Here is a 115,343-nt window from a genome sequence, read left to right on the forward strand (position 1 = left end):
GGAGAACGAGACCGTCCCGAGCGCCCAGGTCGCCATCGACACGGTCCAGCAGAACCAGAACACGGCGACCGGAGCGCGGCGGCGCAGCAGGAGGGGGCAGATCACCGCAATCGCCAGCACCCAGTCCAGCGCCCCGGACCGGTTGTAGAGCAGCTCGTGCGCCGCGGCGACGGCGCACAGGACCGGCGGCCCGAGGAGCAGGACGAGTGACAGCGACGGGCGGTCCCGCGGCAGTCGGCGCGTCGGCTGGAGGTGCTTCACCCTGCCGACATTACGGAAGGGCGGCCCCGGGGGCGTCAATCGAAGGTCTTACATCCGCCGGAAAGTGGCCACCATTGTCGGATGTGCCGGTGCCCGTGGCGCTTTTAGCCTCGCGAAATGAGAACACCAGCAGCCACCACAGCCATGAAGGTTCCGGAGATCACGCTCATCTTCTGGATAGCGAAACTGTGCACCACCGGTTTCGGTGAGTCCTTCTCGGACTACGTCTTCTTCAACGACTACATCGGACAGCATCTGGCCATGCTCATGGGCCTCGGTCTGCTCCTCGCGTGTCTTGCCGTGCAGATCACCACCACGAAATACATTCCGTGGGTCTACTGGCTCGCGGTGACGGCGGTGAGCATTTTCGGCACGATGTCGGCGGACTTCCTGAACAAGGACCTGGGGATGCCGCTCTACGCCTCCACGCTGATGCTGGTGGTGGTGCAGATCGCCGTCTTCGCCGCCTGGTACGCGACACAGCGAACCCTGGACGTGCACAGCATCGACAACCGTCTGCGGGAGCTCTTCTACTGGCTGACCGTCCTGTGCACCTTCGCCCTGGGAACGGCCGCGGGCGATTTCGCGGCCGTGACCCTGGGACTCGGCACCCTGGCCTCGTCCTTCGTCTTCCTGGGAATAATTCTGATTCCGGCGGCCGGATATCGCTGGTTCCGTCTCAACGAAGTCCTGGCTTTCTGGTTCGCCTACACCATCACCCGCCCCCTGGGAGCCTCCATAGCGGACTGGCTTTCCGTACCCGCTCCTTATGGGGACGGACTGCAATTGGGGACCGGTCCCATCAGCCTCGTCCTCGGAATTCTCCTCGCGGGAGTCGTCACGCTGATCGGGTCACGACACCGCCGAACCGCCTCGGAAGGCGAACCCGCGCGCTCCCACCCCGCCGGGACCCGTCAGAGCTCCAGGCGGTAGCCGTACCCCCGCAGGGTGGTGATGCGCGGCAGGGTGCAGGCGTGGGCCGAGGCGTCGGCGGCCTCGGTGAGGCGGCGGCGCAGGCCGGCCATGGTGACATCGAGGGTCTTGGTGGAGCCGAACCAGTTCTCGTCCCAGACCTCGGCCATCAGGGTCTCGCGGGAGACCGCCTCGCCCGGGTGCTGGGCGAGGACGGCGAGCAGGTCGAACTCCTTTGGGCGGAGCGGTACTTCCTCGTCGCGGAGGGTGCAGCGGCGGGCGGACATGTCGATGACGAGGTCGGCCAGGTGGACGGGTTCCGGCGGCGGTGCGGCGACGACGCGGCGGCGAAGGTGGGCGCGGAGCCGGGCGAGCAGCACGGAGAGGCTGAACGGTTTGACGAGGTAGTCGTCGGCTCCGGCGTCCAGCCCGGCGATCACGTCGATGTCGTCAGTGCGGGCGGTGAGGACGACGATCAGCAGGTCGGGGTGGCGGGCGCGCAGGGCGCGGGCGACGTCGAGGCCGTCCATGTCGGGCAGCCCCAGGTCGAGCAGCAGGACGTCGTACGGGGACCGCGCGGCCTCGGCCAGCGCGGTGGCGCCGGTGCGGCTCCAGGTGGGCGCGTAGTCGTTGCCGCGCAGGCCGTTGTGCAGGTGCCGGCCGATGGTGTCGTCGTCCTCGACGACCAGGACGCGCGGGCGGCTGCGGTAGGCGGCGGCGGGCGTGCGCATGGGCGACAGCCTAGATGATCTATTCCAAGGGGTTAGTGGTCGTAGGCTGTCAGTGAGCGTAGGGCGGGCTGTCCGGTGTGGTCGTTGTGCCCGATCGCGGCGGTGAGCGCGAGGATGCGCTGCATGACGCGGGCGATGACACTGCTGGGTGTGCGCCCTCGGTGCTGTTCGAGATCGAGTCGACCCTTGAAGGTCTCGTTGACCGACTCGATGACCTGCCGCAACGGCCTGAACAGGGGTGCTCCGGGCCGTTCCGGCTCGTCTTTGCGGGTCGGCCGCAGCAGCCGGATGTCCTGCTCGGCCAGTTCGTGTTCGAAGCCCCGGCCGAAGTAGTTCTTATCTCCGATCAGCGTCTGGCCGGGCCGGGCGGTGACAAGTTCCGGTTCGGCGGCGAGGAGGTTCAGCTGGGTCTCGCGCTCGTCGGCCTTGGCCCCGGTCAGGGAGAAGGCGACGGGCAGGCCCTGAAGGGTGCACATCAGGTGCAGTCGCAGGCCCCAGAAGAAGCGGCTGTGGCTGGCGCAGTAGCCGTACTCGGCCCATCCGGCCAGGTCGGAACGTTTGACGGTCTCGCGGGAGCGGCCGCGTTCCACCGGCGTGGAGTCCACGATCCACACGTCGTCGCTCCACACGGAGGTGTCGGCGGTCAGCAGTCGGGTGACGCGCCGCAGCAGACCGGCGGCCTTTCGCAGCCGCTTGTTGCAGCCGGGCTGCTTGGGCAGGTACGGGAACAGATGTCGCAGGTGGGAGCGGGCGTGCCGGAGCCACCTGGCCTCGGAGGTGAAGCCGAGCATGGCCTGCATCATCGCCAGGGTCACCAGCTCGGCGTCGCTGAGCTGCGGCGCAATGCCCACGGCCGGACGCCATGGCCCGAACTGCGGCGAACTACGGTGTCAGCACGATCCTGCCGAAGACCTCGCCCGCGTCCATTTTCTGGTGCGCCAGTACGGCTGCGTCCAGTGGCAGCACCTCGTGCACCACTGTTTCGATCTCGCCCCGGCTCGCTGCGGCGAACTGCTCGCTCCGCACGGCACGCCGTTCGGCTGTGGTGACGGTGGCTGCGCTGAAAGCGGCGAAGGACATCGACTTCTGGAACGCCGCAATGATCTTCGTGCCGAAGTCCGCCGGTGGCTGGCCTGCGACGGCGCCCACGGCCACCATGCGGCCGTTCGGGTTGAGCCGGTCGAAGAACGACGGCATGTCCTTGCCGGCCACCACGTCGATGATGACGTCATAGCCTGCGGGAGATGGTTCCCGTCCGTCGCCGGAGCGGTCCAGCACGTGGGTCGCGCCGAGGCGTCGCAGTTGCTCGCCGCGCTCGGCCGAGGAGGTGGTGACCGCCACTGCGGCGGCGCCGCCGCGCGCGGCGAGTTGCACTGTCATGATCCCGATGCTGCCGGCCGCGCCACGCACCAGGACCGTCTCCCCGGGAGCGAAGTGGGCGTGGCGGAGCCCGAAGTGGGCCACCACGCCGGAGCTGCCGAGTGTCACCGCATCGACTGCGGACAGTTTCACGGGCAGGGGAACGATCTCCTCGACCGGCGCGAGGGCCTGTTCGGTGTAGCCTCCGCCGGTGCCGGTGAAGGCCCACACCCGCCGGCCGATCCACGACGTGTCGACGCCGTCGCCGACCGCGGTCACGGTGCCCGCCACCTCGCCGCCCGGGATGTGGCCCTCCTTGAAGCCGTAGGCGGCCAGGGCCCCGCTTCTGATCACGGTGTCGACACCACCGACGCCCGCCGCCTCGATGGCTATCAGTACCTGCCCGGCAGCAGGTGCGGGTACCGGCAGGTCGACAACGGTCAGACCGTCAGGACTTCCGAATGTCTGGATCGAGATTGCCTTCAACGTGGTCTCCAGGTTCTCGGACCGCTCAAGCGCGAGAGCTTCTACGTCTCGGACGGTAACGGACGCCCCCGTCCGTTTAGGTAAAGTGAGAGTGGTGACCGACCGTTTGCCTCATACCCTGCGTTCCGACGCGATGGACAACCGCGAACGCATCCTCGGCGCGGCCCGAGCGCTGTTCTCCACCGATGGCCTGGACGTGCCGATGCGGGAGGTCGCGCGGCGTGCCGGGGTGGGACCTGCCACCTTGTACCGTCGCTTCCCGACCAAGCAGATGCTGGTCGCCGAGGCCTTCGCGGACCAGCTGAATGCATGTCGCGCCATTGTCGACGAGGGGTGCGCCGATCCTGATCCGTGGCGTGGCCTGTGCCTGGTGATCGAGAGGATCTGTGAGCTGCACGCACGCGATCGGGGCTTCACCGAAGCCTTCCTGTCGACCTACCCGGAGGTGAAGGATGTCGCCGCAGGCCGTGAGTACACGGTGAAAGCAGTCGCCGAACTGGCTCAGCGAGCCAAGGAGGCGGGGCACCTGCGGTCCGACTTCGTCCTGGACGACCTGATTCTCATACTCATGGCCAACAAGGGGATCCACGCCACATCGACCGCCAGCCAGGTCAAGGCTTCCCGACGCTTCGCAGGGTTGGCGATCCAGGCGTTCGAAGCCTGCCCTCAGCACGCACCACTACCACCAGCGGCACGGCTGGCATCCGCAGCACCGGACAGCACCTGACCGTGGGCGAGCGGTATTTACGCTCGACGCACGAACCACTGAACCCCTTGGAATAGTTCATCTAGGAGCGGGCGGTCCACTTGTGCGGGACGGCACGGTCACAGGTCGCGCAGTTCCTCGACGGCGGGGCGCCCGGCGCTGCGGATGCCGTTGAGGGCGGCGGCCAGTACGGCGGCCATCGCGGCGCCCGCGGTCAGGACCAGGTATCCGGACGGGACGGACAGGCTCGCGGGAGGTGGGTCGAAGACGCCCGTGAGGACCTTCACCAGCATCTCCGACAGCGCCCAGCCGATGACTGCGCCGCCCGCCAGGCCGCCGGCGGTCAGCAGCAGGGCCTCGGTGAGGACCATGCCGCGCAACTGGCTGGGTTTCGCGCCGAGCACGGTGGCGATGGCGAAGGTACGGCGGCGTTCGGCGAGGCCGAGGGCGAGGACCAGTCCGCCCGCTCCCGCCGACAGCAGGACGGCGAAGGCGAGTTCGATGCGGGTCAGGCCGGCCAGGTCGACGGAGGTGAGGCTGGTGCCCACGGTGCCGCGGGTCTGGGTGAGGTCGGTGACGGTGGCGCCGGTGCCGAGCCGCTTCCGCAGATGGTCGGCGACCTGCTGCTGGTGGCTGCTGCCGGTGTCGAGCAGGAAGGCCCCCACTGCGTCGCTGCCGGTCGCCTTGGCCACGTAGGCGGCGTTGGCGACGAAGAAGCTGTCCTTGGGGGCGGTGGGGAACTCCTTGACGATTCCGGCGTAGTGGAAGGGGACGGTGCGCAGCGTCTTGGTGCGGGCGTCCTGGACACGGAGGTTGAGCGTGTCGCCGGGGGAGAGCTGGAAGTCGTGCACGGTCTCGGCGCTGACCAGGAGGTTGTCCGGGCGCTGGGCCAGGCGTCGCATGAGCTGGTGGGCGGTGCCGCCGGCGAAGTAGGCGTCCTGGAGCGAGGTGGCGCGGGCCACGGTGTCGGGGCGGACACCGTAGAGGTCCTGGAGGTCGGAGCCGACGTAGGCGAAGCGGTGCTGGACGGGCTCGACGTGCCGTACGCCGGGGATCTTCAGCGTGCTCGCGGCGCCGGGCGGGACGCGGGCGCCGGGCGGTTCGGTGACGGTGACGTCGGCGCCGTTGGTCAACCGGGCGTCGGCCTCTGCCTGTTGACGGTAGGTGGAGTTGAAGACGGCGGTGGAGATGGCGAAGGACACCGCGAGCGCGAGCAGCACCACGGAGCGGGCCAGTGGGCGGCGGCGCCGGGACATTACGGCGGCCGTGGTGCCGGCGAGGGTGGCGGTCAGCGGGCGGGCGAGGCGGGCCAGGGCCGGGCGGCCGTGGGTGAGGGCGAGCAGGACCAGGCGCCACAGCAGCAGGGCGGCGCCGATCCACAGCAGGGCCGGGCCGAGGAAGGCCCAGTAGGAGACGGAGAGGGTGGGCACGCCCTCGGGCGCGAGGACGAGGGCGTACTGGTTGCCGGAGGAGGCGCGGAAGACCAGCCAGGAGCCGATGAGCAGCGCGAGGTCGAGGCCGTAGCGCATCCACCGGGGAGAACGGGTGGCGCTCTCCCTGCGGGTGTCGGCGACGGTCACCGAGCGCAGGTCGCGCAGGGCGGGGACGAGCACGGCGCAGGCGGCGACGGCGGCGCCGAGGACGAAGGCGATGCCGTACCAGATGGCCCAGGTGCCCGCGCTCGCGCCGAAGGAGGCGGCGCCGAAGGCGAGGCGCCCGGTCAGTGCGGCGATGCCCAGACCTGCGAGTCCGCCCGCGCCGCCCACCAGTGCGGCCTCCAGGCTCGCGAGCGCGGTGATCTGACGGGGTCGCAGTCCGCGCAGCCGCAGCAACCCCTGTTCCTGGCGCCGCCGTTGACCGCCCGCCGAAGCGACGGCGGCGGTCAGGGCGGCGGCCAGCACGGCGCCGGGGACGCCGAGGAAGAGGAAGAGGATCTGGGCGTAGAGGGCGTCCTGGCGGGCGGAGTCGAGGGCGGCGCCGAGGTTGTCGCCGACCAGGGCGCCGCCCGCGGTCCTGGCTTCGAGGTGGTGGGCGGCGCCGGTGACGGCGGAGAAGGCGGCGGCCGGGTCGGCGGGCAGCCCGGCGTCGCGGGCGACGTGTATCTGGGTGGTGGCGCCATGTGTGAGGGAGGCGAACTCGTCGGCGGGCAGGAGGACGACGTTGTCGGGGGGTGCGGCCGGCTGGGACTGGGCGGGGGCGCCGACCTTCTGGAACAGGGAGTCGGCCTGGGGCAGGTCGACGACGCCGTCCACGCGCACCTGCCGCGGTCCGGCGCCCGGCAGCTGGACCGTGACGGTGTCGCCGGGGGCGGCGTGCAGGTTGGACGCGGTCTGCTGGGCGAGGAGGACGCCGTCGGGCGATCCGGTGAGAGTGCGCATCGCTTCGGGGAACAGGTGGCGGTAGCCGGGTGGCAGCCCGAGGGCCATGCCGGGGCCCGTGGTCTGCGTGCTGCCCTGGACGCGGGCGGTGAATCCGGTGGTGCGGGCGTAGCCGACCGGGAGGGCGACCCGGGTACCGGGGTCCGTACGGACCTGCCGCAGCACGGAGTTGGCGTCCGCGCCCGGCTGCACCTCGACCTGCCAGTCCACGGCGACCGAACGGACGGCGCGCTGGGTCATGGTCGCCTTCGAGGCGGTGAGGAACGAACCGAGGGCGGCGACCAGGGCGACGGCGAGCGCGATGCCGGTCATGGCCGCCAGCAGCCGACCGGCCCGATGGCGGGCCAGACCCCTTGCCCACGAGGTGATCATGGTGTGTCCTCCGGTGCGAGCAGCCGTCCGTCGCGCATGGCCCGCCGGACGGTGAGCCGGGCGGCGACGGCTGGGTCGTGGGTGGTGACGACGAGCGCGGCGCCCGTGCGGTCCGCCGCCGTCAGCAGGGCGTCCAGGACGCGGGCGCCGGTGGCGTGGTCGAGGCGGCCGGTGGGCTCGTCGGCCAGGATCAGCCGTGGCTCCTGGGCGAGCACACGGGCCACGGCGACCCGCTGGGCCTGTCCGCCGGAGATCTCCTCGGGCAGCCGGCCGGCGAGGTCGGCCGCCCCCACCAGCGCGAGAGCCTCGCCGACCGGCCGGCGCGTCTGCGTCTGTGACCGGCCCGCGAGGATGAGCGGAAGCGCCGTGTTCTCGGCGACATCCAGGGCGGGTACGAGGCTGTCGGCCTGGAACACCAGCCCGATGTCGGCGCTCCCGCCGATCCCGGGCCAGGAGACGGCACCGCTGGTGGGCCGTTCGAGCCCGGCCAGCAGATGCAGCAGCGACGACTTCCCCGACCCGGACGGTCCTACGATCGCCAGCCGGTCGCCGGACCGGACGCTCAGGTCGGCCCCGTGCACGGCCACCACCGCCGTCGCACCCCGCCCGAAGGTCAGCGCCACGTCCACGCAGACGACGAGCACGTCAGTGCCGGACATCATCTGCCTCCCTTGTGTGCCGCGTTCGCTTGTCGGGCAGGGGTGATGGGTCGGTCGGTCCCGTGTGTGGCCACCGCGACTGGTGTCGTGCCTGGGCTGGAGGTCGGTGCCGTGTCCGCGCAGCGGAGGAGCGTGTCAGGGCTGGACATCGCTCGACTCCCGTGTCTCCCGGGACCGGCCATCGGTCAGGGTGATCACCCGGTCGGCGATCCGGACCGCCTCCGCGCTGTGCGTGACGATCAGCACCGCACAGCCGTCCGCGGCCCGCTCGCGCACCATCCGCAGCACCAACTGCTCAGTGCCGCCGTCGAGTTCACCGGTCGGCTCGTCGGCCAGCAGCACGGCCGGGGAATTGGCGAGGGCGACAGCCAGCCCGGCGCGCGCCAGTTCACCTCCGGACAGTTGCCGCGGCAGGGCACGGGCCCGCCGCCCGAGCCCTACCTGGTCCAGCAGCGCCTCGGCGGAGACGACTGGACGGCCACGTACGGCCCGCTGGGCGAGGCGGATGTTGTCGCGCACGGTCAGGTGCGGCAGCAGGTTGCGGCTCTGGAGCAGGACGCCGATGTGGCGGGCGCGCAGCCGGGATCGTTCGGTCTCCGGCCGGTGGCTGATACGGACTCCGTCCACGTGGACGTCGCCGCCCGACGGCTCGTCGAGTCCGGCCAGGCACGCCAGCAGGGTGGACTTGCCCGCTCCCGAGGGGCCGACGACGGCGATCGTCTCACCGCGCCGCACCGTCAGCGACACCCCGCGCAGGGCCAGGGTCTCCTCCTCGCCCGCACGGTAGAAGCGGTACAGCTCGCGGGCGACGAGCCCGTCGTCGTGGGACAGGGTGGGCACGTTCATCACCGCCACGCGAAGGAGTCGCTGACGATCCGCCAGGGGTCGACGTTGTCGGCGTTGACCGGCCCGGACAGCGTCAGGTCGACCTCGTGACCCTGCCGGTAGAAGGCGTACCTCTCGAACGCGTCCCGGACCACCTTGCCGGTGACCGGGTCCTTCGCGGAGTCGCCCTGGTAGGTCAGCCGGACGACGCGGCCTGCGTGCCGGGTCGCCTCGGTCACCTTCGGCGTCGCGAACTTCGGTACCTGTGACTTGAGTTGGGGTATGACGGTGTTGGTGACGGAGTCGACCGTGGGCGCGGCGGCGACGGTGGCCGTGCTGACGCGGACGGTGTTCAGCTTGTCCGTGAACACGGTCGCGGCGCCCTGCCCGGTACGGGCCCAGCCCTCGGGCACCTTCACCGTGAAGCCGGTGAAGCCGCCGGCGGGCCGGTAGGCCACGTACACCTGGTTGTCGGGGATGTCGCCGGGCGGATTCGACTCGGTGGGCGCGGGGGTCGGACCGGCGTTTCCCGCACCGGCCGGGGCGGCGGACGCAGCGGATCCCGAGTGCGAGCCGGAACTCGAACAGCCGGTGATCACCGCCGCGACCAGCGCCAGTCCTACGGCGGCGGATGCGTGTGCAGGTGTCATGGTCACTGCCCTCCCGGAAGCCTGAAACCGGAGATCGGTCATGGCACCGACGCTAGGAAGCAGGCGGTTAACGCCCGGCACGCCGAGGGTTAGACGACGGCAAAAGCGCGTGGCGCACCGCCTGCGGGCAGGCCGGCTGCCCGCAGGATGAGGGCATGAGACAGCGTGTGGTGCGTGTCGCCCTCACCGCCGCCCTGGTCGCCGTGGTCCTCCTCGCCGTCCCGCTGGCGCTGGTCATCAGGGCTTCCCTGTACGCCGACCAGCGCGACACCCTGGAGCGGGCGGCCCTGTCGGGTGCCGTGCGCGTCAGCCCGGACTACACGACCGGTGACCCGGTCGAACTGCCCGCACCGCCTGCCGGAGGACACCTCGGCCTGTACGACACCCGGCTGCGCCTGCGCGCGGGCAGCGGCCCCAGGACGGGTGACGCGGCGGTACGGCAGGCCTTCGGCGCGAGGGTGGCGCGCGGTCACTCGGGCGACGACCTCACGGTCACGGTGCCGGTCTCGCACGCGGAGCAGGTCATCGGCGTCGTACGCGCCTCCTCGCCCGCCCACGACGTACGCAACCGCGTCCTCACCGCGTGGGCCGTCCTGGCCGGAGCCTGCGCCCTCGCCCTGACCGCTGCCGTTCTGATCGCCCGCCGCCAGGCGCGGGTATTGGCCGCCCCGTTGGAGGACCTCTCCCGCCACAGCCGGGCCGTCACCGCCGGCGACCTGCACGCACGCGCCGCACCCAGCGGCATCGCCGAGATCGACCAAGTGGCCCGCACCCACAACGAGATGCTGCACAGCCTCACCGAACTCCTGCGCCACGAACGGGACTTCACGGCCAACGCCTCGCATCAGCTGCGCACCCCGCTGACCGGACTGCAACTCACCCTGGAGGCGGGTCTCTCCCAGGACGACGACGCCCGGCTGCGCCCTGCCCTGGAGGAGGCGCTGGCCACCACCCGCCGGCTCCACGGCACGGTGGAGGAGGTGCTACGGCTGTCCCGTTCACCTGGTCTGCCCGGCACCCCCGCCCCAGCCGTGCCGGTCGTAGCGCTGCTCGGGGAAGTCGAAAGCCACTGGCACGGACTGTTCGCGCACGACGGCAGGCGGCTGCTGTGCACGACGGCCGACGCGGTGGACAATGCACGTGTGCCCGGTGCGCCGGTCGCCGAGATCCTCGGCATCCTGCTGAACAACGCGCGCGTGCACGGCCGCGGCACCGTCCGCCTCACGGTCCGCGACCTCGGCGACGCCCTCGCCTTCGACGTCGCCGACGAGGGCGACATCGAGACGACCCGGCCCTTCGAGCGCGGCCACACCGGCGAGGGAGGGGGAGAGGGCATCGGCCTCGCGCTCGCGCGGGACCTGGCCGTCTCCCTCGGCGGCAGACTCTCCCTGACCAGCCGCCACCCCACCAGGTTCACCGTGCTGGTACCGGTGCGTCAGGACGGGACCGTGGACAGCGCAGGGAACGGCGACGGCTGAGGCAGCCGGGCCGTAGTTCCGCAGGGTTACCGGCTGCGGACCCGCGGACCCGACGCGCTAGGACACCGCGGAGGACGCGGGCCGCAGTCTGGCGACGACCCGGTTGGCGGCCGTCTTCTGCAGCAGGCCGTAGGCGAGCACCGGCAGCAGCAGGTGGGGCTTGTCGGGCAGCGAGGTCGTGATCAGTACCGCGCTCGCGCTGCTGTTGTTCATGCCGCAGGCGAGGGTCAGCGACGAGGCCACCGGGGCGTCCAGCCGCAGGACGCGGGAGGTCAGCCGGCCCAGCACGAAGGACAGGACGCACACCAGGGCGGCCACGGCGAGGGCCGCGGCGAACAGCAGCGGACGCGGTCGGGCCAGGAAGGAGCCGAGGGCGCCGCTCGCGTTGACGTAGGTCAGGACCAGCGAGCCGGCGAGGGCCGAGGGCACCACGGCCCGCAGGAGACGGCCGTGCCACGACGGTGGGAGCACGAGCGCGCACAGGAGACCCGCGGCGCAGGGCAGGACAACGGTGGTGAGGGTGAATCCGCTCTGGGCGGAGCCGCTCGTACTGGTGAGCGTCCGCGCGTAGCCGCCGCTGAGCAGCGGTGCCAGGGCCGCCAGCAGGAGTGGTGTGGTGAGGGGACTGAGCAGGGTGGAGGCGAGGACGAGCCCGACCATGGTCGGCTGGTCCCCCTCGCCCTTGGCGGTCCATACGGTGGCGCCGGCCGCCACGGGCATGGCCACGATCAGGATCATCGCGGTGAGCAGTCCACTACCGCCGTCGGAGTCGGGGGTGCGGCGCAGCAGGAAGGCGACGAACGGCATGACGAGCAGCGGAATCGCCAGGTGCAGCGCGATTCCGGCCAGCATGGCCTTGGGGCGCCGTAGCACGCGGCCGAGCGCGCGGACGGGCACCTGGAACCCGGCCGAGAGGAGCACCAGGGACAGCAGGAGCGAGGTGGTGCGCAGGGTCAGGTGGGCCGGTCCGCCCAGCGGCAGGGCGTGCGGGCGGCGCAGCCACAGGCCAGCCCCCGGCAGGAGCAGAGCGGCGGCATAGGAGACGAGGACGGCGCGGCCGAGCCGACGGCGCAGCCAGTTCGTGGCCCGGTCGACGGGTGGTTCGGAAAGGGGCGGAGCGTTCACGGCGGCCTACTTCTGTCACGAGGGCAGGGGCGGGAGTGGGCGCCGATATGTGCGGGTAGGACCGGTTGATGTGCATGAGCGCATCCTTCCCGGCCGGTACGTGTGGGGGAGGTGATCAGCACGCGCAGTCAGGATGCGTTCAGGTGACCGCTGGCAGGGTCACGCCCCATGACCTACGAACTGTCCGAAACACCGGAAGCCGCACGGGACGCCGACGGCCCCGGGCGGCACCCTCACCGTCTCCGCCTCAACAAGGTTCCCGAGATCACCCTGTACTTCTGGGTGATCAAGGTGCTGTGCACCACGGTCGGCGAGACCGCGGCCGACCTGCTCAACGAGAAGGCCGGGCTCGGCCTGACCGGCGTCTCGGTGCTGATGAGCGCGCTGCTCGCGGTCGTCCTGGTGGTCCAGTTCCGCACCACCGCCTATCGCGCGGGCGTGTACTGGCTCGCTGTCGCCCTGATCAGCGTGGTCGGCACCCTGATCAGCGACAACCTGACCGACAACATGGGTGTGCCGCTGGAGACGACCACCACGGTGTTCGGGATCGTCCTGGCCGTCGTGTTCGTCGTCTGGTACCGGCGGGAGCGGACCCTGTCCATCCACAGCATCGACACCACCAGCCGCGAGTCCTTCTACTGGCTGGCCGTGCTGTTCACCTTCGCCCTCGGCACGGCCGCCGGCGACCTGGTCTCCGAGCGCATGAACCTCGGCTACTGGCTCTCGGCCGTCCTGTTCGCCCTGGCCATCGCAGCGGTCGGCATCGCCCACTTCGCCCTCGGCCTGGACGCCGTGTGGAGCTTCTGGATCGCCTACATCCTCACCCGTCCGCTGGGCGCCTCGATCGGCGACTACCTCTCCCAGCCGACCGGCGACGGCGGCCTGGGCCTCGGCACCGTGGTCACGAGCGTCCTCTTCCTGGCGGTCATCCTCGGCCTGGTGGTGTTCCTGACAGTGACCCGCAAGGACGTCATCGACCGCGAGCCCGTCACCGGACAGGCGGCCTGAACAGCACGGGAGGCGTTCAGGAAGCGTTCAGGAATTGATCGACAGAGTCGGACCCGGCGGCCGTCCCCCACGGCCCGACCACGCATTACAGGGCGCCTGTTCCCCTCGCGGGAACGGGCGCCCTTCCACACCCCCCACGCACAGAAAAGGAGTGTCCGCCACCTTGGAGATTCCGGAGACCCTCACCGACACCGACGTCCCCCGTGCGCACCAACGGACCGTCGCCGTCGCCAGGTCGGTGACGAAGAAGCTGCCCGAGGTCACCCTCGCCTTCTGGATCATGAAGATCGCGGCGACGACCCTGGGCGAGACGGCAGGCGACCTCTTCGCCCAGACCCTGAAACTCGGCTACTTCCTCACCACGATCGCGCTGTTCGCGATCTTCGTGGTGACCCTCGTCGTGCAGCTTCGCTCAAGGCGCTACAACCCGTTCTTCTACTGGACGGTCATCCTGTCGACCAGCACGGCCGGCACCACGATGTCCGACTTCATGAACCGCGACGGCAGCGCCAAGTACCTTGCGAACGGCGCCACTTCACTGGGCTGGGGACCGCAGGGCCTCGGCCTCGGCTACCCGACCGGCGCGGCGATCCTGATCTCGATCCTGGTCGTCGTCTTCGCCGTGTGGAAGCTGACCGGGATGACGTTCGTCATCCGGGACATCGTCGGTTTCCGCGGAGAGGCGCTGTTCTGGGTGGCGATCCTCGTCTCCAACACCCTCGGCACCTCCATGGGCGACTTCCTGTCCGACAGCTCGGGCCTCGGCTACGCCGGCGGAGCGGCGCTCGTGACCGGCGTGCTCCTGGTACTCGTCGCCCTGATGAAGGTGCCCTCGGTGCCGAACGTCCTGCTGTTCTGGCTCGCCTTCGTCCTGACGCGCCCCCTCGGCGCCACCGCCGGCGACTTCCTCACCAAGCCGACCGCCAAGGGCGGCCTCGACCTCGGTACGGCGGGCTCGTCGGCCGTGCTGCTGACGGTCCTGATCGGACTGATGACGTACGCCCATGTCCAGGAGCGCCGACGCCCCGCCCCGCGACCTTCGTAGGACGTCGCCCGGCCGGAGGACGCCTTCGGCCGGGCACGCGAGCAGCGCGAAGGCGTTCTGCCCGGCGGGTTGATTCCGGCTCTCGCGCTCTCGCGCTCTCGTGTCCAGTGGCGGTGACCGTGCCCTCGGCCGTTTCCTCCGGGTCGGCCGTGCGCACGGGCGCCGCCCGCGGCAGCCGCACGGGGATCGCCGATCCCCGCGGCCCTCCGCGCTCCTGACTCGGCACCTCCGCCGATTCCCCTCCTTGGGGAAACCCATGCCTGCTTGGTGAAGACCCGACCGCTCATTCCGGGTGTGTTCACAGATGCGCCGGTTCCGGTACACAAGGCGCGACTCTGATGGGCCCGGCACCCGCAGTCCGCCCCGAACACCCGGGAGAAACCAGATGTCCAGACGCCACGTCAGGCCCGCAGCCCTCCTCGCCGCGACCGGAGTTCTCACCGGGGTGACCGCCGCCCAGCCCGCCGCGTTCGCCGCCTCCCACCACCCGGCCGCCACCCGGCACGTCCTGCTGGTCTCCGTCGACGGACTGCACCAGTCGGACCTGGCCTGGTACATCGCCAGGCACCCGAAGTCCGCGCTGGCCCAACTGGTCGGCGGCGGCGTGGAGTTCACCCACGCCAGCACGACCACGCCGTCCGACTCCTTCCCCGGCATGGTCGCCCAGGCCACCGGCGGCAGCCCCGGCACCACGGGCGTCTACTACGACGACACCTACAACGCCGCGCTCCTCCCGGCCGGCACCACCAGCTGCAAGGGCGTCAAGCCCGGGGTCGAGGTGGACCTCACCGAGGACCTGGACAAGAACCAGGCCTCCATCGACGCGGGCCAGGGCCTCGCGGGCCTGCCGGACAGCATCCTGTCGATGACCGGCCACCCGGAGAGCCTCATCAACGCGTCGAAGCTGCCCGTCGACCCGAAGACCTGCAAGCCCGTATACCCGCACTCCTACCTCAAGGTGAACACCATCTTCGAGGTGGCCCGCCAGGCCGGTCTGCGCACCGCCTGGTCGGACAAGCACGCGGCCTACGAGATCCTCGACGGCCCCTCGGGCACCGGCGTCCAGGACCTGTTCACCCCGGAGATCAACAGCGACGCCCTCGGCTACGCCGCCGGCAACGACTGGACCACCGACAACAAGGCCACCGAGCAGTACGACGGCTACAAGGTGAAGGCCGTCCTCAACGAGATCGACGGCTACGACCACAGCCGCACCCACAAGGTCGGCACCCCGGCGATCTTCGGCCTCAACTTCCAGTCGGTCTCCACCGCCCAGAAGCTGCCCGCCTCCGACGGCCTCACCGGCGGCTACACCGCTAAGAATGTCCCGGGCCCGCTGCTGGTGAAGAACCTCGACTTCGTCAACACGGAGATCGGCGCCCTGACCGCCGAGATCGCCAAGCGGCACCTCTCCGGCAGCACCACGGTCATCCTCTCCGCCAAGCACGGCCAGTCGCCCACCGACCCCGCCGCGCTCACCCGCGTCGCCGACGGCCCGCTGCTGGACGGCCTCAACGCCGCCTGGAAGAAGCTCCACCCCGGCGCCCCCGACCTCGTGACGCACGCGGTCGACGACGACGCCATGCTGCTCTGGCTCTCCGACCGCTCCCCGGCGGCCACCGCCTTCGCCAAGAAGTACCTGCTCGCACAGAACGGCACCGGCACCGACATCAACGCCAAGCCCAAGGCCTACACCGGCAGCGGGCTCAGCAAGGTCTACGCCGGCAAGGCCGCCGCCGACTACTTCCACGTCAAGGCCGGCGACGCCCGCGTCCCGGACCTCTTCGGAGTCGCGCAGTACGGCGTCGTCTACACCGGCGGCACCAAGAAGATCGCCGAGCACGGCGGCGGCCACTCCGACGACCTGGCCGTACCCCTCGTCGTCTCCGGCGCCTCCGTCCCGGCCGGCGTGCGGGACTCCGCGCACGTGGGGACCAAGCAGATCGCCCCGACGATCCTCAACCTCCTCGGCCTCGACCCCCGCTCCCTCCAGGCCGTACGCGAGGAGCACACCACCGTGCTGCCGGTCCGCTGAACCGGGCCTCCGCAGCGACGCAGGCTCTGCCGTCCGCTCCCCGGTCGAGGCCCGGGGAGCGGACGGCAGATCGGGCAAGGGCTCCGGCTGCATACTGGACCACATGGCACGCGAGCAGCGGAACGGCGACGGCAGCGGGCTGGGGATCTTCCTTCGCTCTCGCCGGAGTCGGGTGAGGCCCGAGGACGTCGGCCTGGCCACGGGCTCCGGCCTGCGGCGTACGCCGGGACTGCGGCGTGAGGAGCTGGCCACGCTGGCCGGGGTCAGCGTCGACTACTACGCGCGCCTGGAGCGGGGCCAGGAGACCAACCCCAGTCCGGCCGTGGTCGATGCCCTCGCCCGGGCGCTGCGGCTGGACGCGCACGAGCATCAGCATTTACGTGATCTCGCAGAGCACGTCGACCGGAGGTCGGCGCCGGAGTCTTCTGCCCCATCCGTACGGCCCGACATCAAGCTGATGCTGGAGAGCCTGCGCCCCAACCCGGCCTACGTGATCAGCCGCACGATGGACATCCTCGCCGGCAACCCCGGCTCGGTCCGCCTGTTCGCGGGGACGGAGGACTGGCCGGCCGAGCGGCGCAACGCGCTGCGCTACCTCTTCCTGGACCCGCACGCGCCGAAGCTGTTCGCGGACTGGGACGAGCAGGTCCGCACCTGCGTCGGCCGTATCCGCGCCCTGGCCGGCACCGAACCGGACACCCCCGGCCTGGCTCCGCTCATCGACGAACTCACCCGGGAGAGCCCGGAGTTCGTGCACCGCTGGACGGACTACGACGTGCAGCCGTACCCGCGCGGCGAGAAGACCTTCCACCACCCGGAGGTCGGCGACCTCACCCTCGGCTACCAGTCCATGCAGCTCGACGGCACCCCGGGCCACCGCCTCGTCGTGTTCTTCGCCGAACCCGGCACCCCCGACCACGGGAAACTGCTCCTCCTCGACGGCCTCGACAGCGCGGCCACCGAGCCCGCTGCGGAGCACGCCGAGGAGAAGCAGGGCTGACGCCGCCGGTGAGGGCATGGTCAGGGCTTGATCAGGACCTTCAGCGCCTCGCGGTCGGCCATCGCGCGGTAGGCGTCGGGTGTGTCGTCCAGTCCGACCGTACGGTCGAAGACCCGGCCCGGCTCGATCGTGCCCTCCAGGATGTCGGGCAGCAGCTCCTCCATGTAGGCGCGGGCCGGGGCGACACCGCCGGTGACGGTGACGTTCTTCGCGAAGTCGATGAAGCCGAAGGGGATCTCGGCGTACTGCGGCACACCGACCCGGCTGATCGCACCGCCGGGCCGGACCACGCCGAGGCCCGTCTCGAAGGCCGACAGCGCGCCGACGCACTCCAGTACGGCGTGGGTGCCCATGCCGCCGGTCAACTCCCGTACGCGGGCGATGCCTTCGTCGCCGCGCTCGGCGACGACCTCGGTGGCACCGAACTCGACGCCCAGGTCGGTGCGGTCCTTGTGCCGGCCCATCAGGATGATCCGCTCGGCACCGAGCCGCTTGGCGGCCAGTACGGCGGACAGGCCGACCGCGCCGTCGCCGATCACGGTGACGGCCGTACGGGGGCCGACGCCGGCCTTGACCGCGCTGTGGTGGCCGGTGCACAGCACGTCGGAGAGGGACAGCAGGGAGGGCAACAGGGCGGAGTCCTCGGCCACCGGGAGCTTCACCAGCGTGCCCTGGGCCTGCGGAACACGGACCACTTCGCCCTGGCCCCCGTCCACGCCGTTGGGACCCCACTGGCCGCCGTGCGGACAGACCGTGTGGAGGCCTTCCTGACAGAAGACGCAGGTGTTGTCCGCCCACAGGAAGGGCGCGACCACGAGGTCACCGGCCTTCACCCCGGACACCTCGGAGCCGGTCTCCTCGACGACGCCGAGGAACTCGTGCCCCATGCGCCGGCCCTGCTCGGTGACGGGCATGGAGGCGTACGGCCACAGGTCGCTGCCGCAGACACAGGCCAGGACCACGCGGACGATCGCGTCGGTGGGGTTCTGGATCTTCGGGTCCGGGACGTCCTCCACCCGGACGTCGCCGGCGCCGTACATCACTGTCGCTCGCATAGGAATCTTTCCGATCTTGCTTGAATTGCGGGGGAGTTGACGGAGTGGCGCCCGCGTTGTCGAGCGGGTACTCCGGGGTTCTGGTCCCGGGAACCGGGATGACGCGCCCGCCTCGGGTCAGCACCCGGGCGGCCTCCTGTCAGTTGTTGTCCCGGCTTTCGACGATGTCCTTGAGCTGGGTGATCGCGCTCATCGCGCTGGGCCATCCGGCGTAGAAGGCCAGGTGGGTGAGGGCCTCGACCAGTTCGTCCTTGGTGAGTCCGTTCTCCAGGGCGCGACGCAGGTGGTTGCCCAGCTGCTCGGGGCGGTACAGGGCCGCCAGGGTGGTGACGGTGATCAGGCTGCGGTCGCGGGGGGAGAGGCCCGGGCGCTCCCAGACGTCCCCGAACAGCACCTCGTCGGTCAGCTGGACCAGTTTCGGTGCGAAGGCTCCGAGCGCCTTCTGGGCGGGGGTCGGCTCGTCTGCCATGGGTGAGCTCCTTGGGATATGGGGGTCGCCCGAGTCCTTGACGGGCGGGGTCAGAGGTTGACCAGTCGGCTCATCTCCGCTTCGAGGCGGTCGCCCGCGGCCGGCGTGAGCCGGTTGAGCTTGTCGAGCTGGTCGGCGGTCAGCTCCACCCCGTCGGCGGCGGTGTTCTCCTCGACGCGGGAGACGCGCTTGGTGCCCGGTATGGGGGCGATGTCGTCGCCCTGCGCCAGCAGCCGGGCCAGGGCCACCTGCGCCGGGGTGGCACCCGCCTCGGCGGCCACCGTCTCGACCTCGTCGACGAGGGCCAGGTTGCGCCGGAGGTTCTCCTCGGTGAAGCGCGGGTTGGTCAGGCGCCGGTCGGTGGGGTCGAACTGGTCGGTGGAGCGGATCTTGCCCGTCAGGAAGCCGCGGCCGATCGGTGCCCACGGGACGAGGCCGATGCGGAGTTCCCGCAGCAGGGGCAGGATCTCCGCCTCGATGTCCCGCGTCCACAGGGAGTACTCCGTCTGCAGGGCGGCGACGGGGTGGACGGCGTGGGCGCGGCGGATCGTGCCGGGGCCGGCCTCGGACAGCCCGATGTGCCGGATCTTGCCCTGGGTGACCAGCTCGGCGAGGGCGCCCACCGTCTCCTCGATGGGTGTGTTCGGGTCGACCCGGTGCTGGTAGTACAGGTCGATGTGGTCGGTCCCGAGTCTGCGGAGGGAGCCCTCGACCGCGGCGCGCACGTTCGCCGGACTGCTGTCGGCCGTGCCGTGCACGCCGTCGCCGCCGGCGGTGTGCGAGACGAGGCCGAACTTCGTCGCCAGGACGACCTGGTCCCGGCGGCCCCGGACGGCCCGGCCGACGAGTTCCTCGTTGAGGAAGGGACCGTAGATCTCGGCCGTGTCGATGAGGGTGACACCGAGATCGAGGGCGCGGTGGACGGTGCGGAGGGACTCGGCGTCGTCCGTGCCATGGCCGGTGTAGACGCCGCTCATCCCCATCGCGCCCAGGCCGATGCGGGAAACGTCCAGAGTGCCCAGCCTGATGTGCTTCACGGTTACCGATTCCTTCGCAGACGGACGTAGACGGAACGCTCGCGGACGCTTTCGTGCTCCGCTCCGAAACGGAGATCCGCTGCGTGATTCAGCCTGCCCGCCCGCTGCTCCGGGTGGCAGGCCGCGTCGTGCCGGGTACTGGCGTTCCGTGCTGTGACAGGGCACCCCACGCGGCTGCCGCGCAGGTCACGGGCCCGGCAGACTGGACGGCATGACACGTGAGCAGCAGTCGCCTGCCGGCGGAGGCACCGAACTGGGGCGCTACCTGCGGGCCCGCCGGGCCCAGGTCACCCCCGCGGAGGCGGGGCTGGCCCCCGGCGCCGGACTGCGCCGCACACCCGGGCTGCGCCGCGAAGAGCTGGCCACCCTGGCCGGGGTCAGCATCGACTACTACGCCCGGCTGGAACGCGGAAAGGAGACCCGCCCCAGCCCGTCGGTCGTCGACGCCCTGGCCCGTGTCCTCCTGCTGACCGGCGACGAACACGAGCACCTGCGCAACCTCGTCGCCCGTGCCGCCCGGACCGCGCCCGAACCTCCCGCCGCACCCAGCAGGACCGTACGGCCCGCCGTCGCTCCGATGCTGGAGAGCCTCCGTCCCGGCCCCGCCTACGTCGCGAGCCGCACCAACGACCTGCTGGCCTGGAACCCCGGCGGACTGGCGTTGTTCGCGGGCATCGAGGACTGGCCGGCCAAACAGCGCAACCTCGCCCGCTACGCCTTCCTCCACCCCGCCGCGCGCGAACTCTTCGACGACTGGGAGCACACCCTGCGCGGCTGCGTCGCCCGGCTGCGCGCCCTGGCCGGCACCGACCCCGACGCACCCGACCTGGCCGCGCTCGTCGGTGAACTCCTGCTCAAGAGCGCGGAGTTCGCCCGCATGTGGGAGCGCTACGAGATCAAGGCGCACGCGTTCGGCCGCAAGACCTACCACCACCCCACCGTCGGAACCTTCACGCTCGGCTACCAGGCCATGCAGATGGAAGGCACCCCCGGCCATCGCCTGGTCACCTATCATGCGGCGCCCGGGACCCCCGCCCATGACGCGCTCGTCCTCCTGGACCTGACCGCGCCCAAGCCGGCCGTACACGACACCCGACCGCCCCAGGAGGCACGGCCGGCCACCGCACGGGACGCTCCACCCTCTCCACCGCGGCAGGACGGGTGAGGTTCCGGACCGCGTAACAGCGGCAACGCGGTACCGGCCTGAGCCCGCCGCACTCACACGGCCTGGTCCCAGTGGTGGCCCTCCCAGAGGATCAGCGCGAGCAGCACCAGGAGTGCGGACACGAGTGCGGCCGCTCCACTGAGGTGCAGCGCGGCGGGAGGTGCCAGGGCGGTGACGGCGAGTGCGGCCCACAGCCGGGCCTGCGGCCAGGCACCGGCGAGCGTGCGGTGGAGACAGGCAAGCCCGGCCGGATACAGGGAGATGCCGAGAGGCAGGAGCAGGGCCGGAGCACCGTGCGAGGCGTGGTGGAAGTTGTCGATGGCCTTCTCCATCCCGACCGACGCGACCGCGATGCCGAGGACGATCACGAAGTGCGAGTACCCGAAGGAGTAGACGGCGACCCGGGGCCGCCGGTCCGCCGGAAACCGTTCCAGCCGGCTTCGCTCTCTCGCTCCTCACGGCCGAAGAAGAGCCACCACATCGCTGCGCTCAGCGCCAGCACGACAGCGCCCTGCTCCGGCAGGCGTGCGTCGACCGGGCCGGGCGCTGCAACTTCACCCTCGCCGAGATCGTGGCAGGGGTCAACACGGTCAACAAGCGTGTGGCGACGGGCGGTTGGGTGCGACCGCGACCACCGACGCGCTCCAGGCCGGTGCCGAGGCCCTGCACCTCGACGGCGGGGCCGCTTTCGTCGACGCCAAGGCGGGCCGGATGGCCGGTGTATGCGAGGGGATCACCCACGGACGGCGGATCGCGACTTCCCGGTCGACGACTGAGAGGAGTTTGTGCGGACGGACGTACGGGATGCCGTCACTCGGGGGTGTGCACTGCGGCGAGCGCGTCGGCGTACAGGCCGCGGATGTCGGCGGCTCCGTCCGCCCGGACCCATTCGTGGATCGCGGCGTCGGCACAGCCGAAGGCGGCGGTGACGAGGGCGCGCGCCCGGGCGTCGGGGCCGTTGTCGTGGTCGTGGCCGAGGCGGGCGCGTACGTCGGGAATGAGCATGTCCTGCCACAGGAGCTGCTTCTCGATGTGGCGGGCGCGCAGTGACGGGGTGTCCGTGAGCATGGCCTGGGCGCGGAGCGTGCGCTCGGGGTCGTTGACGAAGCTGCTCAGCAGGAGCGCGACCGCATGGCTCAGGGCCTCCCAGGGCGACTCGTCCGCCGGACGGTCCCGGAGACCGTCGCGTACGCGCTCGCCGGCGCTGGTGAAGCTGGCGAGTACGACGTCCTCCTTGGTCGGGAAGTGCCGGAAGAAGCTGCTCCGCGAGACACCGGCGCGGGCGGCGATCTGGTCGGCGGTGGTCTCGTCGAAGCCGTTGGCCAGGAACAGCTCCATCGCGGCGGCGGTGATCTCGGCGCGGACGGCGGCGCGTTGCCGCTCGCGCAGTGTCGGTTTGATCATCGTCGCCCTGTGCTCGTGCATGAGGTCACTCTATCGGACCGCGATGCAATGTGGGACTGAGTGTCATGTAGGGTTTGAGTGTCGCATTCGTGATCGCCCATTCTCTTCGTGATCGCCCGTTCCAAGGGAGACCCCCCATGCAGTACAGGACCCTCGGCCGCACCGGCGTCCAGGTCAGCTCGCTCGCACTCGGGACGATGAACTTCAGCGCGTTCGGCAACATCTCCGAGGCCGAGACGACCCCGATGGTGCGGCGCGCCCTGGACGCCGGCGTCAACTTCATCGACACGGCCGACGCCTACTCCGGAGGCTTCTCGGAGGAACTCGTCGGCAAGGCGCTCAAGGACGTCGACCGCGCCTCCGTGGTGCTGGCCACGAAGTTCCGCCTGCCGGTGGGTGACATCAGCAGGCTGGACCAGGCGAAGGGGCTGGACGCCATGAACCGGCAGGGCGGCTCACGCCGTTGGATCGTCAAGGCGGTCGAGGACAGTCTGCGCCGCCTCGGAACCGACTACATCGACCTCTACCAGATGCACCGTCCCGACCCGGCCACGGACATCGAGGAGTCCCTGTCGGCGCTCACCGACCTGCAACGCGCGGGCAAGATCCTCTACATCGGCTCGTCGACCTTCTCCGCCGCGGAGATGGTCGAGGCGCAGTGGGCGTCCGAACGGCGTTCCCTGGCACGCTTCGTCACCGAACAGCCCCCGTACTCGATCCTCGTCCGCGGCATCGAGGCAGACGTCCTGCCCACGGCACAGAAGTACGGCATGGGCGTGCTCACCTGGAGCCCCCTGGCGAGCGGATTCCTCTCGGGCAAGTACCGACCGGGGACCGAGGCGCAGCAGTCGCACCGGGACCGGCTGGCGGCCGGACGCCCGATGCCGCCCGCCAACGCCTACGACACCCTCAAGCGCGAGGCCGCCGAGAAGCTGTACACCCTGGCGCAGGAGTACGGCATGTCGCTGATCGAGATGTCCCTGGCGTTCGCGGCCGGTCATCCGGGTGTCACCAGCGTGATCATCGGCCCGCGGACCCTGGAGCACCTCGAAACGCAACTGCCCGTCGGTGACCGTACGCTGCCCGGCGAACTCCTCGACCGGATAGACGAGATCGTCGCCCCCGGCACCACCGTGAAGCCGGGGGACACCCACGCCGTCGTGCCCGCCCTGGAGAGGGTCAACCGCCGTCGCTGAGCGGGTGGCGGTGCCGAGGAGGACTCAGTTGCGCCGGCGACCGTTCACAGGTGCTTGCCGAAGAACTGGGTGAGTTTCTCGGCGACCTGGGGGACGTACTTGGGGTTCCAGTACAGGTCGATGTGGCTGGCGTCGTCGAGGACGAAGAGTTCCTTGGGCTCCTTCGCCCGCTCGATCGCGTCCTGGCTCATGTAGAGCGTGTCGGCCTCGGAGCCGGCGATCAGCAGCAGCGGGCGGGGGGAGATCAGCTCGATCCCCTCGAACGGGAAGAACGCCATCTGCTGGCTGAGGCTGGAGAGGGCGAACGTGCCCATGAACCGGGGGTTGGGGTCGATCTCGGAGTAGTACTTGTAGCCCTCCAGGTACATCGCGGGGATGGTGGAGAGGTCGTTCATGTCGAACTTGGGGTTGTCCGCGATCAGGGAGAACAGCTCGACCTCCCCGCCGGCCGCCTCGCGCGTACGGGCCTGTGCCGAGCGCTTGAGCAGGTCGGTGCGGTACTCCGCGGACTGCGCGCCGAGGGGGCCGACGCCGTCGCGGCGCGCGGAGCCGATGTTGAAGGTGCTCACGCCGGCGACGGCCTTGATCCGCAGCTCGGTCTGGGACACGTTGACCGTGTAGCCGCCGCCCGCGCAGACGCCGAGGGCGCCGATGCGCTCGGGGTCCACGTCCGCGTGGTTGCTCAGGAAGTCCACCGCGCAGCGGATGTCCTCGACCCGCACGGCCGGGAACTCCGAGAAGTGCGGCTCGCCGCCGCTCTCGCCCTGGTAGGAGGCGTCGAAGACCAGCGTGACGAAGCCCTGTTCGGCCAGGAGCTTCGCGTAGGTGGTGGGGACCTGTTCCTTGACGGCGCCGAAGGGGTGGGTCACGACGATCGCGGGATACTTGGTTCCCTGCTCGAAGCCGTCCGGCCTGAACAAGTTGCCGACCACGGTGTTGCCCTTGTTCTGAAAAGTCACTCGGTCCATGTTCAGGTCCTCTGCGTTCCAGGTCTCTGTCCTGCGTGGTGGGGCCGACGGAGCGAGCGGTTCCCGGGTACGTGAGCGTCCACGCCCTGGGCCGATCCCCGTCACCCGTTCGTCCGCACGGCCTCGTGGGGGAGGGGCGGACAGGCGGGCGTGGCCGGTACGGAACAGCCTCGCCGCCGCGGCCTCGGAGTGGCAGGCCCTACGGTGGCGTGGAGTGCCGATCCGTGGAGTGACAGGGCACCCCAGGTGCCTGCGGCGCAGGTCAGGTGGGTGACGCGGCAAGGAAGTACTCGGCCTGTGCACCGGCGCGGTTTCGCGCGCGCTGACGGATCTCGCGATGTGACGGAGGGATCTGCCTGATTCTTGAGCCGTTCCGAGGAAGCGCCCTGCGGTACCCCCGGAGGCCGCCGCCGGATCACCTTCGTCCCCGACCACCACACCTGTGTCCCCTACGGACGCTCCGCGCGCCGTGAGCAACTCGGCTATCACTGCGGGCCGTTCGGTCTCCGCGCACGAGGGCGACGGGGTCGGGCGGGTGGAGCGCTCTCGCGGTCGTGTTCCACCGTGTCCCGGAGTCGTGTTGTTCCGTCCTCGGCTTGTAGTCCTTCTATGAATCAGGGTCGTAGATCACTCAACAACCTCACATTGAGAGCCGAAAGGAGGACCGCCGCTTGTGGTGGTGCCATGCTCGCAGGCACCGAAGGAGGTGGCTGTGACCTCGATGGCGGAAACCAGGGGAGTAGCCGCGCCGGCTCCGCGTACGACGGCCGAACGACTCGTGGATCTTGCCGCCCGTCAGCGGTCGGCCCTGGTCGGCGGTTCTGTCGAGGCCGTCGCCCGGCAGGCGGCCCGTGGTCGGCTCACGGCACGTGAGCGCGTCGCCCGGTTGCTGGACGAGGGGTCCTTCGTCGAGACCGGTGCGCTGGTGCGCGCTCGTGGTGACGTCGACGACGCGGCGTACGGCGACGGCGTGGTCACCGGCACCGGCACCGTCGGCGGCCGTCAGGTGTGTGTCTTCGCGCAGGACGCCACGGTCCACGGCGGCAGCATGGGCGAGGCATTCGGGGAGAAGGTCGTCAGGACGATGGACCTGGCGCTGAAGACCGGTTGCCCGATCATCGGCCTCAACGACTCGGGCGGTGCCCGCATCCAGGAGGGCGTGGCCTCGCTCGCCCTCTATGCCGAACTGGCCCGCCGCAACGTCGAGGCCTCGGGCGTCATTCCGCAGATCTCCGTGATCATGGGCCCCTGCGCGGGCGGTGCCGCCTACTCGCCGGCCATCACCGACTTCACCGTCATGGTCGACGGCACCTCGCACATGTTCGTCACCGGTCCGGACGTCATAGAGTCCGTGACCGGGGAACGTACGACCGCCGAAGAGTTGGGCGGCGCCCGCGCGAACAACTCCGGCAACGGCAACGCCCACTTCCTCGCCGAGGACGAGGACGATGCCCTGGACATCGTCCGGGTCCTGCTCGCCTACCTCCCGGCGAACAACCGCGACAGCCCACCCGAGTACCCCTTCAGGCGTCGCGCGGGCGCCGCCGACGCTCTGCGGCTCGACGGCCTCGTCCCCGACCGGCCCGAGACCGCGTACGACATGCGTGAGATCCTGCGCGCCGTCGTCGACGACGGCGAACTGCTCCAGGTGCACGAGTTGTTCGCGCCCAACATCCTCTGTGCCCTGGCCCGGGTCGAGGGCCGTTCCGTCGGAGTCGTCGCCAACCAGCCGCTGCACAGCGCCGGCGCGCTCGACATCGACGCCTCCGAGAAGGCCGCTCGCTTCGTCCGCTTCTGCGACGCGTTCGGCATCCCGCTGCTGACCTTCGCCGACGTGCCCGGCTACCTCTCGGGCACGCACCAGGAACAGAACGGGATCATCCGCCGCGGCGCCAAGCTGCTCTACGCCTACGCCGAGGCCACCGTTCCCAAGGTCACCGTCGTGGTGCGCAAGGCCTACGGCGGCGGATACGCCGTCATGGGCTCCAAGCACCTCGGTGCCGACGTCAACCTCGCCTGGCCCACCGCCAGGATCGCCGTGATGGGCGCGGAGGGAGCCGTCACCGTCCTGCACCGCCGTGAACTCGCCGCGGCGGCAGCGGCCGGTGAGCAGAGTGCGGCAGACCTGAGGGCGAAGCTCGTGGAGGAGTACGAGACGGCCTGGGCCACCCCCTACGCGGCCGCGGCGCGCGGCTACGTCGATGCGGTCATCGCGCCGAGCGACACCAGGGAGCACATCGCCCGGGCTCTGCGCACGCTGCGTACCAAACGCGCCGGTGTCCCCGACCGGCGACACGGCAACATCCCGCTGTGAGCGAAGCGAAGCCCTGACCGCATCACCTCGGACGGCGACACCACCTGTGACGTGAGGAGTTCCCCATGCCCGCGCACGCCCCCGGCACGTCCTCAGCAGCACCGGGACACCTGGCCACGCTCCCCGCCCACCTCGCGCACTGGGCCCAACTCGCCCCGGACCGCCCGGCGTTCACCTTCGTCGACCACTCCGCGTCCGGCCTGCGCGCCTCCCACCGCACGCTCACCTGGCGGCGTGTGGAAATACGCACCCGCGCGGTCGCCGCCCGGCTCGCGGACACCGTGGCTCCCGGCGAACGCGTCGCCGTCCTCAGCCCCCAAGGCATCGATTACGCCATCGGTTTTCTCGCCGCGCTGACCGCCGGCACCGTCGCCGTCCCCATGTTCACCCCCGATCTGCCCGGACACGGCGACCGCTTGGCCGGAGTCCTGGACGATGCGCAGCCCTCGGCCGTACTCACCACCAGCGCCGCGGCAGAGACCGTGGGCGCTTTCCTGGACGCGCACGGCCTGCGTCACCGGCTGATCGTCAGCGACTTCGTCCCCGACAACCAGGCCGACGCATGGCAGCCGCCCACTCCGGACGAACGGTCGACCGCCTACCTCCAGTACAGTTCCGGATCCACCCGGTTTCCCACCGGGGTCGAGATCTCCCACGCGAACGTCGTCACCAACGCCCGCCAGGCGCTCACCGCGTACGGCGCCGACGACCTCCGCGTCACCATGGTCGGGTGGCTGCCGCTCTACCACGACATGGGGCTGGTGCTCAGCGTCGCCGCACCTGTCGTGGGCGGACTGCTGTCGGTCCTGATGGACCCGCTGGCCTTCCTCCGACGGCCCGCCCGCTGGCTGCACCTGCTGTCCCAGAACCCGGGCGCCCTCAGCGCCGCGCCGAACTTCGCGTACGACTACTGCGCGGCCGTCGTCACCGACGAGGACAAGGCCGGACTGCGGCTGGACCGGGTCGCCGGACTCATCAACGGCAGCGAACCCGTACGCCCCGAGACCGCCGATCGCTTCGGCGCGGCCTTCGCCGGACAGGGGCTGCCGGCCGACATCCACTGCCCGTCCTACGGTCTCGCCGAAGCCACCGTATTCGTCAGCGCCCACCGGCCCGGACAGCCGCTGCGCCGGTACGCCCTGGACCGGGAGGCCCTGGCGGCCGGCAAGGCCCTGCGCCTCCCGCCCGGTGACCCCGCCGCGGTGCTGCTCGCCGGCTGCGGCGAACCGGTCGGTCAGGCGGTGCGCATCGTCGACCCCGCCACCGCGACCGTTCTGCCCGCGGGAGAGGTGGGCGAGATCTGGGTGCAGGGACCCAACGTCGGGCGCGGCTACCTGGAGCGCGGCCCGCAGACCCGCAAGACCTTCCACGCCCGGCTGGCGCACACTCCCGGCCACTGGCTGCGCACCGGCGACCTCGGCACCGTGCTCGACGGGCAACTCCTGGTCACCGGACGCCTGAAGGACCTGATCATCGTGGACGGACGCAACCACTACCCGCAGGACGTCGAAGGCACCGCACAGGCCGCCCACCCGGCCATACGCCCCGACCGCCTGGCGGCCTTCGCCGTGCCCGCGGGCCACGCACCCGGCGGTACGACGGCCGGGGCCACCATCGCCGCCGAGGGCGCGGTGATCGTCGCGGAGCAGGCCCGTGGGCTGGACGTGTCGGCCCGTGACCTCAAGAAGGTCGCCGCCGCCGTCCGTGCCGCCGTCTCGGCCCGGCACGGCCTGCGCCTGGCCGACCTGGTGCTCGTCCCGCCCGGCACCGTGCCCCGCACCTCCAGCGGCAAGGTCTCCCGCACACTGACCCGCGCCCGCTACCTCGACGGTTCCTACGAGCGCCCCGAGGGGGGCACGGCATGAGCGCCGTCCCGACCGACCTCTCCGACCTGCGGCGTCTGGTCGTCGAACGGATCGCCCACTGGTCCGGGGTGCCCGACGCGGACATCGCCGTGGACCGCCCGCTGGCGGAACTCGGGATGTCCTCCCGCGAGGCGGTCGCGATCGCGGCGGAACTCTCGCACACCCTCGGCCGAGAACTGCCCGCGACCCTGCTGTGGGAGACGACCACCGTCGACCGTCTGGTCACCCTGCTGAGCGAAAGCCCGGAGCCCGGCCCGCAGACCGCGGGCGTCCTCCGGCAGATCGCCGTGGACGACGACGAACCGGTCGCGGTGATCGGCGTCGGCTGCCGCCTCCCCGGCGGGGTGCGCGGCCCCGGCGACTACTGGCGGCTGCTCGTCGAGGGCGCCGACGCGATCGGCCGGGTACCCGAGGGACGCTGGCCGGACTTCACCAGCAGTGTCCCGCCGGACGCCAACCCCTGGGGCGGATACCTCGACGAGGCCACCCTCACCGGGTTCGACTCCGCCTTCTTCCGCATCGCCCCGCGCGAGGCCGACCTGATGGACCCGCAGCAGCGCATGCTGCTGGAGGTCACCCAGGAGGCCCTGGACCACGCGGCAGTCCCCGCCGCCTCGCTTGCGGGAACCGCCACCGGCGTCTTCGTCGGCGTCTCGGCCCACGACTACGGGCACCTCACCGCCGCCGACCCGGCCACCGTCGACCCCTGGGCGACCACCGGAGCCGCCGGTTCGGTCGCGGCGGGCAGGATCAGTTATGTGTACGACCTGCGCGGCCCGAGCATCGCCGTCGACACCGCCTGCTCCTCCTCCCTGGTCGCCGTCCACCAGGCCTGCGCCGCGCTGCGCGGCGGCGAGTGCGACACGGCGCTCGCCGCCGGCGCCAATGTGCTCCTGTCGCCCGCCGTCACCGTCGCGTTCGGCCGCGCCGGTGCCCTCGCGCCCGACGGCCGCTGCAAGCCGTTCTCCCGGTCCGCCGACGGCATCGGTCGCGCCGAGGGCTGCGCCGTCGTGGTCCTCAAGCGGTTCGGCGACGCGCTGCGCGACGGCGACCGGGTCCTCGCCGTCATCACGGCCACCGCCGTCAACTCCGACGGCCGCTCCAACGGCCTGATGGCACCCAGCCCGGCCGCCCAACGCGCCCTCCTGGAAACGGCCTACGCGCGAGCGGGCCTCGATCCGGCGACGGTCGACCACGTCGAGGCGCACGGCACCGGCACGCCACTCGGAGACCCCATCGAGGCGGGCGCCCTGGCCGACGTCCTGGGCCGCGGACGCCACCCTGACCAGCCGTTGCTGCTCGGTTCGGCCAAGAGCAACCTCGGTCACCTGGAAGCCGCCGCCGGCATGGCGGGTCTGGTCAAGACGGTGCTCGCCCTGCACCACGGGATCATCCCCGGCTCGCTGCACTGCGACCGGCCGGCCCTGGACGACGAACGGCTGCGGGTGGTCACCGAACCCGAACCCTGGCCCCGCTACGGCCGCACCGCGACCGCCGGAGTCTCAGCCTTCGGTTTCGGCGGCACCAACGCACACGCCGTACTGGAGGAGTGGCAGCCCGGCCGGCTCGCCGAACGCGCCCTGGTCGCCCACCGGTCCGCCGCGCTGCTCCAGCTCAGCGACGCCGACCCGGCCCGGGTCCGGGACACCGCCGCCGGACTCGCCGACTGGCTCGACACACCCGCAGGGAGCGCCGCCCGGCTCCAGGACATCGGGCGCACCCTCGCCGGCCGCACCGGCCGCGGTCCCGCCCGCGCGGCCGTCGTCGCCCACGACCGCGACGGCCTGACCACCGCACTGCGCACGCTGGCGACCGACCGCCCGCACCCACGCGTCAGCACCGGTCACCGGGACCGACTGGGCCCCGGCCCGGTCTGGGTCTTCTCCGGCTACGGCACCCAGTGGGCCGCCATGGGCCGTCAACTCCTCGGCACCGAGCCCGCGTTCGCCGCCGCCGTGGAGAAGCTGGAGCCCGTGCTCGCGGCCGGCTGCGGAATCTCCCTGTACGAACTCCTCGACGCCTGCCCGGAGGAGGCCCTGCGCCGGGTAGAGACCGCCCAACCCCTCCTCTACGGCACCCAGTTGGCGCTCGCCGAGCTCTGGCGCTCCTACGGCGTCGAACCCGCCGCCGTCATCGGGCACTCGATGGGTGAGGTCGCGGCGGCCGTCGTGGCCGGGGCACTCGATCCCGCCGACGGCGCCCGCGTCATCGCCCTGCGGTCCCGGCTGCTCGCCACACTGCGCGGCGGGTCGATGGCCGTCGTGGACCTGACCGACGACGAACTCGGCGCCCTGGAGCGGGAGTTCCCCGGCGTGCACCTGGCCGTGGACACCTCGCCCACGCAGAAGACCGTCACCGGTGAGGCCGCCGCCGTCGCGCGCCTCGTCGACCATCTCACCGGACAGGGCCGCACGGTCCGCACCATGCCCGTCCGCGGTGCCGGGCACTCGCCCCAGGTCGACCCGCTGCTGCCCGAACTGACCGCCGGTCTCGGCGGGATCGGAGGAGGTACCGGCGCCACCGTCCGTGTCTACTCTACCGTTCACGACGACCCCACCCGACCCTGCGTCTTCGACGCCGGGCACTGGGCGGAGAACCTGCGCCGCCCCGTCCGCCTCGCCGGTGCGCTGGCCGCCGCCGCGGCCGACGGGCACACCGCCTTCATCGAGATCTCCCCGCACCCCGTGCTCCTGCACGCCCTCACCGAGACCCTGCCCGACGCCCTCCACCTGCCCACCCTCCGCAGAGGCAACGACCCCGCCCTCACCTTCCGCCTCCAACTCGCCGCCCTGCACACCGCAGGCCACCCCCTCCCGGCCCGACTCCTCCATCCGCACGGCGAGGTCATCGACGTCCCCCTGCCGGCCTGGCGCCACACCCGCCACTGGTGGACGGGCGAGCAGCCCCCGTCGGACGGCGGGCGCGGACTCCCCGAACTGCCCGCCGCACCAGCCCCGTTGGCCGTCGAAGGCACCGTCACCGAGCGGCTCGTCCGCCATATCGCCGCCGTCGCAGGCCACCTGCCGGAGCGGATCACCCCCGACACCCCGCTCACCGACCTGGGCCTCGACTCGCTCATGGCCGTCCGCCTGCGGGCGGCCGTGGAGCGGGAGTTCGGCGCCGCGCCGTCGACACACGACCTGATGCGGGCCGACACCGTCCGGGCCGCCGCCGACGCGATCACCCGCGCCGCGCTCGACGATCCGCCGGCACACCGGCCCCCGCCCGCCGCGATCGTCTCCGTCCGGGCCGGCCGACGCGTGCCGTACCCCCTGCGCGCGCTATGGCCCGCCGGGGACCGACCGCCGTTGATACTGGCCCACGCGGCCGGCGGCACCCCGGACGTCTACCGGCCGCTCGCCGCGCTGCTGGCCCCGCAGGTACCGGTGTACGGGCTCGACCGCGCCGAGGAGGCGGACAGCGTCACCGCGAAGGCGAGACTGTGCGCCGAGGCGATCCGCAAGGCGTGGCCCGAGGGCCGCTATGTCGTCGGCGGATGGTCGTTCGGCGGGTTCGTGGCCCAGGAGACCGCCCGGCTGCTGGCCGCCGAGTACGCGCCACCCGCCGCGGTGGTGCTCATCGACGCCGTACGTCCGCTGCCCCGACCGCCCGGACGGACTGCATGGGACGTGGCGCGGGAGCACTTCGAAGGATTCGCCGCGTACGTGTCCCGCACCTACGACGTACAACTGGACCTGCCCTACACGGAGTTGGCCGGTCTCGACGACCGGGGGCGGATCGACCTGGTACTGGAGACGCTGAGTTCCGTCGCCGACGTCCCGCCCGCCGCGCTCCGTCACCAGCGCGCCTCCTACCTGGACCTGCGGACCGGTGAGGCCCACACCCCGCGTCCCTACGACGGCAGGGTGATCCTCTACCGCGCCACCGAGCCCGCGCCGCACACTGTGCGGGACCGGGCATATGAGCGTACGGACGACGCCCTCGGCTGGGACGAACTCTGCCCGGACCTGGAGGTCGTACGCATCCCGGGACACCATCTGTCGCTGCTCGACCCGCCGCACGCGCAGGCCATCGCCGACCACCTGAACCGGGTGCTCGGCTGAACACCCCGCTCCCCGACATCGCCTCACAAGGAGCCGCCCGCCATGTCCGACCGTCCGTCCGTTCCCCGCCCAGGCCTGTCCCGTCGCACCCTCACCAAGGCAGCGGCACTCGGTCTCGCGGGTGTGCTCACCGGCGCCGGGAGAGCCTCGGCCGCCGACGTCACCGTCACCCAACTGGGGTCCCGCACCTACGACTTGAGCGTCCCCTCCGCCGCGCTGGGCCGCACCGCGCCGGTACGGATCATCCTGCCCAGCTCGTACGCCGCCCGGCCCGACCGCACCTGGCCGGTGCTGTATCTCCTGCACGGTGCGCACGACGACTACACCTCGTGGACCCGCGAGACCGACATCGAGACGTTCACCGCGAACCGGGACCTGATCGTCGCCATGCCGGACGGCGGACCCACCGGCATCCCCACCCGCTGGAAGACCGGCGCCGACTACGAGACCTTCCAGCTCCAGGAGGTCCCGGCGGTCCTGCGCTCCGGCTATCGGGCCTCCACCGTGCAGGCGGTCGCGGGCGTCTCGACCGGCGGATACGGGGCGATGGCACACGCCGCCCGGCACCCGGGCACCTTCGTCGCCGCGGCGTCGTACAGCGGAATCCCCGACACCACCGAGACGACGATGCCCACGATCATCGAGGCGATCGTCGGACGGGAGAGCCTCAACCCCCTGTCGCTGTGGGGCGAACCGACACTCGACGCCGCCACCTGGCAGGACTTCAACCCGCTCACCCACGCGAGCGCCCTGCGCGGCACCGCGCTCTACATCTCCGTCGGCAGCGGCAGCCTCAACGGCGGCCTCGCCGCCCTCATCGCGCTCGCGCAGGTCATCGGCGGCGGCATCGGCGCTCTGCTGCCCGGAGTCCTGGAGAGTCTGGTGGCACCCTCCACACAGACCTTCGTCACCGCGCTCGGGCAACTGGGCATACCGGCCACCCAGCACCTCTATCAGGGTGGTGGGCACCAATGGAGCGACTGGAAAAGGGAGTTCACCACCTCGTGGCCGGTTGTCGCCGAAGCTCTCGGCCTGCCGGTCTGACCGGCGGGGGTTTGTCGCGCGCGAACAACATCCAAGCTGCGCCTTGTAACCCGAGGACAGGCCGGGATCGGCCGAAGGGGGATATCGTCGTCGGCTGAACCGCCTTGACCGAGCGGTAGGAGCAGACCACATGGATCCATTAGCCGTCGTCCCCCAGCGACTGGCGGACTTTCTGCGCCCCCATCTCGACGACATCGCCGCGGAGGTGGCACGCGAGGTACAGCTGGAGGTACCCGAATACGCACGGCCCGCCGACGACGCCTACGTGCGGACCGTCAGGGCAGGCGTCACCCAGGCACTGACCCTCTTCGTGGACCGCATCGCCGACAGCGGCCGCAGCGGTGAGCACGTCGTGCGCACCTATCAGGAGATCGGACGCGGCGAAGCCGGTGAAGGCCGCGGCCTCGAAGTGCTCCAGGCCGCGCTCCGGCTCGGCGGGCGGGCCGCCTGGCGGCGCATGATGAAAGCCGCCGACGAACTCGGCCTGGACCCGGGCGAGGTGGCCGCTCTGGCGGACGCGGGCTTCACCCACATGCACGAGATCATGCAGGCGGCGACCGAAGGCCACACCGAGGTCCGGCTGCGCAGTGCGGGCGAGCTGCAACGGCACCGCAAGCGCCTGCTGGACGCCCTGTTCGCCGACCCGCCGACCTCTGCCGAGAGTGTGCGGGAACTCGCCCGCGCGGCGCGCTGGACCGTGCCGTCGCGGGTCGCCGTCATCGCGGTGGACGGGAGCGAGCAGGAGGGCGAGGAGCCTCTGCTGCCCGCCGGAGTGCTGGCCGACATGACCGCCCGCCCGGCCCGCCTGGTCATCCCCGATCCGGACGCGCCCGGCGCCCCACGCGGACGCGCCCTCGCCCCCGCGCTCCGGGGGCGGCCGGCCGCCGTGGGACTCACCGTCCCCCTCGCACAGATCGCGGACTCGCTGCGCTGGGCGGCCAGAGCCCTGTCGCTCGTGCGGCGCGGTGTGCTGCCGGCGGAGGGCGTGACCCGGTGCGCGGATCACCTCTCGACCCTGATGCTCTACGCGGACGAGCCGCTGGTCCGGGCGTTGTCGCACCGGGCCCTCGCGCCGCTGGAAGGAATTCCGGCGCCACAGCGCGACCGGCTGGCGGAGACGCTGCTGGCATGGCTCCAGAGCGAGAGCAGCGTCAACAGCACCGCCCTGCGCCTGCACATCCATCCGCAGACCGTGCGGTACCGGATGCGTCAGCTGGAGAAACTGTTCGGCGAGAGCCTCCAGGACTCGCAGACCCGCTTCGAACTCGAAGCCGCGCTACGGGCCAACGCGGTCCCGGGCCCGGCCCACGAACCGTCCCGGCCGGTGCCGGAGTCGGTGCGCCCTTCGGTCTTCCCCCTGCGGTCGACGGGCGGCTGAACCCACGACACGGCCCCGACCGGGGCCGGTGCACGGGACTTCCCGCCGCCCTCGGATCAGGCCTCCGGGGGCAGGCAGGCGGTGAGGAGAGGATCCGCGGCGGGCGCCGGGTCGGCGAGGCAGGCGGTGGCGCCTTCCGGCCCGAGGAAGGGGGCCAGAACGGAGAAGGTCAGGCCGGACAGCAGGCCGGGCAGCTCGGCGGTCCGGCCGGCGGCGATCCGCCGGTAGATCGCGGAATACACTCCACCGACCACGGTGTCGACCAACTCGTCGGCGGGGACGGGCAGTTCCCTCGCGGGCAGGTCGGTGAAGAAGTCCCGGAAGCGGGCCAGCAGTGCCTCGCGCGCCTCCCGGCCGGCGGGCCCCACCGCGTCGATCTCCACGATGGCCATGACCGCGAACGCGGGCGCCTCGGCGAGTATGCCGAGCAGCGCGCCGAGCCCGGCACGGACGGCGCGCGGCCAGTCCGGGGCCTTGGCATGGGCTTCCTCCATGGCGTCGACGACCATGGTCGTGCCGTACCGGTGGGCGGCGAGGAAGGCATCCTCCTTGCCCTTGAAGAGCTCGTAGAACACCGGCCTGGTCACCCCCGCCGCCTGGCAGATGTCGCTGACCCGGGTGTGGGCGTAGCCCACCTGCGCGACCGTGCGGACGAAGCCGTCGAGCAGCCGGTCGCGCTGGTTGGCGGCGACCGCCTCGGGCGAGTCGCGGCGTGGTCCTCGTCGCAGCGAACGGTCCGGGTCGCGTCCCGTGCGTGTACCGGGCAGCACCAGTGCAGGTGTCGCCGAGGGGCCTGTTGCCATTCCGCGTCCCTCCTGAGGAACGTGCGCGCACTGCCTTGACTTGAATACCCGTCAGGTTTACAACTCTCACAGGTTTTCATTTGTGCGGGCTCCGGCCGGAGCCCGCAGAAGCCGACAGTGTCACGCACCCGCAAGGCCTCCAACAAGTGTGCTCGCGCCCCCGACGTCAGGTCAGGGACGCGCACCGGTCCGGTCGTTCCCGCGCAGGGAACCACCCCGCGCGGATCGCCCCCTCACCCCGAGCCGGGGTCCGGCGACCCGCCCCCGCCACCCGCACCCGTACCAGAGGACCCAGCATGCGTAGAAGTTTCGTCTCCGCCCTGGCCGCCACCGCCGCCGCGGCGGCCGTGGCCTTCCTCCCCGCCACCGTCGCCTCGGCGGACGACGCCGTGCTCACCTACGGCAGCGCCGGCGGCAACGCCGTGTCCGTCGGGGACGTGCTCACCTCCTCGCTGGCGAGCGGCACCAAGGCCACCCTCGCCACCAGCAGCAACGGCACCTCCGGGATCACCTGCACCGGCTCGACGCTCTCCGCCACGGTGACGGACAACCCCGCCGCCCCGGGCACCGCCACCGAGTCCGCGACCGCCCAGACCTTCAGCGGCTGCACCAGCAACGTCTTCGGCGTCACCGGGGTACGGAGCATCACCGTCAACGCCCTGCCCTACACCACCTCCGCCGCCTCCGACGGCACCGTCACGGTGACCCCGCCTTCGGGGGGCGCGATCCAGACCACGGTCGTCCTCTCCACCCTGCTGGGCTCCGTCACCTGCGTCTACCAGGCGCCGAGTCTCTCCGCGGTGAGCTCCAACGGCGACACCAGCCTGACCTTCACCAACCAGCAGTTCACCAAGGTCTCCGGCTCCCTGCTGTGCACCAACAACGGCTACTTCTCGGCGAGTTACGCCCCCGTGGTCGACAGCAGCGTCAGCGGCACCCCCGCCGTCTATACCAACTGACCGTCCGTCCGAGGGGACTCCACATGAAACCGTTCCCGCCCCGGGCGCTCATGGCGATCTTCGCCGTCCTCGCCTCGATGGCCCTCGCCTTCGCCGCCCCCGCCCAGGCCGCCCCCGGCAACCCCTACCAGCGGGGCCCGGCCCCGACATGGGCGAGCATCGCCGCTGAGACGGGCCCGTTCACCGTCGCCCAGGTCACCGTGCCGTCCGGCAGCGGCGCGGGGTTCAACGACGGCACCATCTACTTCCCCGTCGACACCAGCCAGGGCACCTTCGGCTCCGTCGTCATCATGCCGGGCTTCGTCGCCCCGCAGGCGGAGATCGCCTGGTACGGGCCCCGGCTGGCCTCCCAGGGCTTCGTCGTGATGACCCTGGACAGCAACGCGCTGTGGGACTTCCCGACCGACCGCAGCAATCAACAACTCGCCGCGCTCAACTATCTGACGACCCAGAGTGTGGTGAAGAACGAGATCGATCCCAGGCGGTCGGCCGTGATGGGCTGGTCGATGGGCGGCGGCGGCACGCTGGAGAGCGCCGCGAACACGCCCTCGCTCAAGGCAGCCATCGCCCTGGCGCCCTGGGACGTCACCAACCCCGCCGGCCAGATCACGGTACCCACCATGATCTTCGGCGCCGACAATGACAACGTCGCCCCCGTCTCGACCTTCGCCCTGCCCGCCTACAACGCGCTGACGAATGCTCACGACAAGGCGTTCGTCGAGCTCAAGAACGCCGACCACTTCACCTTCGCCAGTCCCAACACGACCGTGGCCGAGTACAGCATCGCCTGGCTCAAACGCTTCGTCGACAACGACACCCGCTACGACCAGTTCCTCTGCCCGACCCCGAACGATCCCAACACCGTCGCCTTCCTGAACACCTGCCCGCTGTAACCCCGCAACGAGAACGCGCCAGGCACGGGCCCTCACCGGCCCGTGCCTGCCGCGATGCCGCACCGGCTCAGCCCTTCCAAGAAGGCCGCCCAAGACCACCCGTGTCCGACCTCCGTCACGCGACGTGATCGTCCGCGGCCTCCGGAAGGGCCGCACGGCGCCACGTACCCTCAGGTGAGGAGGTCTTCCGTGATCGACGAGCTGGACCAGAAGATCATGCAGACGCTGACCCGGGACGGCCGGACGCCGTACACGGCGCTCGCCAGGGATCTGGGGGTGTCGGAGGCCACCGTGCGTCAGCGGGTGTCGCGGCTCCAGGAGAGCGGAGCGCTGCGCATCGTGGCGCTGTGCAATCCGCTCACACTGGGCCATCAGTCCGTACGGCTGATGATCCGGGTGCGCGATCTCACGCCCCGCGCTGTCGCCAAGAGTCTCGCGGACATGGCGATGATCAACCATGTGGCGCTGTGCGCCGGTAGCCAGGACATCTTCCTGGAGGCGACGTGCCGGGACCAGGCGCAGCTGGTGCAGTTGCTGGACAACATCCGGATGCTGCCCGGGGTGTCCAAGGTGCAGGTCCTGCTGTTGCTGGAGCTGTTCAAGGACTACTCGTGGAACGGCCTCACCAGCGCCGTGGGACAGAGCGAGACCGGCGAGTGATCACGGCGGGAGGATCCGCTCGCCCGGCGCCGCGGGCAGTTCCCGGAAGCCGGCCCACAGGTACGTGTCCTTGACGACGTCCAGGACGGTCAGCGCCTCAGCGTGCGCGACCCCGTTCACCCGGCGGACCCGTTCGGTGAGCAGCTCGGACAGATGCGCGAGGTCCCGGCAGCGCACATCGGTGATCAGGTCGTAGGGCCCGACGCAGGAGGCGACATAGCGCACCTCCGGCATCCGGGACAACTCGCGCGCGACCAGTGACACCGGGATGTGGTGGACGCGAACGGCCAGGTGGATCTCCATCTCGCCCAGCTTCACCGCGTCGGTCATGCCCACGACCTGGATGATTCCCCGGCGCTGCAACCGCTGGAAGCGGGAGCGCACGGAGGCCTCCGACAGCCCCACGGAGCGGCCGATCTCGCCGAAGGAGCGCCGGCCGTCGACCCGTAGCTGATCGATGATCTGCCGGTCGAGGTCGTCGATCATGTGCACACCTCCCCGTTCCACGCTCTGTCTCGCTCCATCATCACCCGGCCCCGGCAGCGCATGACATCCGGCCCGTTGCGAGATGAGTGGAACCAGGCACGCAATTCCACTCGATTCGATGCCGTGGCGCCTGTTCACCTCCCGTACTCCTGGCAGAAGCTGTTGCGCAAACAGGACGACCGGGGCACCGCGCCGGCCGTCCGACCGGATCCCAAGGAGGCAGAGCACATGCACGCACCCCCTCCCACGCCGTCGCGGAGGCCGCGGTGACGGACACCGTGACCGCGCCGCCTCCCACCGTGCCCGGGCCCGCGGCCCCCGCGCGGCGGGCCGGCCTGCGGCACAAGGCGGTGACGGCGGCTCTCCTCGCACCGGCCGGCCTCACCGTCTGCGCGCTGGTGCTGGTGCCGCTGGCCCTGGTCGTGCGGAACAGCTTCGCGACCTCCGACCCGTACGGCGGCATCCAGGGGGGCTTCACCCTGGCGAACTACCACGAGCTGCTCGACCCGGTCTATCTGAAGGTGTTCGGCTACAGCCTGGGTATGGCGGCCCTGAACACCGTCGTGTGCCTGGTGCTCGGCTACGTGGTCGCGTACTACCTGGCCGGACGGCCACCGCAGCGGCAAGGGCTGCTGCTCCTGCTGATCATCGTGCCGTTCTGGACCGACTTCCTGGTGCGCACCTTCGCCTGGATCAACCTGCTCAGCCCCGGCGGCCCGGTGAACGCCCTCACCGACGCCCTCGGGCTGACCGACGGGCCGACCCAGTGGATCCCCAGCCAGGGAGCCTCCTTCGTCGGTCTCGTCTACGCCTTCCTGCCGACCGCGATCTTCCCGGTGTACGCCTCCCTGCGCGGCGTCGACCCGGCGCTCGGCGAGGCGGCGCGCGACCTGGGCTGCGGCTGGTGGCGGGTGCACACCAAGGTGCTGCTGCCGCTCGCCCGTCCCGGACTGCTGGCGGCGGCGCTGCTCACCTTCGTACCGACGCTCGGTGTCTTCGTGATCCCGGTGCTGCTCGGCGGCGGCAAGCACCAGCTCGTCGGCAACCTCATCGTCACGCTCTACACCGAGTTCCGTAACCAGCCCATGGGCGCGGCGGCCTCCGTCGTCCTGCTGGCGCTGATGATCGCCTCGCTCGCGGTGTTCGGCACCGCGGCCGGGCGGCTGAGGAGGAAGGCGTCGTGACGTCCCTGCCCGACCGCGCCACCAACTGGCTGGCCCGCGGTGTCATCGTCTTCCTGTATGTGCCGATCGTGGTCGTCGTCGTCCTGTCCTTCAACGACTCCGACGTCACCTACAAATGGGCCGGATTCAGCACCCGCTGGTACGGCGTCCTCGCCAACGACACCGACCTGCTCTCCTCCCTGCGGGTCAGCGCCGAGGTCGGGATGGCCTCCGCGACCCTGGCCACCGCCGGCGGACTGCTCGCCGCCATGGGCATGGCCCGGCTCGGCCGACGGTTCCGGGTGGTGTTCTCCGGCGGTCTGTTCCTGCCGCTGATCATCCCCGAGATCGTCCTCGGCGTGGCCCTCCTGTCCGTCTTCGGCAAGCTGCACGCAGACCTGGGCCTGACCACACTCGTCCTCGGGCATCTCGTGGTGACCCTGCCGTACGCGGCCCTCATCGTCCTCGGTGCGCACGGCGCCCTCGATCCCGCGCTCGACGAGGCCGCCGCCGACCTGGGCTGCAACGCCTGGCAGCGGTTCCGCAGGGTGACCCTGCCCCTGCTCCGGCAGGCGATGGTGGCGGCCTGGCTGCTCTGCTTCACCATCTCCTTCGGCAACATCGTGATGTCGACCTTCACCAGCGGCGTCGGCACCACCACCCTCCCGCTGCGCGTCTACTCCCTGCTCAAGGGCGGGCTCACCCCCGAGATCAACGCACTCGGCACGCTCCTCGTCCTGTTCACGTTCCTGATCATCCTCGGCGCCGGTCTGCGCCAGATGCGCCGCGTCCTCGTCGGCGGCGACCGCACACCCGGCTGACCCCGCACCCCACCCGCTTCCGCACGGCCGTACGCCCACTCTCAGGCACGTCCTCGAAAGGCCCCGTCATGCCTCGTCGTACCCTCTCCAGAACCCTCCTCGCCACCTCCGTCGTCACCAGCACCGCCCTGCTCGCCGCCGCCTGCGGCGGCTCCGGCTCCGACGCCGTCTCCTCCTCCGGCGGCGGCAAGAACCTGAACATCTACGCCTGGGCCGGGGAGATCCCCGACAGCGTGGTGAAGGGCTTCGAGAAGGAGACCGGCATCAAGGTCACCGTCGACACCTTCGACAGCAACGAGACGATGACCGCCAAGCTCAGCACGGGATCCTCCGGCTACGACCTGGTCGAGCCCAGCCAGTACACGGTGCAGCAGCTGATCGGTCAGAAGCTCATCCAGCCCCTGGACCACGCGCAGCTCAAGGGCCTGAGCAACCTCGCCGCGAAGTTCCGCGACCCGTCGTACGACAAGGGCAACAAGTACAGCGTCCCGTGGATCTGGGGGACGACGGGCTTCGCCTACAACGACAAGTGCGTGAAGTCGGCGACCAGTTGGAAGACGCTCTTCGACGCGAAGTACAAGGGCAAGCTGTACATGCTCGACAACATGCTGGCCGCCTACATCGCCGGCCTCCAGGTGACCGGTCACCGCGCCACCAGCACCGACAAGGACCAGATCGCCGAGGCGACGTCGGCCCTGGAGAAGCAGAAGAAGATCCTCGCCGGCTACAACTCGACCAACTACGCGCAACTGCTCGCCAGCGGCCAGGCGTGCGCGGCCGAGGCCTGGAGCGGTACCGCGATGGCCAAGGTCGTGCAGTCCGACTCCCACGTCCACTACGTGATCCCGTCGGAGGGCGGCTCCGTGTGGACCGACGGCCTCGCGATTCCCAAGGGTGCCAAGAACACCACCTCCGCCTACAAGTTCATCAACTACCTGCTGCGTCCCGAGGTCGCCGCGAAGGCCACCGACGACGGCTCCTCGGCCAGCGTCAACCAGGCGGCCCGCGCCTACATCAAGGACAAGGCGGCCCTGAACAACCCCGCGATCTACGCGCCCGACTCGGCCATCTCGAAGGCGGACTTCCTCCTCGACCCGGGCACCGCGATGCAGTACTTCCAGCAGGGCTGGACCAAGGTGAAGGCGTCCTGACCATGACCGTCGTCTCCCCACCCCAGACCGACGTACCGGCCGTGAGACTGACCGGGATCGGCAAGTCGTTCGGCGCCACGCACGCCGTCCGGGACGTCACCCTCGACATCCGGGACAACGAGTTCTTCTCCATCCTGGGCCCGTCCGGCTGCGGCAAGACCACCCTGATGCGCATGATCACCGGCTTCGAGGAGCCCACCGAGGGCGCCATCGAACTCGGCGGTATCCCGGCAGGCGGCGTCCCGCCGCACAAGCGGGACCTCAACATGCTCTTCCAGAGCTACGCCCTCTTCCCGCACCTCAACGTCCACGACAACGTCGCCTTCGAACTGAAGGTGCGCAAGACCCACTCCAAGCAGGCGAGGGCCGAAGCGGTCCGTGATGCTCTCGCCCTGGTCCGCCTGGAGGGCTACGGCGACCGGGCCGTCTCCCAGCTCTCCGGCGGCCAGCGTCAGCGCGTCGCCATCGCCCGCGCGCTGATCGGCCGGCCCTCCCTGCTCCTGCTCGACGAACCGCTCGGCGCGCTCGACAAGAAGCTGCGGGCCGAGATGCAGCTGGAGCTGAAGAAGATCCAGCGCGAGGTCGGGGTCACCTTCGTCACGGTCACCCACGACCAGGAGGAGGCCCTGACGATGTCCGACCGCATCGCGGTCATGCACAACGGACGGGTCGTCCAGGTCGGCACCCCGGAGGACATCTACGAGCGGCCGGCCACGCGCTTCGTCGCCGAGTTCATCGGCACCTCCAACTTCCTGACCGGAAAGGCGGACGGCACCGTCCTGACGGTGGACGGCCTGGGCACCGTGCCGCTCCCGGCCGGGGCCTTCACCGGCGAGGCCCATCTCGCGGTACGCCCCGAACACGTCCACATCAGCGCCGGGGACTCCACGCCCCCGGCCGGACGGGCGGTCCTGCCCGCCACCCTCCAGCAGGTCGTCTACCTCGGCAGCGCCACCCGCTACCACCTCGCCCTCGCCGACGGCGGCACCTTCGTCGCGGAGAGCCACGGCGCCGCCCCCGCCGGACTCACCGCCGGCGGACCGGTGCTGGCCCACTGGGACCCGCAGGCGTCCCGGCTCCTGGCCGATTGACCACAACGCGCCTCACCGGAGGCCCACTTCGCACCCGGACGCCCGCAACCCACCCCCACAGCAAGGAGATACGGCCTTGAAGGTCGCCGTAGCCCAGTTCGCCCCGACCGCCGACCCAGGCGGCAACCTCGCCACCATCGAGGAGATGGTCGGCGAGGCCGTGACGGCGGGCGCCGAACTCGTCGTCTTTCCGGAGGAGTCGATGATCCCGGCCGAGGCCGCCGCGCAGCCCCTGCGGGAGGTCGCGGAGAAGCACTGGCCCGTCTTCGTCGAAGGACTGTCCCGCATCGCGACCGCGCACGGCACCGCGGTGATCGCCGGCGGCTACGAGGGCAGCGGCGCCGCCCTCCCGTACAACACCATCGCGGCCGTCTCCGCCGACGGTGAACTCCTCGGCCGCTACCGCAAGATGCATCTCTACGACGCCTTCGACTACCGCGAGTCCCGCGAGGTCCAGCGTGGTGACGACGGCCCCTGCGTCGTACGCATCGGCGAGTTCAACGTCGGGCTCGTCAACTGCTACGACATCCGCTTCCCCGAGTTCACCCGCTCCCTGGTGGAGATGGGCGCCGACCTCCTGTCGGTGTCGGCGGCCTGGGTGCGCGGCCCGCTGAAGGAGGACCACTGGACGACGCTGCTGCGCAGCAGGGCGATCGAGAACACCTGCTGGGTGGTGGCCGCCTCGCTCACCACGCCCGACTGCATCGGGATGAGCATGGCCGTCGACCCGCTGGGTATCGTCCGCGGCGCGCTCGGCGAGGAGGAACGCGCCCTGTTCGTGATCGACGCCGACAAGCACCGCATCGACCGCGCCCGCACCGTCCTGCCGGTACTCCGCAACCGCCGCATCATCATCGGACCGAGGTGACCACCAGCATGCCGATCGACCTTCGCCCCCTGAGCGAACTCCCGCTGCTCGACACCCAGTTGGCGGCCCGCCTCGCCCAGGTCGACTTCCCCACGCTCGGCCACTACCTGGAGGAGGGCTTCTGCGACACGGGGCTGCGACGGGTGGCCGGTGCGGGCAGGCTCATCGGCCGGGCGGTGACCGTACGCATCACCCCCACTGACTCCACCCTGCTGCACCACACCGCGGGCCTGGTCGGCCCCGGCGACGTCGTGGTCGTCGACTGCGGCGGGGACCGCCGCCACGCCCCCCTCGGCGAGGTCGTCGTCAACGCCCTCGCCGCACGCGGGGCGGCCGGCGCCGTCGTGGACGGCGTCTGCACGGACATCGACGCACTGCGCGAACTCGGGCTGCCCATCTACGCGTACGGCACCTCGCTGCTGACCACCAAACTGCACGGCATCCCCGACGGCAGCCTGAACGCGCCCATCAGTTGTGGTGGCGTCCCCGTCGGACCGGGCGACCTCGTCCTGGGCGACGCCAACGGGCTCCTGATCGCCCCCGCCGCACGCATCGCCGCCGTACTCGACGAGGCGCTCCTCGACGACGAGGAGGAACCCGCGCTCGTGGCCGATCTCTACACCGGACAGCCGCTCGGCGAACTCACCGGGGCCTCGGCGACGGTGGCGAAGCTGCTCGCCGCGTCCGCGACGTCGTAGCCGACGGCCACTCGACTTCAACTCCCGTACTCGACAAGGAAGTTCCCGTGTTTCTCAAGGCAGCCGTCAACGGCGGACTCACCAAGACCGAACACCCCTCGGTCCCCGTCACCCCGCGGGAACTCGCCGCGGACACCGCCGCGGTGATCGCCGCCGGCGCGGACGTCGTCCACCTTCATGTCCGTACCCCGGACGGAGGGCAGACCATCGAGCCCGGTGCCCTGGCCGAGGTGTTGCGCGAGGTCCGTTCCACGGCGCCCGGCGCGATCGTCGGCACCACCACGGGACTGTGGACCTGCTCGGGCCCCGAGGAACGGTACGCACTGGTCAAGGCGTGGGAGGTACTGCCCGACTTCGCCTCCGTCGCTTTCAGCGAGGAGGGTGCCGCCGAGACGGCGTCCCTCGTCGTCGCCCGCGGCATGGACCTGGAGAGCGCGGTGTGGAGCCTCGACGACATCCCCGCGCTGCTCGCCTCTCCGACGCTCCACGACAACGTACGCATCCTCATCGAGCCCATGGACCCCAAACCGGCCGCGGCTGTGAACCACGCCCGGGCGATGGCCGTCCGTATTCGTCAGGCCGGGGTGACCTGCCCTCTCCTCTACCACGGCGAGGGAGCCACGACCTGGCCCGTGCTGCGCGCGGCCCTGGAGGACGGTCACCAGACACGCATCGGGTTCGAGGACGGCATGCATCTTCCCGACGGCGCCCTGGCGTCGGACAACAGCACCCTTGTCCGCGCCGCGCGCGCCATGGCGGGCTGACGACCGGCGGGCCGGACGCCAGTCGGCGTTGCCGGTTGGCGAGAAGACAGAGCTACGCTCTGGTCCGAATCCTTGGTGTGGCTACGCGAAGACGGACGGACGATGGCACCGCGCAGGAACGGGTGGGCAACTGGGCGTGTTCCGGGGGCGGATGCCGATGTGGTCCGTGCCTGGCGGGCCGCGCGGCCGCACGATCTCGGCTCTCTGCGGCGGCTCGCCGACACTCTGCGCCGGGCCGGGGAGATGGACTGCCGGTCGGTGCAGGGGTGGATCGACCGGATGGGCGGTGAGCCGTACCACGGGGTCTCGCACCGGACCGGCGAGCGCGCCTGGCCGGTGGAGCCCGAGCGGTTGCTCACGGACGACGTGTCCGAGCCGGTACGACGGCTCGCCGCTCTGGGACTGCCTGCCGTGCCCGCGCTCGTGGACGGTCTTCGGACAGCGGCCCGGGTGCGGAACGGGAAGTCGGCTCTTCGCACGATGGCCCACAGTGTCGATGCGCTGGCCCGGATCCGCCCGGTGCCGACCTGCGCGATCCCCGCCGTACTGGAGTCCTTGGCCGCGGCGAGTCCCAAGGTGAGGGCGCATGTCCTCTTCGAACTGGCGGGCCCCCTGCGGCCCCGCGCGACGCCGCTCGCGATCCGCGCACTGACCGACTGTCTGGACGTGGGCCAGGAGGACCGAGTCCGGATCACCGCTGCCCAGGCGCTGTCGCGGCTGGAGGGCGACCTGCCCGGGCAGGCCCGGGACGCGGCCCTCGCCGGGCTGACCGACCCGCAGCGATGGGTGCGACACTTCTGTCTGATGACGCTCGCCCGGTTGCGCGGGCCCGACGACGTCGTGCGGGCGGCACTGTGCGCGCTCTTCCGCCGCGACGAGGCGCACCGGCCGGAGGTTGTGCGGGCACTGCTGGGCTTCGACGAGGGCAAGGCGCTGGACCTCCTGGCGGACGAGTTGCGGCGGCGGGCACCGGGCGAGGAGGGGCGGGAGCGGTACGGCCGTTGCCTGCGCCTGCTGGAGGAACTGGGAAGCCGGGCCCTGCCGATCGTGTCGGCCGTCCGGCACCGCGGACCGGTGGAGTCCGCGTGCGTCGGGGAGGTGTTCCGCGGCGAGTTGCGTGGCCACGCCCGGCCCCGCGAATCGCCCGTCACGGATCCGACGGCCGACCGTCTGTTGCTGCTGGCCGGTCCCTGGCCCGCCGTGGATTCCCGAACGGCACTCCTGGCCTGGGTGGACAGTATGAGCGGAGAAGGACACGAGGTGGCCGCGAGGGTGGCGCTCGCGGCCGTGCGCCGTGTGGCGTACCTGTACGACATGGCCGAGGACGTGCGGAACAGGGTCGAGGAGGTGGAACGGTGGGTTGTCGCGCGTGGCCGAAGTCGAGAAGACGTACCTGCCCAACTCGCCTCGTTCGGCGGTCCGTTGGTCGATGTCTCGGCGGTCTCTCCGGACTTTCCCGCCCGTCCGGGCATCGATCCGCATGGGACGGCTCAGCGGGAGCACACACTGTGGGCCGCAGAAGCCATGGTCCGTGCCGTCGAGTCGCCCGGCGGGTCCTTGAAGCATGTCGGCAGGGCGGTGGAGTACGCCTGTCTGGCCCTGGCCGAGAGTATGGGCCCCGTCTTCCGCCCGATCACCGGTGAAGCGCCGTGGTACGAGCCCGACGCGGTGGAACGGATTCGGCAGGCGATCGTCGGCGAGGTGCTGCCCTGGGCCGTGGAGAGTTGGGACCCCGTGGTCGATGTCCGTTCCCTCGGGCCGGGTTGACCAACAGGCAAGGCCGCAGGCGCCCGCGGTCAGGGCGCCGGAGTGAGTGTGCCGCCGCCCGCCAGTGCGTAGGTTCGGCCGGCGAGGTAGGCGTTGGGTGCGAGGGAGGCGTCGTAGGTGATGGCGTCCGCACTCGTGATGCCGTGCGCCTCGCTGCCTCTCACCCGCAATCCGGTGACAGAGGTCAGGGCGGAGTCGCCGGGGGAGGACCACGTGGCACCGTGGGACAGGGCGAGTGCGGCTCCGGTGATGGTGCCGTGCAGCCGTGTGCCGGAGGCGTTGAGGGTCACGGTCGCGCCGCCGGACACCGTTGCCAACTGGTTCGTGGCGGAGAGGAGCCCGGCGCCGTCGGACACGTCGATGACCGTGGTGCCGCCGGAGAAGTCGAATACCGGGCCGCCCTGTGCGGTGATCGAACCGCCCCGCACGGTCAGTGTGTTGTCGGCGGTGCCCATGGCGAAGCCCTGCACCCCGTCCAGGGCGCCGGTGAGATCGCTGTGGTCGGCCAGTACCGTCGTGGTCGTGCCTGCCATGACCACGGCGTTGTCCGCCCTCGCGACTCCACGGACTCGATAGGCCTTGATCGTCCCGGTTGCGTAGAGGACGGTCGAGTACTTGCCGCTGACCTCCAGCCGCCCGCCGTGCACCTCGATCGTGCCGTCACCCTGATCGGTCGCCACCGCCGAGCCGTGGCACGCGGTGGATACCATGTCGACGTCCCGCAGTACAGCGTTGCCGTCGTGGCTGACAAGGACGGGATGCGCGAACTGCCCGGACACGTCCAGCCTCCCGCCGGTCATGGTGATGGAGCCGTCGTAGTCGGCGTGCAGGGCGTTCGCGCCGGAGCCGGTGGTGGTGATGCCGCCGCCGCGGATGCCGATGCTGCTCCCGGTCCCGGTGGCGCGTACGGCGGCGTTCAGACCGTAGAAGCTGCTGTCGTCCGCCGACTCGGTGTTTCCGCCGGTGACCACCGTTGGGCGCAGCAGACGCAGCGCGCCGGCGTTCTTCACCAGGACGGCGGTCTCATTGGTGTCGTCGGCGGTGAAGAGCCGGTCGGAGAACGCCGCCCTGCCGCCGTCCAGGGTGAATGCGGAGGTACTGGTGATCGTGCCGGAGCCGCCGCCCGGTCCGGGTGTGCTGCACGCGGTGGGATCCACGATGTCGGCGAAGGCCGGCGGCGCTCCCCACAAGGCCCTGGAGGCGATCAGTCCGGTCAGCACCGGCAGTACGGCGAGCCGGTGCCTGCGGATCTTGTGGAAAGCGGTGGGACGCATGTCGTCTCCCGGTGAAGAGGCCCACGGAGCAAGGAAGTTGCCGTGGACACTAGAGCGCGCTCGACTCCGCTGCCCATCGCTGCGCCGATGGTGGTTAACCATGGAAGACATCGCCTCGGAGCATGCCTTCTGAACCGGGGGGACGGCTGTGGCGAGTTGCGGTGGCTCAATCGGCCTGGACCGGTCGGTGGACGGTCACCGGCTCCGAGGGTCGTCCGGCTCCGGGCTCATGGAGATCCTCGACCGGCGCGACCGTGTCGTCCCGGTCGGGCACGAAGGCGGACTCGCCGTTGAGTGCCTGTTCGGCCCGCGTGAGGTCCAGCGCGCCTTCCCAGCGGGAAACGGCGAAGGCGGCGACGCAGTTGCCGAGGAGGTTGGTGGCCACGCGCATCGAGTCCATGATGCGGTCCACGCCCAGGAGGAGGGCGACGGCGCCTGCCGGGATGACGCCGAGCGCGGAGGCGGTCGCCGACAGTGCGAGGAACGCCGAACCCGGCACGCCCGCCATGCCCTTGCTGGTGAGCATGAGCATCAGGACGACGGTCACCTGCTGGCCGAGGGTGAGGTCGACGCCGACCGCCTGGGCGATGAAGAGGGTCGCGACGGAGAGGTAGATGGAGGCGCCGTCGAGGTTGAAGGAGTAGCCGGTGGGCAGGACGAGGCCCACGGCGTCGTCGCGGCAGCCGGCGTGGCGCAGTTTCTGCATCATGCGGGGCATGACGGTCTCGCTGGAGGCGGTGCCGAGGGCGAGGAGCATCTCCTCGCGGGTGTAGCGGATGAACTTCCACAGGCTCAGGCCGGTGAACGCCTTCAGTGCGATGGCGAGCAGCAGGAGGAAGAGCGCGGCCACGCCGTAGCTGACGGCGATGAGCTTGCCGTAGGTCGACATGACGCCCAGGCCGTACTGGCCGACGAGGTGTGCGGTGGCGCCGAAGACCGCGAGGGGGGCGAGTTTCATGACGAAGCCGACGATGGCGAAGACGATCTCCTGGACCTGGTTGACGGCCGGCAGGATCGCGGGGACCTTCGTGTGTCCCAGGTGGAGCAGGGCCGCGCCCACCAGGCAGGCCAGGACCAGGACTTGGAGGAGCGAGTTCTCGGCGAAGGCACCGACCGCGCTGTCGGGCAGGGCGTGCAGCAGGAACTCGCTGGTCGACGGCAGCGCCGCGCCGCCGGTCTTCGCGTCGACCGCGCTGGTGTCGAGGGTGGCGGGGTCGATGTGCATGCCCGCGCCGGGCTGGACGAGGTTGCCGGCGAGGAGGCCGAGGAGCAGGGCGAACGTGGTGGCCACCTCGAACCAGATCAGCGCCTTGATGCCGATGCGGCCGAAGGCCCGTAGGTTCCCGGCCTTCGCTATGCCGGTGACCGCGACGCAGAACACCAGCGGCGCGATGACGGCCTTGATGAGCCGTATGAAGCCGTCGCCCAGCGGCTGGACGGCGGTCCCGAGGTGGGGCCAGAGCCGGCCCACGACGAGGCCGAGCAGCAGTGCGCAGGCGACCTGCGCGAACAGTGAGGTGCGCAGCAGACGCGCGGTGCGGCGTGGCAGGGACGGTGCGGACAACGGCACGAGCTACCTCCGATACTGGTTCCGCCATACGGAATTCATATTCCGCTGATCGGTGGCAACTATGGTTCAAGTGGCGTCCTCGCAGAAGGCCACGAACCGTCACCGCCGAAATATTGGACGTTCGTCCAATGGCCGGTGGCCGTGGCCGTCGGGGCGGTGAGCAGGTCGCAGTCGAACGACACCTTGGTGCCGGTGAGTCGACCGTCGCCGTCGATGCCCTGGACGGTGACGGCGGTGAGCAGGCCCTCGGCCGTGAATGCCAGCGAAGGTTGGGGGCGTTCATGGGTGCCGGTCGCGAGGATCGCCTTGCGGGCCCCTGTGCGCCACAGTCGTCGGCGTGAGATACCGGTGGCGGGCTCGGGCCCGCCGGGTCAGAGGTGGTCGGTGCGCCGCCGGAGGCTGGCACGTAGTTGTCCTACGAGCCGAAGGCCGTGGTGCGTTGGAGTACGACGACCTCGGAGGCGGCACCGAGGGCGGGCTCCGGAGCCGACGGCGGCGAGCCCGGACGGTCCGGCGCCGACGACCGGGATGTCGGTGTCGTGGCGGACATGCCTTCGTACAGTTCGACCGTCGGCGCCGGCAGCATGCCCTCCGAGTACGAACCGCCCTTCTGTAGAAGGGCGTTGGGCTCCTCGATGCCGGCGGAGGCGATGCCGCGCGGGTGGCCGCCGTAGATCGACGGGGCGACCTCGATGATGCTTCAGGCGCCCGACTCGGGCCTTCTCGGAGAGCCTGACGCCACAATCCCGGCTCGTCGCGTCGCGGGAACGGATCGCGGTCAGGCGTCACGTCGGGGGAGCGCGGTGACCGTCCGGGCGTCGGCCGGCAGCGGGCCCGTCAGGGAGGCGCCACCGGGAGACCCGATCACGGCGAAGACGATCGCGTTGGCTTCGGTGAAGTCGGCCCATTCCGCGGGGACGTCGGCCTCGTAGAAGATCGCCTCGACCGGGCAGACCGGTTCGCACGCACCGCAGTCGACGCATTCGTCCGGCTGTATGTAGAGCATCCGCTCGCCCTCGTAGATGCAGTCGGCGGGGCACTCCTCGACGCAGGCCTTGTCCTTCACATCGACGCACGGCTGGGCGATCACATAAGTCATGGTGGTTCCTCAGGTGGTGGTGCGGGCTTCCGGAGGTGACGGTCTCGGCACCGTGGAGCAGCACCTGGAGGTCGTCGTGGCAGGGCCGGTGGACCGCGCGGAAGATGCCGGTCGGTGCGTACCGGAGGTCCTGGCCGGGCGGCCGGGCGTTCGCTGCGCCCGGTCCTCCGCCCTGGAGCGGGCGGAGGACCGCGGCACATGGAGAAGGCGGATCAGTAGGCGTCCGTCACCTGGCTGAAGTCCGCGTAGGGCGCGGGCGCGGCGGGCTCGTTGAGGTAGACGCGGTCGGGGCGGTAGTTCCAGTGGGTGGTCGGCGGGCGGTCGGGCGCGTACTCCGCGGGCAGCGGCGGCATGTCGTCGGGGTTCATGTCGTCGGGTTCCTCGGCCCAGCTCTTCTCGAAGGAGGACATGAAGATCCCGTAGACGTGCAGGTGCCAGATCTTCCACTCGCCGTTCTCCAGGAGGAAGTCGCAGGCGTACTTGCACCAGGCCCAGTTGGCGACCGGCGTCGGGTCGTCCAGCTTGTGGAAGCTGGGGCCGGTCTCGTGCCCGGGGGAGACCCACACCGCGCGAGCGGTCTTCAGGTCGTCGGCGACCTCGACGACCGAGGTCGTCAGGGCGTGCATGTGCATCTTGCCGGTCGGGTCGCCGTCGGCCCAGACGTGGAAACCGGGGTAGCAGCGCTTGATGCCCTCCGGGCCCTCGTAGACACCCCACATCATCTCGGCGCGCACGTCCGGGGTGTCCATCGCGAACAGGTCGAGACACTCCTCGTGCATGTTCGCCGAGTGCAGGAAGGAGTAACGGCCCATCAGGTTCTGGATGTCGTGCACCGCCTCCATGCGGGCGAGCCGCTGCTCGGCCGTCATGGACTTGGTCCGGTTGGTGCTTATTTCGGTGGACATGAAAAGCCTTTCGGATCTTTGGGACGATGGCGTCAGCAGTGCTGCGCCCGGACGGCCAGCGCGGCACTGCGGCCGGCGATGCGCCCGGAGTTGTAGCTGAACGACGTGCTGTTGCCCGACATGACGAACGGATAGGTCCCGCCGTAGAGGTCGTTGACGTCGCGACCGGCCCCGAAGAGGCCGGAGATCGGGAGTCCCCGCGGGTCGACGGCGCGGCAGAGGTCGTCCACGGCGATACCGCCGAGGCTGCCGTAGCCGCCCACGGAGAAGCGGGCGGCGTAAAGCGTCCGGCCGTCCTCGACCGGTCGCAGGTAGCGGGCGGGCTTGTGCATCAGGGTGTCGCGCCCGGTGTGGCACGCCTGGTTGTACGCCTGCACGGTGGCGCGCAGGGCGTGCGGGTCGATGCCGGCGAGATCGGCGAGCTCCTCGACCGAGTCGGCCCGGAGGATGTGCGGGAAACCTTCGGCGATGGCCTTGGAGACTTCCGCGTCGAAGTCCTGCGGCCGCGTGATCGGGAGCTTGGACATCAGGAAGTCCCAGCGCTCCCGCTCGTAGTGGGCGTTGATGTCGGCGCTGAGGACCATCAGGCCGTGGCCGCCCGGCTGCCGGCGGACCGCGTTGGACGCGTACCCGGGATGGCGCATGACCGACTCGTCCATGAAGCGCTGCCCGAGCTGGTTGACCATGAGGTTGGGCTGACGGAACGAACCCAGCTCCGGCGGGGTACCGCCGGGGCCCCAGTACGGTGCCGGCAGGCAGACGTAGGTCTCCATCATGGTGGGGCTGGGCGCGGCCCCGGCCGCCCGGGCCAGCGCGATGCCGTCGCCGGTCAGCTCCGGGTGGGCGAAGGAGAACAGGTCGCTGCCGTGCCGGTAGCCGGTGTGCTTCTCGATCAGCTCGGGGGACCCGCCGAAGCCGCCGGTGGCCACGACCACCGAACGGGCGTCCACGCCGAAGGACTCACCATCCGCCGCCGTGCCGGTCACCCCGGTCACGGCGCCGGCGGTGTCGGTCGTCAGGGCGCGGGCGCGGCACCCGGTGCGGAACCGCACGCCGAGCGCGCGTGCCCGCTGCTCCAACACGGCGGTGATCTCCGGGCTGTCCGGCTCCCGGTAGTGCCAGGTCGGGTCGGCACCCAGGTAGTAGGCGACGACGTCGCTGAACTCCACGCCCATGGAGGTGAGCCACTCGACGGTGTCGGCGGACTGCTCGACGTAGGCGGAGACCAGCCGTGCGTCGCTGCGCCACTGGGTGTGTTCCATCAGGCGGTGGAACGTCTCGTCGCGGGTGAGCGGGATCTGCCGGTCGCGCTGCATCCGTGTCTCGACGGCGAAGAGCCCGGCACCGCCGTGGATCGCGCCGCCGATCCGCCCGGTCTTCTCCAGGACCAGGACCGAGGCGCCGGCCTCGGCGGCGGAGACCGTCGCGGCCAGCCCGGCGCAGCCGGACCCGAGGACGACCACATCGGCGGTGCTCTGGCCGTCGTCAGGCACGGGAGGCCTCCGCGACGTGCCGGCCGGCCTGTTCGCCGGCGATCCGGCCGGAGTTGACGGCGAAGCCGAGGGCCATGCCGAACAGGTGCTGTCCGCAGTAGTCGCTGCCCTGCCAGCCGGAGGCGAGCGAGCCGGCCGCGTACAGGCCGGGCACCGGGGTGTAGTCCTCGCCGATGGCGTGCATCCGTTCGTCCACCCGGACCGGGCCGACGGTGTCGATCATCATCGGGCCGAACCTGATGGCGTGGAAGGGGGGTTCGAGGAGCGGTCGCAGGTAGCGGCGGTCCTTGACGAACTCCGCGTCGTAGCCGCGGGCGCAGTGTTCGTTGTAGTCGGCGACGGTGCGCTCCAGTGCCTCGGTCGGGGTGCCGATCCAGGCGGCGACCTCGGCCCAGGTGTCGGCGGTGACGGCCCAGTCGCCGGTGGCGGTGGCGCTGTCCAGGTGCTTGCGCAGATGGGCCGGGCGCAGTGGGGCCCGGGGCAGCAGCCAGCCGTTGTCGTCCACGTCCTGGACCATGGCGTCGTCGTACAGGGCGAAGCCGGTCATGCCGGGCTGGCGCAGCAAGGGGTTGGCGCCGGTCTGGAGGTGGATCGCCACGCTCTCGTCGCTGAAGCGGCGGCCCAGCCGGTTGACCCAGACGGTATCGGGCTGACGGGTGGCGGGGCCGAGGCTGTACTCGTTGGGCTTGTCGCTGCTGGAACAGGTCTCCTTGATCAGGGTGGCGTGCGGCTCCAGGCGTACGCCCGCCTCGGCCGCCATCCGGATGCCGTCTCCGGCCATCGGGATCCGGAAGCCGCCGATCGTGTCGTCGTAGAAGTAGAAGTACTTCCTCATCAGTTCCGGGTCGCCGTGGAATCCGCCGGTGGCGAGCACCACCGCGCCGGCCTCCACGATCTCCTCGCGGCCTTCGCGCTCGACCACGACGCCGGTCACCGCGCCGTCCTCGCCGGTGCGCAGGGCGGTCGCCTTGGCACCGGTCCAGATCTCGCCGTCGGCGGCCTCGAAGGTGTCGGCGAGCGCGCGCACCACCTGGCTGAACTTCAGCAGGTCGTGGCCGTGGTGTTCCTTGATCCGGACCGGCACGTGCCAGGTCGGAAGGTGGTCGTAGGACATCTTGTACTCGACGCTGATGACGAAGTCGATGCCGGTCTTCTGCGTCAGCCAGTCGATGGTGTCCCCGGACCTGTTGATGACCGTGCGCAGGATCCGCGGGTCGACGCGCTCGTGGTGGTGCCACTCCATCGCGGTACGGAAAACCTCGTCCGCGGAGACGTCGACGATCGCCTCCCGCTGCTGGCGGGTCTCGCAGGCCCACAGGCCGGTGGCGAAGACGGCGTTGCCGCCGAGCTTGGCGCGCTCCTCGACGAGAAGCACACGGCGGGCGCCGTTGTCCTGGGCCGCGAGTGCGGCCGCCGGTCCGGCGCCGCCGCCGCCGATGACGACGACGTCTGCGGTGGTCCTGGGTTGCACGGGGGAGCCTCCCGATCGGCTTCGGTGGGAACGGTGCCTGGAGTTTGGCCAGGTCAACGCGGCCGGGCCAAGGGGTTGCGGCATTGCCGGTCGGGATCCGTGGGATCGGGAAAGCGGGTGGGGATACCCGACTTGACGGTCATGAGAGTTATATCTGTTTGGTTCTTTTCATGCTTTTGGGTGCCCTGACCTGTGACAGGAAGGCCCCGGCGCGGGCCGGGAGAGCAGGCATCCGAGCGACGGATGGTGGCCATCGGCGTACGCGATCACCGAGGGCTATTCCCCAAGCCGGTGCCGCCTGTTGCACTCCTGCACTACGGCGGACCCATCCCAGCGGGAGCGGTGGGTCCGCCCCGACCCGCAGCCCGGTTCGCCAAGGGAGCAGTGATGACCGCACGACTGAGGAACGTCGCCAGGGCCGCCGGTGCCACGGCGCTGCTGCTGGCGGTAGCGACCGCCTGCGGGGGAGGGGGCTCGACGGGCGACTCCGGCGCCGGTGCCGCGGACACCCTGGCCATCGGCCTGCAGATGTCCCTGCCGAGCATGAACCCGGTGCTCAGCCCGATCAGCCCGACCCTGGTCTACGCCTACGACCCACTCATCTACCGCACCAACAACGGGAAGTACGTCCCCGACCTGGCGACCTCCTGGGGCTATGCGGGCAAGGGCAACAAGACCTTCGAGCTCACCCTGCGCAAGGGCGTGAAGTTCGCCGACGGCACCGCGCTGACCGCCCAGGCGGTGAAGAACTCCGTCGACTACTTCCTCAAGACGCCCAACCCCAACCTGGCCGCGGCCGGCCCGATCTCCGCGGTACGGGCCGTGGACACCGACACGGTACGGATCACCTACAAGAGCGCGTTCCCGAACGCCGTCGAATCGCTGACCCAGTTCTGGGGCGTCGGCCTGATCATCGGCCCCCACGGACTCGCCGCACCGAAGAGCCTGGAAACCGCCTCGGACGGAGTGGGCCAGTACGCACTGGACTCCGCGAACACCCGGGTCAACTCGGTGTACACCTTCACCGCGGCCAAGAACTACTTCGACCCGTCCGCGATCCAGTACAAGAAGATCGAGATCCGCCCCTACGCCTCGGCCTCCGCCCGCCTGAACGCGCTGAAGTCGGGCCAGATCCAGGACGCCACCCAGATCCCGCTCGGCCAGCTCGGTTCGAGCGCCGCCGACGGCTACCAGCAGTTCACGGGCCAGGGCACCTGGGACATCCTGAGCTTCCTCGACACCAGCAGCGGACCGCTCGCCGACAAGGCTGTGCGGCAGGCCATCTCGTACGGCGTCGACCGCGCCGCCATCGCCAAGGACTTCTACGCCCAACTGGCCACCCCGCAGTACCAGTTCGCCCCGAAGAACACCGCCGACTACACAGCCTCCCTGGACAGCGCCTACCCGAACGACACGGGGAAGGCCAAGCAGCTGCTGAGCGAGGCCGGTTACAGCGGCGGCTTCACCCTCAAGCTGCTCACCGACGGAACCACCGACCCGGGCGGCTCGCTCGCCCAGGTGCTCAAGAGCCAGCTCGCCAAGATCGGCATTACGGTCCAACTCACCGTGAACTCCGGCACCTTCGCCCAGTTCCAGACCCGGCTCGGCTCCGGCGACTACGGAGCGGTGCTCTTCAACCTCGCCGCGGTGGACCTGTACTCGACCGCGACCCAGTCCATCGTCTCGCCCAAGACGCTGCTCAACCCCTCCACCAAGGCCGACGCCACCGCCGTGTCCCTTCTTGCCCAGGCGGCCGGCGCCGACGGCGCCTCCGCCGTCACGGCCAAGCTGCGACAGCTCAACACCTACCTGACGGAGCAGGCGTTGGGCGTCCCCCTGGTCACCCGTACCAACGTCGACCTGGTCGGTACGGGCGTGAAGCTGCCGAGCACCAGCTACGTCACACCGATGCCGAGCATGATCGGCCCGGACGCCTCCTACGCCTTCACGAGCAAGTGAGCGGGCTCCGATGACCGTCCGCCGTCTCATCGCGCGCCGCCTGCGGGTCGGCCTGGCACTGCTCGTCGTGGTCTCCGCGCTCACCTTCGTACTGGTCGGCCTCATCCCCGGCGATCCCGCCCACAGCATCCTCGGCAACACCGCCACCCCCGAGCAGTACGCCGCGCTGCGTGAGCAGCTGGGACTGGACCGGCCGCTGTGGGCGCAGTACGGGACCTGGCTGTGGGACGCCCTGCGCGGCGACCTCGGGGACTCGCTGATCGCCCCGCAGCCCGTGGTCTCGGTGCTCAACGCCGACCTCGCCGTCACCCTCCCGCTCGCCCTGGGCGCCGTACTGGTCAGCGTGACCGCCGGCGTCGCGGGCGGCACCCTCGCCGCCCTGCGCGGCGGTGCGGTGGCCCGGCTGATCGACCTCGGCGCCATGATCGGGCTCGCCCTGCCGTCCTTCTGGGTGGCGCTGATGCTCAGCCAGTACTTCGGTGTGCAACTGCGCTGGCTGCCCGCCACCGGGTTCACCGCGCTGTCCGTCTCCCCGGTCGACTGGCTGCGCAGCCTGCTGCTGCCGGTGATCGCCGTCGGGATCGGGGGAGTGGCGACCGTGGCCAAGCAGACCCGGGACAGTGTGGACGATGTCCTGCGCCAGCAGTACGTCCAGGCCCTCAGGATCGAGGGGATCCCGCTGCGCCGGGTGCTGCCCGGACATGTGCTGCGCAACGCCGCGATCCCGGTGCTCGCCACCGGCGGCACCCAGTTCGTCGCCGCGCTGGGCGGAACGGTCATCGTCGAGAACGTGTTCGCGCTGCCCGGACTCGGCAGCGCCGTCGTCCAGGCCGCCTTGGAGCACGACCTTCCCGTCATCGTGGGCGCCGCTGTCTACTTCTGCGTCATCGTCGTCCTCGCCAACCTGCTGGTGGACGTGTTGTTCGCCCTGGTCGACCCCAAAGTACGGATCGGCTCATGAGCACCCCGCAGCTGCCCGACTCCCTGCGCCGACTCGCCCGCAAACCCGCGGCCCTCGCCTCCCTGGTCTATCTCGTGCTGCTGGTCCTGGCCGCGCTGCTGGCCCCGTGGCTTCCCCTCCAGTCGCCCACCACCGGCGAGCTCACCGCGGCCCGCCAGGGTCCGAGCGCGGCGCACTGGCTCGGCACCGACCAGATCGGCCGGGACACCCTCAGCAGGCTGATCCACGGAGCCCGTCCCTCGCTGCTCTACGCCTCCGAGGCGGTCCTGGTCGCCCTCGTCCTCGGGGTGCTGCTCGGAGTCCTGGCCGGTTTCCTCGGCGGGCGCGTCGACCGCATGCTCGGGGCCGTCACCGACGTGGTCATGGCGATGCCCGGCATGGTGATCCTCCTCGTGGTCCTCGCCGTCTTCGGCAACCATGTCGACCTGGCCATGCTGACCATGGGCCTGATGCTGTGCGCACCCTTCACCCGTGTCGTACGCGCCGCCACCCTGTCCATACGCCAGGAGACGTTCATCGACGCCGCACGCGTGGCCGGCCTGTCCACCGGACAGATCATGCTGCGCCACATCCTGCCCCGTATCCGCGGTGTGGTCCTGGTCCAGGGCGCCCTCCTCAGCGGCATGGCGCTGCTCATGACCACCGGCGTGGCCTACCTCGGCTTCGGCACCCAACCACCCCACCCCTCCTGGGGGTTGATGATCGGCGACGGCGCGCAGATCATGGGCTCCGCCCCCGCCCTCATCACGGCCTCCGGCACTGCGATCGGACTCACCGTCATCGCCTGCGGTCTGCTCGGCGACGGCCTGCGGGACGTGTTCACCGAACAGTGGAGCGGCGTCCGGGTGCCGTACGGCCCACCACCGCGGAAACGCCCCGCGGCACCGGCCGGCCCCGCACCGCAACCCGCGACGGACACCCCGGTGCTGTCCGTCCAGGACCTCTCGGTCGCCTACGACACCCCCGGCGGCGAGCAGACCGTCGTCCACCAGGCCAACCTGCACGTCCGGGAAGGGGAGACCCTGGGCGTCGTCGGCGAGTCCGGCAGCGGCAAGACCGCCCTGGCCCGGGCCGTCCTCGGCATCCTCCAGGGCGGGCGGACCACCGGCGGACGGGTACTGCTCGACGGCGAGGACATCACGGGCATCGCGGGCTTCTCCCCGGCCCGGCGTCGTGCCCTGCGCATCGGCCACATCTTCCAGGAACCGCACGCCTCCCTCGACCCCGCCTGGCGGGTCGGCGACCTGATCGCCGAGGCGCTCCGCCACCACCACGGACACGACCGGGCCACCGCCCGGCGGGAAGCGGTCGACCTGCTCGCCCAGGTCCGCCTCCGGGACCCGGAGGCAGTCGCCCGCCGCTACCCGCACCAGCTCTCCGGCGGCATGGCTCAACGCGTCGCCATCGCCCGCGCCCTGGCCTGCCGTCCCCGCCTCCTCGTCGCGGACGAGCCCACCACCGCACTGGATGTCACGGTCCAGGCCGACATCCTCGACCTGCTGCGCGGCATCCAGGCCCGCACCGGGATGGCGATCCTGCTGATCACCCATGACTGGGGCGTCGTCGCCGACCTGTGCGACCGTGCCGCGGTCGTCCGCCACGGCGGGATCGTCGAACAGGGTCCGGTCACCCGGCTCTACGCCGACCCCCGGCACGAGTACACCCGCGCCCTGCTCGCCGCCAACCCGGCCCGTCTGCACGCGGAGCGCGGCACGCCGGAGCCGCACCACGAGGGAGTCCAGCCATGACCCACCCGGACCGCGTCAGCGGCAGCCCGGCCGCCATCGCCCTGCTCAGGGTCGAGGACCTCGTCGTCCGTTACCCCGCCGACCGCCATGACCAGGGAGCCGCCGCCGTCGAGGGAGTCTGCCTGCACCTGGGGCGAGGCGAGACCCTGGGCCTGGTGGGGGAGTCCGGCTCCGGCAAGTCCACCCTGGCCAGGGCGGTCGTCGGCCTGGTCGCCCCGACCGGCGGGCGGATCGTGTTCGACGGGCAGGACATCACCCACGCCGACCGGCGTACCCGCCGCGCGCTGGCCGCCCGGATCCAGTACGTCTTCCAGGACCCGTACAGCTCCCTCAACCCGACCTGCACGGTAGGCGACACGCTCGCCGAGCCCCTGTTCGCCGCGGGCCGTCGGGACCGGGCGAAGCAGAAGCGGAGGATCCGCGAGATCCTGGAGCTGGTGCAGCTGCCCGGCGACGCCGCCGAACGCTACCCGGGCGCCTTCTCCGGCGGCCAACGTCAGCGCATCGCGATCGCCCGCGCCCTGGTGGTCTCACCCGACCTCATCATCTGCGACGAGCCGACCAGCGCACTCGACGTCTCCATCCAGGCCAGGATCCTGGCGCTGCTGAAAGACCTCCAGGCCCGCTTCCGCATCAGCTACCTCTTCATCGCCCACGACCTGGACGTGGTCCGCTACATGGCCGACCGCACCGCGGTCATGCACCGCAGCAGGATCGTCGAGCACGGTACGGCCGAGCAGATCGCGACGGCTCCCCGACATCCGTACACCCGCGCCCTGGTCGACGCCGCCCCGCTGCCCGACCCGGTCGCCCAAGCGGCCCGCCGCGCGGCCCGCGAGGCGGCCGGAACCGAGGGGAGCTGACCGCCTGCCGGTGGGGCTTGCCGGGGCCAAGGCACCAGGCCCTGCCATGGAGGAGGCGGGGCGTCGCCGGGTCGTGCCCGCGGACGTTCGCCCACCGCGATCCGGCGACCGCGAAACATCCGCCGAGGCCGGCCCGGCGGTCAACGGGCTTGCCCCGGCGTGCATGTTCCTCGCCGTACGGTTCGCGGCCCGTCGGCGCCGGCGCACCAGGGACACACCGTGCGGCCCGTGAGCGGGATGCCGGGTCAGGACGACTGACGGATCACGCACTCGGCCGCAACGTCCCAGCCCAGCAGATCGTGATCGGTGGTGGGACCCTCTCCTGCGAGGATCTGGTTCAGCCAGTCCGCGGCGGCGCTCCGGAGGTCGGCCAGCGGAAGGTACACCGAGGTGAGCGCAGGGACGGTGAACCCGCCCTCGACGAAGTTGTCGGCGCCGACCACGGCCAGGTCGGCGGGGGCGGCCCAGCCCAGATCCGCCATGGCGCCCAGGACGGCCATGCCCATGGGGTCGTCCGCGGTCGCCACGCCCCCCGTGCCGCGCAGGGAATCGAGCGAGGACAACGCGTCGGCGACGGTGGCACGGTCCATCGGCAGCGACAACACCAGGGGCGCGCGAAGGCCTTGGAGCGCGCACTCCTCCTGGGCGCCGCGAAGACGTGCCCGTGCGATCGGCAGTCGCGGGGACTCGTCCGGGAGCACATAGACGAGCTTCGTCCGGCCGCGCTCGGCGAGGTGGCGGATCTGGGCCCTGCCGATCGCCGCCTCTCCGGGCCGCCTGGGTTCGAGGTTCTCGTCCTCCGCGGTGTTCAGCCCGATGACGTGCCGGGTGCCGGCATCCAGCAGACGCCGCCGCAGGGCGGCGGTGGTGAAGGGAACGGTCGCGACGGCGAACGGCTGCAACGTCTGTACGACGTCGACCAGTTCCAGATCGGAGGTGAGTGAATACGTCAGCGCGGTGAGGCCGCAGGAGGTCACGGCCTCGATGAGCGGCTCGACGCTGCGGGCGTTGGTCCGGCCGACGTTCAGTGTGTCGACCACGACCAGGACCACCCGCGAGTGGCCGCGACGCAGAGTGCGGGCGGCCGCGTTGGGGACATAGCCGAGCTGTTCCGCGGCCCGCAGCACCCGGTCGGTGGTGGCCTCGGAGATTTTCTGCCCAGGGCTCTTGTTGAGCACGTAGCTGACCGTCGCCGCGGAGACACCGCTGAGGCGGGCCACGTCACCTACGGTGGGGCGTCGGGATTGCCGGGGCATGAACCGTCCTTCGAGATCACGGGCTCGAAGCGCCGCCGCTCCAGCCTATCGGCCAGCACGTTACAGCGACCGGCCGTGACGACGATCAGTCAAGGACGACTCGGCCGGCCCGATGCGTCGTGGTGGTTCCGTCGGCCGCCCGGAAGGTGAACGGCACGGGGCTGTCGACGTCGCACGTGGTGCCGCTGACCCGTACGTGCAGCAGGCCGTAGGGGGTGGGAGCGGCGCCGCTCATCTCGCTGATCACTCCGAACGCGGGTCGGATCCGGGCGGAGAGGAACCCGGATTCATCGGGCTCGATGCCCAGCAGATGGCGCACGATGTCGCTGGTCGGGGTGGAGCTCCAGCCATGGGCGGGGGTGCCCCACCCCCAGCATTCGCCGAAGGTGTCGTAGCCGTCGGTGAGGAACTGGCTCCAGTCGCGCAGCGCATCGGCCAGCTCGCGCTTCCTGCCGCACAGCGCGAGGCTCTCGTGGACCAGGTGGCTGGCGAACGGCTCCGCTCGGACCACCTCGTCGCGGGCGTCCCAGGTCACGTTCCGCACGCCGCGCAACTGGTCGGCGATCTTGGTGTCGTCGTAGCCCCCGTCGTCGCCGCCGATCCAGGACCGCACCACCAGTCGCTTCGGATCCGAGATCCAGTCGGCCACCGCGTCCCAGCGGCCGGCAGGCGCGAGGCCGGACACGATCGCGGTCGCTCCGGCCAACTGGGATGCCGGCAACTGCCGTACACCGTCCACGAGATGGTCGACATATGTCTCCCGCCCGGGATCCCAGAACACCTCGAAGCCGGCTCGTGCCTGCTCCCACAGCGCCCGCGCCCAGGCGGCGTTTCCGGCATTGCCGCAGGCCGCGCTGATGTCGGCGAACTCACGCAGCGCCCTGGCCCACATGGCGGTCAGGATGGAACTCGTGCCGGTCAGGAAGACGGCGGACCAGTCGACCAGATTCCACTCCGGTACGTGTTCGAGGACGCCGTGCCCGTTTCGGTAGGGCAGGTACCAGCGCAGTACGCGCTCCACGGAGGGCAGCAGTTCGCGTACGGTCGCCGAAAGGCCTTCGTAGCGGTACAGGTTGTGGACGCCGTGCACCCAGCTCAGTGCCCAGTCGGGAATGGTGGTGCCGCCGAGGTACTCCATCTCACCCACGACACTCCGGGGCAACAGCCCGTCCTCGCGCGGCGAGTTGGCCAGCTCCAGGTACCACCGGGCCAGGGACCAGTCGGTGGACGTCGTCAGGTGGACGAGTTGATGCACCACCCCGTCCCCCACCCACGCCCGCTGCTCCCGGGTCGGGCAGTCGGTGAAGGCGTCCTGTGCGTTGAGGGTGACCGTGCGACGGCCCGCCGCGTAGAGCCGGTCCATCTCCCCGTCACTGGACCGGAAGTACGCCGCTCCTCGGATCGGGTACAGGCGCTCGCGCACGCCGACCTCACCGATGACGACGTCTCCGGACCGCTCGGAAGTGACCAGCAACCGCACCAGGCGCAGGCCGCTCACCTCCAGGGCCTCGAAGGCGTCGTCGTCGCCGCGGGCGATGTAGCGCGCGCCGGTGATGTTGGAGATCAGGCCCGCCTTGAAGGGATCGACGTCCTTCTCCTGATGGAGGATGTCGATCCGGGTGCCGCGCGGAGCGGTGACGGGGAATCCGACCAGGCCGCAGACCACTCGCCCGAAGTCGACGGTGACCAGGCGCGCCGTGCCCGGCTCGGCACGGAAGCGGACCGGGGCGGTGGCCGCCTCGCGCGGCACGTCCCCGCGCTGCCGAAAGAACTCGGTGACCCGGGAGACGGGATGGTCGAGGTCCGCGGCGAAGGCGATCTCCTCGCTGCACCAGTACGTCCGAGCCGTGAGCGCGGTCTCTTCCAGTGCCCCGATGGGGCGTGGGAGCAGTGCTCCGTACGGATCGGTCGGCGGCTGTGAACGGGCCAGGGCGCCCATGTGCCCGGCGCGCATCAGGCGGGTGGGCCGCCAGTCCGGTCCCTCGTGCCGGGTCAGCCAGTCCGCGGACAGTCGCCGTGCGTCGACGAGTTCGACGGGAATGCCGTGGAATCCGTGCGGGGGCGCCGCTTCCAGGCCGGCCACGCGCCGAACGGTCCAACTGCCGTCGCTGGTCAGCCAGATGTCGCCGAGGTCCGCCTCGAAGACGAGAGTGGCGTGACGGCCCAGCGTGGCGTTGGGCACGGCGGGCTGCCAGAAGGCGTTGGGGTCCCCGTAGTAGGTGACGAGGACAGTGACGGTGTTGCTGCCCGGACGCAGATGGGGGGAGAGGTCGTACTCGTCGTAGCGCATGCGGCGCGGCTGGGACCGGACCGGGCCCCGGCCGACGTGTTCGCCGTTGACGAAGAGGACGTAACGGGAGTCGGCGGTGAGCCGGGCGGGGACCCGGGCCGGCACCGACTCCAACTCGCAGGTGGTCCGGAATAGTTGGCGGACCAGCCCGCCGCTGCCGTCGGTTCGCGGAGGAAGGGCACGGCCCGGCTCCACCACGTCGTCGGGATGGCCGATCCAGTGACCGCGCCAACCGACGGCGCGCCATGGCACGGTGGGGCGAGGGGAGGCTGCGGCGGCGGACTGCGGTGCGCTGGGCATGGTGCCTTTCCTGTATACGTCCGGGGGGAGGTGATCAGCTGCCGTCGACCGGAGCCGCACCGACCTGTGCGGTCACGACGGTCACGGAGCCGCTCGGTACCTCCGGCCGGATCTTGGGCAGACGGTTGAGGAAGGCGCCGAGGCAGGTGGCGACGGCGACGACGACGGCCAGCGCGGCGAACATGACACGGGGGCCGGCGTCCAGCAGCATCGGCGTCCACAGGGCCACCGCGGCGGCCACCACCCGGGCGAAGGCGATGATCGAGCCCTGGGCCGTCGCCCGCAGCAGCGTCGGGAAGGCCTCCTGCGACCACACCTTGAAGATCCCTTCGAAGGCGAGGGCGGTGCCGAGGGCGCCGGTGATGTTCGCCGTCGCGAGCGTCCACACATGCACCCCGAACACGGCGGGGACGGCACAGGACAGGACGAAGGAGACCGCGCCGACCGTGTACCAGCGCATACGGTTCCGTCCGTCGACGATCTGCATGAAGAGCATGGCCAGCGGGATGCTGACGACCAGTGTCACCAGGCCGACCGCGGAGGCGACGCGCACGGTGCTGCCCGCGACCTCGACGTACAGGTAGGCGCCGAACTGACCCTTGGTGTTGGCCGCGAGATTGGTCAGCGAGTAGAACAGGGCCAACCCGGCCAGGGCTGTCAGACGGGGCTTCGTCAGCAACTGGCGCACCGAGGAGCGACCGGCCGCGCCTCCGGCTCCGGGGCCGGCCTTGCGCTGCTGGTCGAGCCACTGCCGGGACTCCGGCAGCCTGAAGCGGAACACCAGGACCAGGACCGCGACCACGGCCACATGCGCGTAGAGAACGCGTGCGCCGGTGGCACCCATGCCGCCGACCGCCAGGCCGATCAGCTGCGTCGCGAAGATGCCCACATACCACAGCACCTGGGACAGGGCCACGAGCTTGCCGCGGGCGCCCTCCGGTGCCTCCTCCCCGATCAGGGAGATCGACACCGGCAGGTCGGCGCCGGCCGCGAACCCGGCGAGTACGACACCCACGTAGAGGAACGCGCTGTCGGTGGCCAGGGCGAGCAGGACGGCGCCCAGCGCCAGCAGGGTCACGGTGGCCATGAACACCCGACGGCGGCCGTACCGGTCGCCGAGGCGACCGCCGAGGAGCGCACCGGCGGCGATCGACAGCGTGAGTGCGGAGGACAGCGAGCCGATCTCGCCACTGCCCAGGCCGAGTTGGTCCTTGTAGAGCACGAGCGCCGTTCCTGTGGACACGATCGCCGCCGCGTCCAGGTAGGAGGCCATCCCAGCCACACCGGATCGGAACCACAGGGCTCTGGGGATCTGAGGCTTGAGAGCGTTCATCTGTTCTCGTCTTCCTTGACGGGGATGCAGCGCTGAGGAATGTGTGTAGCGGCACAGAGACCACCGAGGCGGGGGAGTCCCGGTCGGCGCGTACTGAATGGTTTCAGTACCGTTCGGAAGATAGGCATGCTGTGGTGTCGGCGTCAATGAGCGGGACGCGATTACCGGTCGTGATCACTTGTCCAAGTGATGTCTGGACTGGTCTTCGACGGGAAGGGGTCGTCGCGGGGGCCGGTCGGCTCTCTTGTGGCGCGCGGCCGAGATCGATGTCCGGCGGACTTTAGCGATTAAGTATTGATTCGCGTGGAACTCGATGCCGAACCGGTCGTGTCCCACGTGATGGTTGTCGGACAGGGAACTCGGGCACCTGCCTCACCGGGGGCCTGGTGGGAGCTTCGAGCGTGTGCCGCCGCGAACGGCACGAACAATGATCGATTCGGCATGGTCCGCATCGGCGTAGCGCGAGGACGCCTTCCCGTACCGCTCGGAGTGGAAGCGGTGATGCATCTGCACCCGGTCGTCGGGAAATCGGAATACCTGGTCCCGCCGGATGGCGCGCGGTGATCGTCCGCACCCCACTTTCCGAACAGTTCTCGCGCACAAGCGCGACCTAGCGTGGGACACCCGCAGGCCCGCCGGCCCGCTGCCACGCGAAGGAGTTCCACCAGATGCGGATAGGTCTTGCCGTACCTCAGTACGGCGCGTTCGCCACACCGGAAGCGATCGACGAGGTGGCTCGCGCCGCGGAGAGCCTGGGCTTCGACAGCCTGTGGGCCGCGGACCGGATCCTCGCACCACTGGAACCGAGCGACCCGTATCCGGGCGGCGACGGCACGATGCCGGAGCAGTACCGCACCTTCCTGGATCCGCTCACCGTGCTGACCCTGGCCGCGGCCGTGACGACGCGCGTACGGCTCGGCACCAGCACGCTCAACGCCCTGTGGCACAGCCCGGTGTTGCTCACCCGGACTCTCACTTCCCTCGACGTCCTCAGTCACGGACGGCTGGACGTCGGCCTCGGCCTCGGCTGGCTGCGGGACGAGTACCGGGCGGCCGGTGTGCAGTGGGAGGGGCGCGGGGCCCGTCTGGAGGAGTGGCTGGACGTGGCCGAGACCATCTGGACCCGCGAAACCGTACGGCACGACGGCGAGCGGTGGACGATCCCGCCGTCGGTTGTCGAGCCCAAGCCGGTGCAGAGCCCCCGTCCGCCCATCCTGCTCGGCGGATTCTCGCACGCCACCCTTGAGCGGATCGGCCGGCGTGCCGACGGCTGGCTGGCCGTGGGACTGCCGCTGCCCGCGCTGACGGCGATGTGGAGCACGATCGGGCTGGCCGCGGACGCGGTCGGACGGGACGCGTCCGCGCTGCGCATGGTCGTCAGGGTCAACCCCCGATTGACCGAGGGCGAGGCTCCGGCGGAACTCGTGCCGAACGTGGGAACGTTGGCCCAGGTCGCCGACTACCTCCTCGGTACGGCCGGGGCGGGTGCCGACGAGGTGCTGATCGACCTCCAACAGACCACGAACACGACGGACGAACTCCTCACCACCGCCGAGGCGTTGATCAAGCGACTGCGTGCGTAGCGACTTCTCCCCCTCGGCCGGGCCTCCCGCAACGGAGGTCCGGCCCGGCGGCTTCCGGCAGGGACAGCCGCAGGGCTCACGACGGCATGGGTCCTAGTCCGGCGAGAAGTCGGGGACAACGGACTCTTCGTCCGGGGCGTACGCCGGGTCCGTGACGGGCACCGCGGCGATGCGCGGAGCAGGTCCGGTGTCGCCCAGTGCGCACAGCCGGGTACGGATCTCGGCTGCCGCCGTGGGATCGGTCCGGGCGAAGAGCTGCGCCGCGCGCTCCCAGACCGTGCGGGCCGCCCCGGTGTCGCCGGTCGCGAGATAGGTGTCGCCGAGGCGGCGCAGCGTCCCGGCCTCGTTGAAGGTGTCGCCGACCTCGCGGTAGAGGCGCAGCGCGCACTGGTAGCCGACCACGGCCTGCTCGTGTTCGCCCAGGTGGTGACGGGCCACGCCGAGACTGTCCCGGACGCCGGCCTCGGCGTAGCGGTGGTCGCCCTGCCCGGCGAGCCTGGCGAGGGCCTCCTCGAAGAGGTCTGCGGCCCGCCGGTGGTCACCGCGCAGGACATGCGTCCAGCCCAGGGCGTGCAGGGCGCTCGTCGCGGGGAGATGCTCACCGAGATCCTGGTAAAGGCGGAGTGCTCTCCCTGCCGAGTCGAGTGCCTCCTCGTGGCGGTCCAGCCGGTCGAGCAGCCAGCCGTGGCTGCGGAGCGCGTGCGCGAGGCCGAGCCGGTCGCCGAGTTCGGTGAACAGGTCGAGGGAGAGCCGGATGTGCGCCTGGGCGTCGTCGTACCGTTCCAGCCGAGCGCTGGCCCGGGCGAGCCCGCGGTGCAGGTGTGCCTGCGCGGCCCGGTGTCCCTCGCGGACGGCGGCGTCGAGACCCGCGCGCTGTACGGCGGCGGACTCGTGCCAGTGTCCCTGCCGGTCGAAGAAGCGCTCCAACGTCCAGGCGAACTGCCAGACATGGGAGTCGTATCCCAGTCGGCCGGCCAGCGCGACGGCCTCGCCCAGTACCCGCCGCTCGGCCGTGTACCAGCTCAGCGCCGCCCCGTCGTCCGCGAACTCCATGGCCCCCGCGCCGGGTTGGGCCTCGGTGAGGGGGCTCGTGGTCCACGCGGGGGAGAAGAGCCGGCCGGCGGTGTGCGCGGTGTGCAGGTAGTGGTCGAGGAGCCGGTGCACGGCCGCGTCCCGGTCGGCGGCGGCGTCCTCGGCCCCCGAGCGTTCCATGGCGTACGTACGCAGCAGGTCGTGGCAGGAGTAGCGGCCGGGCGCGTGCTCGCCGAGCAGGTGGGCGCGGGTGAGTTCGGCCAGCAGGGGGCGGATGTCCGCGGGAGCGATCCCGGCGCTCGCCGCGGCGCCCGGCAGAGCGACGTCCGGGCCCGGGTGCAGGGACAGCAGCCGCAGCAGCCGGGCCGCAGCGGGACTCAGGGCGTGGTACGACCATGAGAACACCGCCCGTACGTCGCCTGCCGGGTCGGGGTCCGTGAACGCGTCGAGGCTTCCGTGGGCCTCGCGCAGTTCCGCCGCGATCGCGGCGAGCGGGAATCCGGGGTGGACGGCGGCCCGGGTGGCCACCACGGCGAGAGCCAGCGGAAGTCCGGCACAGCGGGCGACGATCTCGTCGACGGCCCGCGGCTCTGCGGACACGCGGCCGGCACCGAGCCGGCGGGCGAGTGATTCCCGGGCCTCGGGCTCCTTGAGCTGGGCCAGGATCAGGGGCCGGGCGGCTTCGGCGGTGATCAGGCCGAAGAGACGGTTCCGGCTGGTGACGACGACCAGGCAACCGGCGCTGCCGGGGAGCAGTGGGCGGACCTGATCCGCGTCTCGCGCGTTGTCCAGCAGGATCAGCGTGCGTCGCCCCGCCAGCAGGCTCCGGTAGAGGCCCGCTTGGGCGGCCTCGTCGACCGGTATCCGCTGCGGCGGCACGCCGAGCGCCTCCAGAAAGCCGCGCAGGGCCTCGCCCGGGTCCTTGGTGGTTCCGTCCGGGTCGAAGCCGCGCAGGTTCACATACAACTGCCCGTCCGGGAAACGGTGGGCGATCCGGTGTGCCCAGTGCACGGCCAGCGTGGTCTTGCCGATACCGCCCATGCCGCTGATCACGGCGATCCGGGTGGTGGGAGCCGAGCCCGTCAACAGATCGGCGAACTGGGCGAGTTCGGTCCGGCGCCCGGCGAACATGCTGAGATCGGCGGGTAGTTGGGCCGGACGGGCGAAGGGGGTCGCGGACCCGGAGTGCTGCTCCTGGGACGCGCCGGACACGAGGAACAGGGGGCGATCCGGGGCTGCGGGGAGGTCCGTGGTCGCGGTCGGCATGCCTGGTGCGACGGGCACGCCGGTGGTCGCGACACGCATCGGTCGGACGTCCGCGTCGGCACGCCGGCTCTCGCGCTCCGCAGGCCCGCTGCCGCTCGTGGGACGGCCGCCGCCGACCGTGCCTTCGCCGCGTGCCGTGCGCGCACCGGCCCGGCGGCCGGGCACCGTCGGTCCCGACCTGCCCGACGGTCCGTCCGCCGCACTCCGTTGTCCGGGAATCCGGGCCGCCGTCCACCCGGGCAGGTCGCCGGAACGCTCCGGCCCGGCGGAGGGACGTCCCGGCACGGACCGCGAGGAAGCCCGTTCGATACGCGAGGGGGTCTGTGCGGTGCCCGACGGGGCAGCGGCACCACCGGGCGGGACGAGCGCGGAGGTGTCGCGCAGCACCTCCGTCTGCGCGGCCCGCAGTTCGGCGCCGGGCGCGATACCTAGCTCGGCGTCGAGCCGGACGCGTACCCGCTGCCAGACGTCGAGCGCCTCCGCCCGCTGGCCCGTCGCAGCCAGTACGCGCACGAGCCGGGCCTGGAGCTGCTCGTCGAGCGGATGCTCGCACGCCGTGCGGTGCAGCACCGTGAGCAGGTGGCCCGTGGCGCCGCCCGCCAGGGCCGCGTCGGCCGCGTCCTTGACGGCCAGCAGGTACTCGCGCTCCAACGCGGTGAAGACCGGGTGGGTCCGAGCCTCCAGCGGGATTCCCGTGGCCACCGGCCCCGTCCGCAACGCCAGTGCCTCCAGGAACAGGGGCAGAGCCGCCTCCGGGCCGGTCGTCCCCTGTCCGGCGCGCAGCGCCGAGCGTGCCTGCCGCAGCAGAGCGCGGAAGCGCAGCAGGTCGACGGTGTCCGCGTCCGCGTCGAGCCGGTAGCCTCCCGCGTCGCGGATCAGCAGAGTGCCCGGGGCCCGGACCGCCAGTCCGGGTTCCAGCAGCCGGCGCACCACTCCGACATGCCGGTACACCGCGTTGGCCGGTGCGACCGGCGGCGATTCGCCCCAGAGCGCGTCGACCAGCTCGTCCATCGAGACCGGGTGTCCGGCGTGGGCCACCAGCAGTGCCAGCAGCAGCCGCTGCTGGGCCAGCCCCAGCCCGACCTCCTCGCCGTCCCGCCAGACCCGTACCGGCCCCAGCACCGCGAACCGCACCATCGCTCCCGTCTCCCGACCCCGAGCCACAACGGCCCCTTCGTCCTTCGTCACCTGTGCGTCCCTGCCCCCGTGTCCTGCCGTGCGTCAGGCGGTGAGCCCGCCGATCCATCCGAGCACCAGCGCGTTGAACTCCTCCGGACGCTCCTGGAAGAGCCAGTGGCCGATGTCGTCGAGAACCACGGACGAGCTGTACGGGTGGGGGCTCACGGACGTGTCCCAGTACCCGTCGATGCCCTTGATCTTCAGGGAGTTCGCGGCCGAAACGGTCAGCACCGGGCAGGTGCGGCGCGCGAGGTACTTCTCGACACCCGGGCGTACGACGAGATCGGCGCCGTCCTCGTTCAGGCCGAGGAAGATCGCGCGTACGGTCTCCGGGTCCATGCCGAGTATCCGCCGTCGGTGCCAGACGGGCAGGGAAGCGGCCCAGGGCCTCGTGTCGGGTCCCTCGATCCCGCCGAGCAGCGTCGTGGCGACCCCGACGGGGTCGGCGCCGTGGAAGAGGGCGGCGGTCCGCGCGACGGGCTCCGCCTCGAAGCCGTACGGGGGGTCGACGGCGACCACGGCCCGTACCAGCGAGGGGAACTCGACCGCGAGGACCGAGGCGGCGACGGCGCCCAGGGAGTGGCCCACGACGACGACCGGTCCGCCGTCGACGGCGTCGATCAGTTCCGCGAGGTCGGACGCGAAGTCCCGCGGGTGATACCCGCCGGCCGACCCCGAACCCGACTCCGGTCCCGAGGAGCGTCCGTGGCCGCGCAGGTCCGGCGCGATCACCCGGTGGCGGGTGGCGAACGCGGCGATCTGCGCCGACCAGTCGTGCGCGTCGCAGGTGGCGCCGTGCAGGAACAGAACCGTCTCACCCGTTGTGTCTCCGACAGGGCCCTCGTCCGTGTGGAACAGCCGGTTGCCGTTGATCACCGTGTACGTCACTGTGCGTGCTCCTCGAAAGTAGGTGCGGGGAGCGTAGGCAGGAGGGAATGGACGAAGTGTGCCTCGGTTGTGACTGCGTGGCTCATGGGGCGGGACTCCCGATCTTGGCGCGGATCCCGGCCGCCCACACGGGATCGAACTCGGCGAGTCCGCGCAGGGCGGTCCGCCAGTCGCGAAGCGCGTTCTCGTGATCGCCGGCCGCGTGGTGGGCGTCGCCGAGCCGGTCCAGCGCGCACGCCTCGTGGTAGAGGTCGCCGGCCTCGGCGAACAGGGCGACGGCACGGACGAGGCAGACCACGGCCCGTCGGTGTTCGCCGAGTTGGCGGTGGACATGGCCGAGGGTGTCCCAGACATGGCCCTCGGCGATCCGGACACGGAGTTCCTGGAACAGGGCGAGCGCCTGGTGCGCGTGCGTGAGCGCGCTCCGGCAGTCGCCGAGGCTCGCCTCACCCCAGGCCAGCGAGACGAGCACGTAGGCCTGTCCCTTGCGGTGACCGGAGGCGCGGAACAGACCGAGCGCGGGAGCGACCTCGGCCAGGGCCTCCTCGAACCTGCCTTGGCGGGACAGCAGGTAACAGATGCTCAGACGGGCCTCTCCCTGGCCCATCCCGTCCCCGCACTCCTCGAACAGCCGCCACGACGCACGGAGGTGCTCGCCCGCTTCGCCGAAGCGGCCCAGCATGAGACTGGTCCGGCCGAGCCCGTGGCGGGCGTGCGCGAGCGCGCCGGTGTCCCCGAGCCGCTGGGCGGCCTCCAGCGCCGTACGTTGCAGAGCCAGGTTGTCGTGCAGGTGGCCGAACCGTTCGTTGAAGCGTTCCAGGGCCCGGACGAACTGCCAGACATGGGCGTCGAAACCGCCGTCGACGGCCAGCTGGATCACGCCGAGCAGCACCGCGCGCTCCGTGCGGAACCAGTCCAGGGCCGCCACGTCGCCGGCGAGCGGCCGTGGCAGGGCGGTCGGTTCGGCCGGCGCGACGGGGGTGACGAGGGCGGGCGGCGGGTCGAAGAGAAGCAGGGCCGCATGGGCGGTGTGCAGATAGTGGTCGAGCACCCGGCGGACGACCGCCGCGCGCTCGTCCTCGCTCTCGGTCGCGACGACGAGTTCGGCGGCATAGGCGCGCAGCAGGTCATGGCAGGCGTGACGGCCCGGGGCGTGCTCCGTGAGGAGGTGAGCGCCGGTGAGTTCGGCGAGCAGCGCCCGGGTGCGGGGGACGGGCAGGCCCGCGAGGGAGGCCGCGGCGTGGACGGTGACATCGGGCCCGGGGTGAAGGGCCAGCAGTCGGAACAGGCGTGCCGCGTCGGGGCCGAGCGTGTCGTACGACCACGAGAACACCGCCTGTACGTCCACCAAGGCCTCCGGCTCGCGGAACGCGCCGAGGCCACCGTGCGCCTCCCGCAGCTCGGCGGCCAGCGAGGTCAGGGGGAACTCCGGATGTGAGGCGGCGCGGGCGGCGACGACGGCCAGGGCCAGCGGGAGTCCTGCGGTCAGTTCCACGATCTCGTCCACCGCCCCGGGCTCGGCGGCCACCCGTTCGGTGCCGAGCCGTAGCGCCAGTGACGCGTGGGCCTCCGCCGGGGTCAGGACGTCGAGGGTGAGCGGACGGGCGCCGTCCGCGGTGGCCAGGGCCGTGAGCCGGTTGCGGCTGGTGACGATGACCAGGCAGCCGGGGGAGGCGGGCAACAGCGGCTGGACCTGGGCGGAGTCACGGGCGTTGTCGAGGAGCACCAGCATCCGGTGGCCCGCCAGCAGGCTGCGGTACAGGGCGGCCCGGGCGTCCGGATCGGCGGGGATCCGTTGCGGCGGCACGCCGAGAGCGTCGAGGAAGCCCCGAAGGGCCTTCTGCGGCGGGAGGGGTGGTGCGGCAGGGGCGAAGCCGCGCAGATTCACGTACAGCTGCCCGTCCGGGAACCGGTCGGCCACCTGATGAGCCAGGTGCACGGCCAGCGTGGTTTTGCCGACCCCGGCCGTTCCGCCGATGGAGCCGATCGCGACGGCGGTCGGCGCCCGGCCGCCCCTCCCGCCGTCGCCGCTGCCGTCGACCAGGGCGAGCAGCCGGTCCAGTTCGGCCTGTCGGCCCGTGAACACGGGCAGGTCGGCGGGGAGTTGGGCGGGCACGGGCACACCCGGTCCGGCAGGCTCCCCAGCACCCGTCTCACGCACCGGGTCGCCGACCGACTGCCGGTGGGCGGCCCTGAGTTCGGCTCCTGGTTCGACACCGAGGTCGTCGGCGAGCCGGGCTGCCGCGGAGCGGTACACCTCCTGGGCCTCGGCCCGGCGACCCGTAGCGGCGAGGGCGAGGACGAGGCGGCTCTGGAGTCCCTCGTCGAAGGGGTACCGGGCCGCGCTGTCGGACAGGGCCGACAGGACCCGGTCCGCCGTACCGCAGTCGAGTGCGGTGTCGGCGGCCTCCCGTACGGCTGCGGCGTACTCCAGGTCGAGCCCCGTGAACACAGGGTGCGTGGGGGCCTGCACCGGGCACCCGGCAGCCGGTCCGTGCCACAGCGCCAGCGCCTCGGTGAAGATCTCGACGGCCTGCTCCTGCTGACCGGAGCGCCGCAACGCCCTTGCTGCGGAGGCAAGTTCGCGAAACCGCAACAGGTCCACGGACCCACCGGGCACCGTGAGCCGATAGCCGTCGGCACCGCGTACCAGCCAGCTTCCCTCGGCACGACTCGGTAACTCGGGCTCCAACAGGCGGCGCAACTCGCCGACATGACGGTGCACCATGTTCACGGCGCGGGCGGGCGGGTCCTGCGCCCACAGCCCGTCGACGATCTCCGGCAACGGAACCGGGGATCCGGCCCGGGCCAGCAGCAGCGCGAGCAGGGTGCGGCGCAGCGGCGGCCCCGGATCCACCTCGGTGCCGTCCCGCCAGACCCGCACCGCTCCAAGTACCGCGAATCTCAACGCCGCTGACGCCATCGGATCCCGCCTCCACCACCGACCGGATTCCGATGCTAGGCATCGGCGGGACCCACCCGAACGGAGCAGGACAATTCAGGCGTGGCGGGGCCTGGCCGCGCTGTGTGTCGCGAAGAGCGGGGCTGTGCGCGGGTCTTGGCCCGCCCTACAGCCCGGCGACCAACTCGGCGACGACCTCCAGCGCGTCGTAACGGCCGAAATCGTCTCGCAGTTCGCCCGCGCGCCTGCGGTGTCCGGGTTCCGTCAGAACCGTGCGTACGGCGGCGAGGATCGCCTCCCGTGACGGTGTCCCGGTGCGCAGGTCGACACCGGCACCGCTCCACGCGACCCGGGCCGCGACCTCCGGCTTGTCCTCTCCCGCTCCGCCCACGACGAGCGGTACCCCGTGCCGCAGAGCCGTGTGCACACCCCCGTACCCGCCGTTGGTGACCAACACCGCGGCGTGGAGCAGGAGTTGATCGAGGGGCAGATATCCGCCGACGCGCGCGTTCGGCGGTACGGCACCGATTGCGGCCGGGCCCTCCGGGCGTCCCGTCGCCGCCACGACCAGGACGTCCTCACCAGCCAGCGCGTCGATCGCGGGACGGACGAGCTGGGTGAGATCGTCGTTGGCGAACGAGCCCTGGGTGACCACGACGACCGGCCGCGTCTCGTGCTCCAGTTCCGACCACCAGTCGGGGAGTTCCCGGGGCTGCTGGGGCGCGCCGGGCAGCGGTCCGGCGAAACGGAAGGTGGGCGGCGCGTCACCACGCGGGTACTCGAAACCGGGGACGGTGAGCTGGAGGTAGTGGTCCGGCACGGTCACCATGGAGTCGAGGATGAACCCGGGCAGTTCGGTGCCGCTCTCCCCGAAGTTCTCCTCCAAGTGCCGCTGGGTGTCGGCGAACAGCTCCCGGACCTGTGCGTTCATCGACCGGTGCTGGTTCTTGGCCTGGTTCCCGATCATGGGTGGCATCGCCAGGCCGAGGGGCGGCGCGTCGTCGCTGAGCAGGGTCGGCAGGGTGATCCCCACACCGACCACGGCCGGCCGGTGTCCGGGCGGGGCGGACAGCGCGAGGGCGGTCGCCCCGAAGAAGAGCGGTTCGCTGATGACCACGGACGCCGGGAATCGGGCCAGCAGAGCGCGCAGTGCGCGATATTGGGCTGCGGTCGGGTCGCCGAAGATGTACTTCAGGTCGTACTCCAGCTGCGCCGGACCCGCCGGTATCGCGGCGCGCTCGGGGAAGTAGACGTCCAGTTTCCGGTCGTCGAAGTCCGCGGCCGGGGGCAGCGACACATGGCGGGCGCCCGCGGCCCGTACGTCGTCGGCGAACCGTGCTCCGGTGAGCACATGGACCTCGTGCCCGCGGCGGACCAGATCGGCGGCGATGGTGAGGACGGGCTGGACATGGCCGTGGAACGGCGTTGCGGTGGCGATGACTTGGGCCACGGGGAACTCCCTGCGATCGAAACCAGTGGGCTGGGACGAGATCGTAGGAAAGCGGTGTGCGCAGAAAGTGGGGTGGAAAGTGCGGGTCTCACAGGTCGGTGGTGCGTGGTGGCCACACACACCCCACGGGTTGTCCGCCGCGTAGGCATCCGGCGTCGAGAGCGATGGCCCGGGCGTGGCCGTGGGTCGATTTCCCGGCCGTCGTCGAGTTCCACCTCGTCGGCCGCTTCATGCTCGATCAGCTCGTCGAGCACGGGCAACCGCTGGACCGGCCCCGGCGCGGACTTCGGCGGTGCCGTCATGGACGAACGTCCGCGGGTTACCGGGTCAGCCCCGAATCGCGGGCGAGACCGGCGAGTTCGGCGCGTGAGCGGAGTCCGACCTTCTTCTGGATCCGGGACCGGTAGGTCTCGATCGTGCGGACCGAGAGGTTCAGGTTCGCCGCCATCTCGGGATTGGTGTAGCCGAGCGCGAGCAGCCTCAGGATTTCCAGCTCGCGCTCGGACAGCGACAGGACGGCTCCGGCCGCGAGGCTCCGAGGCTGCGGCCTGCCGTCCACCAGTGCCGCTCCCATCGTGGGATCGACGTACCGCATGCCGCTCGCGACCTCGCGTACCGCGCGCAGCAGTTCGACGTCCGCCGCGGCCTTGAGGAGATAGCCGGCGGCGCCCGCCGCGAAGGCCTCCCGCACGTAGGCGATGTCGTCGTGCATCGTCAGCACCAGCGCACGACTCGCGCAGCCCGCCGCCCTGATCCGCTCGATGGCCGTGATTCCGCTCTCGTCGGGCAGGGTCAAGTCCATGACGATGACATCGGGACGCTCGGTGAGGGCGGCCTCGACAGCGGCGGCGGCCGTGCCGGCCTCGGCCACGACCACGATGTCGGGTGCTTCGTTGAGGATGCGCCGAAGCCCGCTGCGCATGATCGTGTGGTCGTCGCAGAGGAGTACACGGCACGGCTCAGACAAGGGGTACCTCCAAGACGATGGCAGTGCCCTCACCGGGGGTGGAGGTCACCCGCAGGACTCCGCCGACGAGTCCGGCGCGCTCGCTCATCCCGCGCAGCCCGAGCCCGCAGGGGTGCCCGCCGGTCGGATCGAAGCCGACGCCGTCGTCCTCGACGAGCAGTCGGAGGCGACCGTTCTGCCGGGCGATCACGACACTGCATTCAGCCGCGTTCGCATGACGCGCGACATTGGTCAGCCCCTCCTGCACGACGCGGTACGCGGTGGTCTCGATGTCCGTGGGCAGCCGGTCGCCGTCGTCCAGGTCGACCACCTCCAGCCTGGTGGTCACCGAGCCGCCGACCGCATTGACGACGAGCCGGCGCAGCGCTGCGACGAGCCCGAGGTCGTCCAGGACGGCGGGGCGAAGGTCGAAGGCCAGCCGTTGCGCGGTGCGCAGTCCGGCGGTGACGGCATCGCGCAGTTCCGAGGTGTTCGTGAGGACGACCGACCGAAGGTCGGCCGCGGGCCTGGCCACGCAGTCCTCGATCAGCCGGATCTGGAGCAGCACCGAGGTGAGCGCCTGGCCGATCTCGTCGTGCAGATCGCGCGCGATGCGCGCACGCTCCGCCTCCTGGGCACCGATGACCCGCGCGCGTGACTCCCGATGCAGCAACTGACGTTCCATGGCCGCACCGGCGAGCCTGGCGATGAACTCGGCGAGCCGTTCCTCCTCCTCCCCGAACAGTCGGCCGACCTGCGAGTGCGAAGCGAGGAACCAGCCCGTCACCTCGTTCCGTACGATCACCGGTGCGCAGAGCAGCGAACGCACACCGGCGAGAATGAGACTGTCGCCGATGTCGTGCTCGGCGTCGAACGGTTCACTGACCACGATCGGCTGCCCGCGCTCCGCGGCCCGCTGAGCGACCACACGTCCCGTGACCGGTCCGGTCGGCGCGTCGACCGGCCACATGCCGTCGTCGGGACCGAGGCCTACGACTATGCAGCGGTCGGCGCGGAGTATGGCGGTCGCCGTCTGCCTGACCGCGTCCGTGATCGCCTCGGGAGAGTCGGCGGAGGCGAGCAGGGCCCCGGCTTCCAGCAGGGACGCGAAGCGGTCGGCCAGTCCCAGCGTGGGTGGGTCGGCCGGGTCGGTGGGGGTGTTGAAGTCGGCGGTGCTGTCCTCCGGCACGGCCGAGCGCGGCATCGGCAGGCCGAGGCGCCCGCACTGCCGGCGTGTCTCGGCCAGTTCCGCCCAGGCTTCCTGCCGTACGGCCGCGGCGGCGCTGCCTTCGGCGAGGATGTGCGCGCGCCGCGGTCGGCCTCGCAACGCCGCGACGAGCGCGGCCTCGCGCAGCGCGTGCGGTCGCTCGCCCGGGTAGATCAGCGCGTGGTGTTTCGCCCGCCGTGCCGAGGTCTGCGCCCGGCGCAGCATGCGCCTGCGCGTAGCGGGCACGAGGGCGCGTTCGGCGAGTTCGCGGTGGAGCGTCGCGAGCCACGAGTACACCGGCACCAGGTAGGCGCTGGTCGGCCAGGACCGGTGCACCCGGCGTGCGGTCTCCTCCAGGCATGCGGCGGCCTCCTCCAGCCTGCCGGCGTGCCGGAGGCGGAGTGCCTCGGCCTGCGCGGCCCCGGCCGTCACCTCCAGGTCGAAACCGCGCAGCCCCAGCGCGCGCCGGGTCTGCGCGGCCGGCACCTGTCCACCCGTCGCCTTCGCGATCACCTCCAGAGCGGTCACCTCGGCGTTCACATCGCCGATCTCGACGCCCACCCGGTGGATACGGCGGGCCTCCTCGACGGCCTCGCCGAAGCGGCCCAGCCGGTAGAGGCACAGAGCGCGGTTGCGTGAGGCGTAGCTGACCTCCCAGCGGTCGCCGAACTGGCCGAGCAGCTCCGCCGCCCGCTGTGCGGACTCGGCTCCCTCCCGGTAGCGGGCGGCGGCGAGGAGGACGCAGGTCCGCATGCTCAGGGCGTGGCCCTCGCCGCGCAGGTCGTGCCGCGCCCTGCTGAGTTCGAGCGAGCGGTCGGCGTAGCGCAGTCCGCTGGGCGAGAGGGACGGGAAGGTGAGCGCCGTGGCACCGCCCCAGACACCGTAGGAGTGGGCCAGCTCCGGATTGTCCGGGCAGCGTTCCGCGACGTTGACCTGTCGCAGCATCAGCCACATCGCGTCTATCCGGCGGTCGTGGAACCAGCGCGGATACTGCAGCTGTGTGTAGAGGTGCGATCGCACCAGCTCGCGCTCCCGGGCCAGGGCCCTGCGGGGCGCGCGCCGCATGCGCAGACCGCCGGTGGCCATCCGGCGCAGGATCTCCCACAGCAGGGAGAGGACGACCATGACCGTCCCGGTGGGAATCCGTTCGCCGAGCACCCGCAGCCCGGCCTCACTGTGGCGTACGGAGGCATCCAGGTTGTCGGTCCGGAAGAGCAGCTCGCCGAGCTGGCCTTCGAGCCGCGCCACGCCGACGTCGTCCTCGGCCAGCGAGAGAGCGAGCTCGAATCGTTCGGCTGCCTCGTCGTAGTGCCCCCGGAGGGTGAGGATCTGCCCCAGGGCCTCGGCGACCCGGGACCGTACCGCGGGATCGGCCTCCTGGGCCCCCCGCTCGGCGATCCGGTACTGGCGCTCGGCCAGTTCGAAGTCGTGGCGGGCACGAGCGGCGGCGGCGGACTCCATCGTGTAGCCGAGCGCCTGTCGAGGCTCGCCGGCCGCGTCGAAGTGGTAGGCGAGCTCGAACGCCCGGGTGGGGTCGGAGGCCTCGATCTGCTCGGCAGCCCTGTGGTGCAGTGCGGCGAGCTCGGTGTCACCGAGGTCGGCGAGCAGGCTCTCCCTCAGCCGGTCGTGTACGAAGGTGCAGTTTCCCGCCGCGTCCAGCCAGATGAGGTGGCGTTCGACCGCCTGTCGGACAACGGCGTCCGCATCGGGGGACACGTCGGGTTCCGTCGCCCCGGCCAGCAGCGCGGCGAGCCGCAGGTCGAAGGTCCGGCCCAGAACCGCTCCGGCCGCGAGCAGCCGTCGTGTGCCGGGGGCGAGCAGCGCGAGTCGCTGGGCGAGAATCGCCGCCGCCTCCCGCGACGCCCGCCAGCCACCCGGTGTGGGACTGAACCGCCATCCGTCGCCGCTCGCGGACAGCGCACACGATTCGACCAGGCCGCGCAGCACCGCCGAGACCATGAAGGGGTTGCCCTGGGAGAGGTCGATGACGACGCGAACCGCTTCGTCGGGCACGACACCCGCCATCGACGTGACGATCTTCCTGATCTGATCGGCGTCCAGGCCGGGCAGGCGCACCCGCTCGGCGCCGGGAAGCCCGGCCATGAGCCGGGACACGGCTCCCTCGTCGGGCCGCACCGCCAGGACGACGAGTACGTGTCCGGGGTCGGCGGCCTCGTCGGACAGCCGCTCGAACCACTGGTGGAGGACCTGCAGGGTGAGCTCGTCCACCCACTGGCAGTCGTCGAGCGCCACCACGGCCGGTCGGTCGGCCGTGCCGAGTGCGCTGAGCAGGTCCACCAGCGCGGTGACTGTACGGGCCCGGGCCAGGGTCTCCGACACGACCGTGGTGCGCTCCGGGCCGGGCAGCACCGCGGCGAGTTCGGGCAGAGCCTGCCGGAGGGGTCCGACGGCGTCGCCCAGCCGTTCGACGAACGCCGACAGCTGACCAGGACGGGCGGTGATGTCGGTGACCACCCCGGCCAGCACCTGCAGCGGGTGCTGGGCCGCCAGCTCGATCCCCTGGCCGCGTAACACCCAGGCGCCCGCGCCCGCGGCCCGGCGGCAGAACTCGTCGAGCACCCGCGACTTGCCGCCGCCGGACTCCGCCTCCACGACCGCCAGTCGGCTCGTACCCGCTCCGGCATCGGTGAGGGCACGGTGCAGTGTCGCGAGTTCGCTCCCGCGCCCGGTGAGGGCAGGCTCGGTCAGGGACTGGCGCCAGTCGTGCGAGCCGACCGCGACGTCCGGCTCGGTCACCCCTCGGCACAGCGCCTCGTCCAGGTCGACGAGGTCGGCGAGCGCCGCCTCGGCCGAGCGATAGCGGTCCTGGGGATCCTTGTGCGTGAGCCTGCGCAGGACCTCCTCCAGCGCGTGGGGTGCCCGCACACCGAGTCCACCCAGCGGCGGCAGGGGAGTCGACAGGTGCTGGCGCAGGACGTCCCGGACCTTGGGCTCGTCGAAGGGCGGCCGCCCCGCGAGGCACTCGAACAGTACGATGCCGACCGAGTAGAGGTCGGCCCGGCCGTCGACGGGCCGGTCCAGCACCCCTGACTCCTCGGGCGCCATGTACCGCGGGGCGCCGGCCGCCCGGGCGCGGAGAATCCGGGTCAGCGCGGGGCTCAGGGCGAACCCGAAGTCGACGAGCGTGACAGTGCGCACCGGCCCGTCGCTGTCGACGATGATGTTCTCCGGCTTGACGTCCCGGTGCACGGCACCGTGGTTGTGGATGGCGGCGAGCCCGGTCAGCAGGGTGCGCCCCGCTCTGACTGTCTCGGCAAGAGTGAGGGGGCCGGAGGCCAGACGTTCGCGCAGGGTCACCCCTTCGGCATGGGGTACGACGACGCGCAGCCGGCCGTCGACATGGTCCACGTCGACCGCCGTGACCACTTCGGGGCAGTCCAGTCCCCGCAGCGCCCCGCGTTCCTGTGCGAGGTGGGCCCTCGTCCCGGCCGGGAGCGGGCTCGCGTCGACGCTGTGCACGAGCACCGTCGCGCCGGTGCCACGGTCCACGGCCAGCAACGTCTCGTCCGTCGGTGTCCGGTTGAGGACCCGAACCGTCGCGTAGTCGGACGAGCGGTGGGCCGGTATGGAGGGGTGATTCACGGCTTCCTCCCCCGCGCCGATCAACGTTGATCGACGTTGATCCGAAACGTGACTTTACATGTTGTACATCTTTTCGACCGTGGTGTTGTCCGTGTTTTCCCCGGACTTCCGTGCGGTGCAGAGGAGTAGTCACCCCGCTTGGCCGGTCCCGTGGCCGGGGTCACGATTGCTGCTGCTGGACGCGGTTGCCGGAAAGTGGCAGCCGGTACCGGCCTTCGCTCTCTCCAGAAGGGTGTGTTCGCATGCATTTCGGAGTTCTGCTGCTGTTCGCCAACGCCGCGTCTTCTTTGTCGGACGGGGAGTTGTGGAAGGCGGAGATGGATCTCGGCGAGTATGTGGAGGAGGTTGGCTACGACTCGGTCTGGGTGCCCGAGCATCATTTCGACCGGCCCTATTGTGTGTCGCCGGATCCGCTGCAGGCCCTGACATATCTGGCGGCCCGGACCAGCCGTATCCAGCTGGGGACGGGCGCGGTCATTCTGCCCTGGCACCGTGATCCGATCCGGCTGGCCGAGCGGATCAGCATGCTGGACGTGTTGTCGGACGGCCGGCTGCAGTTGGGGCTGGGCCGGGGGCTGGCCCGGGTCGAGTACGAGGGTTTCGGGATCGCGATGGACGAGTCGCGGGAGCGGTTCAACGAGTCGGCCCGGACGCTGCTGGCCGGTCTGGAGACCGGGGTGATCGAGCACGAGGGGAAGCACTTCTCCCAGTCCCGGCGCGAGATCTTCCCCAGGCCGGAACGGAGTTTCCAGGACCGGCTGTTCACCATCGCGATGTCGCCGGAGTCGACGGTGGCGATGGCGGAGATCGGCGGCGGCCTGATGTGTTTCAACTACCAGTACCCCATCGAGCAGCAGGCCGCCCAGTTCGACACCTGGCGGGCCCGCTACCGGGAGGTGCAAGGGGCCGAGCCGCCGCCGCCGACGCTGCTCGACTTCGCCTACTGCCATGCCGATGCGGAGGTGGCGGACAAGACGATGCGTCAGTATCTGTCGCGCTTCTACTCGGCGATGGTCGATCACTACGAGTTCGACGGGAAGCATTTCGGTGCGTCGACGGACTACTCGTCGTACCAGTCGGGGGCGGACATGCTCCGTGAGTACGGCCGTGAGGCCGGTTTCGAGGCGTTCTACGACCTGCAGTTGAAGGGGTCGCCGGAGCAGATGGTGGAGACGTTGCTGCGGCGCCGGGAGTTGTGCGGGGAGTACCGGCAGATGCTGCTGGTCTCCTACGGCGGGATGGATTACAAGGACGTCAAGGAGAGCCTGCGGCTCATCTCCGAGGAAGTCATTCCCGAGGTCAACCGGCGGGCGGCCGTGTCCTCGCCGGCGGGCGTCAACGGCTGATCCGGCGCGTGAAAGGACTTCTCCGATGCCCGACACCCCGGAGTACTGGAACCCACGACGCGAACTGCGCGACCCGGCCGAACGCGACGCGGCATCGCTGTCGCAACTGCGCAAGCAGCTGGAACGGGCCTACACGCTGCCGTTCTACCGCCGCCACTGGGACGCCGCCGGATTCCAGCCGGACCAGGTCCGCACCTTCGACGACTTCACGAAACGCTGTCCGATCATCACCAAGAAGATGCTGGTGGCCGACCAGGCGGAGCACCCACCCTTCGGTTCTTACCTGGGGATGAACCAGGAGGACATCTGGCGCATCCACGGTTCGAGCGGCACATCGGGCACACCGACGATGTACGGGGTCGCGAAGCAGGACTGGGACCACGCCCGGGAGATCTTCGCGATCACCCACTGGGCGTCGGGCGTGCGCCCGAGCGACATCGTGCACTTTGCGTTCCCGTTCGGCCTGTTCTTCGGCGGCTGGGCGATGCTCTACGCGGCCGAGTCCACGGGCGCCACGGTGTTGCCGATGGGCGCGGCGGACACCCGCCGCCACATCGAGATGATCTACAAGATGGGGTGCACCGTCATCGAAGGCACCCCTTCCTATCTGCTGCACATGGCCGAGGTCGCCCAGGAGCTCGGCTACGACACGAAGGCCTCGCCGCTGCGGGTGTTCCTCTCCGGCGGCGAGCCCGGCGGATCGATCCCCTCGACGCGGCGGCGGCTGCTGGAGACCTGGGGCCTGACGACGGTGTGCGACGCCGGCTCCACCTCGGAGATGTTCCCCTTCGTCACCAACGCCGAGTGCGACCGGATGAACGGCATGCACGTCTACAACGACGAGGTCTGGACCGAGATCGTGCACCCGGAGGATCCGGCGAGTCGGGTGCCCGAGGGGGAGACCGGCAACATCGTCTACACCCACCTCTGGCGGGTCTCCCAACCCATGATCCGGTTCGCGTCGAACGATCGCAGCTTCCTCACCTCCGAACCGTGCGCCTGCGGGCGCACCTACCCGCGGATGCCCCGCGGACTGCTCGGGCGGGCCGACGACATGCTCGTCATCCGCGGCGCGAACGTCTTCCCCTCGGCGATCGAGCACGCGCTGCGCGAGGTCGACGGGCTGGGCCTGGAGTTCCGCATCCGGGTGTTCCGCAAGGGCAGCCTGGACGAGATCGCGGTCGAGGCCGAGATCGCCCCCGACTTCCACGGCTCGGCCGAGGAACGGGAGCAACTGCGCCTACGGGTCGCCGACGAGCTCAAGCACCGCTGCCTCATCCGGATCCCGGTCACCCTCGTCGAGCCCGGGACCTTCGAGCGTGCCGTGCTCAAGGCCCGCCGGGTGATCGACGAGCGGCCTCAGGAGGACGCCGCATGACCACGGAGACACCCCGGATCGACATCCTGGGAGAGCGCGCCGTCCGGGACCCCTACGGAGCCTTCGCGCCGCTGCGCCGTGACAGCCCCGTCGTCTGGGACCCGCAGTACCGGTCGTGGTTGATCACCCGGCATCGGGACGTGTCCGCGGCGCTGCGTGACGACCGCTTCTCCTCCGACCGGATCGCCCCGTTCATCGAGCGCAAACTCTCCGAGCCCGGCACGGACCCGTTGGTACGCCAGGCCTTCGAGGTGCTGCGCAACTGGATGGTGTTCCAGGACAAGCCGAGCCATCTGCGGCTGCGCGGCCTGGTGAGCCGGGCCTTCACCCCGCGCGCGGTGTCCCGGATGCGGGACCGGGCGGCCGAACTGTGCACCGAACTGCTCGCGGGGATCGGGAATCGCGACGAGTTCGATCTCATCGCCGAGGTCGCCTACCCCCTGCCCGCCGTGGTGATCGCCGAGATGCTCGGCGTGCCGCCCGAGGACCGGGACACGTTCAAGCACTGGTCCGACGAGGTCGCGCCGCTGGTTTCGGCCGGGCTCGACGACCCGGACCGCTACGCCCGTGCGGCCGCGGCGATGGACGCGCTCGTCGCGTACTTCTCCGGGCTGCTGCGCCGCTATGAGGCCCAGCCGGCCGACAACCTCATCTCGGGGCTGATCGAGGCCCGGGACGCGGACGACACCCTGACCGAGGCCGAGGTCGTCGCCACCTGCACCCTGCTGCTGTTCGGCGGCCACGAGACCACGGCGAACCTCATCGCCAACTCCGTGCTCGCGCTGCTCCAGCACCCCGACCAGTTGGCCGCGCTGCGCGACGGAGAAGTCGATGTGCGCCGCGCCGTCGAGGAGTTCCTGCGCTTCGACGGGCCGGGAAAGGCCGTCGTACGCGTCATGAGCGAGGACGTCGAGTTCGGCGGCGAGCTGCTGCGCAAGGGACAGCGGGTGTTCCTCGTGCTGGCCGCGGCGAACCGCGACCCGGAGGTGTTCGACGACCCGGACGTGTTGCGGCTCGACCGGTCGCACAACCCGCATGTCGCCTTCGGGTTCGGTGCCCACCACTGCCTGGGGGCGGCACTCGCCCGGCTGGAGGCCGGCGTCGCGGTGCCGATCCTGGTGGCCGGACTGCCCGGAGTGCGGCTCGCCGAGCGGCCGTTGCGCTGGCAGCAGGTGTTCCTGACCCGCGGGCTGCGGGAGTTGTGGCTGAGCGCGGACGGAGCCACGCGATGACGACGGCACTGGCCGCGTCGACGCTCCCGCGCGTCGACGGGCCGAGCGGCTTCTTCTGGACCTCCGGCGCCGACGGGACGCTCCGCGTGCTGCGCTGCACCGGTTGCGCGCGGCTGCTGCATCCGGCGGTGGAGTTCTGCCCGGACTGCGGCGCGGGGGAGCCCGTCGTGGCATCCGTGTCCGGGCAGGGCACGGTCGTCGCCTGCACCCTCGACCGGCACCCGTTCTCGCCGGAGTTCCCGCCGCCCTACGTCGTCGCCGTCGTCGCTCTCGCCGAGGATCCGCGGATACGACTCACCACGAATGTCGTTGGCTGCGACCCGGAGGACGTCACGGTCGGTCTCGCGGTACGGGTGCGATTCGCGCGGGTCGACGACGTGTGGCTGCCGCTGTTCGAGCCGTCCACGGCGGTCGTGGCCCCGGTCGCGCTGCCGGAGCCGTCGGTCACGGTGCGTCGGCCCGCGACCCGCGAGCGGTTCGAGCGGCGGGTCGCGCTGACCGGCGTCGGACGATCGGTGTTCGGCCGGCGGCTCGGCCGTACGCCGTTGGCTCTCCAGGTCGAGGCGTGCCGGGCCGCGCTCGACGACTGCGGGCTCACCGCTTCCGATATCGACGGGGTGTGCGCCTACCCCGGCACCATAGGCCTGCCCGGTGTGTCCGAGGGTGGTGTGCGCGGGCTGGAACAGGCCCTGGAACTGCGCCCGAGCTGGCACTGCGGTGCGGCGGAGGTACCGGGACAGGCCGGTGCGGTGGTCTCGGCGATGCTCGCGGTGGCGGCCGGTCTGTGCCGAAACGTGCTCTGTTTCACCACGGTGAGTACGGCGGCGGTACCGCGGTTACGGTCCGGCGGCGGTCGGGTCGGCGGAGAAGGCCAGTGGCGGTTGCCGTTCGGCGCCGTCTCACCGGCGCACTGGGTCGCGCTGTACGCCTCCCAGTACCTGGCGCGCTACCGCGTCGGACGCGATGCGCTCGGCTGGGTCGCGATCTCCGCGCGCAGGCATGCCGCACGCAACGCCGATGCCCTGCACCGTGACCTCCTGGACATGGAGAGTTATGCCGCGGCGCGCACCATCACCACGCCGTTCGGGCTGTTCGACTGCGACGTGCCGTGCGACGGCGCGGTCGCAGTCGTCGTCTCCGCGCTCGACCAGGCCAGGGACCTGCGACGACCGCCGGTGCGGGTGGAAGCCGTCGGCACGCAGCTGACGGATCCGCAGTCCTGGGACCAGGGCACGCTCACCCACCAGCCGGGTCTCTTCGGTCCGGCGGCGCATCTGTGGAGCCGGACGGACCTGCGGCAGGGCGACGTCGATGTCGCGCTGCTCTACGACGGCTTCACCTTCAACGTCCTGTGCTGGCTGGAGGCGCTCGGGTTCTGCGGGATCGGTGAGGCCGGCGACTTCGTCGTCGGAGCCGAGCGCATCGGACCAGGGGGTTCGCTCCCGGTCAACCCGCACGGAGGACAACTCACCACGGGCCGCAGCAACGGCTTCGGCCAGCTCGCCGAGGCCGTGGCGCAACTGCGCGGACAGGCGGGCGCCCGTCAGGTGCCCGGTGCCGAGGTGGCCCTCGCCACCTCGGGCGGGGGCATCCCCGCAGGCTGCCTGCTACTGACCACCGACCGTTGAGGACTCCACCGGGAGTCCGCCAGGAGCGGGAGTGAAACGATGATCGGCCCCGCCGACGACTTCATGATCCACCAGACCCACGAGCCCGTGCGTTTCGCGGGCACCAGCGACCGGCGCTTCTACGACCGGCACTTCCTCACCGGCCATTCCTGTGACGGCGCGGTGTTCTTCCTGCTCGGCATGGGCGTCTACCCCAACCTCGGCGTGATCGACGCCTTCGCGTCGGTCGCGGTCGGCGACACCCAGTGGACCACCCGCGCGTCGCGCGAGCTGGGCGCCGACCGGTTCGACTCCAGCTCCGTCGGCCCGGTCGGCCTGGAGGTGGTCGAGGGACTGCGCCGCCTGCGGTTCCGGGTGGCCCCGGGAGAGCACGCCGTCTCGCTCGACCTGAGCTGGGAGGGGGCGGTGCCGGCGTTCGAGGAGCCGCCGCTGTTCTCCCGCGTCGCCGGCCGGGTGATCGAGCAGGGCACCCGACTGATCCAGACCGGGCGGTGGACGGGGCACCTCACCGTGGCCGGGCAACGGTTCGACGTCGCACCGGACACCTGGTGGGGTGCCCGTGACCGCTCATGGGGGGTGCGGTCCATGGGGCTGCAGCGTGAGCCCGCCGGCATCGCGCAGGCCCACGGCCTGGCCCGGCAGCGGCCACCGCTGTGGATCTGGTCGCCGATGCAGTTCGACTCACGGACCGTGCACTTCAGCATCTCCGAGCACGCCTCCGGCGAGCGCGAGGTCGAGACGGTCCGGCAGGTGCCCACGTTCACCGAGGGCGGCCCGGTGCTTGAGCTCTCCGCACCCGAGCACGAACTCAAGTTCAACTCCGCCCGGGAGCTGCTCGACGGCTCGTCGGTCTCCTTCCGCGACGTCGACGGCACCCGACGCACCGTCACACTGGAACCGCTGCGGCGGGCCTATCTGCGGGCCGGGACCGGATACGGCGGCCCCGACCCGTGGCGGCACGGCACCCACATGGGGCAGAACTGGGTCGACTCCGTCTCCTACGACCTCGCCGACGAGGCCGTGACCGCGCGGATCGGCCCTACCCATGTGCTGTGTCGTATGACGACCGACACCGGGGAGGTCGGCTACGGGACCTTCGAGACACAGGTGTTCGGCGCGTACCCGGCCTACGGCCTCACGACATGACGGCGCCGGTCGCCGTGCGGACGCCCACCGGCGCGGACCTGGGCGCCGCCCTCGGCACCTACATCGCCGGGCGGCGGGGGCGGCCGGTCGTGGTCGACGGTCTGCGCCGGCTGGCCGGCGGCACCTCGCACGAGACGTGGGCCTTCGACGCGCACGATCCCGCCGAGGGCCGTACCGAAGCCCTGGTTCTGCGCCGCGACTTCGACCACCGCCCGCTCGACAGCGACCTCGGCACGGAGTTCGACCTGCTGCGCGACCTGCGCGCGAGTGGACTGCCCGTCCCGCGCCCGTACTGGTGCGAAGTGGACGACTCGCCACTGGGCCTCTCGTTCATGGTCCTGGAGCGGGTGGCGGGAACCGACATCCGCAAGACGCTCGCCGGCCGTGGCCGCGCTCCCGAACGCGCGGTGCTGGGGGAGGAACTGGTCCGACTGCAGGCGGACGTGCACGCAGCCCCGCTGCCCGCGGCGCTGGGGGAGGGGGCACCGCCCGCGGCGGAGGTCGAGCACTGGGCCACCGCGATCGCCGCGGCCAGCTCCGATCCCGGTCCGCTGATCACCGCGGCGCTCGCACGGCTCCGTGGACACGCGCCCGCTCCGGGCCGACCCGGTCTGGTGCACGGCGACTTCAAGACCAACAACCTGCTGTTCGGGGCCGACGGCACCGTCACGGTCCTGGACTGGGAGCTCGCCCACATCGGCGATCCCGTCGAGGACCTGGCCTGGACCATGCTGTGGACCACCGGGTCCGACCTCGTCGGCGGGCTGCTCACGAGCTCCGAGTACGTCCTCGCCTACGAACAGGCGAGCGGGCACGCGGTCGACCCGGAACGGCTCGCGTTCTGGCGCCTGCTCGCGTTGGTCAAGCTCGCGGCGATCTTCCTCACCGGCGTGGCGACGCCCCGGGACGGACGACCGGTGCGGCCGACCCTGCTGCTGCTCGGCCGATCCCTGGCCCATCTCGAACACGACATCGCCGGATGCCTGCGGGCAGCCCTCGCCGGAGGTGCACGATGACCGGCGCGTCGCCGAACACGACATTCCCGACGGGCACGGTGCCCACCGCGGGACTGGACACGCTCGCCCAGATACGCGGCTTCCTCGCCGCCGAGGTCGTGCCCGCGGTGCCGGCGGAGCTGGCCGGCGAGGTGCGGGCGGTGGTGAAACTGCTGCGCACGGTGGAGACCGAGCTGGAGTGCCGGCACGTGCTGCTGCGTGCCGAGATCGACGAGCTGCTCGCGCTGTGCGCCACAGCCCTGGCCGACGTACCGGCCGCAGTACCCGACGGCGAGCTCGCCGTGCTGCGCCGCAGGGCCGACCTCGACGGCGCCCCCCTCTCCCAACTGGACCGCCTGCACCGCGATGTCGGCGCGCTGACCGGGCAGATCCTCACCGCGCTCCAGTCCGTGCCCGACCGGCCCGCGGCCCGCACCGCCCTCGACCGGCTCTGTGCCGCGCTGGGCAGACACGCCGAGGCGCGCCTGCGCTGGCAGGCGGTCTTCCCCGTGGCAGACCCGGCCGCCTCCACGGAAGGAACCACCGCATGACCACGCTGGCTGAGCCTCGACTTCTCGTGAACGGCCGACTCGTCTCGGCAGACTCCACCTTCACCGTGGAGAACCCGGCGACCGGGAAGCCCGCAGGCCATTGTCCCGTCGCCTCGTCCGTTCTGCTCGACGACGCCGTCGACGCGGCACAGCACGCGGGGCGGGCCTGGGCCGCCGACCCGGCGAGCCGGAGGCGCGCGCTGGAGGCGATCGCCCGCGTGCTCACCGACAACGCCGAGACGCTCGCCCGCACACTGGCACGGGAGATCGGGCTCCCGATCAAGGACGCGGGCTTCGAGGTCGCCGCCGCGGCCGGATTCGCCCGGCACCGTGCCGCGACCCCCCTTCCGGTCGACGTGATCCACGACGACGAACGTCAGTCGGTCCGCGTGCACCGCGCACCGATCGGCGTCGTCGCCGCGATCGTCCCCTGGAACGCGCCCGTGATGATCGCGGTGGAGAAGATCTCCTCCGCCCTGGCCGCGGGCGACACCGTCGTCCTCAAGCCCTCACCGCTCGCGCCGCTCACCCTCGTGCTGCTCGGCGGCCTGCTCGCCGACGTGCTGCCGCCGGGGGTGCTCAACATCGTCGTCGGAGACGACGAACTGGGCGCCGCCCTCGTCTCCCATCCCGGTGTGGGCATGGTGTCGTTCACCGGCAGCACCGCCACCGGCCGGGCGATCATGGCGGCGGCGGCACCGCGGCTGCGCCGGCTCTCGCTCGAACTCGGCGGCAACGACGCGGCGATCGTCCTGCCCGACGTCGCCGTCGAGAAGATCGCGCCGAAGATCTTCGCCGGCGCCTTCTACCGCGGCGGGCAGGTGTGCGCTGCGATCAAACGGCTCTACGTGCACACCGACGTCGTCGAACCACTGACCGCCGCGCTGGCCCGAGTCGCCGAAGCGACCGTGCTCGGCGACCCGTTCGACCCGGCCACCACGATGGGTCCGATATCGAACGCGGCCCAGTTCGAACGAGTGCGATCCCTGGTCGACGACGCGCTCACCGCAGGCGGCACCGCCGTCACGGGTGGTGAGCCCGGCCCCGGACCGGGACTCTTCTACCCGCCGACGCTGGTCACCGGCGTCGGCCCGGACACCGCGCTCGTGGCGCAGGAGCAGTTCGGGCCCGCCCTGCCGGTGATCCCGTTCGACGACATCGACCGGGCCGTAGAGGCCGCGAACGCGACGGACTTCGGGCTCGGGGCGTCGGTGTGGACTTCCGACGTGTCGGCCGGCGCCGAGATCGCCGCCCGGCTCGATGCCGGCTCGGCCTGGGTGAACCGGCACGCGCTGGTGTCGCCCGAGGTGCCGTTCGGCGGCACCAAACAGAGCGGGGTGGGCCGTGCCAACGGGTCCGTCGGACTCGACCAGTACTGCGAGCTGCACACGGTCAGTGTCGCCCGGCCCCGCACACGGTGAGACGAAGGGAAACGGACATGGAGAAACTGTTCGAGGGCGGCGCGTTCTTCGAGGGGCCGCGCTGGCACGACGGTGCCTGGTGGGTCTCGGACCTCTACACCCACCGTGTGCTGCGGGTGGAGACCGACGGCACGGCCGGCGAGGCCGCGTTCGTCCCGAACCAGCCGTCCGGTATCGGCTGGCTGCCCGACGGGACCTTGCTCGTCGTGTCGATGAAGGACTCCCGCGTGCTGCACTGCGGCGCCGACGGCACCCTCCAGGAGCACGGCGACCTCGCACCGTACACCGTCGGCTACGCCAACGACATGGTCGTCGACCAACGGGGACGGGCATTCGTCGGCACGTTCGGGTTCGACCTGTTCGGCGGCGGGAAGCCCGAGCCCGGCGCCGTCTCCCGGATCGATCCCGACGGCACGGTCACCGTGGTGGCCGAGGATCTGCGGTTCCCCAACGGCATGGTCGTCACCCCCGACGGCTCCACACTGATCGTTGCCGAGACCTTCGGTTCCCGGTTCACCGCGTTCGCCATCGGCGAGGACGGCTCGCTGCACGAGCGGCGTGTGTGGGGGCAGGTGGGCAACGAGCCGTCGTACGACTCGATCGAGACGATCGTGCGTACCGACTTCGCCCCCGACGGCTGTGTTCTCGACGCCGAGGGACACATCTGGGTGGCCGACGCGCTGAACGGCCGGGCGGTGCGCGTCGCGCCCGGCGGGACCATCGTCGACGAGGTCCGGGCGCCGGACGGACTGGGCCTCTACTCCTGCACGCTCGGCGGCCCGGACGGCCGCACCCTGCTGGTCTGCACCGCGCCCAGCTTCGCCGAGGAGGAGCGCAAGGCCGCCAAGGAGTCCGAGCTCCACACCCACACGGTCGAGGTGCCACGCGCCGACGGCCGGCCCTGACGACAACCTGAGACGGACTCCTCCATGCCCTATGTGATCACCCAGCCGTGCTGCAACGACGCGTCCTGCGTCCCGGTGTGCCCGGTGGACTGCATCCGCCCCACTCCGGGTGATCCGCTGTTCCTGAACGCGGAGATGCTGTACATCGACCCGGCGACATGCATCGACTGTGGCGCCTGCATGGAGGTATGTCCGGTGGAGGCCATCCTCCCGGACGACGAACTCGGCGAGTCCGACAAGATATACGCGGATATCAACGCGGACTATTTTGCGAGGCACCCGCTCGAAGCGGATGCCGGACCGTCCGTCTCGGCGCCGTCGGCCCGAGTTCCCGGGCAGGAGGAGCCGCTGCGGGTCGCGATCGTGGGGTCGGGGCCGGCCGGTTGTTACGTCGCGGACGAGCTGCTCACCAACGTTCAAGGCGCCGTCGAGGTCGACATGTTCGACCGGCTGCCGACACCGTGGGGGCTCGTCCGGTCGGGTGTCGCTCCCGATCACCCCGGCACGAAGGCGATCACCGACCTCTTTCAAACGGTCATGTCCAAGCCGTCCTTCGCCTTCCACCTGAACGTCGAAGTCGGAACACACATCAGCCATCGGGAATTGATGTCCCACTACCATGCGGTCGTCTACGCGGTCGGCGCGTCGCGTGACCGCCGCCTCGGCATTCCCGGCGAGGACCTGCCGGGCAGTCGCACCGCCACCGAATTCGTCGCCTGGTACAACGGACACCCCGACTACGCCGGTCTGCGGTTCGATCTGTCCGGCGAACGCGCCGTCGTTGTCGGCAACGGAAACGTCGCCCTGGACGTGGCGCGCATCCTGGTTTCCGATCCCGATGATCTCGCCGCAACCGACATCGCCGATCACGCCCTGGACGCCCTGCGTCTCAGCAATATCCGTGAGGTCATCGTGCTCGGGCGTCGCGGGCCGGCCCAGGCCGCGTACACCAGCCCCGAGCTGATCGCCCTCGGCCATATGAAGGGGGTCGACGTGGTCGTCGACCCCGGCGATCTGGTTCTCGACGAGCACAGCCGAACGGCCGTGGAAGGCGCCGGCGCGCAGCCGTCGACGGTGCTCAGGACCAGGGTTGTCCAGGAGTACTCGACGCGTGTCACGGACCCGGCCCACAAGCGGATCGTGCTGCGCTTCCTCGCCTCCCCGACCGCGGTTCTCGGTGCGGAACACGTCGAGGCCGTTCAGCTGGTGCGCAACGAGCTCCATCGGACCGAAGACGGTTCACTGACGGCTCGGCCCACCGAACGGACCGAGGAAATAGCGACGAACCTGATCCTGCGTTCCATCGGATACCGCGGCACCGAGGTCCCGGGCGTCCCCTTCGACGAAGCACGTGGGATCGTCCCGAACGAGGGCGGTCGCGTCATCGACCCGAGGACCGGCCAGGCGCTGAGCGGCGTGTACACCGTCGGCTGGATCAAGCGCGGGCCCGCCGGCGTCATCGGCACCAACAAGAAATGCGCCCAGGACACCGTCAAGCTGATGCTTGAGGACCTCGTCGGCGGCAAGCTCCGACGCCCCGATCCGAGCTGTGACCGCGAAGCGTTGAACAGCCTCGTCGAGCAACGGCAGCCGGGCGCCGTCGACTACAAGGGCTGGCAGGCCATCGACGCCGCCGAACGCGAACGCGGCAAGGAACGCGGCCGTCCGCGCAGCAAGCTCACGGATGTCGAGTCCATGGTGGAGATCGCGAAGACGGACGGTGCCTCGGATACCGCGCTCGCCGGCCCTGTGCGCACGGACCGGCGGGATACCCCGTAGCGCGGATACCTCACTCGACGGGGCGCACGCCCGCGAACAAGGCACTTTCCTGGTCGGGCCGCAGGACCAGGAAAGTGCCCTCCGCCTCCACCAGGGCGACGTCCGGCTCCGCCGAAGCGGCGATCGAGCCGTGCACGATCCTCTTGCGCCCCTCGACGCCGGTCACCACGGCGACCAGCCGCAGCGGCGTCTCCAGGGGCACGGGCCGGCGGTAGCGAAGCTCCAGCCCGACGGTCATCGCGGACGGCCCGACACTGGTGCAGGCCCGGCCCATCAACTCGTCCAGCAGCATGGCGCTGACGCCGCCGTGCACGTAACCGGGCGGCCCTTCGTGGGCGAGCCCGAGCGTGCAGGTGCCCACGAAGCCGTGGTCGACCGCCTCCATCCGGACCGGGGGCGCCACCGGACTGCCCGCGCCGCTGACCGGGCTGTACATGCGCGGCCCCGTCCACGGCCGGTCCACCGAGGGCAGTTCGGCCCGCGTACGACACCGCACGGATAGCCGTTCCGCGAGCAGGCGTGCCTCCTCCGCCGCCCGGCGCAGGGTTTCGTCCGGGGCGCCGGTGCGTACCGCGGCGTCCACCAGGACGCGCAGTTCATGGCCGAGCGCGGCCACCGCGGCCCGTCTGCCGTGCAGTTCGTCGACTCCCGTGTTCCCCTTCACCCCGGTCACCGGCCGGTGAAGCGCGGAGCGCGCCGCTCGCCGAAGGCACGGACGGCCTCGGCCAGGTCGTCGCTGGACAGGAACGCGGCGTTCCAGGTCGAGACATGGCGCAGCCCGGCCTCGACGCGCGGCCCGCGGTCGAGGTCCAGGACCTCCTTCACACCCCGCACCACGAGCGGCGGGTTGTCCGCGATCCGCCGGGCCAGCGCACGGGCGGCGTCCAGTGCGGCGGCGCCGTCCGGGTGGACGTCGTTGACCAGGCCGATCCGCTCCGCCCGCGCGGCGTCGATGTCCCCACCGGTCAGCGCCAGTTCGCGCAGATGCCCCTCGCCGACGATTCCGGCCAGCCGTTGCAGGCTGCCCAGGTCGGCCACGACGGCGACCCTGACCTCCCGGACGCTGAACCTGGCGTCGGTGGAGGCCACCCGGACATCCGCGGCGGCGATCAGATCCACCCCACCACCCACGCACCATCCGTGGACCGCCGCCACCACCGGCGTACGACAGTCGGCCACCGCGCTCACGGCCGCCTGGAGTTCGCGGATCACACGCAGGAGCCGGGTACGGGGCTCCGCGGTCGCGCCCGGCGCCAGCATCTCCTCCCAGGCACCCATCATCGCCGGCAGGTCGAGTCCGTACGAGAAGTTGTCGCCGCTTCCCGTGAGCACCACCGCCCGGACCTCGGGGTCGGAGTCCAACTCCCGGAAGACCAAAGGCAGTTCGCGCCAGAAGTCGGGGCCCATGGCATTTCCTCTGCCCGGCCCGAGCAGGGTCACCTCCGCGATGTGCTCCTGCCGGTCGACTCGCAGGGACAGCAACTGCTGCTCAAGCGCGGGATCCGCCCACGATGTCACGGCTGATGATCTCCTTCATGATTTCGGTGGTGCCGCCGTAGATCGTCTGGACACGGGCGTCCAGGAAGGCCCGGGCGATCGGGTACTCCAGCATGTAGCCGTAGCCGCCGTGCAGTTGGAGGCAGCGGGCGGCGATCCTGTTCTGCATCTCCGAGGTCCACCACTTGGCCTTGGCCGCGTCCACGGCGCTGAGCTGCCCGGCGTTGAGAGCTCGTACGGCCTTGTCGACGTAGGCGCGTCCGACCTCGGTCTCGGTGCGCAGCTCCGCCAGCGTGTGACCGACGGTCTGGAACTCGGCGATGCTGCGGCCGAACGCCTCCCTCTCCCGTACGAAGTCCGTCGTCCAGCGCAGCATCGCCTCGGCGGCGGCCTGGGCGGTGACCGCGATGGACAGCCGCTCCCTGGGCAGCCGCTCCATCAGGTGCGCGAAGGCCCGCCCCTCGGTGCCGAGCAGGTTCTCGGCCGGCACCCGCACGTCGTCGAAGAACAGCTCGGCGGTGTCCTGGGCGTGCAGGCCGACCTTCTCCAGCTTGCGTCCGCGTGTGAAGCCCGGGGTGTCGCGCTCCACCAGGAACAGGGTCAGGTCCCGCTCGTCGGTGCGTGCCACGACGATCACCAGGTCCGACTGGATGCCGTTGGTGATGAAGGTCTTGGCGCCGTTGACCACCCAGTCGTCGCCGTCACGGACGGCGCTCGTGCGGATGCCCCGCAGGTCGCTGCCCGCCCCGGGTTCGGTCATAGCGATGGCGGCGATGGTCCTCCCGGTGGTCAGACCCGGCAGCCAACGCTCCTTCTGCCCGGGCGTGGCGAGATCGAGCAGATAGGGCAGTACGACGTCCTCGTTGAGCGAGAAGCCGGAGTGCAGCGCGGCGGCGCCGACGGCGACGAACTCCTCGGCGAGCACCGCCCGGAAGCGGTAGTCCTGCTGTCCGGCACCGCCGTACGTCTCCGGTACGGCCAGGCCCAGCAGGCCCTGCTTGCCGGCGGCGAGCCAGGCCGAGCGGTCGATCAGGTGGTCCCGGTCCCAGCGTTCGAGGTGGGGCAAGACCTCGCGGACCACGTACTCGCGGACGGTCTCGCGAAAGAGCTCGTGGTCCTCTTCGTAAAGGTCCGTTTCCATCTGGTGATCACCTTCGGTCGTGCGGCGCCGCGCCGTGCGGCGGATCTGGGTCGGGGAGTGTGACATCGAGGACGGTGGAGCAGGCTCCGTGACGGCGGTCACCTGTGCGGCGGCCGAGATCTCCGGGCCGGCGAGATGACCCCGCTCCGCCTCGGTCGACGGGCGTTCTATGGCTTCGTCGAAGTCACCGACAAGGTGGAGCGGCACCAACAGGTCGGCACCGGCCGGGCCGTCGGTGTCCTCTCGCGTGAGCGAAGTCGAGCGTGGGGGAGCGTGCCGGGCGTCGCGGGGCAGGCGGGGCTTTCGCAACAGGCCCTAAAGCGCGTTGCAAAAGGCCGTGAGATTGCAGGTCAGGGCCCGCCTGCTGCTGTGTTGATCACGCGGTCAGGGCGAGGTTGTGCATGTGGGCGACGGCCTGGACTGCGTGGTGGAGGCCGTCGCCGTGCTGTCGGCAGTCACGAAGGATCTTGTACTGCTTCAGGCGGCCGATCGCGTGCTCGACCCGCGCGCGGACCCGGCGATGCTCCTTGTTGTCGGCTTCCTCGCCCGCGAGCAGGGGCCGTCCGGGGCGTTTGCGGTGCGGGACGACCAGGCCGGTGTTGATGTAGGCGCCGTCGCCGAGCACGGTGACACCCTGACACTGCTGTGGCAGGCCGGAGCCGCGCCAGACCTGGGCGTCGGCCTTGTTGCCCGGGGCGGGACGGGCGGTGGCCACGACCAGGCGGGTGTTGGCGTCGATGATGACCTGCACGTTCGCGGAGAACCGGTAGTTGCGGCTGGAGGCGCCGACCGTGCGGTCGCGGACCGGGACCAGCGTGCCATCGACGATCCACAACCGGTCCGTGGCATCGACGGGACGCGAGACCGGCGCGATCGCGAGGAGGGGGCCCAGCCGCTGGATGACCCTGCACACCGTCGCCGGAGAGACCCCGAACAGCGGCGCGAGCTGCCGCATGGTGAGGTTCGTGCGGTAGTAGACCGCTACTACCAGCACCCGGTCGGCAAGCGGCAGACACCACGGCCGTCCGATCCGCGGCCCATCGCCACCCCGCTCCCGCACCACCTTCAGCAACCGCTCGAACTGCGTCATCTGCAGCCCCGTGAACGTCTCCACCCACAGCGGCTCAGTCCTCAACACCCCACGCATACAAGGGAAATGCCCAGATCACGGCCTTCTGCAACGCGCTTTAGCGGCCCTTCCACCGCGGTGCACGCTTCTCCGTGAAGGCGCGGGCCCCCTCTCGGGCGTCCTCGGAGGCGAAGACCGGTGCCACCAGGCGCTCCTGGTGCTTCATCACCTCGTCGGCGGGCCATGCGCCGGAGCGGACGATGATCTCCTTGCTGGTACGCACCGCCAGCGGGCCGTTGGCCGCGATGCCGCGTGCCAGCTCCAGCGCACCGGCCAGCGCCCCGCCGGGCGCGGTGAGCCGGTTGACCAGCCCGTAGCCGTGGGCGCGCGTGGCGTCCAGGAACTCACCGGTGAGGGCCAGTTCCATGGCGATCTGGTACGGCAGCCGCTGTGGCAGCCGCAGCAGTCCACCGCCCGCCGCGACCAGGCCGCGTCTGACCTCGGGGAGGCCGAAGCGGGCGTCCTCGGAGGCCACCACCAGATCGCAGGCGAGCACCATTTCGAAGCCGCCGGCCAGAACGTGGCCCTCGACCGCCGCGATCAGTGGCTTGCGGGGCGGGGCATCGGTGAGTCCCGCGAAGCCACGACCCTCCACCATGGGCAACTCGCCGGCCAGGAAGGCCTTCAGATCCATGCCCGCGCTGAAGGTGCCGCCGGCACCGGTGATGACACCCACGACGAGGTCGTCGCGCGCGTCCAGCTCTTCCATCGCGGTCGCGATGCCCTCGGCCACGGCGCGGTCGACGGCGTTGCGGGCGGCGGGGCGGTTGACGGTGACTACGGTGACACCGTCGGCGGCCTCGGTCAGTACTGCGTCGGACATCGGTGCCTCCTGCGGCTCGGGGAAAGGAACGGCGGGGCCGGGCGGCGAAGTGTCCCGCCCTCGCCGGGCATCAGCGCGGTGCCATCCGGATGGCACCGTCGAGCCGGATCGTCTCGCCGTTGAGCATGGGGTTCGCCACGATGTGCGACACCAGATGGGCGTACTCCTCCGGGCTGCCGAGCCGGCTCGGATGCGGTACCTGCCTGCCCAGCGACAGTTGGGCGTCGACGGGCAGCCCCGCGAGCATCGGGGTCATGAACAGACCCGGGGCGACGGTGTTCACACGGATCAGGTGCTGGGCCAGATCGCGGGCGATGGGCAGGGTCATGCCGACCACACCGCTCTTGGACGCGGAGTACGCCGCCTGGCCGATCTGTCCGTCGAAGGCCGCCACGGAAGCGGTGTTGACGACCACCCCGCGCTCCTCGCCGACCGGCTCGGTGGTGACCATCCGATCGGCGGCGAGCCGGATGACGTTGAACGTGCCGATCAGATTGACCTCGACGGTCCGGCGGAATGCCTTGTACGGGAAGGGTCCCTGCCTGCCCACCACCCGGAACACATCGGTACCGATGCCGGCGCAGTTGACGACGATCCGCATGGTGCCCAGCTCCGCGGCGGCGTCGAGGGCAGCGGCGACCTGGGCCTCCTCGGTCACGTCGGTCGGGGCGAAGACGGCGTTGCCGCCGAGGTCGGCGGCGACCGCCTTGCCGTCGGAGGACGGCAGGTCGGCGATGACCGCCTTGGCGCCCTCGGCCACCAGCCGTCGTACGGTGGCCAGGCCGAGGCCGGAGGCGCCGCCGGTGACGAGCGCGACGACGTTGCCGGAGATGTCCATGCGAGGGTTCCCATTCGTGAGTAGGTGATGTCCGTCGGCGAGGCGGACCGGTGGTGTGGCTTGCCGAGGGAAACCGCGATCACTCCGTCTTCCAGGTGTCAAAGGCGCTCGACGACCGTGGCGTTGGCCATCCCGCCGCCCTCGCACATCGTCTGGAGGCCGTATCGGCCTCCGGTGGCCTCCAGGTGGTTGACCAAAGTGGCCAGCAGCCGGGTGCCGGAGGCGCCGAGCGGATGCCCGAGGGCGATGGCGCCGCCGCGCGGGTTGAGCCGGTCGGGGTCGGCGTCGAACTCCCGCTGCCAGATGAGCGGCACGGGCGAGAACGCCTCGTTGACCTCGTACGCGTCGATGTCCGCGAGCGTCAGGCCGGCGCGCGCGAGGACCTTCTCGGTGGCGGGGACGACGCCGGTGAGCATCAGCAGCGGATCGCTGCCGACGATGGCGAAGGAGCGGAACCGGGCCCGCGGACGCAGCCCCAGGGCGGCGGCCTTCTCCTCGCTCATGACGAGAGCGGCCGAGGCGCCGTCGGTGAGCGGGGAGGAATTGCCCGGGGTGACCGACCAGTCGATCTCCGGGAAGCGTTCGCGGACCGAGGGGTCGGCGAACGACGGCTTGAGCCCGGCGAGCGCCTCGGCCGTGGTCGACGCGCGGACCGTCTCGTCCACGCGGTGGCCGCCGACCGGGACGATCTCGCCGTCGAAGCCGCCGGCCGCCGCGGTGGTGGCGGCTCGCTGATGCGACCGGACGGAGTAGGCGTCCAGTTCCGTCCGCGTCAGCTTCCAGCGCGCCGCGATCAACTCGGCTCCGATGCCCTGGTTGACCAGGCCTTCCGGGTAGCGGGCGGCCAGCGGTGCGTAAGGGTCCGTGCCCTGGGCGTTGCTGAACATGGGCACCCGGCTCATGGACTCGACCCCGCAGGCTATGGCGATGTCGTACGCGCCCGCGATCACGCCCTGCGCGGCGAAGTGGGCGGCCTGCTGGCTGGAGCCGCACTGCCGGTCGACGGTGGTCGCCGGCACGGATTCGGGAATGCCTGCGGCCAGCAGCGCGGTGCGTCCGATGTTGAGCGCCTGCTCGCCGGACTGCGAGACACATCCGGTGATCACGTCGTCGATCGTGGCGGGATCGATGTCGTTGCGTTCCAACAGGGCACGCAACACGGTGGCCAGGAGTTCGGCCGGGTGTACGCCGGACAGCGCGCCGCCGGGCTTGCCCTTGCCGGAGGCGGTCCGTACGACATCGATGATTACGGCACTGCTCACGGTTCCGTCCTTGGGTGTCGATCGCTCGGCGCGAGCGCGAGCTGCGTTTCTGGCCCGGGATGAAGGGGATTGCCACGGCCAGGTGAAGAAGGGACCGGGCCCGGCGTGCGACGGCGGCGATGCGCGGAACAGGCCGAGGACCGTGCGTGCCGTTCGTGCGTCACGGCACTAGCGACCGGTGAACTTCGGCTGCCGGTGGTCACGGAACGCGGCGAGACCCTCGGAGAAGTCCTGGCTGCGCAGCAGTTCGCCCTGCCCGGTGCGTTCGGTCTCCAACGCCCGGGTCAGTCCGGGGAGGACGGCCGCGTTCAGGGCGTGCTTCGTTCTCTCGTGAGCGAGCGGCGGTCCGTCGGCAAGCTGGGCGGCCACGGATTCCACGGTCGCCTCGAAGGCGTCGTCGTCGACGACCATGCTGATCAGGCCCCATTCGAAGGCCGTCCCCGCCGGGATGCGCTCGCCCAGCATGGCCATGCGCATCGCCCGCGCCCGGCCCACGGCCGCCGGAACGAGCGCGGTCGCCCCGCCGTCGGGCATGAGGCCCAGGGCGGCGAAAGCCAGCAGGAAGTATGCGGAGCGCCTGGCGATCACCAGGTCACAGGCGAGCGCCAGCGAGCAGCCGACCCCCACTGCGGCGCCGTTGACGGCGGCCACCACCGGCTTGCCGGTCCGGCGCAGCGCGAGCACCGCGCGGTTGGCGGCCTCCACGGTGCCTGCGTCGACCACCGTGCCGAGGTCGGCGCCCGAGCAGAAGGCCCGGCCCTCGCCGGTCAGGGTCACCGCTCGTACCCGGTCGTCCGACGCCGCTCGGTCGATCTGGTGGGCCAGCTCGTCGAGTGCGGCCGTGCCGAGGGCGTTGAGACGGTCGGGGCGAGCCAGGGCGAGCCTCAGTACAGAGCCGCTCAGGCTGCCGCTGATCGCCCCTGATGCCGATGTCTCGCCGTCCATCGTTGCTTCCTTCTGTCGACCTGATGACCGATCGCCGGTGATCGAGGAGGTGACGCGACCGCTGCGGGGCTGCCGTTCTCGTCGTCGTGCCGACGGCGGTGATCCCGCGCTTTTCACTCCACGAGGCCGGAATGCCCGGTGCGGGCGGCCTCGACCATTGAGCGAGCGGTGCCGATATCTCCCGCACCGCGATGTGGGGTGCCTCGGAGCGGCCTTGACCTGCGGAAGGATGCTATCCGTTGTCGGCGGCGACGCTGTCCGTGTTTTCCCCTGACTTTTGTGCCGGTCAACAGCAGTAGTCACCCCCCTTGGCCACCCTCGTGGTCGGCGTCACGATTACCCCTGCCGGATACGGCCGACGTCCACCGGCCGAAAAGCGCCGGCCTTCGATTGCTTCCGCGGTCCGTGTGGCCGCTGTATCCTCGACGAATTTGTCGGCGCCGCTCCGAATGAGTCGTGCACATCCTCGGTCGATGGCAGGGGGAAGCGTTGGGACCCAACCGTCAATTCGCCTCCGAGCTGGGACCTGTACAGCCGGCCGCGCGTGAACTCGCGACCCGGATGGAGCTGGAGAAGAACGCCACCTTCGTCACCGAGCAGCTGATGGAGATCGTTTTCCCCGACCGATGCGGTGATCAGGCCTTTCGCGAGCTGCTGTCGCGCAACGCCTACGACAATCTCGACATCATCTGGCGGATCATCGCCGGCCGCGACGAACTGGACACGAACCCGCCGTTCGGCGCTATCGCCTTCAGTGACACCGCTGCCGCGATCGGCGTCCCGCTCAGCCAGTTCGAGCGGATCTACCGCGTCGGCGCCGGCCTGGTCTGGACCCTCTGGTACACGGCCGCCCGTGACTGTGCCGTCACCCGTGACGTCGGACTGGACGAGCTGATCGGAGGGCCGTCCATGATCATTCACGCCTACATCGACGGCCAGATGTCATCCATGCTGTCGCGCTACGAGACAACGCAGGCCGAACACCTGCGTACGCGTGAGCAACTCCAGTTGAGCATCCTCCGGCAGGTACTCGACGGACCGGCCGTCCTGGGCGAGCGCGAGATCGAGGAGGCGTTGCGGATCCGCCTGGACGGTGAGCACATCGCAGTGGCCGTCCGGTCCGACCGAAGCCCCGCCGAGACGGGCCTCGACAGCCACATCCGGCGCGTCGCGGAGCGCTGCGAGGTTCTGACCTACCGCCACAGCGTGCATGTATGGCTGGTCTGGGCCTCTCATGCCAATCGACTCGACGAACGGCAACTGCGCGATCTGCGGGACGTCTTGGAGCGCTCGGGACTTCGCTGCGCCCTCGGCGCGCCCGCGCGTGGCCTGTCCGGTCTGGGGATGACGGGCAGGGACGCCCTGGACGCGGCGCGCCTCCAGGACATGCTGGGTGAGGCGGCTCCCCAGGTCGTGTCGTACGACGAGCTGCGGTTGGAAGCGTTCTTCCTCGGCGAACCCGAGAAGGCGCGACGCTTCGTGCGCGACGAACTCCGTGAGCTCGACGCGGACGACTGCCGTACGGTTCTTCTGCGTGACACCGCCCGGGTCTGGCTCACCTCGGGTTCACATGTACGTACCGCGCACCGCCTGGGTGTACACGAACACACCGTGCGCAATCGGATCAGCCAGATCGAGGCGCTCGTCGGCGGCCCCATCACCCGTCGCAGGACCGAGCTGCTAGTCGCGCTGCGGCTCAGGCGGATGCTGGACGGATCGTGAAGCCAGGAAACCTGCCGGCCCGGACCTTCGCGGAACTGGTCACCAGCATGATCGCGACCAGGGCGTCCGGGACGTCGGCACGGCTATTGCGCGGTCCATCCTCCGTCGATGGGGAAGACCTGGCCCGTGATGAAAGCGGATTCGGGGCGGGCGAGCTGCACGGCCATGGCGGCGATGTCGTCAGGGGCACCCAGTCGGCCCATGGGTGTCGCGGCCTCGCAGTGCGTGCGCAGTTCCTCGGTGATGTCACCGAGGATGGGGGTCTCGATGATCCCGGGACAGATCACGTTGACCCGCACACCGCTCTTGGCGAACTCCGTCGCGGCCTGCCGGCTCATCGCGATGACCGCCCCCTTGGAGGCGGAGTAGGAGAACACGTTGGGCATGCCGACCAGGCCCGCCACCGACGCGACATTCACGATGGCTCCGCCACCGGACTGGATCATGGCCGGCATCACCGCGCGCATGCCGTAGAAGGTTCCGGTCTGGTTGATCGCGATGACCCGGTCCCAGCCCTCGTCGGTCTGCTCGACGGCGGTGTCGGCGCCGAGGCTGACGACACCGGCGACGTTGGCCAGGAACGCGATCGATCCGTGCGCTTCGAGGGTCTGCTCGACGAGAAGCCGCCACCCCTCGGGCTCACGGACATCCAGTGAGACCGGCGTCGCGGCTCCGCCCGCGACGACGATCTCCTTCACCGTCTCTTCCGCATTTCTCACATCCACCGCGACGACGTGCATTCCCTCGCGGGCGGCCCGCAGGGCAGTGCCCCGCCCGATTCCTGATCCGGCTCCGGTGATGATGGCGGTCTGACCCTGAAGGCTCATCGGGGTCCCTTCGTTCTCGGCTGGAAGCTTATTTCCTCCGTTGTCGGGACCTCACATTAGAGGTCGTCGCAGAATTCGCCAATGACCGATTACGTCATTGGCGGGCACCGCACCGTACGCATTCCGTCATCACATGACGGGGACGGTGAGTGACGTACTCCGCGACGCCGATTCCCGCCATTGTGTCCCTCCTTTCCGCGCTTGTACGTTCGTAGCCACCTCAAGGCCAACGCGCTCGGTCATGTGCCCGGGAGCAGTCATCGAGATGGAGATGCGTATGGCGACCACGCTCGAACACTCCGCTGACAAGCAAATGGACGCGGAAGCCAGGAAAGGCGTCCCGGCGAAATGGTGGGCGCTGGTCGGCGTCGCTGTCCTGTCGCTGATCGCTTATGAATGGGGTTCCTGGCTGATCAACGGCGATGCGCGGCCGGTGCCGGCGGGTCCGAGCAAGGTCCCGACGTGGATGGTCGTATCCATCCATTCGCTGGAGGCGATTTCGGTCCTCCTGGTCGGGGTCGCGCTGTACTTCTACGCGTACAAGCCGTGGAAACGCACCCGCAAGATCGGCACGGACGCTCTGATGATCGTCGCGTGGCTGTTCACCTACATGCTGCTCGACCCGTGGGAGAACTTCACCGCGATCACCTACAGCTACAACGCGGAGTTCGTGAACCTGGGCTGCCCGCAGTGCCATGTTCCTTTCTGGAATTCACCCAACCCGAACAACATGGGTGAGCCTCTGCTGTTCATCGGCGGAATGTATCCGGGAATGCTCTTCCTGGGCACGGTCTTTTCGTGCTGGGCCATGCGCAAGGTCAAGGCGCGGTATCCCAGGACAGGCACGTTCGCCCTGATCATGGTCGCCTTCGCGTCGATGTTCGTCTGGGACTTCGCACTTGAGGTCCCGCCGATGCTGGCCGGCGCCTGGATGTGGTGGTGGGGTGGCGGGAACTTCACTCTCTTCAACGGCCAGTACTTCCAACAGCCGTTGCTGGAGCCGCTCACCTGGGGATTCTGCTGGGGCATCATGGGATGCCTGCGGTACTTCGTGAACGACAGGGGAGAAACGCTCGCCGAGCGCGGCATCGACCGGATCAAGGTCAGCGATCGCAAGAAGACCTTCATCCGCCTGCTGTCACTCACCGGGGCGATCAGCACGATCATGGCCGTCGGCTACATGCTGCCCTACCAGTTCTTCGGGACGCATGCCGCCGCGACTCCCTCCTCGATCTGCAGCAAGTCGTACTTCACGACCGGACTGGCCGGACCGGGTACCACGCTGGGCTGCCCCAATCCCCAAGAACCGCTGCCGATGAATGGGAAGAGCGCCCGAATAGGGCCCGACGGGAAGCTCTACGTCCCCGGCACCGCGACGCTGCCGACGAATCCGCCGAGCGACAGATAGCTCTCCAGGCGTTGGCCGGTCCACCCCCAGCCCGGGCGTGGGCCGGCCAACGCCACGACCGCCCGACAACGACAAGCACCAGATACGGGGAGAGGCGGGCGGCAGGTGATCCAAGGTGCCCCGGGCGTCGGAGCGCGCCACCAGGGCGTGACAGGCAGAAGGGTCGAACATCTGAAGCGCTACGAGCTGCTTGCACATGCCGTCCTGGGACGGCCGGTCGTACTGGCGCTGACGGACGACGACCGGGCGTTCACCGACGGCTCGACGATCTTCCTGCCCGACCACTGCGACGACGACCTGCGCTGCGCCCTCGTCGTGCAGGCGGGGCTGCTTGCCATCGGCAGCCTGCGCAGAGCGCACATCGCGCCGGTCACCGGACGACATCGCGGCGCGCTGGAGGGCTATCTGCTCCTGGAGGTCTGCCGGGCGGCGCATACCGCCCGCACTTTGCCGCCCCGGGTCGCGACGCGGATCCGCGCGGTCTACGACGGGCCGGTCACCACGTCGGCGGAGGAATCCGCCGCAGTGGCCACATCGCGCGCTGAACTCCCCACGACACCGCACTGGTTCGGTCGCATCAAGGTTCGTTCACTCGACTTCGGCGCTGTCACCGGTGCCGATACGAGTCCGGCCGGATCATCCGGTGCGGCGTCCGGCCCCGAGGAACCAGATGATCCGGATGACGAGGAACAGACGGAGAACAGCAGGATCGCGGACTCACTGATGTCCCCGCTCGGAAGCGCGGCGCTCGCGAAGGCGCTCGCCAAGCTGCTCGGTACCGGCTCGAAGCGTCGATCGAGCTCTGGGGACGCCGGCCACGAACTGGCTGTCGTGGGCGGGCGGGACAGGCGAGGTCGCGCCGCCGCACGCCGGCTCCGCGGAGCCGCTGCTCTCCTGCGCGCCTTGACCGGTCCGCCGGTCGTCGGGACGCGGTACCCGGAGTGGGACTGCGGCACGGGCGGCTATCGCGAGGCATGGTGCACAGTGCTTGACCTGGATCCCTCACCCTCGGGAGACCGTACGTCCGGGGAGCCCGCGGCGGATGTGCGACTGAGGCGTGAGCTGGCCAGGTTGGGTACCGCTCTGCAACGTCGCCGTCACCTCCGGGAGGGCGACTCGCTCGACATGTCCGCCCTTGTCGACGTGGAGATCGACCGCCGCCTCGGTGACCAGACCGAGCCAAGGGCGTTCGAGAGCCAGTCGCGTACCGGCCGGGATCTCGGAGTGCTCATCCTGCTGGACGCGACCGGCTCAGCGGCGGAGATCGCGGAGAATCACACGATCTTCGAAGACCAGCGCCAACTCGTCCATCGGCTCACCCGTGGGTTCGAGGAACTGGGAGATCGCGTCGGCGCCTACGGCTTCTATTCCCGGGGCCGCGAAAACGTGCGCTTCCTCCGCATCAAGGAATTCGACGGACGCTACGACCAGGCGGCACAGGCAAGACTGGCTGCCCTCCAGCCCGCCGGTTTCACCAGGCTGGGCGCGGCGGTCCGGCACGCCACCGGCATTCTGGCCCGCGGCGCCGGTACCTCGAATCTGCTCCTTGTCGTCGTCGGCGACGGATTGCCCTACGACCACGGCTATGAGGATCACTACGCCCGCGAAGACAGCCGGACCGCCCTGCGCGAGGCGCTCCTGGCCGGAGTCGGGTGTGTCAGCCTCGGCATTCGGTCCTCCGTCGACCCGCGCACCGTCGAGCACGTGTGGAGCGAGGTCACACACCTGCAACTGGAGAACGCCGGTGAGCTGACGCGGACCATCCGGCCCGTGCTCGCAGAAGCACTTCGGCTCGCGGGCGCCCGGCGGCGCCCCCACCGGCTCGCCACCACGGATGAGCAACGATGAAAGGACCCCTTGTCGTGCTACCGACCGAGAGCCTCGTCACGGCGACCCCGCATGCGGACGGCGACGAACTGGACGCCTTCTACCTTCCCGTGGGCAACGAGGTGTCCGTGTTCCAGGCTGCCTGGGAACTCGGACTTCCGGTGATGCTGAAGGGACCGACCGGATGCGGTAAGACCCGCCTCGTGGAGCACATGGCGCAGCGCCTCGGCGTACCGCTCCACACCGTCTCCTGTCACGAGGACATGACCGCCACGGACCTTCTCGGGCGCTACACCCTCACGGGCGGGGACACGGTCTGGGTCGACGGCCCGCTCACGCGCGCGGTGCGTACCGGAGGCATCTGCTATCTCGACGAGATCGTCGAAGCCCGCCAGGACGCCGTCGTCGCGATCCACTCCGTGACCGACCACCGACGCGAACTCAGCGTCGAACGACTGGGCGGCCTCCAGCTCAAGGCGGCGGAAGGCTTTCAGCTCGTGGTGTCCTACAACCCCGGCTACCAAAGCGTGCTGAAGGACCTGAAGATGTCGACCCGTCAGCGCATGGTCTGCATCGAACTCGACTTCCCTCCGGCCGAAGTGGAGCACGCGGTACTCATGGCGGAGGCGAAAGCCGGAGAGGCACTGGCCGACAACTTGGTCCAACTGGGCCAAGCGATCAGGCGAGTACGTGACGGCGGGCTGCGGGAGGCGGCCTCGACCCGCATGCTGATCACCACCGGCGCTCTGGTGAACCGCGGTCTGACGCTGCGTGAGGCCGCGCTCGCCGCAATCGCCGGCCCTCTTACCGACGATCCCACGACGAGCAGGGCGCTTCTCGCACTCGTGGAGGAATACACCACGGATTCCGAACTGCCCGACTAGTTTCGGCCCTCGGCGTCCGCGCTCCGCTTTTGCGATGGTGTTGTCCGTGTTTTTCCCGGACTTTCGTGTGGTGACGAGCAGTAGTCACCCCGCTTGGCCGGTCGAGCCCCCCAGGGTCACTATTTCTTGTGCCGGGTCCGGTCGGCGGCGAACAGTCGACCGCAGTGACCGTCAACTCCTGAAGGACTCCTCCGACAATGTGGGAGACACCGTCCACCATGTCGCTTCAACGTATCCGACCCGACCGCAGGCTCAACGGCTTTCCGGTTCGCGCGGGTGGAAGTGAGGTCTAGTGACTCAGCAGGTGCACGTCCGCTCCGAGCAAACCCAGCTGTTCCGCGACGCGATGGCCTCGTTTCCCAGCGGCGTCACCATAGTCACCACCACCGACGACGCCGGTCGCTGGTGGGGATTTACCGCCAGCTCGTTCTGTTCGGTGTCGATGGAGCCGCCGCTGGTGCTGGTCTGCCTCGCCGAAGGTGCTGAATGCCACCCGGCGTTCGTAGCGGCGCAGCGTTGGATCGTACATGTGATTGACCCGGAGCACGCCGATCTCGCGGCCCGGTTCGCCACCAGGGGGGCCGACAAATTCGCGGACGCCGGGTTCGCCGCCGACCAGAACGGCCTGCCCGTGCTCTCGCGTGCGTTCATCACCTTTGAATGCGCTGCGTATGCGAAGTACACGGGCGGGGACCACACCATCCTGCTCGGCAGAGTGGAGCACACGAGGCTCGGGGAACAGCTGCCTGCTGTCTACTTCCGGCGCGGATTCCACCGGCTGGACCGCGCGTAGAGGGCTCACCCGGAGCGGCTTTGCACAGGTGGGCGAAACGTGTCTCAGAAGCTGCGTCGCATCCGGTGATCCATGGCACCTGGCACCTCGCTCCCGCCACCCCATAACGAAGAAGGGCCGCCCGGCCCACAACCGGACAGCCCCTCAACAAGATTTTCAGCAGCCTTCTAGATGGCGGGAGTGCAGTGAACGGCTGCCCCGGACCAGGACGTGAACTGGAAGCAGGCGCGCGCCAGATAGCCTGGGCCGTCGTAGTAGTCGTAGGTCTGCACGCTGGTGTCGGTGCTGCCGTCGTTCAGGGCGTGGATGCCGGACACCCGCACGAACGCCCCGCCGTTGTGGGAGCGTTCGAGCCACCCGTCGAGCGAATAGCCGGTGGAGCCGTTCTGGATCCAGGCATGGGCGTAGGCGGGCGCGGTCTTGCTCCCCGTCGTCCAGTCCACTTGAGCCCAGCCGACCCCCTTGGCCGTGTTCACGGAGACACCCGCGTAGTTGGCACCGATCCAGGTCGTGTCGGCCGAAGCGGCACTGCCGCTGCCGACCATGGCCCCGAAGGCGGCCGCCAGGACAAGGGCCGCCTTCACGGAGTTGCGCATCATCTTCCTCTCCTCGGAGCTAGATGGCGGGCGAGCAGTGGACTGCCGCGCCGGACCACGAGGTGAACTGGAAGCAGGCGCGGGCCATGTAGCCGGGTCCGTCGTAGTAGCCGTAGGTCTGCACGTAGTTCTCGCCGTTGCCGTCGTTCAGGTAGTGGACGCTTGACACCCGCTCGAACGCCCCGCCGTTGTGGGAGCGTTCGAGCCAGCCCTTGAGCGAGTAGCCGCTGGTGTCGTTGTCGATGACGGCGGCGGCGTACGCGGGATCGGTCTTCTCCAGAGCGCTCCCGGTCCATATCACCATCGCTTCGCCCACCCCGGTGGCGGTGTTCACCGTCACGGCCGCGCTGGAGCCGTCGTTCCAGGTGTCGGCGGAAGCGCCGTTCGCGCCGCCGACCATGGCTGCGAAGGCGGCCGCCAGGACCAGGGCCGTCTTCAGCGACCTGCGTATCATCCTCGTCCCCTTTCGTTGTGCCCGCTGTGCTGCCCGGTCCGAAGGGAGCGTTCAGACAACGGACTTGCCCGCCGGATGCGGTGGCCGGCCCGTGGCGGCGCCAGGACTGTCTCCTGGGACGCGTGGGCCGGGACTCCGCCAGGCTGGCAGGGGCGAAGGGGCGGTGTCATTGGCGCTGGGTCACCTGGTTGTTGACGCTGCGTCCACTTCCCTGGCTTCCCCCGTGGCGGCCGAAGCCAGCGCCTGGCGGCGGTAGTCGCCCGGTGGCATGCCGTAGGCCGCGCGGAACGCCCTGCTGAAGTCGGCGGGGTTCCGGAAGCCCCAGCGGGCGCCGATGGCGTGCACCAGGCGCAGCCTCAGGCGCAGGTCGGCCAGGTCGGCGCGGCAGCGCTCCAGGCGCAGATGGCGGATCCACGCGGTCACGGTCAGCTCACGCGGCTGAAAGAGCCGGTGCAGGTACCCCAGGGAGATGTGGTGGTGGGCGGCGATCACGCCGGGGGTCAAGTCCGGGTCGCCCAGGTTGAGTTCGATGAACGTCTCGATCCGGGAGACCAGTGCCCGTCGGCGGGTCTCGGGGGCCAGCCGGTCCTCGGCGTCGACCTGGGCGGCCAGCGCCGCCGCGGCCAGGTCGAGGGCCACCTCGCCCAGCCGCCGCATCTCGGGCTCGCTCACCTCACCCCGTACAACGGCCCCGGCGACGCTCCGGAGGAAACGGGCGAGGATGGCGTTCATCCCCACATCGCCGGGCAGCCGGTGCGCGAGCAGCCGGTTCAGCCGCTCCGGGCGTAGCGGCAGCGCGGACTTGGGCGTGTGTAGCATGACCGCCCTCCCAGGCCCGACGCCGGAAAAAACCCGGGAGTCGAACGGCTGGGAGGTGTCGTGGAGCAGCAGGTCACCCGCGTCCAGCCGGCAGTCGCGGTCATGCTGCGCTATCCATAGGTCATTGGCCGTGATCAAGCTGATCCCGTACCGCTCCGGGTCGGAACGGCGCACCAAGGCAGCGGTACGCAGGGCCCGGAACTCGGGAGCAGCGTGCACGGAAAGCTGGACCGGGCCCAGCTCGGCCATCGTCAGAGTGGCCCGGAAGTCGGCGGCGTTCGGGCTGCTGATCATGCTCGGCGCGGTGTCCTTGCCCGTCAGTTCACACCACCACTGGAACCGATCCGGTGCCGGTATGTCCTCACTGCTCATGGTCACGATCACGCCTGTCCCCCGTCGACGAGCCTTCGCGGGCACCGGAACGAATCGCCCTCGAACCGCCTTCCCCCTGCGTTTGCGCCAAGGATTGCACTGGCGACTGTCAGGCCCCGCTCCGCGACACGATGTCGACCGCGGACTCTTACGGGGCCCTTACGGAAGACCCTGCTCCCCCTCTCTGTTGCCCGGCCCGTATGTATCTCACTTTCGTGTCAATCCCTTCGGACTGTGGAGATCTTCTGGGCTTGATCCGCTTTGACGGACATCCGAGATCAGGGGTTCAGCCCCGAGAGGATGTCCATCATGGAGAGCATGGGGAAGAAGAAGCCTCGCCCTCGTCGCTCGTTCACGCCGGAGTTCAAGGCGGAGATCGTCGAGCTGTGCCGACGCGGTGACCGCTCGGTCGGTCAGATCGCCAAGGACTTCGATCTGACCGAGACCGCGGTGCGTGACTGGGTGAAGCAGGCCGAGGTTGATGCGGGCGAGCGGGACGGCCTGACCAGCAGTGAACGCGAGGAGCTGGCCGCGTTGCGGCGGGAGAACCGCCGTCTGCGTGAGGACGTCGAGGTCCTCAAGCGTGCGACGGCTTTCTTCGCGAAGGAGACCCGGTGACGGTGCACCCGTTCATCGAGGCGGAGAAGCGCGCAGGTCACAGCGTCAAACGAGCGTGTGAGCTGCTGAAGGTCTCCCGGACCGCCTTCTATGCCCGGCGCGCTGCCAAGCCTGGTCCCCGCGCGGTCCGTGACGCCGAGCTGGCGGAACAGATCGCCGACGTCCACACGAGATCGCGGGGAACCTACGGCGCCCCGCGCGTCCATGCGGTGCTCAAGCGGGCAGGCGCCGGATGTGGCCGCCGACGTGTCGCGCGGCTGATGCGGGCTGCCGGCCTGGAGGGCCGACACCGCAGACGACGACACCTGACGACGATTCCTGATCCACGGGCTGCTCTTCGGCCCGATCTCGTCGTCCGGGACTTCCAGCCCGACCCCGCCGACTTGAATGCCCGGTGGTGCGGCGACATCACCTACATCGCCACGGAGGAGGGCTGGCTCTATCTGGCCATCGTCATCGACATCGCCTCACGTCGCGTGGTCGGCTGGGCGACGGCCGACCACCTGCGGACCGATCTGGTCGCCGATGCCCTCACGGCCGCCTGCCGGAAGCGCCGTCCCACCCGGCCGGTGATCTTTCACTCGGATCGCGGCTGTCAGTACACCAGCCAGCAATTCGCCACACTGGCGCACCAGTTGGGCGTGCGCCTGTCGGTCGGCCGCACCGGACAGTGCTGGGACAACGCGCTCGCCGAGTCGTTCTTCGCCACCATCAAGAGGGAGTTGCTCACCACGAGCTCCTGGCCCAGCAGAGCCGCGGCCCGAACCGCGATCTTCGATTTCATCGAGGGCTGGTACAACTTGCACCGGCTCCACAGCAGCCTCGGCTACCGCAGTCCCGCTGAGTATGAGACCGCACTCGCAGCCTGACCACCACACCGATGGTGTCCGTCAAAGCGGAACAAGCTCACTTCTTAGCGGCCAGCTCCAAGGCGGAGTTGGCTCGGTGGTCGGGTTCGTGGTCGATCGGACTCCGGTACCCGCACGCGCTGTGTTGTCGGTTCGTGACGCTGTCGGGGATCTTGGTGGAGCCGTTTTGCTTCCCCTGACCTTTGATGATCGGGACTGGGTAGCGTGAGGGCACGATGTTGTTGCCGCGGTGGTGGTCGTTTGGGGTGGGAACGGATGGCGGAGACGGCGTTTGATGAGTCCGAGCGGCGGGCGTGGGCAGGACAGGCCGATGCCTACGGTGCAAGTTTCGCCAAGCTCTGTGCGTATCCAGTGCCCGAGCTCCTCCGAGCTGCCGAGGTTCGGCAGGGGGCCAGGGTCCTTGATGTGGGGACGGGTACTGGCACCGTTGCCGCGGCTGCGTGTGAGCGGGGAGCTAGGGTGACGGCAGTTGACGCTGAGCCGGGCATGGTTGCCCGAGCCGCGCAGGCGGTTCCAGAAGCCGACGTGCGGCTTGCGTCCTTGCCGCGTCTTCCGTTCTCCGATGACGAGTTTGACGTCGTGCTCGGTAATTTCGTTCTCAACCATGTCGGACGGCCTGGTGAGGCCCTCCAGGAACTGCGGCGGGTGACGCGGCCTGGTGGCCGCATAGCTGTCACAATCTGGGCCGCCCCTCCAGCTGCCGGGCAGGCACTCCTCGGCAGGGCACTCCAGGCGGCCGGTGTCGCCCGTCCCGCTGGCCTGCCACCCCTTGCGCCGGAAGATGATTTCCCGCGCTCTGAGCAGGGTCTTGCTGCGTTGCTGGACGAGGCCGGACTGCTGAACGGTGTGTGCAGCACCCTGGTCTGGAACCATCGGACGACTCGCGAAGAGTGGTGGAGCGGACCGGCGGCCGGAGTGGCGACGATAGGGCAGGTCGTCACGAGTCAGGCCCCAGCAGTCATCGCAAAGATCAAAGAGCACTTTGATCTTCTATGCGGCGAGTTCGCCAGCTCCGATGGCGTGCTGGTGCTGCCCCACGCAGCCCTGATCGCACACGGCCAGGCATGACTTTTTGCTTTGTTCACGCCTCGGCTCGGACGGCCTCCCTCTGCGTGCCGCCCGCGGAGGACGGGCCTCCTTCGCAGTGTTCGGCTGAGGTGACGTCGGTCTTGATGTCGCGGCTCTCGGCGACCGCTTCGACGACGAACTGACGGTCGGCCAGATCGCCGAGGTCGTGGGTGAACGAGAGCCGGGCGAGGGCTCCGTCCCGCTCTGCCTCGCTCAGCTTGCCGCGGTGCACGCCTCGGTCCAGCGTGGCGATGATGCGTCGCCGACCTGTCGCCGACGCCTCGGGCGTGGCTTCGGCGACGCGGACGTCTATGCCGTGGCGGGCGGCCACTTCGGCGATGCCGGAGCCCATGAGCCCACAACCGACGACGCCGAGACGGGTGACGGAGTCCATGTGAAGTCCTGTCCGATCGATGGTCGTGGTCAGACATTGCGGCGGTACTGGCCGCCGACCTCGAAGAATGCGTCCGTTATCTGCTGGAGAGAGCAGACCCGGGCGGCGTCCATGAGCACGGCGAAGACGTTGCGATCACTTGTCGCCGCCTCCTTGAGAGCGGTCAGAGCGGCGTGGGCCTGCTCCTGATGACCCGCCTGGAAGTCCCGGACGCGGTCGAGCTGGGACTGCTTCTCCGCCTCCGTGGCCCGGGCCAGCTCGACGACGCCGGGCTCGGCGGAATCGGCGTGCGGACTGCGGAAGGTGTTGACGCCGATGACGGGCAGTGTGCCGTCGTGTTTGCGCTGCTCGTAGAGCATCGACTCGTCCTGGATACGGCCGCGCTGGTAGCCGGTCTCCATGGCGCCGAGGACACCGCCGCGCTCGTTGATCCGCTCGAACTCGCGCAGGACTGCCTCTTCGACCAGGTCGGTGAGTTCGTCGATGACGAACGACCCCTGGAGCGGGTTCTCGTTCATCGCCAGGCCCCACTCCCGGTTGATGATCAGCTGGATGGCCAGGGCCCGGCGGACGGAGTCCTCGGTGGGAGTGGTGACGGCCTCGTCGTAGGCGTTGGTGTGCAGGGAGTTGGCGTTGTCGTAGATGGCGATGAGTGCCTGGAGGGTGGTGCGGATGTCGTTGAAGTCCATCTCCTGGGCGTGCAGGGAGCGTCCGGAGGTCTGGACGTGGTACTTCAGCTTCTGGCTGCGCTCGTTCGCGCCGTACTTCTCCTTCATCGCGACGGCCCAGATACGGCGGGCCACGCGGCCGAGGACGGCGTACTCGGGGTCCATCCCGTTGGAGAAGAAGAACGACAGGTTGGGGGCGAAGTCGTCGATGCGCATGCCCCGGGCGAGGTAGCTCTCGACGTAGGTGAAGCCGTTGGCGAGGGTGAAGGCGAGCTGGCTGATGGGGTTCGCGCCGGCCTCGGCGATGTGGTAGCCGG

At 70.6% G+C, this 115,343-nt stretch carries 93 protein-coding genes and 2 pseudogenes (2 of these 95 only partly in view); 48 read left to right on the forward strand and 47 right to left on the reverse strand.

Translation table 11 applies throughout. The features are described from left to right. Window positions 1-261 carry the beginning of a sensor histidine kinase gene (locus tag ACQHII_RS46825; RefSeq protein WP_427925034.1) on the reverse strand. 903 nt of this gene lie to the left of the window's left edge, so only the first 261 of its 1,164 coding nucleotides appear in the window; its start codon is at window positions 259-261; the stop codon falls past the left edge of the window. A gap of 117 nt (window positions 262-378) precedes the next feature. Here ACQHII_RS46825 and ACQHII_RS46830 point away from each other — a divergent pair, with 117 nt between their 5' ends. Next, on the forward strand, window positions 379-1,194 hold the full coding sequence (locus tag ACQHII_RS46830; protein WP_427925035.1) for a hypothetical protein: 816 nt from the start codon (window positions 379-381) through the stop codon (window positions 1,192-1,194). On the opposite strand, the gene ACQHII_RS46835 is transcribed toward ACQHII_RS46830, so the two are convergent. From ACQHII_RS46835 to ACQHII_RS46845, 3 genes and pseudogenes are all read right to left on the reverse strand, one after another. Continuing rightward, the gene (locus ACQHII_RS46835) at window positions 1,176-1,904 is read right to left on the reverse strand and encodes a response regulator transcription factor (RefSeq protein ID WP_427925036.1); all 729 of its coding nucleotides are present in this window, start codon (window positions 1,902-1,904) and stop codon (window positions 1,176-1,178) included. The two genes, ACQHII_RS46830 and ACQHII_RS46835, sit on opposite strands and share 19 nt — an antisense overlap. 32 nt (window positions 1,905-1,936) lie before the next feature. After that, window positions 1,937-2,785: pseudogene (locus tag ACQHII_RS46840) on the reverse strand (IS982 family transposase); the annotation flags it as partial. A 1-nt stretch (window position 2,786) separates the two neighbouring features. After that, the gene (locus ACQHII_RS46845) at window positions 2,787-3,749 is read right to left on the reverse strand and encodes a zinc-dependent alcohol dehydrogenase family protein (RefSeq protein ID WP_427925037.1); all 963 of its coding nucleotides are present in this window, start codon (window positions 3,747-3,749) and stop codon (window positions 2,787-2,789) included. Window positions 3,750-3,843: 94 nt separating this feature from the next. Here ACQHII_RS46845 and ACQHII_RS46850 point away from each other — a divergent pair, with 94 nt between their 5' ends. Then, window positions 3,844-4,476: a TetR/AcrR family transcriptional regulator gene (locus ACQHII_RS46850; protein WP_427925038.1), complete on the forward strand. Its 633-nt coding sequence runs from the start codon at window positions 3,844-3,846 to the stop codon at window positions 4,474-4,476. A gap of 98 nt (window positions 4,477-4,574) precedes the next feature. Here ACQHII_RS46850 and ACQHII_RS46855 read toward each other — a convergent pair whose 3' ends face one another. The 4 genes from ACQHII_RS46855 to ACQHII_RS46870 all read right to left on the reverse strand — a co-directional run bounded on the left by ACQHII_RS46855 (window position 4,575) and on the right by ACQHII_RS46870 (window position 9,339). Next, window positions 4,575-7,205 (reverse strand): ABC transporter permease, encoded by a 2,631-nt coding sequence (locus tag ACQHII_RS46855; protein WP_427925039.1) that lies wholly within the window; start codon window positions 7,203-7,205, stop codon window positions 4,575-4,577. After that, window positions 7,202-7,864, reverse strand: coding sequence for an ABC transporter ATP-binding protein (locus ACQHII_RS46860; protein ID WP_427925040.1), 663 nt, complete (start codon window positions 7,862-7,864; stop codon window positions 7,202-7,204). Before ACQHII_RS46860 ends, ACQHII_RS46855 begins: the two co-directional genes overlap by 4 nt. A gap of 135 nt (window positions 7,865-7,999) precedes the next feature. Further along, window positions 8,000-8,710 carry an ABC transporter ATP-binding protein gene (locus ACQHII_RS46865; protein WP_427925041.1) on the reverse strand — a complete coding sequence of 237 codons (711 nt, stop codon included), beginning with the start codon at window positions 8,708-8,710 and terminating at the stop codon, window positions 8,000-8,002. Next, entirely contained in the window at window positions 8,710-9,339 is a 630-nt protein-coding gene (locus ACQHII_RS46870) for a hypothetical protein (protein ID WP_427925042.1), read from the reverse strand. Before ACQHII_RS46870 ends, ACQHII_RS46865 begins: the two co-directional genes overlap by 1 nt. 155 nt (window positions 9,340-9,494) lie before the next feature. Here ACQHII_RS46870 and ACQHII_RS46875 point away from each other — a divergent pair, with 155 nt between their 5' ends. Further along, window positions 9,495-10,817, forward strand: coding sequence for a sensor histidine kinase (locus tag ACQHII_RS46875; RefSeq protein ID WP_427925043.1), 1,323 nt, complete (start codon window positions 9,495-9,497; stop codon window positions 10,815-10,817). 57 nt (window positions 10,818-10,874) lie between these two features. Here ACQHII_RS46875 and ACQHII_RS46880 read toward each other — a convergent pair whose 3' ends face one another. Beyond that, on the reverse strand, window positions 10,875-11,942 hold the full coding sequence (locus ACQHII_RS46880) for a sodium-dependent transporter (protein ID WP_427925044.1): 1,068 nt from the start codon (window positions 11,940-11,942) through the stop codon (window positions 10,875-10,877). A 168-nt stretch (window positions 11,943-12,110) separates the two neighbouring features. Between ACQHII_RS46880 and ACQHII_RS46885 the strand changes: the two genes are divergently transcribed. From ACQHII_RS46885 to ACQHII_RS46900, 4 genes are all read left to right on the forward strand, one after another. After that, window positions 12,111-12,950 (forward strand): hypothetical protein, encoded by an 840-nt coding sequence (locus ACQHII_RS46885; protein WP_427925045.1) that lies wholly within the window; start codon window positions 12,111-12,113, stop codon window positions 12,948-12,950. 163 nt (window positions 12,951-13,113) lie between these two features. Then, complete coding sequence (locus tag ACQHII_RS46890) at window positions 13,114-13,995, forward strand: hypothetical protein (protein ID WP_427925046.1); 882 nt, start codon at window positions 13,114-13,116, stop codon at window positions 13,993-13,995. A 385-nt stretch (window positions 13,996-14,380) separates the two neighbouring features. Next, a complete protein-coding gene (locus tag ACQHII_RS46895) occupies window positions 14,381-16,030 on the forward strand; it encodes an alkaline phosphatase family protein (protein ID WP_427925047.1) in 1,650 nt (549 codons plus the stop codon). A gap of 103 nt (window positions 16,031-16,133) precedes the next feature. Then, complete coding sequence (locus ACQHII_RS46900) at window positions 16,134-17,030, forward strand: helix-turn-helix transcriptional regulator (protein WP_427925048.1); 897 nt, start codon at window positions 16,134-16,136, stop codon at window positions 17,028-17,030. A gap of 20 nt (window positions 17,031-17,050) precedes the next feature. Here ACQHII_RS46900 and ACQHII_RS46905 read toward each other — a convergent pair whose 3' ends face one another. From ACQHII_RS46905 to ACQHII_RS46915, 3 genes are all read right to left on the reverse strand, one after another. Continuing rightward, on the reverse strand, window positions 17,051-18,085 hold the full coding sequence (locus tag ACQHII_RS46905; RefSeq protein ID WP_427925049.1) for a zinc-binding dehydrogenase: 1,035 nt from the start codon (window positions 18,083-18,085) through the stop codon (window positions 17,051-17,053). Window positions 18,086-18,224: 139 nt separating this feature from the next. After that, window positions 18,225-18,554, reverse strand: a complete 330-nt coding sequence (locus ACQHII_RS46910; RefSeq protein ID WP_427925050.1) for a carboxymuconolactone decarboxylase family protein — start codon at window positions 18,552-18,554, stop codon at window positions 18,225-18,227. A gap of 50 nt (window positions 18,555-18,604) precedes the next feature. Continuing rightward, entirely contained in the window at window positions 18,605-19,591 is a 987-nt protein-coding gene (locus tag ACQHII_RS46915) for an aldo/keto reductase (protein WP_427925051.1), read from the reverse strand. A gap of 211 nt (window positions 19,592-19,802) precedes the next feature. Between ACQHII_RS46915 and ACQHII_RS46920 the strand changes: the two genes are divergently transcribed. Next, on the forward strand, window positions 19,803-20,756 hold the full coding sequence (locus tag ACQHII_RS46920; RefSeq protein ID WP_427925052.1) for a helix-turn-helix transcriptional regulator: 954 nt from the start codon (window positions 19,803-19,805) through the stop codon (window positions 20,754-20,756). Between the two features lie 53 nt (window positions 20,757-20,809). Here the strand turns inward: ACQHII_RS46920 and ACQHII_RS46925 are convergent, their stop codons facing one another. Together ACQHII_RS46925 and ACQHII_RS46930 are read right to left on the reverse strand one after the other, a co-directional pair. After that, complete coding sequence (locus ACQHII_RS46925; protein WP_427925560.1) at window positions 20,810-21,190, reverse strand: low temperature requirement protein A; 381 nt, start codon at window positions 21,188-21,190, stop codon at window positions 20,810-20,812. Between the two features lie 376 nt (window positions 21,191-21,566). Next, the gene (locus ACQHII_RS46930; protein ID WP_427925053.1) at window positions 21,567-22,181 is read right to left on the reverse strand and encodes a TetR family transcriptional regulator; all 615 of its coding nucleotides are present in this window, start codon (window positions 22,179-22,181) and stop codon (window positions 21,567-21,569) included. 116 nt (window positions 22,182-22,297) lie between these two features. Between ACQHII_RS46930 and ACQHII_RS46935 the strand changes: the two genes are divergently transcribed. Further along, complete coding sequence (locus tag ACQHII_RS46935; RefSeq protein WP_427925054.1) at window positions 22,298-23,356, forward strand: aldo/keto reductase; 1,059 nt, start codon at window positions 22,298-22,300, stop codon at window positions 23,354-23,356. A 44-nt stretch (window positions 23,357-23,400) separates the two neighbouring features. Here the strand turns inward: ACQHII_RS46935 and ACQHII_RS46940 are convergent, their stop codons facing one another. Then, a complete protein-coding gene (locus tag ACQHII_RS46940) occupies window positions 23,401-24,324 on the reverse strand; it encodes an alpha/beta hydrolase (RefSeq protein ID WP_427925055.1) in 924 nt (307 codons plus the stop codon). Between the two features lie 721 nt (window positions 24,325-25,045). Here ACQHII_RS46940 and ACQHII_RS46945 point away from each other — a divergent pair. The 5 genes from ACQHII_RS46945 (at window position 25,046) to ACQHII_RS46965 (ending at window position 34,989) form a co-directional block, all read left to right on the forward strand. Beyond that, window positions 25,046-26,638, forward strand: a complete 1,593-nt coding sequence (locus tag ACQHII_RS46945; protein WP_427925561.1) for an acyl-CoA carboxylase subunit beta — start codon at window positions 25,046-25,048, stop codon at window positions 26,636-26,638. A 65-nt stretch (window positions 26,639-26,703) separates the two neighbouring features. After that, window positions 26,704-28,503, forward strand: coding sequence for a fatty acyl-AMP ligase (locus ACQHII_RS46950; protein ID WP_427925056.1), 1,800 nt, complete (start codon window positions 26,704-26,706; stop codon window positions 28,501-28,503). Continuing rightward, the gene (locus tag ACQHII_RS46955; RefSeq protein ID WP_427925057.1) at window positions 28,500-32,567 is read left to right on the forward strand and encodes a beta-ketoacyl synthase N-terminal-like domain-containing protein; all 4,068 of its coding nucleotides are present in this window, start codon (window positions 28,500-28,502) and stop codon (window positions 32,565-32,567) included. The genes ACQHII_RS46950 and ACQHII_RS46955 overlap by 4 nt, the downstream gene beginning before the upstream one ends. Window positions 32,568-32,609: 42 nt before the next feature. Beyond that, entirely contained in the window at window positions 32,610-33,611 is a 1,002-nt protein-coding gene (locus ACQHII_RS46960; protein ID WP_427925058.1) for an alpha/beta hydrolase, read from the forward strand. Between the two features lie 130 nt (window positions 33,612-33,741). Further along, the gene (locus ACQHII_RS46965; RefSeq protein ID WP_427925059.1) at window positions 33,742-34,989 is read left to right on the forward strand and encodes a PucR family transcriptional regulator; all 1,248 of its coding nucleotides are present in this window, start codon (window positions 33,742-33,744) and stop codon (window positions 34,987-34,989) included. Window positions 34,990-35,045: 56 nt separating this feature from the next. On the opposite strand, the gene ACQHII_RS46970 is transcribed toward ACQHII_RS46965, so the two are convergent. Then, window positions 35,046-35,792 (reverse strand): TetR/AcrR family transcriptional regulator, encoded by a 747-nt coding sequence (locus tag ACQHII_RS46970; protein WP_427925060.1) that lies wholly within the window; start codon window positions 35,790-35,792, stop codon window positions 35,046-35,048. Window positions 35,793-36,088: 296 nt separating this feature from the next. Between ACQHII_RS46970 and ACQHII_RS46975 the strand changes: the two genes are divergently transcribed. The 3 genes from ACQHII_RS46975 to ACQHII_RS46985 all read left to right on the forward strand — a co-directional run bounded on the left by ACQHII_RS46975 (window position 36,089) and on the right by ACQHII_RS46985 (window position 38,304). Beyond that, window positions 36,089-36,751, forward strand: a complete 663-nt coding sequence (locus tag ACQHII_RS46975; RefSeq protein ID WP_427925061.1) for a Tat pathway signal sequence domain protein — start codon at window positions 36,089-36,091, stop codon at window positions 36,749-36,751. A gap of 23 nt (window positions 36,752-36,774) precedes the next feature. Then, complete coding sequence (locus ACQHII_RS46980) at window positions 36,775-37,644, forward strand: dienelactone hydrolase family protein (protein WP_427925062.1); 870 nt, start codon at window positions 36,775-36,777, stop codon at window positions 37,642-37,644. Between the two features lie 189 nt (window positions 37,645-37,833). Then, window positions 37,834-38,304, forward strand: a complete 471-nt coding sequence (locus ACQHII_RS46985) for an Lrp/AsnC family transcriptional regulator (RefSeq protein ID WP_401942209.1) — start codon at window positions 37,834-37,836, stop codon at window positions 38,302-38,304. Here ACQHII_RS46985 and ACQHII_RS46990 read toward each other — a convergent pair whose 3' ends face one another. Continuing rightward, window positions 38,305-38,790 carry an Lrp/AsnC family transcriptional regulator gene (locus tag ACQHII_RS46990; RefSeq protein WP_401942207.1) on the reverse strand — a complete coding sequence of 162 codons (486 nt, stop codon included), beginning with the start codon at window positions 38,788-38,790 and terminating at the stop codon, window positions 38,305-38,307. A 266-nt stretch (window positions 38,791-39,056) separates the two neighbouring features. Here ACQHII_RS46990 and ACQHII_RS46995 point away from each other — a divergent pair, with 266 nt between their 5' ends. The 8 genes from ACQHII_RS46995 to ACQHII_RS47030 all read left to right on the forward strand — a co-directional run bounded on the left by ACQHII_RS46995 (window position 39,057) and on the right by ACQHII_RS47030 (window position 47,113). Next, the gene (locus ACQHII_RS46995; protein WP_427925063.1) at window positions 39,057-39,974 is read left to right on the forward strand and encodes an ABC transporter permease; all 918 of its coding nucleotides are present in this window, start codon (window positions 39,057-39,059) and stop codon (window positions 39,972-39,974) included. Further along, the gene (locus tag ACQHII_RS47000) at window positions 39,971-40,774 is read left to right on the forward strand and encodes an ABC transporter permease (RefSeq protein WP_427925064.1); all 804 of its coding nucleotides are present in this window, start codon (window positions 39,971-39,973) and stop codon (window positions 40,772-40,774) included. Before ACQHII_RS46995 ends, ACQHII_RS47000 begins: the two co-directional genes overlap by 4 nt. 68 nt (window positions 40,775-40,842) lie before the next feature. Beyond that, complete coding sequence (locus ACQHII_RS47005; protein WP_427925065.1) at window positions 40,843-41,925, forward strand: ABC transporter substrate-binding protein; 1,083 nt, start codon at window positions 40,843-40,845, stop codon at window positions 41,923-41,925. Window positions 41,926-41,927: 2 nt separating this feature from the next. After that, the gene (locus ACQHII_RS47010) at window positions 41,928-43,016 is read left to right on the forward strand and encodes an ABC transporter ATP-binding protein (RefSeq protein WP_427925066.1); all 1,089 of its coding nucleotides are present in this window, start codon (window positions 41,928-41,930) and stop codon (window positions 43,014-43,016) included. A 76-nt stretch (window positions 43,017-43,092) separates the two neighbouring features. Continuing rightward, window positions 43,093-43,884: a carbon-nitrogen hydrolase family protein gene (locus tag ACQHII_RS47015; RefSeq protein ID WP_427925067.1), complete on the forward strand. Its 792-nt coding sequence runs from the start codon at window positions 43,093-43,095 to the stop codon at window positions 43,882-43,884. An 8-nt stretch (window positions 43,885-43,892) separates the two neighbouring features. Next, a complete protein-coding gene (locus tag ACQHII_RS47020) occupies window positions 43,893-44,582 on the forward strand; it encodes an RraA family protein (protein ID WP_427925068.1) in 690 nt (229 codons plus the stop codon). A gap of 47 nt (window positions 44,583-44,629) precedes the next feature. Further along, entirely contained in the window at window positions 44,630-45,346 is a 717-nt protein-coding gene (locus ACQHII_RS47025) for a 3-keto-5-aminohexanoate cleavage protein (protein WP_427925069.1), read from the forward strand. 159 nt (window positions 45,347-45,505) lie between these two features. Continuing rightward, window positions 45,506-47,113, forward strand: a complete 1,608-nt coding sequence (locus ACQHII_RS47030) for a HEAT repeat domain-containing protein (protein ID WP_427925070.1) — start codon at window positions 45,506-45,508, stop codon at window positions 47,111-47,113. A gap of 29 nt (window positions 47,114-47,142) precedes the next feature. On the opposite strand, the gene ACQHII_RS47035 is transcribed toward ACQHII_RS47030, so the two are convergent. The 7 genes from ACQHII_RS47035 to ACQHII_RS47065 all read right to left on the reverse strand — a co-directional run bounded on the left by ACQHII_RS47035 (window position 47,143) and on the right by ACQHII_RS47065 (window position 54,925). After that, window positions 47,143-48,387 (reverse strand): hypothetical protein, encoded by a 1,245-nt coding sequence (locus ACQHII_RS47035; RefSeq protein ID WP_427925071.1) that lies wholly within the window; start codon window positions 48,385-48,387, stop codon window positions 47,143-47,145. Window positions 48,388-48,553: 166 nt separating this feature from the next. Further along, a complete protein-coding gene (locus tag ACQHII_RS47040) occupies window positions 48,554-49,957 on the reverse strand; it encodes a cation:dicarboxylate symporter family transporter (RefSeq protein ID WP_427925072.1) in 1,404 nt (467 codons plus the stop codon). A 415-nt stretch (window positions 49,958-50,372) separates the two neighbouring features. Then, window positions 50,373-50,507 (reverse strand): hypothetical protein, encoded by a 135-nt coding sequence (locus tag ACQHII_RS47045; protein WP_427925073.1) that lies wholly within the window; start codon window positions 50,505-50,507, stop codon window positions 50,373-50,375. Between the two features lie 228 nt (window positions 50,508-50,735). Beyond that, window positions 50,736-51,056 carry a ferredoxin gene (fdxA, locus tag ACQHII_RS47050; RefSeq protein ID WP_427925074.1) on the reverse strand — a complete coding sequence of 107 codons (321 nt, stop codon included), beginning with the start codon at window positions 51,054-51,056 and terminating at the stop codon, window positions 50,736-50,738. 212 nt (window positions 51,057-51,268) lie between these two features. Then, window positions 51,269-51,961, reverse strand: a complete 693-nt coding sequence (locus ACQHII_RS47055) for a nuclear transport factor 2 family protein (protein ID WP_427925075.1) — start codon at window positions 51,959-51,961, stop codon at window positions 51,269-51,271. A 32-nt stretch (window positions 51,962-51,993) separates the two neighbouring features. Next, complete coding sequence (locus tag ACQHII_RS47060; RefSeq protein ID WP_427925076.1) at window positions 51,994-53,454, reverse strand: FAD-dependent oxidoreductase; 1,461 nt, start codon at window positions 53,452-53,454, stop codon at window positions 51,994-51,996. Further along, a complete protein-coding gene (locus ACQHII_RS47065; protein ID WP_427925077.1) occupies window positions 53,447-54,925 on the reverse strand; it encodes an FAD-dependent oxidoreductase in 1,479 nt (492 codons plus the stop codon). The genes ACQHII_RS47060 and ACQHII_RS47065 overlap by 8 nt, the downstream gene beginning before the upstream one ends. A gap of 387 nt (window positions 54,926-55,312) precedes the next feature. Between ACQHII_RS47065 and ACQHII_RS47070 the strand changes: the two genes are divergently transcribed. The 4 genes from ACQHII_RS47070 to ACQHII_RS47085 are packed head-to-tail and all read left to right on the forward strand — an operon-like array spanning window position 55,313 to window position 60,456. Then, window positions 55,313-56,884, forward strand: a complete 1,572-nt coding sequence (locus tag ACQHII_RS47070; RefSeq protein WP_427925078.1) for an ABC transporter substrate-binding protein — start codon at window positions 55,313-55,315, stop codon at window positions 56,882-56,884. 10 nt (window positions 56,885-56,894) lie between these two features. Then, on the forward strand, window positions 56,895-57,845 hold the full coding sequence (locus ACQHII_RS47075; RefSeq protein WP_427925079.1) for an ABC transporter permease: 951 nt from the start codon (window positions 56,895-56,897) through the stop codon (window positions 57,843-57,845). Next, window positions 57,842-59,593, forward strand: a complete 1,752-nt coding sequence (locus ACQHII_RS47080) for a dipeptide/oligopeptide/nickel ABC transporter permease/ATP-binding protein (RefSeq protein ID WP_427925080.1) — start codon at window positions 57,842-57,844, stop codon at window positions 59,591-59,593. Before ACQHII_RS47075 ends, ACQHII_RS47080 begins: the two co-directional genes overlap by 4 nt. Then, window positions 59,590-60,456 (forward strand): ATP-binding cassette domain-containing protein, encoded by an 867-nt coding sequence (locus ACQHII_RS47085; RefSeq protein ID WP_427925081.1) that lies wholly within the window; start codon window positions 59,590-59,592, stop codon window positions 60,454-60,456. The genes ACQHII_RS47080 and ACQHII_RS47085 overlap by 4 nt, the downstream gene beginning before the upstream one ends. Window positions 60,457-60,701: 245 nt before the next feature. Here ACQHII_RS47085 and ACQHII_RS47090 read toward each other — a convergent pair whose 3' ends face one another. The 3 genes from ACQHII_RS47090 to ACQHII_RS47100 all read right to left on the reverse strand — a co-directional run bounded on the left by ACQHII_RS47090 (window position 60,702) and on the right by ACQHII_RS47100 (window position 65,635). Further along, the gene (locus ACQHII_RS47090) at window positions 60,702-61,712 is read right to left on the reverse strand and encodes a LacI family DNA-binding transcriptional regulator (protein WP_427925082.1); all 1,011 of its coding nucleotides are present in this window, start codon (window positions 61,710-61,712) and stop codon (window positions 60,702-60,704) included. 85 nt (window positions 61,713-61,797) lie between these two features. Further along, complete coding sequence (locus tag ACQHII_RS47095; protein WP_427925083.1) at window positions 61,798-64,302, reverse strand: alpha-L-rhamnosidase N-terminal domain-containing protein; 2,505 nt, start codon at window positions 64,300-64,302, stop codon at window positions 61,798-61,800. 34 nt (window positions 64,303-64,336) lie between these two features. Beyond that, complete coding sequence (locus ACQHII_RS47100) at window positions 64,337-65,635, reverse strand: MFS transporter (RefSeq protein WP_427925084.1); 1,299 nt, start codon at window positions 65,633-65,635, stop codon at window positions 64,337-64,339. Window positions 65,636-66,303: 668 nt separating this feature from the next. Between ACQHII_RS47100 and ACQHII_RS47105 the strand changes: the two genes are divergently transcribed. Further along, window positions 66,304-67,218, forward strand: a complete 915-nt coding sequence (locus ACQHII_RS47105; RefSeq protein WP_427925085.1) for a TIGR03619 family F420-dependent LLM class oxidoreductase — start codon at window positions 66,304-66,306, stop codon at window positions 67,216-67,218. A 93-nt stretch (window positions 67,219-67,311) separates the two neighbouring features. Here ACQHII_RS47105 and ACQHII_RS47110 read toward each other — a convergent pair whose 3' ends face one another. From ACQHII_RS47110 to ACQHII_RS47135, 6 genes are all read right to left on the reverse strand, one after another. Beyond that, complete coding sequence (locus ACQHII_RS47110) at window positions 67,312-70,704, reverse strand: AfsR/SARP family transcriptional regulator (protein WP_427925086.1); 3,393 nt, start codon at window positions 70,702-70,704, stop codon at window positions 67,312-67,314. A gap of 33 nt (window positions 70,705-70,737) precedes the next feature. Further along, entirely contained in the window at window positions 70,738-71,583 is an 846-nt protein-coding gene (locus ACQHII_RS47115; RefSeq protein ID WP_427925087.1) for an alpha/beta fold hydrolase, read from the reverse strand. An 82-nt stretch (window positions 71,584-71,665) separates the two neighbouring features. After that, window positions 71,666-74,506: an AfsR/SARP family transcriptional regulator gene (locus ACQHII_RS47120; protein WP_427925088.1), complete on the reverse strand. Its 2,841-nt coding sequence runs from the start codon at window positions 74,504-74,506 to the stop codon at window positions 71,666-71,668. A 145-nt stretch (window positions 74,507-74,651) separates the two neighbouring features. Further along, window positions 74,652-75,935, reverse strand: a complete 1,284-nt coding sequence (locus tag ACQHII_RS47125; protein ID WP_427925089.1) for a glycosyltransferase — start codon at window positions 75,933-75,935, stop codon at window positions 74,652-74,654. Window positions 75,936-76,254: 319 nt separating this feature from the next. After that, window positions 76,255-76,935, reverse strand: coding sequence for a response regulator (locus tag ACQHII_RS47130; protein ID WP_427925090.1), 681 nt, complete (start codon window positions 76,933-76,935; stop codon window positions 76,255-76,257). Then, the gene (locus ACQHII_RS47135) at window positions 76,895-81,691 is read right to left on the reverse strand and encodes a protein kinase domain-containing protein (RefSeq protein ID WP_427925091.1); all 4,797 of its coding nucleotides are present in this window, start codon (window positions 81,689-81,691) and stop codon (window positions 76,895-76,897) included. The genes ACQHII_RS47130 and ACQHII_RS47135 overlap by 41 nt, the downstream gene beginning before the upstream one ends. A gap of 242 nt (window positions 81,692-81,933) precedes the next feature. Here ACQHII_RS47135 and ACQHII_RS47140 point away from each other — a divergent pair, with 242 nt between their 5' ends. The 10 genes from ACQHII_RS47140 to ACQHII_RS47185 all read left to right on the forward strand — a co-directional run bounded on the left by ACQHII_RS47140 (window position 81,934) and on the right by ACQHII_RS47185 (window position 94,072). Beyond that, entirely contained in the window at window positions 81,934-83,037 is a 1,104-nt protein-coding gene (locus ACQHII_RS47140) for an LLM class flavin-dependent oxidoreductase (protein ID WP_427925092.1), read from the forward strand. Between the two features lie 25 nt (window positions 83,038-83,062). Continuing rightward, a complete protein-coding gene (locus tag ACQHII_RS47145; protein WP_427925093.1) occupies window positions 83,063-84,415 on the forward strand; it encodes a phenylacetate--CoA ligase family protein in 1,353 nt (450 codons plus the stop codon). Next, window positions 84,412-85,647, forward strand: coding sequence for a cytochrome P450 (locus ACQHII_RS47150; RefSeq protein WP_427925094.1), 1,236 nt, complete (start codon window positions 84,412-84,414; stop codon window positions 85,645-85,647). The genes ACQHII_RS47145 and ACQHII_RS47150 overlap by 4 nt, the downstream gene beginning before the upstream one ends. Next, window positions 85,644-87,275, forward strand: coding sequence for a thiolase C-terminal domain-containing protein (locus ACQHII_RS47155; protein WP_427925095.1), 1,632 nt, complete (start codon window positions 85,644-85,646; stop codon window positions 87,273-87,275). The genes ACQHII_RS47150 and ACQHII_RS47155 overlap by 4 nt, the downstream gene beginning before the upstream one ends. Before the next feature lie 39 nt (window positions 87,276-87,314). After that, complete coding sequence (locus ACQHII_RS47160) at window positions 87,315-88,421, forward strand: hypothetical protein (protein ID WP_427925096.1); 1,107 nt, start codon at window positions 87,315-87,317, stop codon at window positions 88,419-88,421. After that, the gene (locus tag ACQHII_RS47165; RefSeq protein ID WP_427925097.1) at window positions 88,418-89,437 is read left to right on the forward strand and encodes a phosphotransferase family protein; all 1,020 of its coding nucleotides are present in this window, start codon (window positions 88,418-88,420) and stop codon (window positions 89,435-89,437) included. Before ACQHII_RS47160 ends, ACQHII_RS47165 begins: the two co-directional genes overlap by 4 nt. Next, window positions 89,434-89,967 carry a hypothetical protein gene (locus ACQHII_RS47170; protein WP_427925098.1) on the forward strand — a complete coding sequence of 178 codons (534 nt, stop codon included), beginning with the start codon at window positions 89,434-89,436 and terminating at the stop codon, window positions 89,965-89,967. Before ACQHII_RS47165 ends, ACQHII_RS47170 begins: the two co-directional genes overlap by 4 nt. Next, a complete protein-coding gene (locus tag ACQHII_RS47175) occupies window positions 89,964-91,388 on the forward strand; it encodes an aldehyde dehydrogenase family protein (protein WP_427925099.1) in 1,425 nt (474 codons plus the stop codon). The genes ACQHII_RS47170 and ACQHII_RS47175 overlap by 4 nt, the downstream gene beginning before the upstream one ends. Window positions 91,389-91,405: 17 nt before the next feature. Then, complete coding sequence (locus tag ACQHII_RS47180) at window positions 91,406-92,293, forward strand: SMP-30/gluconolactonase/LRE family protein (protein WP_427925100.1); 888 nt, start codon at window positions 91,406-91,408, stop codon at window positions 92,291-92,293. A 135-nt stretch (window positions 92,294-92,428) separates the two neighbouring features. Then, window positions 92,429-94,072 carry an FAD-dependent oxidoreductase gene (locus ACQHII_RS47185; RefSeq protein ID WP_427925101.1) on the forward strand — a complete coding sequence of 548 codons (1,644 nt, stop codon included), beginning with the start codon at window positions 92,429-92,431 and terminating at the stop codon, window positions 94,070-94,072. Window positions 94,073-94,082: 10 nt separating this feature from the next. On the opposite strand, the gene ACQHII_RS47190 is transcribed toward ACQHII_RS47185, so the two are convergent. The 8 genes from ACQHII_RS47190 to ACQHII_RS47225 form a co-directional block, all read right to left on the reverse strand. Beyond that, complete coding sequence (locus ACQHII_RS47190) at window positions 94,083-94,736, reverse strand: PaaI family thioesterase (RefSeq protein ID WP_427925102.1); 654 nt, start codon at window positions 94,734-94,736, stop codon at window positions 94,083-94,085. A 5-nt stretch (window positions 94,737-94,741) separates the two neighbouring features. Then, window positions 94,742-95,590, reverse strand: a complete 849-nt coding sequence (locus tag ACQHII_RS47195) for a crotonase/enoyl-CoA hydratase family protein (protein WP_427925103.1) — start codon at window positions 95,588-95,590, stop codon at window positions 94,742-94,744. Beyond that, window positions 95,562-96,710 (reverse strand): acyl-CoA dehydrogenase family protein, encoded by a 1,149-nt coding sequence (locus ACQHII_RS47200; RefSeq protein WP_427925104.1) that lies wholly within the window; start codon window positions 96,708-96,710, stop codon window positions 95,562-95,564. The genes ACQHII_RS47195 and ACQHII_RS47200 overlap by 29 nt, the downstream gene beginning before the upstream one ends. A gap of 376 nt (window positions 96,711-97,086) precedes the next feature. Beyond that, entirely contained in the window at window positions 97,087-97,857 is a 771-nt protein-coding gene (locus ACQHII_RS47205) for a transposase family protein (RefSeq protein ID WP_427921588.1), read from the reverse strand. A 40-nt stretch (window positions 97,858-97,897) separates the two neighbouring features. Then, on the reverse strand, window positions 97,898-98,662 hold the full coding sequence (locus tag ACQHII_RS47210) for a crotonase/enoyl-CoA hydratase family protein (RefSeq protein ID WP_427925105.1): 765 nt from the start codon (window positions 98,660-98,662) through the stop codon (window positions 97,898-97,900). Between the two features lie 70 nt (window positions 98,663-98,732). Beyond that, window positions 98,733-99,500, reverse strand: coding sequence for an SDR family NAD(P)-dependent oxidoreductase (locus tag ACQHII_RS47215; protein ID WP_427925106.1), 768 nt, complete (start codon window positions 99,498-99,500; stop codon window positions 98,733-98,735). Window positions 99,501-99,598: 98 nt separating this feature from the next. Further along, complete coding sequence (locus ACQHII_RS47220) at window positions 99,599-100,762, reverse strand: thiolase family protein (RefSeq protein WP_427925107.1); 1,164 nt, start codon at window positions 100,760-100,762, stop codon at window positions 99,599-99,601. Window positions 100,763-100,930: 168 nt separating this feature from the next. Then, window positions 100,931-101,707, reverse strand: a complete 777-nt coding sequence (locus ACQHII_RS47225) for an enoyl-CoA hydratase-related protein (RefSeq protein WP_427925108.1) — start codon at window positions 101,705-101,707, stop codon at window positions 100,931-100,933. A 489-nt stretch (window positions 101,708-102,196) separates the two neighbouring features. Between ACQHII_RS47225 and ACQHII_RS47230 the strand changes: the two genes are divergently transcribed. Further along, entirely contained in the window at window positions 102,197-103,429 is a 1,233-nt protein-coding gene (locus ACQHII_RS47230) for a PucR family transcriptional regulator (RefSeq protein WP_427925109.1), read from the forward strand. Between the two features lie 83 nt (window positions 103,430-103,512). Here the strand turns inward: ACQHII_RS47230 and ACQHII_RS47235 are convergent, their stop codons facing one another. Further along, window positions 103,513-104,256, reverse strand: a complete 744-nt coding sequence (locus ACQHII_RS47235) for an SDR family NAD(P)-dependent oxidoreductase (RefSeq protein ID WP_427925110.1) — start codon at window positions 104,254-104,256, stop codon at window positions 103,513-103,515. Window positions 104,257-104,533: 277 nt separating this feature from the next. On the opposite strand from ACQHII_RS47235, the gene ACQHII_RS47240 reads away from it, so the two are divergent. The 4 genes from ACQHII_RS47240 (at window position 104,534) to ACQHII_RS47255 (ending at window position 109,168) form a co-directional block, all read left to right on the forward strand. Then, window positions 104,534-105,664 (forward strand): spirocyclase AveC family protein, encoded by a 1,131-nt coding sequence (locus ACQHII_RS47240; protein WP_427925111.1) that lies wholly within the window; start codon window positions 104,534-104,536, stop codon window positions 105,662-105,664. Window positions 105,665-105,811: 147 nt separating this feature from the next. Continuing rightward, window positions 105,812-107,512 carry a nitric oxide reductase activation protein NorD gene (locus ACQHII_RS47245; protein WP_427925112.1) on the forward strand — a complete coding sequence of 567 codons (1,701 nt, stop codon included), beginning with the start codon at window positions 105,812-105,814 and terminating at the stop codon, window positions 107,510-107,512. Between the two features lie 14 nt (window positions 107,513-107,526). Further along, window positions 107,527-108,375: a CbbQ/NirQ/NorQ/GpvN family protein gene (locus ACQHII_RS47250; RefSeq protein WP_427925113.1), complete on the forward strand. Its 849-nt coding sequence runs from the start codon at window positions 107,527-107,529 to the stop codon at window positions 108,373-108,375. A gap of 292 nt (window positions 108,376-108,667) precedes the next feature. After that, window positions 108,668-109,168, forward strand: coding sequence for a flavin reductase family protein (locus tag ACQHII_RS47255; RefSeq protein WP_427925114.1), 501 nt, complete (start codon window positions 108,668-108,670; stop codon window positions 109,166-109,168). Between the two features lie 167 nt (window positions 109,169-109,335). Here ACQHII_RS47255 and ACQHII_RS47260 read toward each other — a convergent pair whose 3' ends face one another. The 3 genes from ACQHII_RS47260 to ACQHII_RS47270 all read right to left on the reverse strand — a co-directional run bounded on the left by ACQHII_RS47260 (window position 109,336) and on the right by ACQHII_RS47270 (window position 111,409). Further along, window positions 109,336-109,767: a hypothetical protein gene (locus ACQHII_RS47260; RefSeq protein ID WP_427925115.1), complete on the reverse strand. Its 432-nt coding sequence runs from the start codon at window positions 109,765-109,767 to the stop codon at window positions 109,336-109,338. Between the two features lie 16 nt (window positions 109,768-109,783). Then, the gene (locus tag ACQHII_RS47265) at window positions 109,784-110,218 is read right to left on the reverse strand and encodes a hypothetical protein (RefSeq protein WP_427925116.1); all 435 of its coding nucleotides are present in this window, start codon (window positions 110,216-110,218) and stop codon (window positions 109,784-109,786) included. A gap of 180 nt (window positions 110,219-110,398) precedes the next feature. Continuing rightward, a complete protein-coding gene (locus tag ACQHII_RS47270) occupies window positions 110,399-111,409 on the reverse strand; it encodes a helix-turn-helix domain-containing protein (RefSeq protein ID WP_427925117.1) in 1,011 nt (336 codons plus the stop codon). 309 nt (window positions 111,410-111,718) lie between these two features. On the opposite strand from ACQHII_RS47270, the gene ACQHII_RS47275 reads away from it, so the two are divergent. The 3 genes from ACQHII_RS47275 to ACQHII_RS47285 all read left to right on the forward strand — a co-directional run bounded on the left by ACQHII_RS47275 (window position 111,719) and on the right by ACQHII_RS47285 (window position 113,964). Next, entirely contained in the window at window positions 111,719-112,027 is a 309-nt protein-coding gene (locus tag ACQHII_RS47275; RefSeq protein WP_046584010.1) for an IS3 family transposase, read from the forward strand. After that, window positions 112,024-112,896: an IS3 family transposase gene (locus ACQHII_RS47280; RefSeq protein ID WP_427919556.1), complete on the forward strand. Its 873-nt coding sequence runs from the start codon at window positions 112,024-112,026 to the stop codon at window positions 112,894-112,896. Before ACQHII_RS47275 ends, ACQHII_RS47280 begins: the two co-directional genes overlap by 4 nt. 255 nt (window positions 112,897-113,151) lie before the next feature. Further along, window positions 113,152-113,964 carry a class I SAM-dependent methyltransferase gene (locus ACQHII_RS47285; RefSeq protein WP_427925118.1) on the forward strand — a complete coding sequence of 271 codons (813 nt, stop codon included), beginning with the start codon at window positions 113,152-113,154 and terminating at the stop codon, window positions 113,962-113,964. A 91-nt stretch (window positions 113,965-114,055) separates the two neighbouring features. On the opposite strand, the pseudogene ACQHII_RS47290 reads toward ACQHII_RS47285, so the two are convergent. After that, a pseudogene (locus ACQHII_RS47290) lies at window positions 114,056-114,358 on the reverse strand (3-hydroxyacyl-CoA dehydrogenase NAD-binding domain-containing protein); the annotation flags it as partial. 29 nt (window positions 114,359-114,387) lie between these two features. Beyond that, a protein-coding gene (icmF, locus tag ACQHII_RS47295; protein WP_427925119.1) for a fused isobutyryl-CoA mutase/GTPase IcmF crosses the window boundary here: on the reverse strand, window positions 114,388-115,343 show its end. 2,275 nt of this gene lie beyond the right edge of the window; 956 of the gene's 3,231 nt are visible here — the last part of the coding sequence; the start codon falls outside the window, past its right edge — the gene reads right to left on this strand; its stop codon occupies window positions 114,388-114,390.

It is taken from the genome of Streptomyces sp. cg40 (genome assembly GCF_050320165.1).
In the GTDB taxonomy this organism is placed as follows: domain Bacteria; phylum Actinomycetota; class Actinomycetes; order Streptomycetales; family Streptomycetaceae; genus Streptomyces; species Streptomyces hokutonensis.

Bases quoted from the DNA above. Each gene is read 5' to 3' on its own strand.
- ACQHII_RS47145 (WP_427925093.1), top strand. From the start codon at position 83,063: ATGCCCGACACCCCGGAGTACTGGAACCCACGACGCGAACTGCGCGAC.
- ACQHII_RS46930 (WP_427925053.1), bottom strand. From the start codon at position 22,181: ATGCACGAGCACAGGGCGACGATGATCAAACCGACACTGCGCGAGCGG.
- ACQHII_RS47265 (WP_427925116.1), bottom strand. From the start codon at position 110,218: ATGATACGCAGGTCGCTGAAGACGGCCCTGGTCCTGGCGGCCGCCTTC.
- ACQHII_RS47150 (WP_427925094.1), top strand. From the start codon at position 84,412: ATGACCACGGAGACACCCCGGATCGACATCCTGGGAGAGCGCGCCGTC.
- ACQHII_RS47010 (WP_427925066.1), top strand. From the start codon at position 41,928: ATGACCGTCGTCTCCCCACCCCAGACCGACGTACCGGCCGTGAGACTG.
- ACQHII_RS46830 (WP_427925035.1), top strand. From the start codon at position 379: ATGAGAACACCAGCAGCCACCACAGCCATGAAGGTTCCGGAGATCACG.
- ACQHII_RS46870 (WP_427925042.1), bottom strand. From the start codon at position 9,339: ATGACACCTGCACACGCATCCGCCGCCGTAGGACTGGCGCTGGTCGCG.
- ACQHII_RS46885 (WP_427925045.1), top strand. From the start codon at position 12,111: ATGACCTACGAACTGTCCGAAACACCGGAAGCCGCACGGGACGCCGAC.
- ACQHII_RS46865 (WP_427925041.1), bottom strand. From the start codon at position 8,710: ATGAACGTGCCCACCCTGTCCCACGACGACGGGCTCGTCGCCCGCGAG.
- ACQHII_RS46990 (WP_401942207.1), bottom strand. From the start codon at position 38,790: ATGATCGACGACCTCGACCGGCAGATCATCGATCAGCTACGGGTCGAC.
- ACQHII_RS47240 (WP_427925111.1), top strand. From the start codon at position 104,534: ATGGCGACCACGCTCGAACACTCCGCTGACAAGCAAATGGACGCGGAA.
- ACQHII_RS46940 (WP_427925055.1), bottom strand. From the start codon at position 24,324: ATGGACCGAGTGACTTTTCAGAACAAGGGCAACACCGTGGTCGGCAAC.
- ACQHII_RS47095 (WP_427925083.1), bottom strand. From the start codon at position 64,302: ATGCCCAGCGCACCGCAGTCCGCCGCCGCAGCCTCCCCTCGCCCCACC.
- ACQHII_RS47160 (WP_427925096.1), top strand. From the start codon at position 87,315: ATGATCGGCCCCGCCGACGACTTCATGATCCACCAGACCCACGAGCCC.
- ACQHII_RS46970 (WP_427925060.1), bottom strand. From the start codon at position 35,792: ATGGCAACAGGCCCCTCGGCGACACCTGCACTGGTGCTGCCCGGTACA.
- ACQHII_RS47235 (WP_427925110.1), bottom strand. From the start codon at position 104,256: ATGAGCCTTCAGGGTCAGACCGCCATCATCACCGGAGCCGGATCAGGA.
- ACQHII_RS47085 (WP_427925081.1), top strand. From the start codon at position 59,590: ATGACCCACCCGGACCGCGTCAGCGGCAGCCCGGCCGCCATCGCCCTG.
- ACQHII_RS47155 (WP_427925095.1), top strand. From the start codon at position 85,644: ATGACGACGGCACTGGCCGCGTCGACGCTCCCGCGCGTCGACGGGCCG.
- ACQHII_RS47105 (WP_427925085.1), top strand. From the start codon at position 66,304: ATGCGGATAGGTCTTGCCGTACCTCAGTACGGCGCGTTCGCCACACCG.
- ACQHII_RS46920 (WP_427925052.1), top strand. From the start codon at position 19,803: ATGACACGTGAGCAGCAGTCGCCTGCCGGCGGAGGCACCGAACTGGGG.
- ACQHII_RS47285 (WP_427925118.1), top strand. From the start codon at position 113,152: ATGGCGGAGACGGCGTTTGATGAGTCCGAGCGGCGGGCGTGGGCAGGA.
- ACQHII_RS46950 (WP_427925056.1), top strand. From the start codon at position 26,704: ATGCCCGCGCACGCCCCCGGCACGTCCTCAGCAGCACCGGGACACCTG.
- ACQHII_RS47260 (WP_427925115.1), bottom strand. From the start codon at position 109,767: ATGATGCGCAACTCCGTGAAGGCGGCCCTTGTCCTGGCGGCCGCCTTC.
- ACQHII_RS47035 (WP_427925071.1), bottom strand. From the start codon at position 48,387: ATGCGTCCCACCGCTTTCCACAAGATCCGCAGGCACCGGCTCGCCGTA.
- ACQHII_RS47180 (WP_427925100.1), top strand. From the start codon at position 91,406: ATGGAGAAACTGTTCGAGGGCGGCGCGTTCTTCGAGGGGCCGCGCTGG.
- ACQHII_RS46895 (WP_427925047.1), top strand. From the start codon at position 14,381: ATGTCCAGACGCCACGTCAGGCCCGCAGCCCTCCTCGCCGCGACCGGA.
- ACQHII_RS47175 (WP_427925099.1), top strand. From the start codon at position 89,964: ATGACCACGCTGGCTGAGCCTCGACTTCTCGTGAACGGCCGACTCGTC.
- ACQHII_RS47120 (WP_427925088.1), bottom strand. From the start codon at position 74,506: ATGGCGTCAGCGGCGTTGAGATTCGCGGTACTTGGAGCGGTGCGGGTC.
- ACQHII_RS47090 (WP_427925082.1), bottom strand. From the start codon at position 61,712: ATGCCCCGGCAATCCCGACGCCCCACCGTAGGTGACGTGGCCCGCCTC.
- ACQHII_RS47075 (WP_427925079.1), top strand. From the start codon at position 56,895: ATGACCGTCCGCCGTCTCATCGCGCGCCGCCTGCGGGTCGGCCTGGCA.
- ACQHII_RS46935 (WP_427925054.1), top strand. From the start codon at position 22,298: ATGCAGTACAGGACCCTCGGCCGCACCGGCGTCCAGGTCAGCTCGCTC.
- ACQHII_RS47270 (WP_427925117.1), bottom strand. From the start codon at position 111,409: ATGAGCAGTGAGGACATACCGGCACCGGATCGGTTCCAGTGGTGGTGT.
- ACQHII_RS47200 (WP_427925104.1), bottom strand. From the start codon at position 96,710: ATGGAAACGGACCTTTACGAAGAGGACCACGAGCTCTTTCGCGAGACC.
- ACQHII_RS46960 (WP_427925058.1), top strand. From the start codon at position 32,610: ATGTCCGACCGTCCGTCCGTTCCCCGCCCAGGCCTGTCCCGTCGCACC.
- ACQHII_RS47225 (WP_427925108.1), bottom strand. From the start codon at position 101,707: ATGGACGGCGAGACATCGGCATCAGGGGCGATCAGCGGCAGCCTGAGC.
- ACQHII_RS47210 (WP_427925105.1), bottom strand. From the start codon at position 98,662: ATGTCCGACGCAGTACTGACCGAGGCCGCCGACGGTGTCACCGTAGTC.
- ACQHII_RS46900 (WP_427925048.1), top strand. From the start codon at position 16,134: ATGGCACGCGAGCAGCGGAACGGCGACGGCAGCGGGCTGGGGATCTTC.
- ACQHII_RS47140 (WP_427925092.1), top strand. From the start codon at position 81,934: ATGCATTTCGGAGTTCTGCTGCTGTTCGCCAACGCCGCGTCTTCTTTG.
- ACQHII_RS46980 (WP_427925062.1), top strand. From the start codon at position 36,775: ATGAAACCGTTCCCGCCCCGGGCGCTCATGGCGATCTTCGCCGTCCTC.
- ACQHII_RS47020 (WP_427925068.1), top strand. From the start codon at position 43,893: ATGCCGATCGACCTTCGCCCCCTGAGCGAACTCCCGCTGCTCGACACC.
- ACQHII_RS46975 (WP_427925061.1), top strand. From the start codon at position 36,089: ATGCGTAGAAGTTTCGTCTCCGCCCTGGCCGCCACCGCCGCCGCGGCG.
- ACQHII_RS47165 (WP_427925097.1), top strand. From the start codon at position 88,418: ATGACGGCGCCGGTCGCCGTGCGGACGCCCACCGGCGCGGACCTGGGC.
- ACQHII_RS46955 (WP_427925057.1), top strand. From the start codon at position 28,500: ATGAGCGCCGTCCCGACCGACCTCTCCGACCTGCGGCGTCTGGTCGTC.
- ACQHII_RS47100 (WP_427925084.1), bottom strand. From the start codon at position 65,635: ATGAACGCTCTCAAGCCTCAGATCCCCAGAGCCCTGTGGTTCCGATCC.
- ACQHII_RS46855 (WP_427925039.1), bottom strand. From the start codon at position 7,205: ATGATCACCTCGTGGGCAAGGGGTCTGGCCCGCCATCGGGCCGGTCGG.
- ACQHII_RS47170 (WP_427925098.1), top strand. From the start codon at position 89,434: ATGACCGGCGCGTCGCCGAACACGACATTCCCGACGGGCACGGTGCCC.
- ACQHII_RS46835 (WP_427925036.1), bottom strand. From the start codon at position 1,904: ATGCGCACGCCCGCCGCCGCCTACCGCAGCCGCCCGCGCGTCCTGGTC.
- ACQHII_RS47005 (WP_427925065.1), top strand. From the start codon at position 40,843: ATGCCTCGTCGTACCCTCTCCAGAACCCTCCTCGCCACCTCCGTCGTC.
- ACQHII_RS47275 (WP_046584010.1), top strand. From the start codon at position 111,719: ATGGAGAGCATGGGGAAGAAGAAGCCTCGCCCTCGTCGCTCGTTCACG.
- fdxA (WP_427925074.1), bottom strand. From the start codon at position 51,056: ATGACTTATGTGATCGCCCAGCCGTGCGTCGATGTGAAGGACAAGGCC.
- ACQHII_RS46965 (WP_427925059.1), top strand. From the start codon at position 33,742: ATGGATCCATTAGCCGTCGTCCCCCAGCGACTGGCGGACTTTCTGCGC.
- ACQHII_RS46945 (WP_427925561.1), top strand. From the start codon at position 25,046: ATGGCGGAAACCAGGGGAGTAGCCGCGCCGGCTCCGCGTACGACGGCC.
- ACQHII_RS47045 (WP_427925073.1), bottom strand. From the start codon at position 50,507: ATGTCCGCCACGACACCGACATCCCGGTCGTCGGCGCCGGACCGTCCG.
- ACQHII_RS47080 (WP_427925080.1), top strand. From the start codon at position 57,842: ATGAGCACCCCGCAGCTGCCCGACTCCCTGCGCCGACTCGCCCGCAAA.
- ACQHII_RS46910 (WP_427925050.1), bottom strand. From the start codon at position 18,554: ATGGCAGACGAGCCGACCCCCGCCCAGAAGGCGCTCGGAGCCTTCGCA.
- ACQHII_RS47070 (WP_427925078.1), top strand. From the start codon at position 55,313: ATGACCGCACGACTGAGGAACGTCGCCAGGGCCGCCGGTGCCACGGCG.
- ACQHII_RS47205 (WP_427921588.1), bottom strand. From the start codon at position 97,857: ATGCGTGGGGTGTTGAGGACTGAGCCGCTGTGGGTGGAGACGTTCACG.
- ACQHII_RS47185 (WP_427925101.1), top strand. From the start codon at position 92,429: ATGCTGTACATCGACCCGGCGACATGCATCGACTGTGGCGCCTGCATG.
- ACQHII_RS46905 (WP_427925049.1), bottom strand. From the start codon at position 18,085: ATGCGAGCGACAGTGATGTACGGCGCCGGCGACGTCCGGGTGGAGGAC.
- ACQHII_RS47215 (WP_427925106.1), bottom strand. From the start codon at position 99,500: ATGGACATCTCCGGCAACGTCGTCGCGCTCGTCACCGGCGGCGCCTCC.
- ACQHII_RS46875 (WP_427925043.1), top strand. From the start codon at position 9,495: ATGAGACAGCGTGTGGTGCGTGTCGCCCTCACCGCCGCCCTGGTCGCC.
- ACQHII_RS46860 (WP_427925040.1), bottom strand. From the start codon at position 7,864: ATGTCCGGCACTGACGTGCTCGTCGTCTGCGTGGACGTGGCGCTGACC.
- ACQHII_RS47055 (WP_427925075.1), bottom strand. From the start codon at position 51,961: ATGTCCACCGAAATAAGCACCAACCGGACCAAGTCCATGACGGCCGAG.